General features: G+C 53.6%; 111 protein-coding genes, 3 tRNA genes and 1 pseudogene (2 of these 115 running past the window's edge). 49 read left to right on the top strand and 66 right to left on the bottom strand.

Features of this window, described 5'->3' with window-relative positions:
- The 3 genes from GJ746_RS02705 to nrdG form a co-directional block, all read left to right on the top strand.
- Window positions 1-266: the final stretch of a MurR/RpiR family transcriptional regulator gene (locus GJ746_RS02705; protein WP_154678821.1), read on the top strand. Its footprint begins 478 nt before the window's first position; the window shows 266 of its 744 coding nt (coding positions 479-744); the start codon falls outside the window, past its left edge; the stop codon is at window positions 264-266.
- 368 nt (window positions 267-634) lie between these two features.
- Window positions 635-2,773, top strand: a complete 2,139-nt coding sequence (gene nrdD / locus GJ746_RS02700; protein ID WP_154678820.1) for an anaerobic ribonucleoside-triphosphate reductase — start codon at window positions 635-637, stop codon at window positions 2,771-2,773.
- A gap of 342 nt (window positions 2,774-3,115) precedes the next feature.
- Window positions 3,116-3,580: an anaerobic ribonucleoside-triphosphate reductase-activating protein gene (gene nrdG, locus GJ746_RS02695; RefSeq protein ID WP_154678819.1), complete on the top strand. Its 465-nt coding sequence runs from the start codon at window positions 3,116-3,118 to the stop codon at window positions 3,578-3,580.
- Window positions 3,581-3,587: 7 nt separating this feature from the next.
- Here the strand turns inward: nrdG and GJ746_RS02690 are convergent.
- The 13 genes and pseudogenes from GJ746_RS02690 to pmbA form a co-directional block, all read right to left on the bottom strand.
- A pseudogene (locus tag GJ746_RS02690) lies at window positions 3,588-3,893 on the bottom strand (type II toxin-antitoxin system RelE family toxin).
- 64 nt (window positions 3,894-3,957) lie between these two features.
- Window positions 3,958-5,868 (bottom strand): BglG family transcription antiterminator, encoded by a 1,911-nt coding sequence (locus GJ746_RS02685; RefSeq protein ID WP_154678818.1) that lies wholly within the window; start codon window positions 5,866-5,868, stop codon window positions 3,958-3,960.
- Between the two features lie 22 nt (window positions 5,869-5,890).
- Window positions 5,891-7,042 (bottom strand): lactonase family protein, encoded by a 1,152-nt coding sequence (locus tag GJ746_RS02680; protein WP_154678817.1) that lies wholly within the window; start codon window positions 7,040-7,042, stop codon window positions 5,891-5,893.
- A gap of 142 nt (window positions 7,043-7,184) precedes the next feature.
- Complete coding sequence (dagF, locus tag GJ746_RS02675; RefSeq protein WP_154678816.1) at window positions 7,185-7,925, bottom strand: 2-dehydro-3-deoxy-phosphogluconate aldolase; 741 nt, start codon at window positions 7,923-7,925, stop codon at window positions 7,185-7,187.
- The gene (locus GJ746_RS02670; RefSeq protein ID WP_154678815.1) at window positions 7,922-9,040 is read right to left on the bottom strand and encodes a DgaE family pyridoxal phosphate-dependent ammonia lyase; all 1,119 of its coding nucleotides are present in this window, start codon (window positions 9,038-9,040) and stop codon (window positions 7,922-7,924) included. The genes dagF and GJ746_RS02670 overlap by 4 nt, the downstream gene beginning before the upstream one ends.
- Entirely contained in the window at window positions 9,024-10,157 is a 1,134-nt protein-coding gene (locus GJ746_RS02665; protein WP_154678814.1) for an amidohydrolase/deacetylase family metallohydrolase, read from the bottom strand. Before GJ746_RS02665 ends, GJ746_RS02670 begins: the two co-directional genes overlap by 17 nt.
- Before the next feature lie 42 nt (window positions 10,158-10,199).
- Entirely contained in the window at window positions 10,200-10,844 is a 645-nt protein-coding gene (locus tag GJ746_RS02660; RefSeq protein ID WP_154678813.1) for a DUF4310 family protein, read from the bottom strand.
- Window positions 10,845-10,856: 12 nt separating this feature from the next.
- Window positions 10,857-11,633 carry a DUF4311 domain-containing protein gene (locus GJ746_RS02655; RefSeq protein WP_154678812.1) on the bottom strand — a complete coding sequence of 259 codons (777 nt, stop codon included), beginning with the start codon at window positions 11,631-11,633 and terminating at the stop codon, window positions 10,857-10,859.
- A gap of 21 nt (window positions 11,634-11,654) precedes the next feature.
- Complete coding sequence (locus GJ746_RS02650; RefSeq protein ID WP_154678811.1) at window positions 11,655-11,954, bottom strand: DUF4312 family protein; 300 nt, start codon at window positions 11,952-11,954, stop codon at window positions 11,655-11,657.
- Between the two features lie 2 nt (window positions 11,955-11,956).
- The gene (locus GJ746_RS02645; RefSeq protein WP_110276583.1) at window positions 11,957-12,319 is read right to left on the bottom strand and encodes an SFCGS family glycine-rich protein; all 363 of its coding nucleotides are present in this window, start codon (window positions 12,317-12,319) and stop codon (window positions 11,957-11,959) included.
- 11 nt (window positions 12,320-12,330) lie between these two features.
- Window positions 12,331-12,669: a PRD domain-containing protein gene (locus GJ746_RS02640; protein WP_154678810.1), complete on the bottom strand. Its 339-nt coding sequence runs from the start codon at window positions 12,667-12,669 to the stop codon at window positions 12,331-12,333.
- A gap of 415 nt (window positions 12,670-13,084) precedes the next feature.
- Window positions 13,085-13,471 carry a cytochrome b562 gene (cybC, locus tag GJ746_RS02635; protein ID WP_154678809.1) on the bottom strand — a complete coding sequence of 129 codons (387 nt, stop codon included), beginning with the start codon at window positions 13,469-13,471 and terminating at the stop codon, window positions 13,085-13,087.
- Window positions 13,472-13,500: 29 nt separating this feature from the next.
- Window positions 13,501-14,853 (bottom strand): metalloprotease PmbA, encoded by a 1,353-nt coding sequence (gene pmbA, locus GJ746_RS02630; RefSeq protein ID WP_154678808.1) that lies wholly within the window; start codon window positions 14,851-14,853, stop codon window positions 13,501-13,503.
- 94 nt (window positions 14,854-14,947) lie between these two features.
- On the opposite strand from pmbA, the gene yjgA reads away from it, so the two are divergent.
- The 3 genes from yjgA (at window position 14,948) to GJ746_RS02615 (ending at window position 18,863) form a co-directional block, all read left to right on the top strand.
- Entirely contained in the window at window positions 14,948-15,499 is a 552-nt protein-coding gene (gene yjgA / locus GJ746_RS02625) for a ribosome biogenesis factor YjgA (protein ID WP_154678807.1), read from the top strand.
- 505 nt (window positions 15,500-16,004) lie between these two features.
- Entirely contained in the window at window positions 16,005-17,516 is a 1,512-nt protein-coding gene (locus GJ746_RS02620; protein ID WP_154678806.1) for a CoA-acylating methylmalonate-semialdehyde dehydrogenase, read from the top strand.
- Between the two features lie 204 nt (window positions 17,517-17,720).
- Entirely contained in the window at window positions 17,721-18,863 is a 1,143-nt protein-coding gene (locus GJ746_RS02615; RefSeq protein ID WP_154678805.1) for an iron-containing alcohol dehydrogenase, read from the top strand.
- Window positions 18,864-19,083: 220 nt separating this feature from the next.
- On the opposite strand, the gene GJ746_RS02610 is transcribed toward GJ746_RS02615, so the two are convergent.
- On the bottom strand, window positions 19,084-19,614 hold the full coding sequence (locus GJ746_RS02610) for a GNAT family N-acetyltransferase (RefSeq protein WP_154678804.1): 531 nt from the start codon (window positions 19,612-19,614) through the stop codon (window positions 19,084-19,086).
- A gap of 63 nt (window positions 19,615-19,677) precedes the next feature.
- Window positions 19,678-21,051: a UDP-N-acetylmuramate:L-alanyl-gamma-D-glutamyl-meso-diaminopimelate ligase gene (mpl, locus tag GJ746_RS02605; RefSeq protein ID WP_154678803.1), complete on the bottom strand. Its 1,374-nt coding sequence runs from the start codon at window positions 21,049-21,051 to the stop codon at window positions 19,678-19,680.
- 175 nt (window positions 21,052-21,226) lie between these two features.
- Here mpl and fbp point away from each other — a divergent pair, with 175 nt between their 5' ends.
- A complete protein-coding gene (gene fbp, locus GJ746_RS02600; RefSeq protein WP_154678802.1) occupies window positions 21,227-22,225 on the top strand; it encodes a class 1 fructose-bisphosphatase in 999 nt (332 codons plus the stop codon).
- A gap of 43 nt (window positions 22,226-22,268) precedes the next feature.
- Here the strand turns inward: fbp and yjfF are convergent, their stop codons facing one another.
- The 4 genes from yjfF to ytfQ form a co-directional block, all read right to left on the bottom strand.
- Window positions 22,269-23,255 carry a galactofuranose ABC transporter, permease protein YjfF gene (gene yjfF, locus GJ746_RS02595; protein WP_154678801.1) on the bottom strand — a complete coding sequence of 329 codons (987 nt, stop codon included), beginning with the start codon at window positions 23,253-23,255 and terminating at the stop codon, window positions 22,269-22,271.
- Window positions 23,242-24,267, bottom strand: a complete 1,026-nt coding sequence (gene ytfT / locus GJ746_RS02590) for a galactofuranose ABC transporter, ATP-binding protein YtfT (RefSeq protein WP_154678800.1) — start codon at window positions 24,265-24,267, stop codon at window positions 23,242-23,244. The genes yjfF and ytfT overlap by 14 nt, the downstream gene beginning before the upstream one ends.
- Window positions 24,268-24,277: 10 nt before the next feature.
- Window positions 24,278-25,780 carry a galactofuranose ABC transporter, ATP-binding protein YtfR gene (gene ytfR / locus GJ746_RS02585; RefSeq protein ID WP_154678799.1) on the bottom strand — a complete coding sequence of 501 codons (1,503 nt, stop codon included), beginning with the start codon at window positions 25,778-25,780 and terminating at the stop codon, window positions 24,278-24,280.
- Between the two features lie 182 nt (window positions 25,781-25,962).
- Window positions 25,963-26,919 (bottom strand): galactofuranose ABC transporter, galactofuranose-binding protein YtfQ, encoded by a 957-nt coding sequence (gene ytfQ / locus GJ746_RS02580; RefSeq protein ID WP_154678798.1) that lies wholly within the window; start codon window positions 26,917-26,919, stop codon window positions 25,963-25,965.
- 403 nt (window positions 26,920-27,322) lie between these two features.
- On the opposite strand from ytfQ, the gene ppa reads away from it, so the two are divergent.
- The 6 genes from ppa to GJ746_RS02550 all read left to right on the top strand — a co-directional run bounded on the left by ppa (window position 27,323) and on the right by GJ746_RS02550 (window position 32,695).
- Complete coding sequence (gene ppa, locus GJ746_RS02575; RefSeq protein WP_038636623.1) at window positions 27,323-27,850, top strand: inorganic diphosphatase; 528 nt, start codon at window positions 27,323-27,325, stop codon at window positions 27,848-27,850.
- A 75-nt stretch (window positions 27,851-27,925) separates the two neighbouring features.
- The gene (locus tag GJ746_RS02570) at window positions 27,926-29,119 is read left to right on the top strand and encodes a hypothetical protein (protein WP_154678797.1); all 1,194 of its coding nucleotides are present in this window, start codon (window positions 27,926-27,928) and stop codon (window positions 29,117-29,119) included.
- Complete coding sequence (locus GJ746_RS02565) at window positions 29,119-30,408, top strand: WD40/YVTN/BNR-like repeat-containing protein (RefSeq protein ID WP_154678796.1); 1,290 nt, start codon at window positions 29,119-29,121, stop codon at window positions 30,406-30,408. Before GJ746_RS02570 ends, GJ746_RS02565 begins: the two co-directional genes overlap by 1 nt.
- A 44-nt stretch (window positions 30,409-30,452) precedes the next feature.
- On the top strand, window positions 30,453-31,385 hold the full coding sequence (locus GJ746_RS02560) for a DUF2167 domain-containing protein (RefSeq protein ID WP_154678795.1): 933 nt from the start codon (window positions 30,453-30,455) through the stop codon (window positions 31,383-31,385).
- Between the two features lie 3 nt (window positions 31,386-31,388).
- Entirely contained in the window at window positions 31,389-32,030 is a 642-nt protein-coding gene (locus GJ746_RS02555) for a hypothetical protein (protein ID WP_154678794.1), read from the top strand.
- A 242-nt stretch (window positions 32,031-32,272) separates the two neighbouring features.
- Entirely contained in the window at window positions 32,273-32,695 is a 423-nt protein-coding gene (locus GJ746_RS02550) for a hypothetical protein (protein WP_154678793.1), read from the top strand.
- A 168-nt stretch (window positions 32,696-32,863) separates the two neighbouring features.
- On the opposite strand, the gene GJ746_RS02545 is transcribed toward GJ746_RS02550, so the two are convergent.
- Genes GJ746_RS02545 through tamA form a run of 3 tightly spaced genes read right to left on the bottom strand, consistent with a single transcriptional unit; the run spans window position 32,864 to window position 38,717 of the window.
- A complete protein-coding gene (locus tag GJ746_RS02545; protein WP_154678792.1) occupies window positions 32,864-33,208 on the bottom strand; it encodes a gamma-glutamylcyclotransferase in 345 nt (114 codons plus the stop codon).
- 2 nt (window positions 33,209-33,210) lie between these two features.
- Entirely contained in the window at window positions 33,211-36,987 is a 3,777-nt protein-coding gene (tamB, locus tag GJ746_RS02540) for an autotransporter assembly complex protein TamB (RefSeq protein WP_154678791.1), read from the bottom strand.
- Window positions 36,984-38,717, bottom strand: a complete 1,734-nt coding sequence (gene tamA, locus GJ746_RS02535; RefSeq protein ID WP_154678790.1) for an autotransporter assembly complex protein TamA — start codon at window positions 38,715-38,717, stop codon at window positions 36,984-36,986. Before tamA ends, tamB begins: the two co-directional genes overlap by 4 nt.
- 209 nt (window positions 38,718-38,926) lie before the next feature.
- Between tamA and msrA the strand changes: the two genes are divergently transcribed.
- Both msrA and GJ746_RS02525 read left to right on the top strand, forming a co-directional pair.
- Entirely contained in the window at window positions 38,927-39,565 is a 639-nt protein-coding gene (gene msrA / locus GJ746_RS02530; RefSeq protein ID WP_154678789.1) for a peptide-methionine (S)-S-oxide reductase MsrA, read from the top strand.
- Between the two features lie 185 nt (window positions 39,566-39,750).
- Window positions 39,751-41,094: a hemolysin family protein gene (locus GJ746_RS02525; RefSeq protein WP_154678788.1), complete on the top strand. Its 1,344-nt coding sequence runs from the start codon at window positions 39,751-39,753 to the stop codon at window positions 41,092-41,094.
- A gap of 215 nt (window positions 41,095-41,309) precedes the next feature.
- On the opposite strand, the gene GJ746_RS02520 is transcribed toward GJ746_RS02525, so the two are convergent.
- Window positions 41,310-41,516 carry a DUF1107 domain-containing protein gene (locus tag GJ746_RS02520; RefSeq protein WP_003856054.1) on the bottom strand — a complete coding sequence of 69 codons (207 nt, stop codon included), beginning with the start codon at window positions 41,514-41,516 and terminating at the stop codon, window positions 41,310-41,312.
- A 322-nt stretch (window positions 41,517-41,838) separates the two neighbouring features.
- On the opposite strand from GJ746_RS02520, the gene GJ746_RS02515 reads away from it, so the two are divergent.
- Complete coding sequence (locus tag GJ746_RS02515; RefSeq protein WP_154678787.1) at window positions 41,839-42,396, top strand: YtfJ family protein; 558 nt, start codon at window positions 41,839-41,841, stop codon at window positions 42,394-42,396.
- On the opposite strand, the gene cysQ is transcribed toward GJ746_RS02515, so the two are convergent.
- A complete protein-coding gene (gene cysQ / locus GJ746_RS02510) occupies window positions 42,386-43,129 on the bottom strand; it encodes a 3'(2'),5'-bisphosphate nucleotidase CysQ (protein ID WP_154678786.1) in 744 nt (247 codons plus the stop codon). The genes GJ746_RS02515 and cysQ overlap by 11 nt on opposite strands.
- 192 nt (window positions 43,130-43,321) lie before the next feature.
- Here cysQ and cpdB point away from each other — a divergent pair, with 192 nt between their 5' ends.
- Window positions 43,322-45,265: a 2',3'-cyclic-nucleotide 2'-phosphodiesterase gene (gene cpdB / locus GJ746_RS02505; RefSeq protein WP_154678785.1), complete on the top strand. Its 1,944-nt coding sequence runs from the start codon at window positions 43,322-43,324 to the stop codon at window positions 45,263-45,265.
- A 28-nt stretch (window positions 45,266-45,293) separates the two neighbouring features.
- Here cpdB and GJ746_RS02500 read toward each other — a convergent pair whose 3' ends face one another.
- Window positions 45,294-45,671, bottom strand: a complete 378-nt coding sequence (locus GJ746_RS02500; RefSeq protein WP_195908788.1) for a winged helix-turn-helix transcriptional regulator — start codon at window positions 45,669-45,671, stop codon at window positions 45,294-45,296.
- Window positions 45,672-45,761: 90 nt separating this feature from the next.
- Between GJ746_RS02500 and GJ746_RS02495 the strand changes: the two genes are divergently transcribed.
- From GJ746_RS02495 to ytfE, 4 genes are all read left to right on the top strand, one after another.
- Window positions 45,762-46,610: an SDR family oxidoreductase gene (locus GJ746_RS02495; protein WP_154678783.1), complete on the top strand. Its 849-nt coding sequence runs from the start codon at window positions 45,762-45,764 to the stop codon at window positions 46,608-46,610.
- An 80-nt stretch (window positions 46,611-46,690) separates the two neighbouring features.
- Window positions 46,691-47,515, top strand: a complete 825-nt coding sequence (locus tag GJ746_RS02490; protein ID WP_154678782.1) for an AraC family transcriptional regulator — start codon at window positions 46,691-46,693, stop codon at window positions 47,513-47,515.
- Between the two features lie 75 nt (window positions 47,516-47,590).
- Window positions 47,591-48,562 carry a DMT family transporter gene (locus tag GJ746_RS02485; protein WP_195908787.1) on the top strand — a complete coding sequence of 324 codons (972 nt, stop codon included), beginning with the start codon at window positions 47,591-47,593 and terminating at the stop codon, window positions 48,560-48,562.
- A gap of 82 nt (window positions 48,563-48,644) precedes the next feature.
- Window positions 48,645-49,307, top strand: coding sequence for an iron-sulfur cluster repair protein YtfE (ytfE, locus tag GJ746_RS02480; RefSeq protein WP_154678780.1), 663 nt, complete (start codon window positions 48,645-48,647; stop codon window positions 49,305-49,307).
- A gap of 114 nt (window positions 49,308-49,421) precedes the next feature.
- Here ytfE and cycA read toward each other — a convergent pair whose 3' ends face one another.
- Window positions 49,422-50,825 (bottom strand): D-serine/D-alanine/glycine transporter, encoded by a 1,404-nt coding sequence (gene cycA, locus GJ746_RS02475; protein WP_154678779.1) that lies wholly within the window; start codon window positions 50,823-50,825, stop codon window positions 49,422-49,424.
- 296 nt (window positions 50,826-51,121) lie between these two features.
- Window positions 51,122-51,742 carry an FKBP-type peptidyl-prolyl cis-trans isomerase gene (gene fklB / locus GJ746_RS02470; protein ID WP_004109064.1) on the bottom strand — a complete coding sequence of 207 codons (621 nt, stop codon included), beginning with the start codon at window positions 51,740-51,742 and terminating at the stop codon, window positions 51,122-51,124.
- A 261-nt stretch (window positions 51,743-52,003) separates the two neighbouring features.
- On the opposite strand from fklB, the gene GJ746_RS02465 reads away from it, so the two are divergent.
- Window positions 52,004-52,666 (top strand): LysM-like peptidoglycan-binding domain-containing protein, encoded by a 663-nt coding sequence (locus tag GJ746_RS02465; RefSeq protein ID WP_154678778.1) that lies wholly within the window; start codon window positions 52,004-52,006, stop codon window positions 52,664-52,666.
- A 33-nt stretch (window positions 52,667-52,699) separates the two neighbouring features.
- Here the strand turns inward: GJ746_RS02465 and GJ746_RS02460 are convergent, their stop codons facing one another.
- The 5 genes from GJ746_RS02460 to rpsF form a co-directional block, all read right to left on the bottom strand.
- On the bottom strand, window positions 52,700-53,638 hold the full coding sequence (locus GJ746_RS02460; protein WP_154678777.1) for a DMT family transporter: 939 nt from the start codon (window positions 53,636-53,638) through the stop codon (window positions 52,700-52,702).
- Window positions 53,639-53,784: 146 nt separating this feature from the next.
- The gene (rplI, locus tag GJ746_RS02455; RefSeq protein ID WP_154678776.1) at window positions 53,785-54,234 is read right to left on the bottom strand and encodes a 50S ribosomal protein L9; all 450 of its coding nucleotides are present in this window, start codon (window positions 54,232-54,234) and stop codon (window positions 53,785-53,787) included.
- 41 nt (window positions 54,235-54,275) lie between these two features.
- On the bottom strand, window positions 54,276-54,503 hold the full coding sequence (rpsR, locus tag GJ746_RS02450; RefSeq protein WP_000135199.1) for a 30S ribosomal protein S18: 228 nt from the start codon (window positions 54,501-54,503) through the stop codon (window positions 54,276-54,278).
- A gap of 4 nt (window positions 54,504-54,507) precedes the next feature.
- Window positions 54,508-54,822, bottom strand: coding sequence for a primosomal replication protein N (priB, locus tag GJ746_RS02445; RefSeq protein ID WP_154678775.1), 315 nt, complete (start codon window positions 54,820-54,822; stop codon window positions 54,508-54,510).
- Between the two features lie 5 nt (window positions 54,823-54,827).
- A complete protein-coding gene (gene rpsF / locus GJ746_RS02440; protein ID WP_154678774.1) occupies window positions 54,828-55,223 on the bottom strand; it encodes a 30S ribosomal protein S6 in 396 nt (131 codons plus the stop codon).
- Between the two features lie 335 nt (window positions 55,224-55,558).
- Between rpsF and GJ746_RS02435 the strand changes: the two genes are divergently transcribed.
- Together GJ746_RS02435 and GJ746_RS02430 are read left to right on the top strand one after the other, a co-directional pair.
- A complete protein-coding gene (locus tag GJ746_RS02435) occupies window positions 55,559-55,834 on the top strand; it encodes a DUF1471 domain-containing protein (RefSeq protein WP_154682626.1) in 276 nt (91 codons plus the stop codon).
- Between the two features lie 204 nt (window positions 55,835-56,038).
- Entirely contained in the window at window positions 56,039-57,232 is a 1,194-nt protein-coding gene (locus GJ746_RS02430) for an MFS transporter (protein WP_154678773.1), read from the top strand.
- Between the two features lie 62 nt (window positions 57,233-57,294).
- Here the strand turns inward: GJ746_RS02430 and GJ746_RS02425 are convergent, their stop codons facing one another.
- From GJ746_RS02425 to ulaA, 6 genes are read right to left on the bottom strand one after another with little or no spacing between them, the layout of a single operon-like run.
- Window positions 57,295-57,981, bottom strand: a complete 687-nt coding sequence (locus GJ746_RS02425; protein ID WP_154682625.1) for an L-ribulose-5-phosphate 4-epimerase — start codon at window positions 57,979-57,981, stop codon at window positions 57,295-57,297.
- Window positions 57,981-58,835, bottom strand: coding sequence for an L-ribulose-5-phosphate 3-epimerase (locus GJ746_RS02420; protein WP_154678772.1), 855 nt, complete (start codon window positions 58,833-58,835; stop codon window positions 57,981-57,983). The genes GJ746_RS02425 and GJ746_RS02420 overlap by 1 nt, the downstream gene beginning before the upstream one ends.
- A gap of 9 nt (window positions 58,836-58,844) precedes the next feature.
- A complete protein-coding gene (locus GJ746_RS02415; protein WP_154678771.1) occupies window positions 58,845-59,495 on the bottom strand; it encodes a 3-keto-L-gulonate-6-phosphate decarboxylase UlaD in 651 nt (216 codons plus the stop codon).
- Between the two features lie 13 nt (window positions 59,496-59,508).
- Window positions 59,509-59,976 (bottom strand): PTS ascorbate transporter subunit IIA, encoded by a 468-nt coding sequence (ulaC, locus tag GJ746_RS02410; protein WP_154678770.1) that lies wholly within the window; start codon window positions 59,974-59,976, stop codon window positions 59,509-59,511.
- 9 nt (window positions 59,977-59,985) lie between these two features.
- Entirely contained in the window at window positions 59,986-60,291 is a 306-nt protein-coding gene (ulaB, locus tag GJ746_RS02405) for a PTS ascorbate transporter subunit IIB (RefSeq protein WP_004109091.1), read from the bottom strand.
- Window positions 60,292-60,303: 12 nt separating this feature from the next.
- Complete coding sequence (gene ulaA, locus GJ746_RS02400) at window positions 60,304-61,704, bottom strand: PTS ascorbate transporter subunit IIC (RefSeq protein ID WP_154678769.1); 1,401 nt, start codon at window positions 61,702-61,704, stop codon at window positions 60,304-60,306.
- A gap of 364 nt (window positions 61,705-62,068) precedes the next feature.
- Between ulaA and ulaG the strand changes: the two genes are divergently transcribed.
- Together ulaG and ulaR are read left to right on the top strand one after the other, a co-directional pair.
- Window positions 62,069-63,133 carry an L-ascorbate 6-phosphate lactonase gene (gene ulaG / locus GJ746_RS02395; protein WP_154678768.1) on the top strand — a complete coding sequence of 355 codons (1,065 nt, stop codon included), beginning with the start codon at window positions 62,069-62,071 and terminating at the stop codon, window positions 63,131-63,133.
- Window positions 63,134-63,249: 116 nt separating this feature from the next.
- Entirely contained in the window at window positions 63,250-64,005 is a 756-nt protein-coding gene (gene ulaR / locus GJ746_RS02390; protein ID WP_154678767.1) for an HTH-type transcriptional regulator UlaR, read from the top strand.
- Here ulaR and yjfP read toward each other — a convergent pair.
- Window positions 64,002-64,718 carry an esterase gene (yjfP, locus tag GJ746_RS02385; protein ID WP_154678766.1) on the bottom strand — a complete coding sequence of 239 codons (717 nt, stop codon included), beginning with the start codon at window positions 64,716-64,718 and terminating at the stop codon, window positions 64,002-64,004. The genes ulaR and yjfP overlap by 4 nt on opposite strands.
- Window positions 64,719-64,920: 202 nt before the next feature.
- On the opposite strand from yjfP, the gene bsmA reads away from it, so the two are divergent.
- Together bsmA and yjfN are read left to right on the top strand one after the other, a co-directional pair.
- The gene (bsmA, locus tag GJ746_RS02380) at window positions 64,921-65,229 is read left to right on the top strand and encodes a biofilm peroxide resistance protein BsmA (RefSeq protein ID WP_227852742.1); all 309 of its coding nucleotides are present in this window, start codon (window positions 64,921-64,923) and stop codon (window positions 65,227-65,229) included.
- Between the two features lie 138 nt (window positions 65,230-65,367).
- Window positions 65,368-65,643 (top strand): DUF1471 family protease activator YjfN, encoded by a 276-nt coding sequence (gene yjfN / locus GJ746_RS02375; RefSeq protein ID WP_195908786.1) that lies wholly within the window; start codon window positions 65,368-65,370, stop codon window positions 65,641-65,643.
- On the opposite strand, the gene GJ746_RS02370 is transcribed toward yjfN, so the two are convergent.
- The gene (locus GJ746_RS02370; RefSeq protein ID WP_154678763.1) at window positions 65,634-67,271 is read right to left on the bottom strand and encodes an isovaleryl-CoA dehydrogenase; all 1,638 of its coding nucleotides are present in this window, start codon (window positions 67,269-67,271) and stop codon (window positions 65,634-65,636) included. The genes yjfN and GJ746_RS02370 overlap by 10 nt on opposite strands.
- A gap of 105 nt (window positions 67,272-67,376) precedes the next feature.
- On the opposite strand from GJ746_RS02370, the gene GJ746_RS02365 reads away from it, so the two are divergent.
- Window positions 67,377-67,739 carry a hypothetical protein gene (locus tag GJ746_RS02365; RefSeq protein WP_154678762.1) on the top strand — a complete coding sequence of 121 codons (363 nt, stop codon included), beginning with the start codon at window positions 67,377-67,379 and terminating at the stop codon, window positions 67,737-67,739.
- A gap of 35 nt (window positions 67,740-67,774) precedes the next feature.
- On the opposite strand, the gene rlmB is transcribed toward GJ746_RS02365, so the two are convergent.
- The 5 genes from rlmB to GJ746_RS02340 all read right to left on the bottom strand — a co-directional run bounded on the left by rlmB (window position 67,775) and on the right by GJ746_RS02340 (window position 73,242).
- Window positions 67,775-68,506, bottom strand: a complete 732-nt coding sequence (gene rlmB / locus GJ746_RS02360) for a 23S rRNA (guanosine(2251)-2'-O)-methyltransferase RlmB (RefSeq protein WP_154678761.1) — start codon at window positions 68,504-68,506, stop codon at window positions 67,775-67,777.
- 84 nt (window positions 68,507-68,590) lie between these two features.
- Window positions 68,591-71,038: a ribonuclease R gene (gene rnr, locus GJ746_RS02355; RefSeq protein ID WP_154678760.1), complete on the bottom strand. Its 2,448-nt coding sequence runs from the start codon at window positions 71,036-71,038 to the stop codon at window positions 68,591-68,593.
- Window positions 71,039-71,075: 37 nt separating this feature from the next.
- Window positions 71,076-71,501 (bottom strand): nitric oxide-sensing transcriptional repressor NsrR, encoded by a 426-nt coding sequence (gene nsrR / locus GJ746_RS02350; protein ID WP_154678759.1) that lies wholly within the window; start codon window positions 71,499-71,501, stop codon window positions 71,076-71,078.
- Window positions 71,502-71,643: 142 nt separating this feature from the next.
- Entirely contained in the window at window positions 71,644-72,942 is a 1,299-nt protein-coding gene (locus GJ746_RS02345) for an adenylosuccinate synthase (RefSeq protein ID WP_154678758.1), read from the bottom strand.
- A 102-nt stretch (window positions 72,943-73,044) separates the two neighbouring features.
- Complete coding sequence (locus tag GJ746_RS02340) at window positions 73,045-73,242, bottom strand: DUF2065 domain-containing protein (protein WP_004097978.1); 198 nt, start codon at window positions 73,240-73,242, stop codon at window positions 73,045-73,047.
- A gap of 218 nt (window positions 73,243-73,460) precedes the next feature.
- On the opposite strand from GJ746_RS02340, the gene GJ746_RS02335 reads away from it, so the two are divergent.
- A complete protein-coding gene (locus GJ746_RS02335) occupies window positions 73,461-73,748 on the top strand; it encodes a hypothetical protein (RefSeq protein ID WP_154682624.1) in 288 nt (95 codons plus the stop codon).
- A gap of 60 nt (window positions 73,749-73,808) precedes the next feature.
- Here the strand turns inward: GJ746_RS02335 and hflC are convergent, their stop codons facing one another.
- From hflC to nnr, 9 genes are all read right to left on the bottom strand, one after another.
- Window positions 73,809-74,813, bottom strand: coding sequence for a protease modulator HflC (gene hflC / locus GJ746_RS02330; RefSeq protein WP_154678757.1), 1,005 nt, complete (start codon window positions 74,811-74,813; stop codon window positions 73,809-73,811).
- Between the two features lie 2 nt (window positions 74,814-74,815).
- Window positions 74,816-76,072, bottom strand: a complete 1,257-nt coding sequence (hflK, locus tag GJ746_RS02325; protein WP_154678756.1) for an FtsH protease activity modulator HflK — start codon at window positions 76,070-76,072, stop codon at window positions 74,816-74,818.
- 65 nt (window positions 76,073-76,137) lie between these two features.
- Window positions 76,138-77,418, bottom strand: coding sequence for a ribosome rescue GTPase HflX (hflX, locus tag GJ746_RS02320; protein ID WP_154678755.1), 1,281 nt, complete (start codon window positions 77,416-77,418; stop codon window positions 76,138-76,140).
- Between the two features lie 75 nt (window positions 77,419-77,493).
- Window positions 77,494-77,802 (bottom strand): RNA chaperone Hfq, encoded by a 309-nt coding sequence (gene hfq, locus GJ746_RS02315; RefSeq protein ID WP_139540940.1) that lies wholly within the window; start codon window positions 77,800-77,802, stop codon window positions 77,494-77,496.
- Between the two features lie 93 nt (window positions 77,803-77,895).
- On the bottom strand, window positions 77,896-78,846 hold the full coding sequence (gene miaA, locus GJ746_RS02310) for a tRNA (adenosine(37)-N6)-dimethylallyltransferase MiaA (RefSeq protein ID WP_154678754.1): 951 nt from the start codon (window positions 78,844-78,846) through the stop codon (window positions 77,896-77,898).
- Window positions 78,839-80,734: a DNA mismatch repair endonuclease MutL gene (gene mutL, locus GJ746_RS02305; protein ID WP_154678753.1), complete on the bottom strand. Its 1,896-nt coding sequence runs from the start codon at window positions 80,732-80,734 to the stop codon at window positions 78,839-78,841. The genes miaA and mutL overlap by 8 nt, the downstream gene beginning before the upstream one ends.
- Before the next feature lie 10 nt (window positions 80,735-80,744).
- Window positions 80,745-82,076 carry an N-acetylmuramoyl-L-alanine amidase AmiB gene (amiB, locus tag GJ746_RS02300; protein ID WP_154678752.1) on the bottom strand — a complete coding sequence of 444 codons (1,332 nt, stop codon included), beginning with the start codon at window positions 82,074-82,076 and terminating at the stop codon, window positions 80,745-80,747.
- Window positions 82,077-82,092: 16 nt separating this feature from the next.
- On the bottom strand, window positions 82,093-82,554 hold the full coding sequence (tsaE, locus tag GJ746_RS02295; protein WP_154678751.1) for a tRNA (adenosine(37)-N6)-threonylcarbamoyltransferase complex ATPase subunit type 1 TsaE: 462 nt from the start codon (window positions 82,552-82,554) through the stop codon (window positions 82,093-82,095).
- Window positions 82,547-84,058, bottom strand: a complete 1,512-nt coding sequence (nnr, locus tag GJ746_RS02290) for a bifunctional ADP-dependent NAD(P)H-hydrate dehydratase/NAD(P)H-hydrate epimerase (protein ID WP_195908785.1) — start codon at window positions 84,056-84,058, stop codon at window positions 82,547-82,549. The genes tsaE and nnr overlap by 8 nt, the downstream gene beginning before the upstream one ends.
- Window positions 84,059-84,071: 13 nt before the next feature.
- Here nnr and queG point away from each other — a divergent pair, with 13 nt between their 5' ends.
- Window positions 84,072-85,211, top strand: a complete 1,140-nt coding sequence (gene queG / locus GJ746_RS02285) for a tRNA epoxyqueuosine(34) reductase QueG (RefSeq protein WP_154678749.1) — start codon at window positions 84,072-84,074, stop codon at window positions 85,209-85,211.
- A gap of 270 nt (window positions 85,212-85,481) precedes the next feature.
- Here queG and GJ746_RS02280 read toward each other — a convergent pair.
- The 3 genes from GJ746_RS02280 to GJ746_RS02270 all read right to left on the bottom strand — a co-directional run bounded on the left by GJ746_RS02280 (window position 85,482) and on the right by GJ746_RS02270 (window position 85,819).
- A tRNA-Gly gene (locus GJ746_RS02280) sits at window positions 85,482-85,557 on the bottom strand.
- A gap of 24 nt (window positions 85,558-85,581) precedes the next feature.
- Window positions 85,582-85,657, bottom strand: a tRNA-Gly gene (locus GJ746_RS02275).
- 86 nt (window positions 85,658-85,743) lie between these two features.
- Window positions 85,744-85,819: transfer RNA gene (locus GJ746_RS02270), tRNA-Gly, on the bottom strand.
- Between the two features lie 286 nt (window positions 85,820-86,105).
- Here GJ746_RS02270 and GJ746_RS02265 point away from each other — a divergent pair.
- A complete protein-coding gene (locus GJ746_RS02265; RefSeq protein WP_154678748.1) occupies window positions 86,106-86,837 on the top strand; it encodes an arginine ABC transporter substrate-binding protein in 732 nt (243 codons plus the stop codon).
- 41 nt (window positions 86,838-86,878) lie between these two features.
- Here the strand turns inward: GJ746_RS02265 and orn are convergent, their stop codons facing one another.
- Complete coding sequence (orn, locus tag GJ746_RS02260; protein ID WP_154678747.1) at window positions 86,879-87,424, bottom strand: oligoribonuclease; 546 nt, start codon at window positions 87,422-87,424, stop codon at window positions 86,879-86,881.
- A 94-nt stretch (window positions 87,425-87,518) separates the two neighbouring features.
- On the opposite strand from orn, the gene rsgA reads away from it, so the two are divergent.
- The 3 genes from rsgA to mscM all read left to right on the top strand — a co-directional run bounded on the left by rsgA (window position 87,519) and on the right by mscM (window position 92,987).
- Window positions 87,519-88,580 (top strand): small ribosomal subunit biogenesis GTPase RsgA, encoded by a 1,062-nt coding sequence (gene rsgA, locus GJ746_RS02255; RefSeq protein ID WP_154678746.1) that lies wholly within the window; start codon window positions 87,519-87,521, stop codon window positions 88,578-88,580.
- 94 nt (window positions 88,581-88,674) lie between these two features.
- On the top strand, window positions 88,675-89,637 hold the full coding sequence (asd, locus tag GJ746_RS02250) for an archaetidylserine decarboxylase (protein ID WP_154678745.1): 963 nt from the start codon (window positions 88,675-88,677) through the stop codon (window positions 89,635-89,637).
- A gap of 23 nt (window positions 89,638-89,660) precedes the next feature.
- On the top strand, window positions 89,661-92,987 hold the full coding sequence (gene mscM, locus GJ746_RS02245) for a miniconductance mechanosensitive channel MscM (RefSeq protein ID WP_154678744.1): 3,327 nt from the start codon (window positions 89,661-89,663) through the stop codon (window positions 92,985-92,987).
- A 246-nt stretch (window positions 92,988-93,233) separates the two neighbouring features.
- Here the strand turns inward: mscM and epmA are convergent, their stop codons facing one another.
- Window positions 93,234-94,211, bottom strand: a complete 978-nt coding sequence (gene epmA / locus GJ746_RS02240; RefSeq protein ID WP_154678743.1) for an elongation factor P--(R)-beta-lysine ligase — start codon at window positions 94,209-94,211, stop codon at window positions 93,234-93,236.
- A gap of 275 nt (window positions 94,212-94,486) precedes the next feature.
- Between epmA and frdA the strand changes: the two genes are divergently transcribed.
- The 5 genes from frdA (at window position 94,487) to blc (ending at window position 98,454) form a co-directional block, all read left to right on the top strand.
- Window positions 94,487-96,277, top strand: coding sequence for a fumarate reductase (quinol) flavoprotein subunit (gene frdA / locus GJ746_RS02235; protein ID WP_154678742.1), 1,791 nt, complete (start codon window positions 94,487-94,489; stop codon window positions 96,275-96,277).
- Window positions 96,270-97,004, top strand: coding sequence for a succinate dehydrogenase/fumarate reductase iron-sulfur subunit (locus GJ746_RS02230; RefSeq protein WP_139540926.1), 735 nt, complete (start codon window positions 96,270-96,272; stop codon window positions 97,002-97,004). The genes frdA and GJ746_RS02230 overlap by 8 nt, the downstream gene beginning before the upstream one ends.
- A gap of 10 nt (window positions 97,005-97,014) precedes the next feature.
- Window positions 97,015-97,410 (top strand): fumarate reductase subunit FrdC, encoded by a 396-nt coding sequence (gene frdC / locus GJ746_RS02225; protein WP_154678741.1) that lies wholly within the window; start codon window positions 97,015-97,017, stop codon window positions 97,408-97,410.
- Window positions 97,411-97,420: 10 nt separating this feature from the next.
- Window positions 97,421-97,780: a fumarate reductase subunit FrdD gene (frdD, locus tag GJ746_RS02220; RefSeq protein WP_154678740.1), complete on the top strand. Its 360-nt coding sequence runs from the start codon at window positions 97,421-97,423 to the stop codon at window positions 97,778-97,780.
- A gap of 140 nt (window positions 97,781-97,920) precedes the next feature.
- Complete coding sequence (gene blc / locus GJ746_RS02215; protein WP_154678739.1) at window positions 97,921-98,454, top strand: outer membrane lipoprotein Blc; 534 nt, start codon at window positions 97,921-97,923, stop codon at window positions 98,452-98,454.
- Here the strand turns inward: blc and sugE are convergent.
- The 4 genes from sugE to efp form a co-directional block, all read right to left on the bottom strand.
- Window positions 98,448-98,765, bottom strand: a complete 318-nt coding sequence (gene sugE, locus GJ746_RS02210) for a quaternary ammonium compound efflux SMR transporter SugE (protein WP_154678738.1) — start codon at window positions 98,763-98,765, stop codon at window positions 98,448-98,450. The genes blc and sugE overlap by 7 nt on opposite strands.
- A 140-nt stretch (window positions 98,766-98,905) precedes the next feature.
- Window positions 98,906-99,052 (bottom strand): lipoprotein toxin entericidin B, encoded by a 147-nt coding sequence (gene ecnB, locus GJ746_RS02205; RefSeq protein ID WP_154678737.1) that lies wholly within the window; start codon window positions 99,050-99,052, stop codon window positions 98,906-98,908.
- Between the two features lie 171 nt (window positions 99,053-99,223).
- Entirely contained in the window at window positions 99,224-99,355 is a 132-nt protein-coding gene (locus tag GJ746_RS02200; RefSeq protein WP_154678736.1) for an entericidin A/B family lipoprotein, read from the bottom strand.
- 70 nt (window positions 99,356-99,425) lie between these two features.
- Window positions 99,426-99,992 (bottom strand): elongation factor P, encoded by a 567-nt coding sequence (efp, locus tag GJ746_RS02195; RefSeq protein WP_004097931.1) that lies wholly within the window; start codon window positions 99,990-99,992, stop codon window positions 99,426-99,428.
- A 42-nt stretch (window positions 99,993-100,034) separates the two neighbouring features.
- Between efp and epmB the strand changes: the two genes are divergently transcribed.
- Window positions 100,035-101,063 (top strand): EF-P beta-lysylation protein EpmB, encoded by a 1,029-nt coding sequence (gene epmB / locus GJ746_RS02190; RefSeq protein WP_154678735.1) that lies wholly within the window; start codon window positions 100,035-100,037, stop codon window positions 101,061-101,063.
- A gap of 166 nt (window positions 101,064-101,229) precedes the next feature.
- Here epmB and GJ746_RS02185 read toward each other — a convergent pair whose 3' ends face one another.
- Window positions 101,230-101,796 (bottom strand): winged helix-turn-helix domain-containing protein, encoded by a 567-nt coding sequence (locus tag GJ746_RS02185; RefSeq protein ID WP_154678734.1) that lies wholly within the window; start codon window positions 101,794-101,796, stop codon window positions 101,230-101,232.
- A gap of 498 nt (window positions 101,797-102,294) precedes the next feature.
- Here GJ746_RS02185 and GJ746_RS02180 point away from each other — a divergent pair, with 498 nt between their 5' ends.
- From GJ746_RS02180 to yjeJ, 8 genes are all read left to right on the top strand, one after another.
- Window positions 102,295-102,855, top strand: a complete 561-nt coding sequence (locus tag GJ746_RS02180) for a fimbrial protein (RefSeq protein WP_154678733.1) — start codon at window positions 102,295-102,297, stop codon at window positions 102,853-102,855.
- Between the two features lie 58 nt (window positions 102,856-102,913).
- A complete protein-coding gene (locus GJ746_RS02175; protein ID WP_154678732.1) occupies window positions 102,914-103,600 on the top strand; it encodes a molecular chaperone in 687 nt (228 codons plus the stop codon).
- 35 nt (window positions 103,601-103,635) lie between these two features.
- Window positions 103,636-106,179: a fimbria/pilus outer membrane usher protein gene (locus GJ746_RS02170; protein WP_154678731.1), complete on the top strand. Its 2,544-nt coding sequence runs from the start codon at window positions 103,636-103,638 to the stop codon at window positions 106,177-106,179.
- Window positions 106,180-106,202: 23 nt separating this feature from the next.
- Complete coding sequence (locus GJ746_RS02165) at window positions 106,203-107,219, top strand: fimbrial protein (RefSeq protein ID WP_154678730.1); 1,017 nt, start codon at window positions 106,203-106,205, stop codon at window positions 107,217-107,219.
- A 286-nt stretch (window positions 107,220-107,505) separates the two neighbouring features.
- Window positions 107,506-107,856 (top strand): hypothetical protein, encoded by a 351-nt coding sequence (locus tag GJ746_RS02160; RefSeq protein WP_154678729.1) that lies wholly within the window; start codon window positions 107,506-107,508, stop codon window positions 107,854-107,856.
- Between the two features lie 99 nt (window positions 107,857-107,955).
- Window positions 107,956-109,242 carry an HlyD family secretion protein gene (locus tag GJ746_RS02155; protein ID WP_154678728.1) on the top strand — a complete coding sequence of 429 codons (1,287 nt, stop codon included), beginning with the start codon at window positions 107,956-107,958 and terminating at the stop codon, window positions 109,240-109,242.
- The gene (locus tag GJ746_RS02150) at window positions 109,235-111,358 is read left to right on the top strand and encodes a peptidase domain-containing ABC transporter (RefSeq protein WP_154678727.1); all 2,124 of its coding nucleotides are present in this window, start codon (window positions 109,235-109,237) and stop codon (window positions 111,356-111,358) included. Before GJ746_RS02155 ends, GJ746_RS02150 begins: the two co-directional genes overlap by 8 nt.
- A gap of 14 nt (window positions 111,359-111,372) precedes the next feature.
- Window positions 111,373-112,236 (top strand): YjeJ family protein, encoded by an 864-nt coding sequence (gene yjeJ, locus GJ746_RS02145; protein WP_154678726.1) that lies wholly within the window; start codon window positions 111,373-111,375, stop codon window positions 112,234-112,236.
- A gap of 57 nt (window positions 112,237-112,293) precedes the next feature.
- On the opposite strand, the gene GJ746_RS02140 is transcribed toward yjeJ, so the two are convergent.
- Together GJ746_RS02140 and groL are read right to left on the bottom strand one after the other, a co-directional pair.
- The gene (locus GJ746_RS02140; protein WP_004871163.1) at window positions 112,294-112,647 is read right to left on the bottom strand and encodes a DUF4156 domain-containing protein; all 354 of its coding nucleotides are present in this window, start codon (window positions 112,645-112,647) and stop codon (window positions 112,294-112,296) included.
- A gap of 134 nt (window positions 112,648-112,781) precedes the next feature.
- Window positions 112,782-113,713 carry the 3' portion of a chaperonin GroEL gene (groL, locus tag GJ746_RS02135; protein ID WP_004097907.1) on the bottom strand. It continues 715 nt past the right edge of the window, so 932 of the gene's 1,647 nt are visible here — the last part of the coding sequence; the start codon falls outside the window, past its right edge; it ends in the stop codon at window positions 112,782-112,784.

Genomic DNA, 113,713 nt, shown 5'->3' with positions numbered 1-113,713 from the left:
ACAGCGCCCTGATGCGGATGATAGCCAGCACCCTCAGCGACGATCATCTCTTACTGGTACTGGCAACCGGCGAGGCCGATGCGATTTTGCAGGGCGCGACTCTGCTGGCCCGGGTCCAGGAAGCGACGATTTTCGCTCTCACTCCCGCCAACCATTCATTGAGCAATATGGCCTCCGCCCTGCTGCCGCTGCCTGCGAACGCGCAAGCCGCACGCTACGCCCTGCTGCTGCTGGTCGATCTACTTAACGATTCGCTGCTCGCCTGAGCTCCCCTCTCCCGGGCCTGGATAATCGCCGTTCAGGCCAATTTTTGCTTATTTTATAATCAGATAAATTTACATTTAGCGCTAATGCCCATCATTCCTGCTCTCCTCTTTTTACTTTGTTCTGCATCAATAAAATTGCAAACATCTTTGATGCAAAGCACTACATATAGAACTTAAAATGCGTCCCGGCCCCACATATTGTATTAATAGTCTATTATGTCACCACAACCTATCGTAGTCTGGCGGTGATGGGATGTGGATAAAAAGGGCCAGGATCGGAGGTAAGCGGCGGCAGCTATGGGCTTCGTGACTTCGATTGACCTTCCGCCTCTGTGGATAACCTGTTCTATAAAAAGTATGGAGTGATCATGACACCGCATGTGATGAAACGCGATGGCTGTAAAGTGCCGTTCAAGTCAGAGCGCATTAATGAAGCAATTCTACGTGCAGCTAAAGCAGCGGGAGTCGATGACGCAGACTATTGCGCCACCGTCGCAGAAGTCGTTAGCCAGCAAATGCAGGGCCGCGCCCAGGTTGATATCAACGAGATCCAGACCGCCGTTGAGAATCAGCTGATGTCAGGCCCGTACAAGCAGCTTGCGCGCGCCTACATTGAATATCGCCATGACCGCGATAGCCAACGTGAAAAGCGCGGCCGTTTGAACCAGGAGATTCGCGGCCTGGTTGAGCAAACCAACCCGGCGTTACTCAACGAAAACGCCAATAAAGACAGTAAAGTCATCCCCACCCAGCGCGATCTGCTGGCGGGTATCGTCGCCAAGCACTACGCGCGTCAGCACCTGCTGCCGCATGACGTGGTGATGGCCCACGAGCGCGGCGTGATCCACTATCACGATCTCGACTACTCCCCGTTCTTCCCGATGTTCAACTGTATGCTGATCGATCTAAAAGGCATGCTGACTCACGGTTTTAAAATGGGCAACGCCGAGATTGAGCCGCCGAAATCCATCTCTACCGCGACCGCGGTAACGGCGCAGATTATCGCTCAGGTCGCCAGCCATATTTATGGCGGCACGACCATCAACCGTATTGACGAAGTGCTGGCGCCGTTCGTTGCTGAAAGCTTCAAAAAACATCGTAAAATTGCCGAAGAGTGGCAGATCCCGGATGCAGAAGGCTACGCCCGCTCGCGCACCGAGAAAGAGTGCTACGACGCCTTCCAGTCGCTGGAATATGAAGTCAACACTCTGCATACCGCTAACGGCCAGACGCCGTTCGTCACCTTCGGTTTTGGCCTTGGCACCAGCTGGGAATCGCGCCTGATTCAGCAGTCTATTCTGCGCAATCGCATCGCGGGCCTCGGTAAAAACCGTAAAACAGCGGTGTTCCCGAAGCTGGTTTTCGCTATTCGCGACGGCCTGAATCATAAGTTCGGCGACGCGAACTACGATATTAAACAGCTGGCGCTGGAGTGCGCGAGCAAGCGCATGTATCCGGATATCCTCAACTACGATCAGGTTGTGAAAGTGACCGGTTCGTTCAAAACCCCGATGGGCTGCCGCAGCTTCCTCGGCGTGTGGGAAAACGAGGACGGCGAACAGATCCACGATGGCCGCAATAACCTTGGCGTTATCAGCCTCAATCTGCCGCGCATCGCGCTGGAAGCCAGGGGCGACGAGACCGAATTCTGGAAACTTCTCGATGAACGTCTGCAGCTGGCGCGTAAAGCGCTGATGACGCGCATCGCCCGTCTGGAAGGGGTGAAGGCTCGCGTTGCGCCGATTCTGTATATGGAAGGGGCCTGCGGCGTGCGTCTGAAAGCGGACGACGACGTTTCGGAGATTTTCAAAAATGGTCGCGCGTCTATTTCTCTGGGCTATATCGGTATCCATGAAACCATCAACGCGCTGTTCGGCAACAAGCACATGTACGACAGCGAGGCGCTGCGTGAGAAAGGCGTCGCCATCGTTCAGCGCCTGCGCGAAGCGGTAGACCAGTGGAAAGAAGAGACGGGCTACGGCTTTAGCCTGTACAGCACGCCGAGCGAAAACCTCTGCGACCGTTTCTGTCGTCTGGATACCGCAGAGTTCGGCGTGATCGAAGGCGTAACCGATAAGGGTTATTACACCAACAGCTTCCACCTCGACGTGGAGAAGAAGGTGAATCCGTACGACAAAATTGATTTCGAAGCGCCTTACCCGCCGCTGGCCAATGGGGGGTTCATTTGCTACGGCGAGTATCCGAATATTCAGCACAACCTGAGAGCGCTGGAGGACGTGTGGGACTACAGCTATCAGCACGTACCGTATTACGGAACCAACACGCCAATCGATGAGTGCTACGAGTGCGGCTATACCGGTGAGTTCGAGTGCACCAGCAAGGGCTTCACCTGCCCGAAATGCGGCAACCACGACGCTTCTCGGGTGTCGGTGACCCGCCGCGTATGCGGCTATCTGGGCAGCCCGGACGCTCGTCCGTTCAACGCCGGCAAGCAGGAAGAAGTTAAGCGCCGCGTGAAGCATCTGGGCAACGGGCAGATCGGTTAATCCCGAGCGGTTTAGCCCCTCGCCCTGGTCCTCTCCCCTGAGGAGAGAAGGGACTGACCGGTGGCCGTTTGGCCACTCGGGAGCCGCTCCCGGATCGCGGCACGAAGCGCCTTATCCGGGCTACAACTACAACCGCGTATGCGGCTCTTCGTAGCCCGGCCGGGCGCAGCGACGCCGGGAGCCGTTCCCTTTACAAATGCAAAGCCCCCTCCGTTTTCGCAAAGCAATTAGCGTCATAGCAAGGCGGCAACCGAGGTTATCCCCGGGAGCGTACATTAAGTACGTGACTGGGGGAGTGAGCGCAGCCAACGCCGCTACAGCGTCAAATGGGAAGAGGAAACAATGAATTACCATCAATACTATCCGGTTGATATTGTGAATGGTCCGGGAACCCGCTGCACCCTGTTCGTTTCCGGCTGCGTCCATGAGTGCCCCGGCTGTTATAACAAAAGCACCTGGCGACTGAACTCCGGTATGCCGTTCACCGCCGGAATGGCCGAGCGCATTATTGCTGACCTCAACGATACGCGCGTCAGGCGCCAGGGGCTCTCGCTTTCCGGCGGCGACCCGCTGCACCCGCAGAACGTGCCGGAGATCCTTAAGCTGGTGCAGCGCGTTCGCGCCGAGTGCCCCGGCAAAGATATCTGGGTATGGACCGGCTACAAGCTGGACGAACTCAACGACGCGCAATTGGAAGTGGTGGAGTTAATCAACGTGCTGGTCGATGGCAAATTTGTGCAGGACCTCAAAGACCCGGCGCTGATCTGGCGTGGCAGCAGCAACCAGGTCGTGCACCACCTGAGATAGCTATCCGCTACAGTCGTTTATGAGCTTTCCTGTAGATGGCAAATTCTTCACGTTTACCCACGGCAACAACGCACACAACCACGGCTTCATCCCGCACCTGATACCCCAGACGATGTTCTGACGCTTTTAGCTTAATTTTATAACAGTCAGGGAAGTCGTGAAGATTCGATGTGAGGATTTTTCAGCACTAACACCTGCTTACTTTTAAACTGCTTTTTACCGCATCACCCAGCTTATGCCATTCCCTTAACGCTCGAGGATCGGGTTCCAGCTCATAAGGCGAACAGTAAGTGTGGCCGTTATGCCTCCACAAAGAATGAATTTGTAATGCATTCCAGCATTACATTTGAATTACATTCAGTTCCGCATAACGCCTCTCAAAACCGGCTGACGCACTCCATGGCCACCATTTTAAATTCATCAAAGCTGCGGGTGGCGGCCAGGCGGGCCATTGCGCGTTCACGCAGGAAGGTAACAAAAATATCGTAGATTGCCATCGCCTCTTCATACTCGCTTTTGCTGATGGCGAGCAGAAAGATGATATGCGCGGTCTCATCGCCCCAGGCGATACCGTGCGGGGCAATCACCGTGTAAACCACGGTCTTTTTCGCCAGCAGACCAAGGGCGTGGGGTAGCGCGATACCGTCACCGAGCATGGTACTGACGATAGCCTCACGCTCCACTACCGAATCATGAAACTCCTCCCCGACAAACCCCTCCTGCTGCAGCTGCTGGCACAGCGTGGCAAACAGCGCCTGCTGGTCCATCGGAGTATCAATCACCTGAAAATGAACCTCATCAAAATACTTATTCAGCATCCAGGGGCGGGTGCGGTCCACCAGCACCAGCTTGCCGATTTGGTCGAGCTGATAATCGGTAGGAAACGGCGCAATGGTGACCACCGGCTTATCTTTCTCGCTGATGCGCACGGTGGAGATGACAAAATCTTCGGCTATTTCTCCCCGCTGTTCATACTCGCGCTGCGAGATGGTCGCGGCAATTTCCAGCTGCGGATACTTACGTTGCAGAATGGCTTCTATCATCCGCACCATCGCGTTACTGGTATCGCATACCAGCAGTACCTGCGGCTGGCGCTGGTAACCAATGTTGTAGTGGCGTTCCAGCCCAACGCCGATATGCAGCACCAGGAAGCCAATTTCATTTTCGCTGATGGCGTAAGGCGTATATTTCCCCCAGCTGGATACCGCCGCCAGCGTCATATCCCACGCCATGGGATAGTGCTGTTTGATATTTTCGAGAAGCGGATTAGGGATCATTATCTGGTAGCGCACGCGGGTAATCATGGTCTTAATATGGGTCAGTAAATCCGCATGCAGCTGGGCGTCGTCCAGCAGATTGTAGTTATATTGCTGATTGATATAGCTCAGGATGTAGTTGACCAGCGCTTCGTCATCATCGGCGCTGATGGTGCCCGGATCGATATCCTGCACCTGGCGGGCGGCCAGATGTACGCACAGCCACTCTTCTTCCGCCGGGGCAAGCGGTTTGCCTGCCAGCTGCTGCATGGTATTTACCAGTTCGCGGGCGGCGTCGCGCACATTTTGCGCGACATCTTCGGCGCTAAAATCCGCCAGCGGATAGCCTTCGCTCACGCGACGCACGGCTACCGCACCATATAAACAGATAAAACGCTCGCCCACGTCAGTCAGGCGCACGTGGTGGCGGGTTAATGTCTCCTGCAGCACGCCTTCCAGCAGCGTCGGTACGCTGGCGTCAAACGCCTCTTCACAGATAAGCGGGTTCAGCGGCCCCTGCTGGCTCAGCTCCCACAGCAGATCGGTGAGACAGGCGCGAATGGAAACCTCGCTACCAAACAGCTTCATGCCGTGGCGCGGTCGAGTTTCGAGGGTAAGCTGATAACGTTGGAAACGCTCGCGCACGTCGACCATATCACCCTGCAGGGTAGCGCGGCTGACAAACCAGCTGTCGGCCAGGTCTTCCAGTTTGAGTGAGAAAGCGGATGTTAAAAAGCGCACCAGCAAAAAGTGGACGCGATCCGCCGCGGTACGCGGGATGTGCTGCGCTTTTGGCGCGTTCTCTTCCAGCGTCTGATAGCGCGACGGATCGTTAATAACCAGCTGATAACCGCTGCCGCGGGTGAGAATAAACTGCGCGCCGTAGTGCAGCAATAGCGCGTTCAGCGCGGAGATATCCGCGCGTACGGTACGAGTAGAAACCGACAGCCGCTGCGCCAGCTCCTCCTGCGGCAGCGTTTCGTTTTGCAACAGAGTAAACAGCTGCGCTAAACGTTGATTGGGAAATCGCATGTCAGTTCCTTTTTCTTACGGCTCAGGGTTGAGCGGTTATCACCATCAGCGACGGGCTGCCGACCGGAGTATAGTCCGGGGAGAAGGTCAGCCTGCCATCCTTCGGCGCGACGCTAAAGCGGGTAATGTTGTCGCTACGCTGGTTCATGACGTATAGCCACTGCCCTTGATTATCCAGAGTCAGGGTGCGCGGGTAGTCGCCGCGGGTCCAGACATCCTCCTGATGGCTCAGGCTGCCGTCGGCCATCACCGTAAAGTGGGCGATGCTGTTATGCAGCCGGTTGGCAACGTACAGCTGCTTACCGTCGCGGCTCAGGACCAGGCCTGCGGCAAAACTGGTGCCCTTATACTCTTTGGGCAGCGCCGAGATGGTTTTCCCCTCACGTAGCAGACCGCTTTGCTTATCAAGATGATAGAAGGTAAGCGTCGATGCCTCTTCGTTAATCAACCATAGACCATCACCCTGCTGCGTAAAGACAAAATGACGCGGCCCGGCGCCAGGAGATGAAGCATTAATAAACGGCGGCTCGTTCGGCGTTAGCTTGCCGGTGGCGCTATCCAGACGGTATTGGTAGATCCTGTCGAGACCCAAATCGGTCGAAAAAACGAATTTACCGCTGGGATCGGCGGCGATCATATGGGCATGTGGCCCATTATGATCGCTAATGGCAAAACTGCCTTCGACGGCTGCCGCCGGGCGTTCTGCGCCCGCAGGACCTTGATCCTGATGCACATCCACGGCTTCACCCAGGGTACCATCTTCTTTCACCGGCAGCACGGCGATGCTGCCGCTGACGTAATTCGCCACCAGCAGATGGCGGCCATCAGGAGTCAGGGAGAGATAAACCGGCCCGGCGCCGCCGGAAGCGACCTGATTCAGCTCGCTCAGTTCACCATTACTGCCGATGCGCCAGGCCTGTACCACGCCTTTTTCCACTTCACTGGCGGCATACAGCGATTTGCCATCCGCCGAGACGGTGAGCTGGGCGAGGTTAGGTAGTTTACCCACCAGCGCCTTATCACGCAGCGCACCGGTCTGGCTATCGACGGTAAAACGGTACAGGCCTTCCCCATTGGGGTTGTACGTGCCGACCCATGCATACTGGGTCTGCGCAGCAACGCTGGCGGCAAGCAGAGAAAGTGAAGCAACAAGCAGGTGACGAGCGATGGGCATGGTGACTCCTTGATGGTTCGTTGGGGGCTCCCCTCACCCTGACCCTCTCCCCAAAGGGTGAGGGAACCGCTCAGCGCAAAAGCGTGGGCAAGTTTTCTCCCTCTCCCTGCGGGGAGAGGGCCGGTATGAGGGGCAATAGGTACTACTTAACTAACTGTTTAGTCATCGAAAGCAGCTGGCGCACGTCTTCTGGACGGGTATTACCGCTGGCTTTATCAATGATGGAACTGTAGATATGCGGGATAATTTTACTCACGCCCGCATCCAGCGCGATCTGCAGGATCTCGCCGTAGTTTTCCAGATCGATACCACCGGTTGGCTCCAGCCAGAAATCATGGCGGGCGCAGGCCTCGGCTACCGCAATAAACTCGTCGCGATGCTTTAATCCGCCCATCGGGAAGTATTTAATCGAGCTGCCGCCCATATCTTTCAGCAGAGCAATCGCGGTTTCCAGCGGCACGATACCGTCCGGCGCGTTGCTGCTGAGCGGGCCGGTGGAGATCTTCACCATGCCCGGCGTACCGGTTGGCGAGACCAGGCCGTTGACCACGGTTTCGTTCTGCCCAAGCAGCGCGCGGCTGGTCGCTACGCCGGTAAACACCTGGTTGACGTGCTGCGGCTGAACCTGACGCGAAATTTCACTGACCATCGCCGACTGGTTCGGATCGCCCGCCCCCAGTCCTACGGAAAGCGCGTTATCAATCCGCTGCGCGTATTCACGCATATCGGCTACCGCGCTGGCGACGTCCGGATAATTTTTGGAGAGTACGCCCACCAGTACATGACCTTCCGCCGCCTCATAAATTTCGCTGGCGTTATCTTTGCTGCCCGCCAGTACGTTCAGGCAGACGCGGTCACGGTAAAAATTAGGGGTCAGTTTCATGCGTTATTTTCCTTGTTCAGAACCTCAGCGATGCGGCGGGAGACTATCTCCAGCTGCTGCGCGTTCACGCTGCGGACATCGGCTTCAATAATGCCTTCGTTGGCTTTATAACCGCGGAAGTAGATGGCATATTCACCCTGCTTCAGCGCGTTCACCAGATCGCCGGTGTTGACGCCGGTCACCGCTTCATCAAATTTAATTTCCGCCCGCGCGATATCGCGACCGGCGCTGTCCCAGACGACTCGTGCGGTCACGCCGCTAAGAGTATTAAGTTGGTTAATAAACGGCGTCATCTTCGCGACCATCTCTTCACCGGTCTCTTTCGCCGCCGTCAGGTAGTGTTCGATGGCGCAGGTCAGGCCGAGAATCCCCTCTTTGCCAACCTTCATCGCCCGGCCAATGCCGTTCGACTGGCGTTTGACCCACTCAACATATTGGGTTTTGCCGATGACCAGCCCGCTGGTCGGCCCTTCTATCGCCTTCGCGCCGCTGTAAATCACCAGATCCGCCCCCGCGCGATAATAGGCCTGGAGATCTTCTTCCGCCGCCGCATCGACAATCAGCGGTAAATTGTGGATCCGGGCAACCGCTGCCGCCTGCGCCACATTGAGCATGCTTTTCTGCACGCAGTGGTGGGATTTAATGTACAGAATGGCCGCGGTGCGCGGCGTAATCGCCGCCGCCAGCTGCTCTGCGGAACATTCGTTGGCGTAACCCGCTTCCACCAGCCTGCCGCCGCCCAGCGCTACCATGGTGCCGACCGGCGCGCCAAAGTTGACGTTATGACCCTTTGGCAAGACGATTTCGTTGTTTTCAATCGGCGTTACGTGCAGATTTTCCAGCAACCAGTCGCTGTCTTTCACCAGCACCGCCGCCACCGACTGGGCGATGCCCGCTGAAGCGCAGGAGACGACGGTCGCCCCTTCCACGTCGAGTAGCTTCGCGATATAGGCACCGGTTTTATTCACCAGGTCTTTCATTTCGAAATACTGGTTCATGCCCGCCATCGCGGCCTCAACCACTTCAGGTCGCGGCGTGGAGACGCCGAGAATGGTCATACGACCAGAAGTGTTAATGACCTGTTTTAAATCGTATTTCTCAAAAATCGAAGGCATTTTCCGCGCTCCCTTGTTCGGTCAGATAGCCCTTGCCCGCGCGAATGGCGGCAAGCGGCTGCAGAATCTTATCGGCCTGAAGGCTCTCTTTTTCAGCATCTACCAGCACCGTTGGCGTCCGCTCGAGGGTAAACAGCGTGAGATCGGCGTCATAGCCCACTTCCAGCCGCCCTTTATGCGTCAGATGCAGGCCGTCTGCGGCGTTAACGGTTACGCAGTCAATGACCTGCGGCAATGACATACCGATGGCGAGGAATTTTGACATCACCAGCGCCAGCGAACGTACCGGACCGTCAATACGGTTACGGCAGTAAATATCAGAACTAATGGTGTGCGGCAGAATGCCCATGGCAATCGCCCGACGCGCTACCTCAAAGCTAAAGCTGGCGGTGCCGTGACCGATATCAAGACGCACGCCGCGCTGTAGGGCTCGGCTAATCGAGCTCTTCAGTTCACCGGACGGCGTCAGGATGCGATTGGGCTTGCCGTTGTAGCAGTGGGTAATAATGTCGCCGGAGGTCAGCAGGTCGGCAATTTCATCAAGGTTCGGCGGATTGTTGCCAATGTGCACCATCAGCGGCAGATCGCCGTTTTCCTGCTGGATCGCCTTCGCGCGCGCCAGCGGCGTAATACCGTTTTCACCCACCACGCTGCTGCTCATCCGCGCCTTCAGGCCGACGATAAAGTTCGGGTAGCGGTTAACCGCCTGCTTCACCGCGTCCGCATCGATATTGGCCATATTGGCCAGTTCGTTCTGGGCAATCAGCCCAACGCGGGAGATATTAAGCAGGGCATAAACCTCGGTCGCGGCCTTGCGGGTCAGTTGGTAGAAGTCATCAACGTCGTCCGCACCGGTGCTTCCTGCGTCAATCACGGTGGTCACGCCGGTAGCAATCCCTACGCTGTCCGGTTCATCATGGTAAATCGGCGAGTTCGGATAACAGTGAACGTGGGAATCAATCCAGCCTGCGCTGACGTAGTAGCGGCCGTCCAGCTCAATAGTTTTACGCGCGGGAGCGCTAATCTCGCCAAGCGCCGCGATTTTACCGTCCCGGATGGCGATATCGGTGAGGGTATCGTCGACGAGGCGCGCACGGCGCAGGAGTAAATCAAACATATCTCTCTCCTGTTAACGCGGGCGCCGATGCGCCCGCAGGACTTAACTAATCGCTACCGGGAAGATGGAGCCAAGGAGCATTGCGCCGAGGATCGCGCCGCCGGTGATAGGTTTCTGCCAGATGTAGAACAGCAGTGCCCCCACCAGAGAACCAATGCCGATTGGAATAGAGGCGGTCATGGCGCTGAGGATAATCAACGGCCCGAGGAAGCGGCCGGAGGCGTTACCGGCCCCCATCATGACGTCAGCGCCGTAGGTGGAATCGCTCTGGTTGATGGTGAATTTACGCGCCAGGATGATGATGTAGCCTATCGCGAGGCCAATCACCAGACCGGTGACCAGAGAGGCGGCAAAGTTGGCGACCGGGAAAATAAAGCCCGCGCCGAGCAGCAGTGCCGGAACGCCCAGGCCAACGCCGGTCTGAATCGCTCCGCCGATATCCAGAATCCCCACCAGCGAGCCTTCGATAATACGAGCGAACAGGAAGCTGGCGCCGAACGCCGCTACCGCGCCGTAGGCTCCGGTATCAATTCCCGCTTTCAGCATCGCCACGAAGGCCACTTCGTTAAACGCACCGATGCCGTAGAGGTAGTACATATGCGTCCCGGCAAAGACGCCGGAAGAGAGCAGGCCAACAAAGATCGGGAACGACCAGTCGGCATACCAAAAACCTTTATTTTGTTCCATGAGAGGCTCCTGTTATTTACCGCTGAGCGAGTTGTGGATCAGTTCGAGCCAGTTCGGTACGGTCAGATTGAAGGATTCAATCATCTTCATATCGAAACCGCGGAAGAAGCCGCTCAGAACGAACAGCGCGACGATTGCCACCATCATCACTTTAGTGACGCGGTTCCAGCCGCTCTCTTCTACGCCTTTACCAATCAGGATACCCAGCACCAGGCCCGGAACGGCGTTACCCATAATCAGCTGCGCTGCACCGCCGAAAATCGTCGCCCAGAAGCCCGACTTTTTACCGGCATCAATCGCCGCCAGCCAGAAAATGACCGGCATCACGGTGTTAACCAACAGGTTTGCCGCCGGAACCAGCACTTTTACCGCCGTCACCTGCAACGCTTCCGGTACTGAAGAGGCGGTCAGGTTAAGGAAGGCCACAACAAGCATGCCGATAACGCCGCAGGCGATGGCCATCTTTTTCGGATCGTGCAGCGTCTCGCCGACGTTGCGGTTTTTGATCATCAGCGCTGCTGCGCCCCAGTTGGGGATGATGCGGTGGTCAACGTCCTGAGTGAAGGAACCCGCCGCGACGGAAGAGGCCCAGGCGTTGAAGAAGAAGCCCAGACCAAAAGAGAAGTGGGAAGCCGGATCGCCTTCACATGAATTCAGCTCACCCAACGTACGAAATGCGCCCATCCCTTGCGTGGTGGGCGCATGAAACATGCGTGCCGCTCCGGCGCCTACGCCGACGCCAACCAGGCCGCCGATGATGAGCGATTTTATTAATATTATCAGGAACATATTCTGACCCTTTGGTGAAAATCAGGTTTGCGTGACGAAATCCACTTTATCGAGATTAATGGCGGTCACGGTGACGGTGACGTTCAGCTCCACGCTGTAGGTCCGTCGTTCACGGCGCAGGAAGAAGAATAAAAAGGCTTCTTTCCGTACCGCTTCACGCGCATGAACAACCTCCACATCCTGTGGTTCAATACGCAGTAAGATGTGCGGCGACGTTTTCATAACCGCCGCCTGTACATGGTTCAGAGCATCGGCGAAAGCGCGTGATTTGCTCTCGCCTTTGCCGGCAACGCTCACCGTAGTGGTGAATTGCTCTTTCATACTCACACGCCGTACTTCTTCTTCCAGGCTTCAACCAGGCGTTCGCCCAGCTCTTCTTTATCCATAAAACCGAAGCCCAGTACGTTGTAACCTTCGTTGATCGCAGTAACGCCCTCATCAACGGAACGCATGCCATATTTGGCTTTGTAACCATGTTTATTCTGCGCGGTGATAGCGCCTGCGCCGCCGCTACCGCAGAAAGAGATACCGAAGGTGGCGTTTTCCGCTTTCATCATGTCGCCCAGCTTCATATCCGCGGCAACGCCCGGTACGACAACGGCGCGAGCGCCAGCTTTTTCAGCACCTGCGGCAACTTTCTGACCTTTACCCAGGCGATCGCCAATAACAACGGTGATTTGTTCCATTTGTTTGCTCCTTACAGGTTATCTTTAGCGACTTCGAAGTGGACGGACAGCAGCCAGGCTTCTTCATCTGGCAGATTGCCGAACTGCGCGACCACTTCGCGGGCCAGCATCATTGAATCTTCTGAGATCTCTTCGAACAGGCTGGCATCCACTTCCGGCAGCGGCTCGCCGCTGATTGAGCGATGGGCCATCGCCCGAACGTGGGAAGTCAGCATTTGCTCCTGAACGTCGTTAGGAACGATGTTGCGGCGGCTTAATAGTGCAAAAACCTGCTGCAGCATCTTGTCAGCCAGCCGTTCGGTTAGCCTGGCCTGCTCCTCTGTGACGTGTGTTACCGCTCCGTTATTCACTTGAATTACCCCGTTGATGTCTCTGGGGATAACCTTAGTGCGGATGAGGATGAGTTTGTAGCGAGGGGTTTTCCACTTCGAAGTGGAAAGAAGGACGGCAGGCGTGACTTATTTCACATAACCACAAAGAATATGTTCATATTGATAAATTCTCGTGATGAATATCACAACTTCTTCAGTATCACCGGGCGGTGAACAGTAGGGAAAAAAAGAGGAAAACTGTGATGATGATAAGATTTTGGTGGCGGCCTGGCCGTTTGCACGGAGCAGTGCGTCGGGGTTTGGCAGCGAGATTAGCGTGTTTCGAGAGAAATTAGCCACGATTGGGGAATTTGGCTAAAGAGATCAAGATGATGGGTAGACCGGGCAGGGCATCAGCCGCCGCCCGGCAAAAGACCAAAATAGCTAAAAGCGATTAGCGATACTTCTTATGGTAGGTATTACGAGTCGTTTTAAACTCTTCCGCTGCGGCCTGAGCTTCTTTGACTTTACCCTCGTCCGCCAGCTTCAGCGCGCCGTCAATCTGGCCGATCAGCACATCAAAACCGTGACGATAGTCTTTCATTTCTGCGCTGTCCTCCGCTTTGCCTTCCAGCTTAGGCGGCGTTTCTTTCTGGGCATCAACCGCCGCAGTACGCATCTTATTCAGCGCCGCTTTCAGCTCACCGGCATCTGAGGTTTTTTGCACCACTTGCAGGTTCTCGGCAAGGGTATCCATGTCTTCGCCCAGATCGGCGAAGGCTGATGCCGAACCCAGCGCAAAAGCAGATACGGCTAACATCGCTAACAGTTTTTTACGCATTGCTTACTTCCTTTTTTATTATACAGGTATTATTGCCCGGCGATCTTCATCTCCGGCAGCAGCACGGAACCACACTGAATGTTGCTGCGCGTTTCGATATCGTCGCCGATAGTCACGATATTACGCCACATATCTTTCAGATTTCCTGCAATGGTGATCTCACTGACGGGATACTGAATTTCGCCGTTTTCTACCCAGAAGCCGGATGCGCCGCGTGAGTAGTCGCCGGTGACGCCGCTTACACCCTGCCCCATCAATTCCGTTACGACAAGACCGGTGCCCATCTCTTTAAGCAACTTTGCAAAACCCAGGCCACGGCCTTTGATACGCCAGTTGTGAATGCCGCCCGCGTGGCCGGTGCTCTTAAGCCCTAGCTTGCGCGCCGAGTAGTTAGTCAGTAGCCACTGGGTCAGCACGCCGTCTTTAATAATATCGCGACGTTCCGTGCGTACGCCTTCACTATCAAACGGGGTAGAGGCCAGCCCTTTAAGCAGATGCGGATGCTCTTCAATGGTCAGCCACTCCGGCAGTATTTGGCTACCCAGAGCATCGAGCAGGAAAGTGGATTTACGATAAACCGAGCCCCCGGCAATGGCCCCGACGAGATGACCAAACAGACCGGTCGCGACTTCGTTAGCGAAAATCACCGGCGCTTTCATCGTCGAGAGCTTACGCGGGGCCAGGCGGGACAACGTGCGGCGGGCGCACTCTTCGCCAACCCACTCCGGTGATTGCAGATCTTCAAGCGCGCGTCCAATGGTGTAGGCATAATCGCGCTCCATATCGCCATTCTCTTCGGCGATCACGCAGCTGGAGAGCGAATGGCGGGTTGAGCAGTAGCTCTGCAGCATACCGTGGCTATTGCCAAATACTTTAATGCCGTAGTGGCTGTTAAAGCTGCCGCCTTCGGTATTGCTGATGCGTTTATCCGCTTTCAGCGCCACCTGTTCAGCGCGGGAGGCGAGCTCGATGGCTTCATCCGGAGAGACTTCCGCCGGATGGAACAGGTCAAGATCCGGGGCCTCAAAGGCCAGCAGATCTTTATCCGCCACGCCCGCGCACGGATCCGGCGAGGTGTAGCGGGCAATGTCCAGCGCCGCCTGCACCGTGCGGGCGATGGCCTGCGGGCTAAGGTCGGTCGAAGACGCGCTGCCTTTACGGTTCTGGTGATAAACGGTGATGCCGAGAGCACCATCGCTATTGAATTCTACGTTCTCCACTTCACCGTAGCGGGTGCTCACACCGATCCCGGTGGTTTTGCTGACGGAGACTTCCGCACCGTCGGATTTGCCTGCCGCCAGTTCCAGCGCCGTGGTCACGGCCTCTTCCAGCGTCTTGCGCTGTTGTGCAACTTGAGAGATGACTTTCATCGCTAATGCCATAATGTAAGAAGGAGTTAACTGAAGTCTAACAGAGAACCGTTTTTCAGTGCGCCCCTTAACTGGTAACATTAGTCTCTTTTTTAAGGAGCCTGAGATGACAAAGCAGCCCGAAGACTGGCTCGACGACGTCCCTGGTGATGACGTCGAAGATGAAGACGATGAAATTATCTGGGTCAGTAAAAGTGAAATTAAGCGCGACGCCGAAGAACTGAAGCGTCTTGGCGCGGAAATGGTAGAGCTGGGAAAAAACGCGCTGGATAAAATCCCTCTGGATACCGATCTGCGCGACGCTATTGAGCTCGCCCAGCGTATCAAGAAAGAAGGCCGCCGCCGCCAGCTGCAGCTGATTGGTAAAATGCTGCGCAACCGCGACGTCGAGCCGATCCGTCAGGCGCTGGACAAGCTGAAGAACCGCCACAACCAGCAGGTTGCGCTGTTCCACAAGCTTGAGCAGATCCGCGATCGTCTGATTGATAATGGTGATGAAGCCGTTGCTGAAGTGCTGAATCTGTGGCCAGACGCCGACCGTCAGCAGCTGCGTTCGCTTATCCGCAACGCCAAAAAAGAGAAAGAAGGCAACAAGCCGCCGAAGTCCGCGCGTCTTATCTTCCAGTACCTGCGTGAACTGGCCGAAAGCGAAGGCTAACCCTCAATGACTCCCCGGATGACGGCTTTCGCCCGATCCGGGCGACCAAACTTCTCTTACAAAGCGGCATAGCCGCTGATAAATTTGCACTTTCCATCTCTTTTTGAACTTTTAATTTCATAGTTAATTTTTAGTTAACTTTTATTTCACATAAAAGCTCATCTCTCCTGAACAATCTTTCACTCCCCCGTTGCAGGACCTGAATAAAACAACAAGCATCCATTTGTTTTTATTTGCTTAAATAAAAAGACGCTGCATTAAAGCATCGATACCAACAGCAGTTTCCTTATCTTTGATCCATCTCTCAAAACGGTTTTTGTATTTCATACATTATGATAATGAAAAATAAATTTCATTAATAACCAAAATCACATCGTGATGAGCACATTCACGCCCGCCGGGTCCGTCAATGAAACCAGGCGTCTGCAGTGGCGGAAGGGTTGGCGTCATTACCGTTTAGGCACATGTTTTACTTAATAAAATTCAATCTCTCATGGAGAAAAATATGACTACTGTACCAAGATTGAAATATTTCGTTGATGGTCAATGGCGCGTTTCGCAGACCGAACGCTATATGGACGTCTATAACCCAAGTACCGGGGAAGTCATGGCTCAGGCTCCCTGCTGCACCGAGCAAGAAGTACTGGATGCCGTTGCTGCAGCGCGCAAAGCCTTTCCAGCATGGGCAGATACTCCAGCGATTAAACGCTCGCAAATCATGTTCCGCGTTCGCGAATTATTGATTCAGCATCAGGAACGCTTAACCGAACTGGTGGCAAAGGAAAACGGCAAAGCCTGGGGCGACGCTCAGGGCGATGTATTAAAAGCGAAAGAAGGCACCGAACTTGCCTGCTCGATTCCCACTTTGATGGCCGGAGAAAACCTGATGGACGCCTCTGCCGGGATCGACACCAATCTTTACCGTGAACCCATTGGCGTGTTCGCTGGTATTGTGCCGTTCAACTTCCCTGCCATGATCCCCATGGGTTGGATGGCGCCACTCTGCGTCGCCTCCGGTAATACGATGGTGATTAAAGCGGCCAGCATGACGCCGATGACCTGTATGGAAATCACCAAACTCTATCAGGAAGCAGGCGTACCGGACGGCGTTATTAACGTGGTGACCTGTTCACGTAACGAAGCCGACATCTTGCTGACCCATCCGGACGTCAACGGCGTCTCCTTCGTCGGCTCCACTTCCGTCGGCCTGCACGTTTACTCCAAAGCCGCCGCTCACGGTAAACGCGTTCAGGCGCTGTGCGAAGCGAAAAACCATGCTCTGGTGCTGGCCGATGCGCCAATTAATCGTACCGCCGCGGGGATTATCAACGCCGCGTTCGGCTGCGCGGGCGAACGCTGCATGGCGCTGCCGGTAGTGGTGGTGCAGGAAGAGATCGCCGATAAGCTGATTGCCGCCGTCGTTGAAAAAGCCAGGCAGCTGAAAATCGGCCCCGGCTATCTGCGCGATACCGATATGGGGCCGGTGATTTCTAAAGACCATAAGCAGTCGGTGATCAACTGGATTAATAAAGGCGTCGAAGAAGGCGCGAAGCTGGTGCTGGATGGCCGCAATATTAAGGTGCCGGGCCAGGAGAACGGCTTCTACGTCGGGCCTACCGTGCTGGATGACGTAACTGAAGAGATGAGCGTCGGAACCCTGGAAATTTTCGGACCGGTACTCTGCTTTAAGCGGGTAAAAACCTTCGAGGAAGGTCTGCAGCTAATGAACAATAACCCGTTTGCCAACGGCTCGGTTATTTTCACCCAAAGCGGTTATTACGCCCGCGAATTCCAGAAACGCACCCACGGCGGCATGGTCGGTATTAACGTTGGTATCCCGGTGCCGGTTGGCGTCTTCCCTTTCTCTGGCCATAAGCAGTCTTTCTTCGGCGACCTGCACTGCCTGGGTAAAGACGGCGTACGTTTCTATACGGAATCAAAATGCGTGACCTCGCGCTGGTTTGATGAAGAAGAAGCAAAACGCGAAAAAGTCGATTCCTGGGACGGTACGATTTAATAGCTGCCTAATCCCAGAATGATTCGGGCTGGAGCCAACGCCCAGGCCACTTAAAAGATGGTGGTATAAAAGAAACAACTCCCTCCAGATATTGCTCCGGCAATATCTGGAGCATTAATTCGATTTTTTTACTCTGCACGCATCGCTGAATTGTAAATGACGAATGCACACTAAAAAAATCCTTAATATTAAATGGAGTTACCTATGACTCAGGCCTTTTCAATTCCTCGCAGTATTATTTATGGCGAAAACGCTTTAGAACATCTTGCTACGCTGAGCGGAAAAAAAGCCGCATTAGTCACCGGCGGAAGTTCAATGAAGCGTTTTGGCTTTCTGGATAAAGCCGTCAATGAACTCAATAAAGCGGGTATGGAATGCATTGTTATCGATAATGTTGAACCTAACCCGTCAATTAAAACCGTCTGGCGCGGAGCCAAAGAGATGCAGGCCTTTGCGCCGGACTGGATCGTCGCGATTGGCGGCGGTTCTGCGCTTGATGCCGCGAAGGTCATGTGGTGTTTCTATGAACATCCGCAGCTGAAGTTTGAAGATATTATTCCCGTCGGTTCAATGCCGCCGCTGCGTAATAAAGCCCGGTTTGTGGCGATTCCCTCCACTAGCGGTAGCGCCTCTGAAATCACCGCATTTTCGGTGATTACCGATACGGCCAATCATATTAAATACCCGATTGTTGCTGCCGATCTGGTGCCGGATATCGCCATTCTCGACCCAACCATTCCGGCAAAAATGCCGGCGCACGTTACCGTTCACACCGGTATGGACGTTCTCACCCATGCGATTGAAGCCTACGTCTCCACCGCAGCCAACTCTTTTACCGACCCCTATGCGCTGGAAGCGATTCGGCTGGTGTTTAAGTATCTGGAAACCGCCCGGCGGTCGCCTGATAATTTAAACGCCCGTATGCATATGCACAATGCGTCCGCGCTGGCGGGAATCGCCTTTACCAATGCTTCCCTGGGATTAGTCCATTCGATGGCGCATAAAATTGGCGGTGAGTTTGGTATTACCCATGGCCTGGCAAATGCGATTATGTTGCCTTATATCATTCAATATAATGCGAGATTCACCAAAAAATACCGTCAGTTGGAAGCGGCATTAGGTATTAATAACCTGATTGAAGAAATCAACGCGCTGAATCAACGTCTGGGCGTGCCGAAAACGCTCAGCCAGTGTGACGAAGTTGAAATTAATGAAGTAACCTTTGTTAATGTCCTCGACAGAATGAGTAGCCATGCCGTCGACGATCCCTGTACGTTAACTAACCCTAACTATCCGTCCGTTCAGGATGTAAAAGGACTTTATACCAAAGCGTTCTACGGCGCCTGAGCGCTACGCCGCAGCGTTTTTGGTCAACGGTAAGCCACGCCAAATGGGGCTGTATGGTTAGCCAAATCCTACAGCCTTATCTTTTTACCGCCGCCAGTTCTCTGACTTTATTCAAAGCCGAATTGATAAAACCATATCTAATAAAATCGTCTACGTTCAGCAAATCAATTTAATTGTATGGTGAAAAGAGGTTCAAATCTCATTTAAAAGACGCATTCATCTATTGAGGGAGGTCCATGACCACCTGACTCAGGTCCTGCGCAAAACGCTGATACTGCGCTTGATTAATCGGCTGCGGGTAGCTCAACACGATCAATTCATGATCGGCGATTCCTTGATGATAGGTCGGATGGCAATGAGCCCAGGGATTCGCGTGAAAGCCCATCGTTTCATAAAAGCGCAGGCGTTTATGAGCAATGTCGCTGATGAGAGGGTCAATTTCCAGAATGGTCAGCGGCGCACGCTGAAGTATTTCAGCCAGGAGCTGCTTACCGTAGCCGCGCGAGCGTAACGTCACGTCGATGGCCAGATGCTCTATGTAGCTACAGCCAGCGAACCGCCAGCAGCCGCTCAGGCCGATAAACAGGCCATCATCAAACCAGGCTTCCAGAATATACTGCGGGTTATCAAGCGCCTGCCGTTTGGCAGCGGCTTCACGCTGCTCGTGCCACGGGAAAGCCCTGCAGTAGAGGGCGTCCAGCGCGGGGAAACAGATGGATTCGGTAGAGGTGACTCTTTGTGAAATCAACATGAACAATCCTGGTCACAACAATATCCGCCCTCATGCGCAGGGCGGATAAACGAGGGGGATGGCCTACTCGGCCGCCTCGGCTTTTTTCGCCAGCTTATCGAGTAGCTTCTGATGAATACCGCCAAATCCGCCGTTGCTCATCACCAGAATATGGTCGCCAGGATGCGCGGTTTTAACAATCATATCCACCAGCGTATCGACATCTGCGCTCCAGTGCGCGGGCTGTACGCAGGCGTCAGCCACTTCAGCAACCTGCCACGGAATATGCTGCGGCTGCAGCAGAAAGACTTCATCCGCACGCCCGAGAGAAGGCGCCAGATCGTCTTTGCAAATGCCCATTTTCATGGTGTTGGAACGAGGTTCAAGCACGGCAAGAATACGCGCGGTACCGCCGACTTTACCGCGCAGCGCCTGCAGGGTCGCCAGAATCGCCGTCGGGTGGTGGGCAAAATCGTCGTACACGGTTATGCCGTTGACTTCGCCACGAAGCTCCAGACGACGGCGGGCGTTGATAAAACTCCCCAGCGCGTTGGCGGCATCAGCAGGCTGAACGCCGACATGGCGGGCGGCGGCAATCGCCATCAGGCCGTTATGCATATTATGCTCGCCGACCAGATCCCACTTCACTTCGCCAACTTTCTCGCCGTCCAGCCACACTTCCCAGGAGGAAGCATCGGTAGTCAGCTTTTTCGCCTGCCAGTGCCCCTGCTCGCCGACCAGCTCCTGCTCGCTCCAGCAGCCCATCGCCATGGTCTGTTTCAGGTTGATATCGTTCTCCGGCAGGATAATTTTGCCTTTGCCCGGGACGATACGCACCAGGTGATGGAACTGCTTCTGGATGGCTTTCAGATCGTCAAAGATATCCGCGTGGTCGAACTCAAGATTATTAAGAATCAAGGTACGCGGGCAGTAATGAACAAACTTGGAGCGCTTATCGAAGAAGGCGCAGTCGTATTCATCCGCTTCAATCACGAAGAACGGGCTGTCGCCAAGGCGCGCGGAAACATCAAAGTTGCCGGAAACGCCGCCGATAACAAAGCCCGGCTTGTAGCCGCAGGCTTCGAGGATCCAGGTCGCCATTCCGGCGGTGGTGGTTTTCCCGTGCGTTCCGGCAACCGCCAGCACCCAGCGATCGCGCAGGACAAAGTCGTGTAGCCACTGCGGACCTGACATGTACGGGATGTTATTTTCCAGCACCGCTTCCACGCACGGGTTACCGCGCGTCATCGCGTTGCCGATAATCACCAGGTCCGGCTGCGGATCCAGCTGACTGGCATCATATCCTTGAATTAACTCAATTCCCTGGGTTTCCAGCAGGGTACTCATCGGCGGATAGACGTTCGCATCCGACCCCGTTACCTCATGACCGAGGGAACGCGCCAGCATCGCCAGCCCCCCCATAAAAGTGCCACAGATTCCTAAAATATGAATGCGCATTCGTCATTTCCTTCTCTTATCTGGAGCACAGTTTACCGGGATGTTGGGCGGGAAAGAAATGCATTTAAGGCGAATCCGTATTTTGCTGGCGCGATTCACCTGTGCGAGTTTTTTTTATTCTTTGTTAAGATTGTTATGTTCGTTTTACTTCACATAAACATGCAGGGAACGGGTTATGAAAACGTTAGGTGAATTTATTGTCGAAAAGCAGCATGAGTTCTCTCACGCAACTGGCGAACTTACTGCTTTATTATCGGCGATAAAGTTAGGCGCCAAGATCATCCACCGCGATATCAATAAGGCCGGTCTGGTCGATATCCTGGGTGCCAGCGGTGCTGAAAACGTTCAGGGCGAGGTGCAGCAAAAACTCGACCTGTTTGCCAATGAAAAGTTGAAAGCCGCACTGCGAGCACGCGATATTGTTGCCGGGATCGCCTCTGAAGAAGAAGATGAAATCGTCGTCTTTGAAGGATGTGAACATGCCAAATACGTTGTGCTGATGGACCCGCTGGATGGATCCTCTAACATCGACGTTAACGTCTCCGTCGGGACAATTTTCTCTGTCTACCGCCGCATTACGCCGGTGGGCACCCCTGTAACCGAAGAAGATTTCCTGCAGCCGGGTAACCGGCAGGTCGCCGCGGGCTATGTGGTTTATGGTTCCTCGACGATGCTGGTTTATACCACCGGCTGCGGCGTCCACGCCTTTACCTATGACCCCTCTCTTGGCGTCTTCTGCCTGTGCCAGGAGCGCATGCGCTTCCCGGAAAAAGGCAATACCTACTCGATTAACGAAGGCAACTACATCAAGTTCCCGATGGGTGTGAAGAAGTACATCAAGTACTGTCAGGAAGAAGATAAAGAGACCCAGCGCCCGTATACCTCGCGCTATATCGGCTCTCTGGTGGCGGATTTCCACCGCAACCTGCTAAAAGGCGGGATCTATCTCTACCCGAGCACCGCCAGCCACCCGGACGGAAAACTGCGTCTGCTGTACGAGTGCAATCCGATGGCGTTTCTTGCGGAACAGGCTGGCGGCAAAGCCAGCGACGGAAAAGAACGCATTCTGGATATCGTGCCGCATAGTCTGCACCAGCGCCGCTCTTTCTTCGTCGGCAACAACCATATGGTTGAAGACGTCGAGAACTTTATTAAAGAGTTCCCGGACGCGTAAAGCTTCTCTCCCCTCCCGCCAGACGGGAGGGGAAATTTCCCTGTCAATGACCCACTCGTGTTACCGGCGAACTCTGCCGATTCTCCCACAGCACCGTCAGGCCGCGCTGCAGCGCGATAAAGATAAACAGCAGGATCCCGATGGCTATCTTGGTCCACCATGAACTAAGGGTCCCGTCGAAGTTGATGTAGGTTTGAATCAGCCCCTGGATAGCGACGCCGAACAGCGTGCCCAGCACCGTCCCTACACCGCCGCTCAATAGTGTACCGCCGATGACCACCGAGGCTATCGCGTCCAGCTCAACGCCGACGCCCGCCAGCGCATAGCCCGCCTGGGTATAAATGGAGAAAACGATCCCCGCCAGCGTCGCCAGACCAGTAGACAGCATATAGATGCGGATTGTGGTGCTACGCGTGGAGATCCCCATCAGGTTCGCTGACGTTGCGTTACCGCCGATGGCGTAGACCTGGTTACCAAAACGGGTGCGGTGGGCCATAAAAATTCCGGCCACCACTACCAGCAGCATCAACAGCCCCATGGCGCTCAGACGACCACCGCCGGGGATGGTCCAGGCCAGCCCTGAAAGCGCGTCATACACCGGATGATTAATAGGGATCGATTCTTCCGAAACCAGATAGCTCACGCCGCGCAGGAAGAACATCCCGGCGAGAGTAATAATAAACGCCGGGATCTTCAGCGCATCGATCAGCAATCCCATAAACGCGCCAAAAGCGCAGCCCATCGCCAGCACCAGCGGAAATGCGATCAGCGGCGAAATCCCCCAGAAACCGATCGCTTTAGCGAGAAACACGCCGGTGAAAGCGATCACCGACCCGACCGACAGATCGATCCCGCCGGAGAGGATCACGAAAGTCATGCCAACGGCGATGATCCCGAGGAATGCGTTGTCGGTCAGGATATTGCAGATAACCCGCGTCGAGGCAAAGCCGGGGAACTGGGTCAGGCAATAAAGGTACCCCAGCACGAATACCGCCAGGGTAATCATTAACGGTAAGTTACGTTTTATCATGGCCGCGCATCCCCTTCAGTATGCTGATAAAGCGCGGCGACTGGACGATCAGTACGCACAGCACCACCACCGCTTTGACTACCTGATTAAGCTCCGGCGGGAATCCCGACAGCAGGATCCCGGTATTCATTCCCTGGATTATCAGCGCCCCCACTACCGAGAGCAGCAGGTTAAAGCGCCCGCCCATCAACGAACCGCCGCCGATCACCACCGCCAGGATGGCGTCAAGCTCCAGCCATAGTCCGGCGTTGTTCGCGTCCGCGCCGCGGATATCCGCCGCGACGATGATCCCGGCAATGGCCGCGCAAACCCCGCTCAAAACGTAGGCCAGCATCACAACGATACGAGTATTCACCCCGGCGTTTTTCGCCGCGCGAATGTTAATACCTACCGCTTCGATAAACATCCCCAGCGCGGTTTTACGGGTAAACAGCCAGAACAGCACCAGCGTGACAACGGCGATAATCACCGGCGTCGGGAACAGCAGCAGCGAACCGCTACCAAGCCAGGCCAGATGCGGAGAATCAAAGGTCACAATCTGCCCGGAGGTAATCAGCTGGGCCACGCCGCGTCCGGCAACCATCAGGATCAGCGTGGCGACGAACGGCTGGATCTTCAGTACCGCCACCAGAATCCCGTTCCACAGGCCGGCCAGCGCACCGGCTCCCAGCGATGCCAGCAGCACGACCGGCAGGCTATGTCCCGCGACGGTCAGCGACGCTGCCGTTGCCCCGGCAATCGCCATCACCGCCCCGACCGAGAGGTCAATTCCGCCGGTGGCGATAACCAGCGTCATGCCAATCGCCAGCAGCGCCACCGGCGCGGCGCGATTCAAAATATCAATCGGGCTGCCGAACAGCCGCCCCTCCTGGAGCATTATCTGGTAGAAATGCGGAGCGACCAGGCTGTCAACGACCAACACCAGCAGCAGCGCAATAATTTGCGGCATCCCTTTTGGCCAGTTAAAGCGCCGTTTCGGCTGGCCGGTTTTCGGAACAGATTGAGGCATCATCGGTTACTCCTTATGCCGCAATAGCGTTCATGATCGCCGGTACGGAAAGCTCGCTCAGAGCCAGTTCCGCCACCTGCTGGCGATCGCGCATGATAATCACCCGATCGGCGTAGCCCACCAGCTCTTCCAGCTCTGAAGAAATGACCAGCAGCGCCAGGCCGTCGGCGCACAGGGTTTCGATAAGGCGGATAATCTCGGCGTGAGCGCCAACGTCTATACCGCGAGTCGGTTCATCGAGGATCAGAAACTGCGGTTTGGTCAGCAGCCAACGGGAGAGCAGTACCTTCTGCTGATTACCGCCGGAGAGGTATTCGATCGGCTGCTCGGCGCTGGGAGTGCGGATACCCAGTTGACGAATAAAACGCCCGGCAATCTCATTTTGCTCGCGCCGGCTAATCGGCCGCAGCCAGCCGCGCTGCGCCTGAAGCGCAAGCACGATATTTTCCCGCACCGAGGCGGCGGCGATAATGCCGTCGGTTTTACGGTCTTCCGGACAGAAGCCGATCCCGAGGCACGATGCCTGATGCGGCGATCGTAGCGTTTGCGGCTTGCCTTTGATCCACGCCTTGCCGCTGTCGGCAGGTTTAATGCCGAAGATCACTTCCGCCGTCTCCGTACGTCCGGAGCCAAGCAGACCCGCCAGGCCAACGATTTCACCGGGACGAACCTGCAGATTAAACGGCGCGATAGTGCCTTTTTTGCCAAATTCCTCGAAGGCGGCCACCGGCTTGTCGCTCAGCAGAGTACGGCCCGCACGCTGCAGGGCGTTATGTTCCAGCTCACGGCCCAGCATCATCTTCACCAGCTCAATTTGCGGCAGCTCGCGGGTTTCCCGACAACCGACAAAACTGCCGTTGCGCAGAACGGTAATGCGATCGCTGACGGCGTAAACCTGGTCAAGGAAGTGGGTGACGAAAATCAGGCTGACGCCGCTATCGCGCAGCTGACGCATCAGGGTGAAGAGCATCTCCACCTCCTGGGTATCCAGGCTGGCGGTAGGTTCATCAAGAATTAACACTTTTGCTGACAGGTCGATGGCCCGGCAAATCGCGACGATCTGCTGCATGGCGACCGAAAAACGGTTGAGCGGCTCGCGTACATCAAGGGAAAAACCGTAGGACGCCATCAGCGCCGTGGCGCGCTTTTCCATCTCCTTACGCCGCAGCAGGCCAAAGCGCCTGGGCTCGCGGCCGATAAACAGATTGTCCGCTACCGACATGTTAGGCAGCAGGTTCACTTCCTGATAAACGGTACCGATCCCCAGCTGCTGAGCGTGGGCGGTATTTTTCGGCGAGATAGCCTGCCCTTCCAGCCAGATAGCCCCGCGATCGGCGTGATAGACGCCGGTCAGCGCTTTAATCAGAGTGGATTTACCCGCGCCGTTTTCACCTAACAGAGCCATGATTTCGCCCCGGCGCAGGCTGAAATTAACGTTATCCAGCGCTTTCACGCCGGGGAAAAATTTGCTGAGCCCTTCAGTACGAAGGATTTCCTGATGTAATTCGCCGTTCATGCTCTCCCCCACCTGTACCCTCTCCCCGATGGGAGGAGAGGGAAATCAGCCGCGCTTTAGCGACCGGTGAAATCCCGAAGGCGGCGCTGTGCGCCTGTCCGGGCTACCCGCTCCGCAGACGGCGGTGAAACTGTAGTCCGGTCAGCGTAGCGCCACCGGGAACGTGGCCTGTTTTTAGCTACTCAGTAGCCCATGTTTTTCTTCTTCTCTAACTCTTCTTTCGCCGTATCCGGCAGGTAGAGCGTCGATTTGGTGATGGTGACTTTTTCAGGCAGGGTGCCGTCTTTTTTGTATTTTTCCAGCGCGTCGAACGCCGGGCCGGCCATATTTGGCGTCAATTCAACGCTGGCGTTGGCCTCTCCGGCCATCATCGCTTTATAGATATCCGGCACGCCGTCGATAGAGCCGGTGAGGATATCTTTGCCCGGCTTCAGCCCGGCCTCTTTAATCGCCTGAATCGCGCCAATCACCATGTCGTCGTTATGGGCGTAAACCATGCAGATGTTCTTGCCGTTGTTTTCCGCTTTAATAAAGCTCTCCATGACCTCTTTACCCTTACTGCGGGTGAAATCGCCGGACTGGGAGCGGATAATTTTGATGTTGGAGGCTTTAGAAATGGCTTCAGCGAAACCTTTCTTACGGTCAATCGCCACGCTGGCGCCAACGGTACCCTGCAGTTCAACGACGTTACACGGTTTGCCATCAACGGTTTTCACCAGCCACTCGCCGATTAGCTGGCCTTCCAGCACGTTGTTCGCGGTGACGGTGGTCATGTAGAGATCTTTATCTTTGACATCAATCGAGCGATCGAGCAGGAATACCGGGATTTTGGCTTCTTTCGCTTCCTTCAGTACCGGCTCCCAGCCGGTCGCCACCACCGGAGCGATGAAGATGGCATCAACGCCCTGGGCGATAAAGGAGCGTACGGCTTTAATCTGGTTTTCCTGTTTTTGTTGCGCGTCGGCAATCTTCAGAGTGATACCGCGCTTCGCGGCTTCCTCCTTAGCAACGTTGGTTTCGGCCGCGCGCCAGCCGGATTCCGAACCGACCTGTGAAAAACCTACGGTAAGAGGGGCAGCCATGACCATAGACGACATAGCTGCGGAAACTGCCGTGACAATAAGTAAGCGCTTCCACATAAGAGGATCCTCGTAGGGTTATTGTTGGTTAAAGCCTCACCTGCGGACAAACTATAGACAATCGGAGATGTAACTGAATGCGTTACATCACACTTCAAAAAAGTTAATTAGATGTTAACTGATATGATTCACAGCAGCGGAGAGCCGGTGAGGCTTCGCGAGCCGCGCAGCCGCCACCGTTTATGACGAAATTTTGTACGCTTTGAGATATCAAACATATGCAATGAAAACGGTTACATAATTTTATTCAGGATGCAGCTATGTTTATGGATTTTCAGGCTGTATTACAGGGAGAAATTCAGACTCTGCCGACCCGTTGTGGGGAAAAAGAAGCGAAGACATTCGATGTGAGTTGGCTATAATACCGGGCACTTGTTTGCCATACATTTTAAAGGAAACAGACATGAGCTTACTCAACGTACCTGCGGGCAAAGATCTGCCGGAAGATATCTACGTCGTGATCGAGATCCCGGCGAACGCGGACCCAATCAAATACGAAGTTGACAAAGAGAGCGGTGCACTGTTTGTTGACCGTTTCATGTCCACGGCGATGTTCTATCCGTGCAACTACGGCTACATCAACCACACCCTGTCCCTGGACGGCGACCCGGTTGACGTGCTGGTCCCGACTCCGTATCCGCTGGAGCCAGGTTCAGTTATCCGCTGCCGTCCGGTTGGCGTACTGAAAATGACCGACGAATCCGGTGAAGATGCGAAGCTGGTTGCGGTACCGCACACCAAACTGAGCAAAGAGTACGATCACATCAAAGATGTGAGCGACCTGCCGGAACTGCTGAAAGCGCAGATCACCCACTTCTTCGAGCACTACAAAGATCTCGAAGCTGGCAAATGGGTTAAGGTTGACGGCTGGGACAACGCTGAAGCGGCTAAAGCTGAAATCGTTGCCTCTTTCGAGCGCGCGAAGAAGTAATCTCTCTCAGGCAGGGCGTCCGCCCTGCCTGTTTGCGGCAAGGAACGCCACCGCACCACAAGAGGAGGGAACCTTATGAAAAACACCCGCTATTTCACCCTGAATTTTCCCGGATTTACTACTTCAGCATCCGCAAATCAAAGCTATATACGGCTTGTTGATGGCGACCATGTCTTTTATACCGATATGAGCTACTTTCAGAAGCCTGAGCTATTTAAGTGCATTAAGCTCAACCAGCCGCTGCATATCGGCGCCCGCCGTCTGCCGGACGGCAGCTTCTGGATCCACTGGCTAAGCGACGGTAAAGTTCTGCTCGAACCGGCCAGACCAACGCTGAAAGGTAAACTGCTGATGTTTTTTATCGGCATATTGGCGTCTATTGCTGCCGCCTACCCTACCTACTTTTATTTTACCACGGCCTGGGCTGTAATCACCTTCAGCATCATCGCGGCGCTGGCGCTGGGAGTTGCGCTGATGGGGCTATGCAGCCTGGTGCTTCGCTTTGCCCAAACGGCACATCCCGAAATGCGCGAGCTGCTGGTGAAAATGGAACAGGCACGGCGTAAAGATTTCTCATTCTGCCAGCCGGTTCCGCTACCCTCCGGGCGCAATACGCCGCCGTTTTCCGAAGATCCTGCGCTTCCAGAGCGTTTCGTCGTTGAGGACGGGGAAATTAAAAACCTCTATTTTAAGAAATGGTCCACCGGCTCCGGGAAAACACACCGCGACTACCACGGCATCCAGTTCCAGTGCGATGTCATGCTGCTGTCCTTCTCCTGGCAAATTAGCGGTACCCGGTGGGGCCTCCACCCTCTTTTTTACCGCCGTCATCCGCCTTTTCTCGCCAAAGGCGATCGGATAACCGCCGTATATCGGCGGGACAACGGCAACGTTCAGGCGATTTATAACAGCAGCGACGGCAGCGCTTACCTTAAAACCCACCCGCTCTATCCAGGCGAACAGCAAATGTCGCTGATCTATAAATTGTTTTATAGCTTCGTTCTGCTTGCCTTCCTGTTTATCCTCGGCCTGGAGCTGAACGATATGCTGGCGACGGGCTGGGACGGTTGGAAACTCGTTGCGGACTCGATCAATATGCTTGCCTTACTGCTGGTATGCGTCGGCAGCATAATCATTGTCCTTGAGCTTTGCTGCCTGGCTATCCGCCAACTCTCGCGTCGGGTAGGCGACTGGCTGATACTGCAGCGTATAGCAAAGCGCTACATCACGCGCGCGGGAGCTAACATCACGCTCCAGGAGCTGATGTAATGTTTAGCACGATAAGACGGCGATTATTGTTTCTCGGGATAGTAACGCTGGCGGCTTTTCTGTGGTCCGCGACGTTTTCTTTTAACCTCTTTCTGGCCGATCTTCCGTGGCGTCGGCACCAGCTTAGCGGTGACGAGATTAAAGTCGAGGCGCCTATGCTCGTTAGTTTTACCAACGGCGCGCTGTTTATCAGCCACGAGCCGCTGTTTACCGTCAAAAACTACGAGCTTGATAAAGAACAACAGCGTGTTATTTATCACTACAATCCGCCGCTTGAACGCATTACCCGCCTGATGTCCCAACTGCTTAACGTCCGTCTCATTACAAAAGAGCAGCTGGAGCGCGATATTAAAGGCCGGTATACCCTATTCACGTCTTTCCGCCGTTGGGATGATAGCAATAACATCCCCCTGAACCGCATCATGTATCTGGACCGCCAGAGCCAGCTCCGGGCTTCGGCTCTGTGGCTGGGAAATATCGACGCTCCGGTCTGTTCATATCAAGGCCACTGCTATCTGGTCGCCCATGGGCCTTTCCACGCTAACAAGCTCGTCTGGTACAGCCAGGACGGCGGCATCAGCTGGCAGCAGCTGCCGCAGTGGCACGCTCCTGAAACGGAACCCTTGTCAGGGTTATATTACCGGGAACTGGTTGCTGCCGATGGTAACAAGCTATGGCTGGCGGACGACTACAGGCTTTTTGTTTCAGAAGATAAAGGGCAAAGCTGGCAAATCGCAGCAGATATTCGTCCTCTACTAAAACGCCACAATATCCTGCAGGCTGATGCCAAATCGCATTACACCAGCATCAGCAAATTACGCTGGTATATCGATAAGCATCATCGGCTACTGGCCGATGTGACCGTTTCGCTTGCGGACGATCGGGGGGAACGGCGCTTTCTCTACAATCTGGTCTCGCCGCAGCCAGAGCAGATCCTCGCCACCAATATCCGCGATATCGCCCGTTCGCCACAGGGGGAAATTTTCTTTATCAGCAGAATAAGCGCTTCACGTTACGGTCTGTATAAACTACAGGAAAACGGCGTGCCGGGGCTGGTACTTGAACATATCGATCGGTTAGGCAAAATTTATGCCGGACGCAACCTGCTGGCGGTAGAAAAAGATGTCGGCGACAGAACGCATTTGTATCTTTCCCGCGATGGCGGCAAGAAGTGGCAACGCTATAAGTTGCCGGGTAAAAACGTGGTTTTTGATGGTGCTGGCGATCGGTTTATCCGTTTCCCCGAGTATTACCGTACGCTGAACTATCAGGTCAGTACGTTTGAATAATCAGCCTGTCCCTATTTACGGAGAGTTGAGCAAAAGGAGATTTCATGGCTCAAAGAATCATAGCACTTATGCTACCGGTATTTACTGCCCTCGCGCTATTACCGGGTTATGCCAGCGCCGGGGCGTCCTTAACGCAGGATGAATTAAAGCAAATACGTCAGGATAATGATGATTTCGACGACCGCACAGAAAAAACCATCATCGCCGGACCTGCGACAATTTCATTAAATGATATTGCTGTGCTGAATTTACCAGAAAATTATATTTATGCTGAAGATATAAATACCTACGGTAAGCCCCTTGAAAATATCGCAGAATTTACTTGCACCAGATATATATCACCACGCAATAGCAACAAGAACCGGCTATGTATAAAAATCGCTAACGTGGGTTACTTAAGACTATCGGACGACCTTTCTCTTTTAAAGAACAAGGCTGAACAATTACAGGTAAGAATCCCCCCCCGACGGCTGTGGACCTTGCCCAAAACCATCGATTTTAGCTGGCTGCAGTTACCCGAATACAATCGCCAGGCGCATACCCTGACGTGGGCATATCGCTATGTTTATGATAATAAAACCCAAACACATGAACGCCCGGAAAGCTTTACCGATCAAGAGATAAATATGGTTATGTTTGGCCAGAGGCACATCATCTGGCTAACTAATGGCGATTATTATGGCGCGGAAAAATTCCAGCCACAGCTGGCCGACTGGGTGAAAAGAATAACCTTTAATAGCGCTTATCAGTATCAGGAAAATCAGGTTCCCGCCTGCGGCGATCTACCGCCAGGTGATAGCGCGCTGGAGGGCTTCGCCTACGACTATTCTGCCGATCCTGAACGCTGCTTCCCTTATCCGCTGGAATATTTAATTAATGGTTTGCCTGAGTATACCGACGGCAATAAGAACATTTATGATTTTATTTCCCGGACGCGAATGGCAAGAAAAGTCATAGGGATTAAACAGAGCTTCTAATATATGAATATAAAAAAATCTCTCTTTTACTGCCTGACGTTGGTTCTGCTGCTTACTGGCTGCGATAATATGCAGCAGGAGACTGGCTATCCGGTTACGCAACTAAAGCATCAACAATGGCTGTCGGAAATTCAAAAACGCTTTGATGCCGCTAATCGTTACGCCAATCAAGCGGTGTGTATTATTACCGGGAAGAAGCTGCAAACGGAGTTTACCTCCTGGTATCGGCCAACCGCCGGAATCCAGTGGTTTCTTCAACATGGCCTTGTTGAAGAAAAAATTGAGATAGAGGCGGGAAAATATACCCATTATTACTACCGGCTTACGGATAAAGGCGCAGCCAGTAGCCCGAACTGGCCCTATAGCCGCAGAAGTGGCCTGTGCTTCGGCAGCGTGCAGGTGGAACGCATTAGCCGGATAACCCCGACTACTGACCAAAGAACTACCGATATCGAATTTATTTATCGCATCGACAACATTCCCGACTGGGCGCAGGAAATGATGCCGCAACTTTTCCCCGATATGAAAGAAGGCAAAATAAGCGGCAGCGCCCGATTCGATATGGCGGATAAAACGCATTTACGCAGCCAGTCCGGCATCGGCAATTATTACGTCGATGAAGACAAGTTCTTCAACGCCAGTTAACAAGGATCGTACCTGTGTAATTCAAGAAAACACTCTGCGGGTTATTTATCTTCATGCTCTTCGGCTGCGACGATCGGGATTATCTGGCAGATATCAACATACAGTTGATGACCTAGACCGACAAAGCGCAGTGCTTCGCAATTCGTAAGTCGGGGATTTCCTTTCCCTGGGATATCAGGCAGCCGGAAGATCAAAGCGCCGATAGCGTAAAAACCCAGCACACGCTGGATAATCTTGTCACTTTGGGGCTGGTCGCCACGCAAACCATCGCCTATGAAAATAATAAGACGTTGACGATTAACCGCTATATCCTCACGGCTGAAGGGCGTAAATACTGGCGCAAACAAACCTCCTCATTCTGCTTCGGTTCGATAAAAGCCATTAAAACCATCGGGACGGAAGATGTGAAGGCCTGGTTTGCCGGAGGGCCGGGAAGTAAAGGCAAAAAGATCGACTATGACTATCAAATTGAAAATGTCCCCGACTGGGCCCAAAAGGATATTTTTTATCAGATGTATGATATTCAACCTCTTTACTACAGTGGCCTTACGCATTCAGCCACCGCCATCTATGATAAAGAAAACGCTAAATACCTTACCCTGCGGCATACCGGTTTAGCCGAGATCGGCTATCCGCAAATGTTCTGGCCGAAAAATTTGCAATAGCCTTACTTCCGGGTGGCGGCTGACGCCTTACCCGGCCTACGGGTTTCCAGCCGTCTGCGGGCCGGTACGCTGCCTCCGGGGAACTACGCGCTACGCTAAGCCGGGTTATAAAACCAGACGCTGCTAACCCACAAAAAACAACGCCACCCGAGGGTGGCGTTATCGTTATTAATACTGGTCTTTATCCAACCAGTTTCCGCTTTCTATCAGCGTGCAGCCCTCGACGGGGCGCTGATAGACATACATCCAGGCGCTACCGTAGGGCGTCTGAATCAGGTGACGAGCGTACTCGCCGCCTTTGGTACGCAGCGCATCCAGTTCGGCCAGCGTCGAGGCGTCAATACGATAGACTTCACCATGTACCGTGCCATCGCCGGGCACCGCGCCTGGATAGTGGCCCAGGCTGTACAGCTGATAATCATTGACACTATGATCGCCCAGCCACTGAGCGTTGGTCATCCAGTGGCTGTTGCCTTGTTTGCGTCGTAAACTGCCGTAAACAAATATTCGCATTGCTAAAACTCAAACTGATAGAGCAAATCGAGAGCCTGATCTACGCCAGACACCGCTTCCATATATAGCTTAGGCATCAGGCGATAGCGTAACGTTAACGTCGCCAGGGAATCAAAGATCCCTACCCCATATTTTACCTGCAGACCCGGCAGCACATAGCCGCTGACTACCACCTGGGAGGAGTCGCCCACTCCCTCGGTATCCAGCGCCAGATTACTTACGCCAAACGTCTCGCCGATTTTACCCACAACCTGACCACTTTGTGCAACCCCCATACCAATAAGCATTGAGGTCATTGCCGCACTATCGTTCTGTCCGCTGCTTAAACCCTGGCCACGCAGCAGGTAAGAGAGCGCTTCCTGCTGCGACATTACCGGATCGGAGAAAATCTCCGCTTTCGGCTGATCCGCAGAGCCGGTAACGCGAACGCCGGCTATCACATCGTCTTCGGTGGCATCCGGATTTCGAATCGCTTCGATGTTCAGCAGCGGCTGATCCGGCGGACCGGAGAACAGCAGCTCGCCTTTACGCACGATCAGATCCTGACCGTAGGCATGGAAGCGGCCTTCCGGAATGTTAATCTGCCCGTTAAGACCCAGCCCCTGTTTATCCTGAGCGACTTTCAAATCACCGGTCAGACGTGCTTTCAGGCCAAAAGCGTCCAGACGAACGTTGTTGCCAACGTGAATCGTCAGGTTGCTGTTGATAGGGATACCGGCGCTCTGCTGCTTAATCGGCTGCAGATTTTTATCCAGCATCACTTCATCAGATGAGACCCCAACGGCGCTTTCCGGCACTTCGTTGACGACGATACGCGCCCAGGGTACATCAACGCGGCCATCAAGGCTAAACAGGCTTGGCGTGGCGGTAAAGAGCACGTCCGGCGATACATCAAGGCGCACCATCGGCGGCACGGTTATCCGCACCCTGCTACCCTTCGCCGCAATTTGCGCACGCCAGTTGTCAATCTGCGTCCAGTCGGCATTGCCGCTGAGCGCAATCTGCCCCTGGCTGGTATTTACCGTCCCCTGCAGGGTTGAGCGGGTACCGGTGAAGTTCATCGCCAGCTGGCTCGGCTGCATATCGAACGGCATAAAGTTACCATCAATATCGACGCCATTGAGCTGCATCTGACCATATAGCTGCGGGTTCTGTACGTTACCGCCGAGCGTCAGACGCGCGTTCAGCCGCCCTTCCGCCTTCTCGCCGCGCGAGAAGATAGGGTTAATCATCGCCAATGAGAAGTTATTGATATTGACGTTGCCGCCCAGATTACGCCGCCCCTGCGGATCGGTGACCTGAAGCTGTCCATCCAGTTGACCATTGTTGGTCAGACGAATCAGCCAGCCCAGCTGGGCGCGGTTATTGTGCAGATCGGCGGTAAGGTTCAGCGTATCGAAAGCCACCGGCAGCGGTGCGTCGTTCACCGTCTGAGTCACCTTCACGTTACGTCCGTTCAGCGTCACCTTACCCTGCGGCAACCCCTCTTTCGTCGTATCCCAGCTCACATCGGCATTGCCGCTAAACACGCCGCTGGCCTGCGTCTCTTCCGGCATAAACGGCTTCAGCATCGCGAGATCGAAACGATTGAGGTTCACCACCGCATGCCCGCTCGCCCCGGCGTCGATAGTCTGCGGCACGCACAGCTCGGCGTTTGGGTTAGCCCAGCAGTGTGGTCCAATGCTGATTTTCTGCTCGAGGTTACGGTAATCCAGCGCGATGTTGCGCGTCAACGCAACCGGGCCTACCGGCGTCTGGAAACGGGTATCGCTCAGCGTCCCTTTCCAGCGCTCCTCTTTACGATCAAAGCTGCCCGCCAGCGATAGCTGGCCGGAAACCGGATCGCCCTGCACCCGCAGCTGCAGGTCGTGCTGCTTCTCGTTGCCTTTCGCGTTAAGCTGCACCAGGCTGATATTCACGCCCGGCTGGCTGATACGGTCCACGCGCACGTCGAGGTTACCGCCAATCTGGTCGGTTGACTTCACATCCCCCTTCACGTTCACCTGAGCAATGGACAGCTCCTGCCAGCGCAGCGCGCGGGCGGTAATATCCGCCAGCAGCTGCGGCGCATCGACGGTGCCGCGCACTTTCACCAGCCCCTTCGCCGTCCCGCCCAGGCCCGGCAGAGCGTTATCAAGGTGCGGCGCATCAATGGTGGCATCGAGATTAAGATCTTTGACCCCCAGTTCGCCTTTCACATCAGCGCTGTTGGGGCCTAAAGCCAGATGCAGACCGGGGATTTTCCACTGCATATAGCTGTTACCCTGCAGCGAACCGCTCACATCGACTTTGTTTTGCTTCACGTTACCGGTGATTTTCAGCTCCGGCACCGACATCTGCCAGCTGCCGCCGTACAGACTGCCCTGGGTCTTTATCAAACCGTTCAGCTTCGACGGCCAGTCCGGCACTTCTTTTGCGGTATTGATACCATTAAGCGTCAGTTCACCGCGCCAGCTAATCGCCTGCTGCCAGTCGAGCAGCGCTTTCAGCTCGGTTTTCCCCTCAAGAGCGGCGACGGTCAGCTTGTCGAGATTCACCTGCTGCTCGTTACCCTTCGCGTTGAGGGTAATTTTCGCCGGCGGCAGCGACTGTCCTTTCACCGCGGTACTGAAAGCCATGGTGTAGTCGGTCATCTTGCCGTTAAACTTCAGCAGCACGTCGTCGGCCTGGTACGCTTTCTCGCCGGTAAACGGCCAGTAGAGCTGCTTGCTTTTCAGCTCCATATCCAGCGGCAGGCCGGCCTCCGCCAGCTGCGTTTCAGCGCGTAGCGTCATCGCCACAGGACCGGCCAAATCAACGCCAAGCGTGAGCTTTTTGCGCACTTCGCCGCCTACTTTGAGCTGCACTTTTTCGCCCTTCAGCGGGTCAATATTCAGCGTGCCGTTGAGAGTGATATCAACCGGCCAGTTATCCAGCAGCTGAGCGTTACCGGACGCCGTCACTTTGCCCTGGTCGGAATCGACGTCCAGCGCATCCAGTTTCATCTGCCCATCAATACTGCTGACTTTGAGCAGCAGATTGTAGATGGTCATATCGGTATCGCCGGTCAGGCGTAGCTGCTCGCCGCGGAACTCCTGGATATTCAGATTCAGCGGTAGATGAACGTCGGTCATTTCCGGCAGCACCGGATTCGAGAACAGGTCCTTCATCGTCTCGCCGAGCGGTTTTTCTTCCGGCTGCGGGTTTTCAATTTTCGGTTCGACCACCTGCTCCTGAGCCACCTTTGCCACCTTCGGCAGCGCGATAAGCAGCCCCTGCAAAGAGGTCGGCGTCAGCGTCAGGTTTTTCTCCTGCCAGCTAAGACCGCTGGAAAAGTCGCGCACCGAGACGGCGGTATCGTCAATTTTCACGTTGACGTTATGCAGCGCAACCCGGCTAAGCGTGATGGGATAAGGAGTGGAAAGATTCAGCGGGCCGCTATCTTCTTCTTCAACCGGCGCCGCTGGCGGCATCTTGCTGGTATCGACCGCCACATAGATATCGCGCAGAGAAATATCGTTGACGCACAGGCTGCTGTCCCACAGACAGCGCAGCTTAACGCCAAGGTGGAACTGGCCGGCCGTGACCGCCACGCCCGGCTGTTCATAGCGCACGTTCTCCAGCGTCAGGTCCCGCCAGCCGCCGGTCGCCTTGCCGATTTCCAGACCCGGAACCCAGCGATCGGCGGCCTTGATCACCAGATGCAGACCGGTGGTGGTCCCCACCAGGAATCCAATAGTCCCCACCAGCAGTAACAGAAAAACCAGTGCGCCGAGGCTTATTTTCTTCCATAAACTCATAATTCAGGCCCCAGACCGATATAAAACTGTAAACCATGCTCTTCTTTGTCGCCGATCGGTCTGGCGATATCCAGTTTGATGGGGCCGACCGGAGACTGCCAGCGCACGCCAAGACCTGCGCCGGTTTTAAAGTTGCTCTCGCGGATATCGCTCACCGCTTCGCCGCTATCGACGAACACCGCGCCCCACCATTTGCCGCTGACGTTGTACTGATACTCCAGCGAGCCGGTGGCCAGCTTCGAGGCCCCTATCAGCTTACCGTCGTCATCTTTTGGCGAGATAGATTTGTATTTATAACCGCGAATGCTGCGGTCGCCACCGGCAAAGAAACGCAGGTCCGGCGGGACTTTGCTGAAGTTATCGGCCTCAATCCAGCCGAGATTGCCGCGCAGCACGAAACGGTGGCGGTCATAGAGGGTACGGATCCAGACATCCTGCGCCTGCATCACGATAAAGTTAATATCCGACCCCCACATGGTGTTGGAGTAGTCCACCGAATAGCGCTGCGAATCGCCCCAGGTCGGCATCAGGCCGCCGCGCGAGCGGGTGCGGTTCACCGACACGCCGGGATAGATCAGCATCGTGGTGTTGGTGACGTTGGCCTGGGTAAAGTGGTCGAGGCTCCAGCGCAGGTTCAGCGCGCGCTGCCAGCCGCTCGACATATCCCAGTAGCGCGAAACGGCCAGGGTGGTGGAGTCCGCTTTGGTATCGTTGAGGTCCGTACGTTTAAAGCCGCCCTGCATCAGGTAGTACTGCTCCAGCGGGCTTTTTAACAAGGGTACTTTATAGCTGAAATCGAGCTGTTGTTCAGGGGCGGAAAGGCTGAGGCTGGAAGTCAGGCTGTGGCCGTAAGAGTTCATCCACGGCTTTTTCCATGTCCCTTTGACGCGCGGACCGACGTCGGTTGAGTAGCCAACCCCGGTTTCGACGGTATTCTCTTTACGCGGAGTGACGACGCCCTGTAAAGGCAGAATTTTAGTCTGTCGGGACTTTTCAAACTCCGGCGCGACAACCACCGAACTGAACCAGCCGGTCGCCGCCAGACGGCGGTTAAGTTCGGCGAGATCCTGCGAGGTGTAGTAGTCGCCCTGCTCAAACGGCACCAAGTTTTGCAGATATTCGTCGCGAATTTGCGAGCCTTCAAAAGTGACCGGACCAAAGCGGTAGCGCTCGCCGCTGTTATAGTCGATATCCCAGAAAGCCTGATGCCTGTCGAGAGAGACGCCAAGCTGGCTTTTGTTAAACTCGCTGTCAAAGTAACCCTTACGCAGCGCGACCCGCGTAAGAGAGCTTTTAAAGCTATCGTAATCACCGTGATTAAGGACGGTACCGACAGCCGGACGCGTGTTTAACAAATCCAGATAGTCGCGGTCGGTTCGGGCTCCGCCGCGTAAAATAACTTCAGTGCCGCCAATACGCACCGGCTCGCCGGGCGTGACTCTGGCGATCAGGACCTGACGCCCCTTCGCCGGCGGCGGACGTAAATCAAAATCGATGGTTGGTTCATAGTAGCCCAGCGCTTTCAGACCTTCGCGGATAGCATCATCAACGCGCGCGCGAAAGCGCCGGTCCGGCGTGACCTCATCACTCTGGATCGTAGATAGTTGGGCGCGTACGTTTTTTTCCAGTTCCCCGGATAACCCCTCAACCTGCAAACGCACGCTCGCTGCGCTGGCGACCCCGCTGACCAGCAAAAGGCTGGTAATACATAACTGGCGGATTTGTAGCACGTTTTCTCCTGAATATCCTTGTTTCCCCCCGAAGGAAACGAAAGTGCCGCTCCACGGCTTAACAAAACCCTAACAACTAAGGGTTGAAAAATAGACGTTCACCCAAATAATTCTTATGTTTAAATCTAGACGTATTAAGCGTGTTTATTGTGTTAAAAGACACGCTTGGTTACAACCTTAACCACATTTTCTGTTTTGAGAGGCCCACCGTGAGTCTATTTGATAAAACGCATCTTGTCGCCCAAGCGGACGCGCTGCCGGGACGCAACACGCCGATGCCGGTGGCGACGCTCCACGCCGTCAATGGCCACTCGATGACTAATGTTCCCGCAGGGATGGAAGTCGCCCTGTTTGCCATGGGTTGTTTCTGGGGCGTTGAACGCCTGTTCTGGCAGCTGCCCGGCGTTTACAGCACCGCCGCAGGCTATACCGGCGGCTATACGCCAAACCCGACCTATCGCGAAGTGTGCAGCGGTGAGACCGGTCATGCTGAAGCGGTCCGCGTCGTCTACGATCCTAAGGTCATCAGCTACGAGCAGCTGCTGCAGGTTTTCTGGGAAAACCACGATCCGGCGCAGGGTATGCAGCAGGGTAACGACCGCGGTACGCAGTATCGTTCCGCGATTTATCCGCTGACGCCAGAGCAGAGTGAAGCGGCTAAGGCCAGCCTCGCGCGGTTCCAGGCAGCCATGAACGCAGCCAACGACCCGCGGACTATCACCACCGAAATCGCAACGGCGAAGCCGTTCTATTATGCGGAAGACGAGCATCAGCAGTACCTGTATAAGAACCCGTACGGATACTGCGGTATCGGTGGGATTGGGGTTTGTTTGCCGCCGCAGGCCTGATGCCACAGGCCCTCACCCACTGGCCGCCGGGTTGAGTAATTTACGCTCTGGCGGCTTTACAGTACCTTACGCTATACTACGCCGTGCTATCGCCGGTCCAGAGCCTTCGGACCGGCTTTTTGTGAATTCCACTTAGCGTTATCCACTTCCCTTCCGAGGATCTGATCTCAACGGTCAGATAAGATATGTTAAACAGTATTTTAGTAATACTTTGTCTGATAGCCGTCAGTGCGTTCTTTTCGATATCGGAAATCTCGCTGGCCGCATCACGTAAAATCAAACTCAAGCTGCTGGCCGATGATGGCAACGTCAACGCTCAGCGCGTGCTTAAGATGCAGGAAAACCCCGGGATGTTCTTTACCGTGGTGCAAATCGGTCTTAACGCGGTAGCCATCCTCGGCGGTATCGTCGGCGATGCGGCGTTTTCACCGGCGTTTCATAGCCTCTTTAGCCGCTACATGTCGCCGGAACTCTCCGAGCAGCTGAGCTTTATTATATCCTTTACCCTGGTCACCAGCCTGTTCATTCTGTTTGCTGACCTGACTCCGAAACGCATCGGTATGATCGCGCCTGAAGCTGTCGCTTTACGCATCATCAACCCGATGCGCTTCTGCCTGTTTATCTTCCGCCCGCTGGTGTGGTTGTTTAACGGCATGGCCAACAACATTTTCCGCCTGTTCAAAATTCCCATGGTGCGTAAAGACGACATCACCTCCGATGATATTTACGCCGTGGTGGAAGCCGGCGCGCTGGCCGGGGTGTTACGTAAGCAAGAGCACGAACTGATTGAGAACGTATTCGAGCTGGAATCGCGCACCGTGCCTTCATCCATGACCTCGCGTGAAAACGTCATCTGGTTCGATCTGCATGAAGATGAACAGAGCCTGAAGAATAAGGTCGCGGAGCATCCGCACTCCAAGTTCCTGGTCTGTAATGAAGATATCGATCACATCATCGGCTACGTTGATTCCAAAGACCTGCTCAACCGCGTGCTGGCGAACCAAAGCCTGGTGCTGACCGGCGGCGTGCAGATTCGTAATACGCTGATTGTTCCGGATACCCTGACGCTGTCAGAAGCGCTGGAAAGCTTTAAAACCGCCGGTGAAGACTTCGCCGTGATCATGAATGAATACGCGTTGGTGGTCGGGATTATCACTCTTAACGATGTCATGACGACCCTGATGGGCGACCTGGTCGGACAGGGGCTGGAAGAGCAGATCGTCGCGCGCGATGAAAACTCCTGGCTGATTGACGGCGGGACGCCTATCGACGACGTGATGCGGGTGCTGGATATCGATGATTTCCCGCAGTCCGGCAATTACGAGACCATTGGCGGCTTTATGATGTTTATGCTGCGTAAAATTCCCAAGCGTACCGACGCGGTGAAATTCTCTGGCTATAAGTTCGAAGTGGTGGATATCGACAACTACCGTATCGATCAGCTGCTGGTGACCCGCATTGACAACAAACCGACGGTGCTGGTCCCCAAGCTGCCGGACGCTGCAAATAGCGATAAAGAAACGGCGTAAAACACGCTCTCGAATATCGCAGTGCTCGCCCTGATGCCGGGTGGCGGCTAACGCCTTGCCCGGCTGAAAAAGATCGCCGCATCATCAGATTAGGCCTTGCCCGTAGAGCAGAAGAATACGCATCTCCACCTGTTTGCAGCAAATACCAGGCCCGGAAACATCAACGGCTCCCGTAGGGAGCCGCCTTTTACCGTGTAGCTATACCTCTTTTCAGGTTATGCCATCTCTGTTTGCAGACGCATGACCTGACGATTGACTTCAGACATCACTGACAAATGCTGCTTGTCTTTGACCTTCGGGATAAGGATTTTGCCCTTATCAAACTCAAAAGCGCCAACGTCCTTGATATACAAACGTCCACGGAACAGGATCTTCACGTACTTCGCTACTTGTAGCGGGTTGTAGCGTTGGAAAATTTTCATTGTTGTCTCCTGCCAGGGTTACGCTCCTGTGGTGCCACAGTTAGCCCACGTACCGGAAGCGCAAATTTTATTGCCCTGAAACTATAGTCCAGAATCTGAGTGATACCCAGTTTGTATAAGTTTTTTTACCTTATGATGACAATAATTCAGAGTTTTCGTTTCAGGCATCCGATGAAGGTAGTATAAGTCGCCGATTTTGGACGAATTTGTGCGTCATCACACAAACTGGCACCATCATTGCGAGTAATGCCGATAAATCGCACTTATGATTAAAGCAGACCAAGTGGTCGGATCACCTGCAAAGATAATAAAAGGAAACACCATGACCCTACGTAGATTACTGGCCGTTTCATGTCTCCTGTTCCCGCTGATGGCGTCGGCGCATAACTTCGTCGACGGTCAACGCGTTGCGCCAGTCGGCGTAGCGGATCGCGGGGAGCTGGTGCTGGATAACGATAAGTTTAGCTATAAAAGCTGGAATAGCGCGCAGCTGGCAGGAAAAGTGCGCGTCGTGCAGCACATTGCCGGACGCTCGTCAGCAAAAGAAAAAAACGCGGCCTTGATTGAAGCCATTAAAAGCGCAAAGCTTCCCCACGACCGCTATCAAACCACCACTATCGTGAATACCGACGATGCTATCCCGGGCTCTGGGATGTTTGTCCGCAGCAGTATTGAGAACAACAAGCAGCTCTATCCGTGGTCGCAGTTTATCGTCGACAGTAACGGTGTGGTACGTAAAGCGTGGCAGCTAGATGAAGAGAGTTCGGCGATCGTAGTGCTGGATAAAGACGGCCGCGTGCGGTGGGCGAAAGACGGCGCGCTCAGCCAGGAGGAGGTGCAGCAGGTCGTTGCCCTGCTGCACAAGCTGCTTAATAAATAGAGACCCGGAAGCCGGGGTTAAGGAACGATTCACGCGGCGTGTAATCAAGAGTACGCCCCTGCCAGTCGTGAACGTGCGCCCCGGCAGCGCTGGCTACCGCATGGCCTGCCGCCGTGTCCCAGGTCGACGTCGGCCCAAAGCGCGGATAAAGCTGCGCCTGCCCTTCGGCGACCAGGCAGAATTTAAGCGAAGAGCCGATTGAAGTGGTCTGGTGTTCGCCCAGCTGCTCCAGATACTCCTGTAGCTCAGGGTCATTGCCGTGAGAGCGGCTAATCACCACCAGCGGCGGACGCGCATCGCGGACCTGAATCTGCTTACGAACGCCGCACTCCTCTTTCCAGGCTTTGCCCTTTTCCGCGCTATACACCACCTTCATCACCGGCGCGTAGACCACGCCAAGGATCGGCTTGCCCTGTTCGATCAAGGCGATATTGACGGTAAATTCACCGTTGCGTTTGATAAACTCTTTGGTTCCGTCCAGCGGGTCCACCAGCCAGTAGCGCTGCCAGTGCTGACGCACTTCCCAGGCCGGCGGATCCTCTTCTGACAAAACCGGAATATCGGGAGTCAGGGCCAGCAGGCCGCTGATTATCACTTTATGCGCCGCAATATCCGCTGCCGTGACCGGAGAATCGTCCTTCTTGCTGGCAACGTCCATCGGCTGTTTTCCATCATAAACTTGCATAATGGCATCGCCCGCGCTCCGTGCAAGCTGACATACTTGTTCTAACATTCTCCACCTCATCTGGTTACAGTGGCGTTAACTCGTTGTTTTATTTATATCGCATCATAGTGAGTTCCGCTATCTGTGATAACGATGGCGGTTTCATTCACCGCTTTTCTGGCATGATTCACATTTCTGTAAGCAACAGAATGTAAATACATTTTCTTCTGTGCCACTGCTCATATAAAAAGGACGCCACTGATGATTAAGTTTAGCGCAACGCTGCTGGCCACGCTGATCGCCGCCAGCGTAAATGCGGCAACGGTCGATTTGCGGATCATGGAAACCACCGATCTGCACAGTAATATGATGGACTTTGACTACTACAAAGATACCGCCACGGAAAAATTTGGCCTGGTGCGTACCGCTTCCCTGATTGAAAAAGCGCGCCAGGAAGTGAAAAACAGCGTACTGGTCGATAACGGGGATGTCATCCAGGGCAGCCCGCTGGCCGACTATATGGCCGCGAAGGGGCTGAAAGAAGGCGATATTCATCCGGTTTACAAGGCCATGAATACCCTGGACTATGCGGTGGGTAACCTCGGCAACCACGAGTTTAACTACGGTCTCGATTTCCTGCATAAAGCGCTGGCTGGCGCGAAGTTCCCCTACGTCAACGCCAATATTATCGATGCCAAAACCGGCAAACCGATGTTTACGCCTTATCTGATTCAGGATACCCAGGTGCAGGACAGCGAAGGCAAAACGCAGACGCTGCGCATTGGCTACATCGGCTTTGTGCCGCCGCAGATTATGACCTGGGATAAAGCCAACCTCAGCGGCAAAGTAACCGTTAACGATATTACCGCAACCGCGCGCAAGTTTGTCCCGGAAATGCGTGAAAAAGGCGCGGACGTAGTGGTGGTCATTGCCCATTCCGGCCTCTCCGCCGACCCCTATCAGGCGATGGCGGAAAACTCGGTTTACTATTTAAGCCAGGTTCCCGGCGTGGATGCCATTATGTTCGGCCACGCTCACGCCGTCTTCCCGAGCAAAGACTTTGCCAGCATTAAAGGCGCGGATATCGCTAAAGGTACGCTGAACGGCGTCCCGGCGGTCATGCCGGGCATGTGGGGCGACCATCTTGGGGTGGTCGATCTGGTACTGAACAACGACAGCGGTAAGTGGCAGGTCACCGCTGCGAAAGCGCAAGCGCGTCCAATCTATGATTCGGTGGCGAAGAAATCCCTGGCCGCAGAAGACAGCAGCATGGTGGCGGTATTAAAAGCCGACCATGACGCCACCCGCGAGTTTGTCAGCAAACCGATTGGCAAATCCTCAGACAATATGTACAGCTACCTGGCGCTGGTGCAGGACGATCCGACCGTGCAGGTGGTAAACATGGCTCAGAAGGCCTACGTCGAGCACTACATCCAGGGCGATCCGGATCTGGCGAAGCTCCCGGTACTCTCAGCCGCCGCGCCGTTCAAAGTGGGCGGGCGCAAAAATGACCCGGCCAGCTTTGTTGAAGTGGAAAAAGGCCAGCTCACCTTCCGCAACGCCGCTGACCTCTACCTCTATCCGAACACCCTGGTGGTAATGAAAGTGAGCGGTAAAGAGGTTAGAGAGTGGCTGGAGTGCTCCGCCGGGCAGTTCAATCAGATTGATCCTGCCAGCAGCAAGCCGCAGTCGCTGATTAACTGGGACGGTTTTCGCACCTACAACTTCGATGTTATCGACGGCGTGAACTACCAGATCGATATCACGCAGCCGGCGCGCTACGACGGCGAATGTCAGAGCATTAATCCGCAGGCCGAACGCATTAAGAACCTGACCTTTAACGGCAAGCCAATCGATCCAAATGCGACCTTCCTTGTTGCGACCAACAACTATCGGGCCTACGGCGGTAAATTCCAGGGAACAGGTGAGGATCATATCGCCTTCGCCTCACCGGATGAAAACCGCTCGGTGCTGGCGGCGTGGATTGGCGCGGAGTCGAAGAAAAACGGCGAGATCCATCCGGCAGCCGATAACAACTGGCGCCTGGCGCCGATCCACAGCACAGTACCGCTGGATATTCGCTTTGAAACCTCACCGGGTGACAAGGCTGCGGCATTTATCAAAGAAAAAGCCCAATATCCGATGCGCCAGGTGGCGACCGACGATATCGGTTTTGCCATTTATCAGCTGGATTTGAGCAAGTAATTACCCGTTCGCCGGGAACTCTCCCGGCTCACGCCACCTGCTCGTGGTTCGCCAGAACCGCGGGCAGATTCAGCTCAATCCAGTCCGCCAGCGCCGCGACCTTCTCGCTAACCTGCTCCCCGAGCGGAGTCAGACTATATTCAACATGTGGCGGTACCACCGGATACGACACGCGATTAAGAAAGCCATCCTGTTCCAGCGCCTGGAGCGACTGGGCCAACATCTTTTCGCTGACGCCGCCAATCTTCCGTCGCAGGTCGCTAAACCGATGGGTGCCATCGCGTAAGGCCACCAAAATCAGTACGCCCCAGCGGCTGGTCACGTGCTTGAGCACCTCCCGCGAAGGGCATTGTTCGGCAAACAGATTGCCGTTGCGTAGCTGCTCGCTCAGCGTCAAATTCGCCATATTCATACTTACCTTTTTGTACGTACTTACTAAAAGTTAGTTAAGGTGTTAGCTTACCACAACTACTCATGAACACGAAGGAGAAGACCCATGATCGCGATTACCGGTGCCACCGGCCAGCTTGGCCACCACGTTCTGCAAAACCTGTTAAAAACCGTTCCCGCCGGGCAGATTGTCGCCATCGTGCGTAATCCGGCCAAAGCTGAAGCCCTTAGCCAGCAAGGCGTGGTGGTTCGCCAGGCCGACTACAGCGATGAAGCCGCGCTGACCGCCGCCCTGCAGGGCGTCGACAAACTGCTGCTGATCTCATCAAGCGAAGTCGGCCAGCGCGCCGTGCAGCACCGCAACGTGATTAACGCCGCCAAAGCCGCCGGCGTGAAATTTATCGCCTATACCAGCCTGCTGCATGCCGATAAATCCCCGCTGGGGCTGGCGGATGAACATATCGCCACCGAGCAAATGCTCGCCGACTCCGGTATTGCGTATGCCCTGCTGCGTAACGGCTGGTACACCGAAAACTATCTCGCCAGCGCGCCGCCTTCAATCGAGCACGGCGTATTTATCGGCGCGGCCGGTAACGGCAAAATCGCCTCCGCCACCCGCGCCGATTACGCCGCCGCGGCCGCCCGCGTTATCGCCGAAGAGGGTCATGCCGGTAAAGTGTATGAGCTGGCGGGTGATAAGGCGTGGACCCTGAGCGAACTCGCCGCTGAGCTGAGCAAACAAAGCGGTAAAAATGTGGTGTATCAAAATCTTAGCGAAGCCGACTTCGCCGCCGCGCTGAAGGGCGTCGGTCTGCCTGCCGGTCTGGCTGATATGCTGGCGGATTCTGATACCGGTGCGTCCAAAGGCGGTCTGTTCGACGACAGCCGCACCCTGAGTAAGCTAATCGGTCGCCCAACCACGCCGCTGGCGGAGAGCGTCAAAGGTATTCTGTAACTGTTACATACTGGTTAATTTTTGTAGCATCCCGACGGGCCATCCTCAATAATGAAAGGATGTCCGTCGGGAGTTATTTCATGCAAGGCGTACCAGAACAGTTCAACGATGAAAGAGACAGCGCGCGCTTTCGCCATCTGGCGCAGGTACCCGGCGTTGAGCTGTACCACGCCCATATCTCCCGCTACGCCTTTGAACCGCATACCCATGAAGCCTTTGGGATCGGCGCGATAGAGTTCGGCGCCGAGCGTTTTCGCTATCGCGGCAGCCAGTACGTGGCTTCGGTCAACTCTATCGTCACCATGAATCCCGATGAACTGCACACCGGCGAGGCGGAGACCGCCGACGGCTGGCGCTATCGGATGATTTATCTCGATCCGAATATACTGGAAGAGGTAACCGGCGTGCGCCACTGGTGGTTCAGCGACGTGGTGCGTCAGGATCCGCTACGCTCGCGGCAAATCGGCAATCTTATTTACGGCCTGTGGCATACCGATAATCCGCTCGCGCAGCAGGGACTACTGCTGGATTTAATCGATACTTTTCGTCCGTTCGCGCATCACGCACCGGGCTTGTCCGAAGCGCCCCATCGCTTTGAGCGGGTACGCGAATATCTGCACGACAACTATATGCACACGGTGACGCTCGATGAGCTGGCGCAGGTAGCGGCGCTCAGCCCGTACCATTTTCAGCGCCAGTTTAAAGCCCACTTCCACGTTACGCCGCACCAGATGCTGATGGCGATTCGTCTTTGGCGCGCCAAAGATTTTCTCACCCACGGCATGCCTGCCGCTGATGTCGCCCTTGCCGCCGGATTAACCGACCAGTCGCATCTGACCCGCGCGTTCACCCGCCGCTACGGCATTACGCCGGTACGTTATCAAAAGCAGGTTCTCCCGCGCTAATGCGCAACCTCATACAATATTCCCACTTTTGCCTCCCCTACACTGTCGGCAACGAAAAGAGTAATGGAAGACGTCATGATTAGTGGTGTGCTGTACGCCCTGCTGGCGGGGCTAATGTGGGGACTGATTTTCGTCGGCCCTTTGCTGGTACCGGAATATCCGGCGGTCTTACAGTCGATGGGACGCTACCTGGCGCTTGGGCTGATCGCCCTGCCGCTGGCCTGGCTGGGCCGCGTGCGGCTGCGCCAGCTCGCCGGGAAAGACTGGTGGACGGCGCTGGGTCTGACCATGATGGGCAACTTAATTTATTACGTCTGCCTGGCCAGCGCTATTAAACGTACCGGCGCGCCGGTGTCAACGATGATTATCGGTACGCTGCCCGTGGTGCTGCCGGTCTTTGCTAACCTGCTCTATAGCCAGCGCGACGGTAAGCTCCCGTGGCGACGCCTGTTCCCGGCGCTCATCTGTATTGCCATCGGTCTGATCTGCGTCAATATCGCCGAACTGCAGCATGGCTTGCCCGATTTCAGCCCCTGGCGCTACGGCTCCGGTATCGTGCTGGCGCTGATCTCGGTGGTTTGTTGGGCCTGGTACGCGCTGCGCAATGCCCGCTGGCTGCGGGAAAACCCGGACAAACCGCCGATGATGTGGGCTACCGCCCAGGCGCTGGTGACCCTGCCGGTATCGCTGGCCGGGTACCTCATCGCCTGCTGGTGGTTACAGGGTCAACATACGGACTTTCCGCTGCCCTTCGGCCCGCGCCCGGCGGCGTTCGTCACCCTGATGCTGGCGATAGCCGTGTTCTGCTCATGGGTCGGCGCGTGGTGCTGGAACGTCGCCAGCCAACGTCTGCCAACGGTGATCCTTGGGCCGCTGATCGTCTTCGAAACCCTTGCTGGCCTGCTGTATACCTTTATTTTACGTCAGAGCCTACCTCCGCTTCTTACCTTAAGCGGAATCCTGCTGCTGGTGCTCGGCGTGGTATCCGCCGTTCTCGCCCGCCCGGAAAAGCCCGCACTGCAGGAGCTGGCCAGCGAGAAAAAATAGCCTGGTATCCTAAAGAGGTATTCCCAGGAATATAAGATGCATTTAAAATACAACTTATATTCCTGATGACGAGGTAACTGCTATGGCTTTCCGTGACCAACCTTTAGGCGAACTGGCGCTGACGATTCCGCGCGCCTCCGCGCTGTTCCGTAAATACGATATGGATTACTGCTGCGGCGGCAAGCAAACGCTGGAACGCGCGGCATCGCGCAAAGAGCTGGACGTCGCGGCGATTGAAGCCGAGCTGGCGAAACTGGCGCAAGAGCCGGTAGAGCGCGACTGGCGGGTTGCGCCCTACGCGGAAATCATCGATCACATTATCGTTCGCTACCACGACAGGCATCGCGAGCAGCTGCCGGAGCTGATTTTACAGGCCACCAAAGTCGAGCGAGTACATGCTGACAAACCCAGCGTCCCGAAAGGCCTGACCAAATACCTGACTATGCTGCATCAGGAGCTTTCCAGCCATATGATGAAAGAGGAGCAGATTCTGTTCCCGATGATCAAACAGAGCATGGGTACGCAGGCCGGTGGCCCTATCAGCGTGATGGAAAGCGAGCATGATGAAGCGGGCGAGCTGCTGGAAGTCATTAAGCACATCACCCATAACGTGACGCCGCCCGCGGAAGCCTGCACCACCTGGAAAGCGATGTACAACGGCATTAACGAACTGATTGATGACCTGATGGAGCACATCAGCCTCGAAAATAACGTGCTGTTCCCGCGTGCCCTCGCAGGAGAGTAAATAAAAAGGCGCCCGCAGGCGCCCTCGACATTGTCAGTCTTATTGGCCACCCCAGGTGGCCTTTTTTATGACGGACCGTTGCCAGCAACGTTAAAAATCTCTCTCGAAGATTTTTTATTTGGCCTGGCTCTTCTTACCGGCAAACAGCCAGCCTGCACCCAGCAGTACAAACCACAGCGGAGTCACTATCAGCGCTTCGCGGGTATCGGCTTCCAGCGTCAGCAGCACCAGCACAAAGACGAAGAATGCCATACACACCCAGCACATCAGCTTGCCCAGCGGCATCTTATATTTCGACTGCACATGCAGCTGCGGACGCTTCCTGCGATAGGCCAGATACGAGCACAGGATAATCGTCCAGACGAACATAAACAGGATCGCTGAAACCGTGGTAATCATGGTGAACGCCGCGATCACGCTTGGATTAACCATCAGCATAACCACGCCGCCCAGCAGACACATACAGGAGAAGGTCAGGCCTTTCGCCGGCACCGCGCGCTTCGACAGCTTGGCGAACATCTTCGGCGCCTGCCCGTCCTGCGCCAGACCAAACAGCATACGGCTGGTTGAGAACACGCCGCTGTTAGCGGAGGAGGCCGCCGAGGTCAGCACCACGAAGTTAATCAGGCTCGCCGCCGCCGGCAGCCCAACCAGAACAAACAGCTCAACGAACGGGCTCTTTGACGGCACAACAGAGCTCCACGGCGTCACGGACATAATCACGATCAGCGCAAAGACGTAGAACATAATGATACGAATTGGAATCGAGTTAATCGCCCGCGGCAGAGATTTCTCAGGATCTTTCGTTTCCGCTGCCGTGGTGCCCACCAGTTCGATACCTACGAAAGCAAAAACCGCGATCTGGAAACCAGCAAAGAATCCGCTGATGCCTTTCGGGAACCAGCCGCCGTCATTCCACAAATGGGCGAACGAGGCTTCCACCCCGGTCGGCGACTGAAAGTGCATCAGCACCATCACCAGACCGACCACGATCAGCGCTACGATAGCGACGATTTTGATCATCGCGAACCAGAACTCCATCTCGCCGAACATCTTCACGGTGGCGAGATTAAGCCCCAGCAGCAGGAGAATGACCGCCAGCGAGGCGACCCAGTCGGAGAGTCCCGGGAACCAGAACTGCGCGTAAGCGGTGATCGCCACCACGTCCGCCATACCGGTCACCACCCAGCAAAACCAGTAGGTCCAGCCGGTAAAATAGCCTGCCCATGGCCCCAGCAGGTCGGCGGCAAAATCGCTGAACGATTTATATTCGAGATTCGACAGCAGTAATTCACCCATGGCACGCATGACGAAAAACAGCATGAAGCCGATTATCATATAAACAAAAATAATGGATGGTCCGGCAAGGCTGATGGTTTTGCCTGACCCCATAAACAGCCCGGTGCCTATCGCACCACCGATAGCAATAAGCTGAATATGCCGGTTAGTGAGATTTCGCCGCAGCGATTGTTCAGTCGGAGCCTCTTCGTCAGCAACGACTTTTACCTGATCTACCATATGATTTTTCCTGTTGTGCCTGTCTGTTTTGTTCGGGCTCTATTTGGCCCTTACCCCGGAACGAGGGGTTTATCGATATTAGGTAAGAATCGGAGGGATGAATACTATGATTTAGAGATAATGTTAATTTTATGTTTAAAGTGAGTGTTATATCACTCCGGTTAAGCGAAACAGCTCACAAAAATACACCCATTAAGAAGATATGCAATATAAAGCTCCAGTAAAAGCTCAACTTAAGGGTTTTCCACTTATCAGAACGGCCCCCTCCCCCGTGCGGGAGAGGAAGCGCCTGCTGTTTAGATAATATCCAGCAGTTCAACTTCAAAAATCAGGGTACTGAACGGAGGGATGGAGGCGCCCGCGCCGCGCTCGCCGTAGGCCAGGTTGTGCGGAATAGTCAGCTCCCATTTGGAACCCACCGGCATCAGGGTCAGCGCTTCAATCCAGCCGCCGATCACTCCGGTAACCGGGAATTCAGCCGGTTCGCCGCGCGCAACGGAGCTATCGAAGACGGTGCCGTCGATCAGTTTACCGGTATAGTGAACGCGAACGCGATCAGTACGCGCCGGAATCGGGCCTTCACCCTGGGTCAGAACGCGGAACTGTAGACCAGACTCGGTGCTGTTCACGCCTTCGCGCTCGCGGTTCTCTTCCAGGTATTTCTCGCCATCCGCGGCCATTTCCTGGAAACGTTCACGACGTACGGCGTCAGCGCGTTCATGGATTTCACGCAGCGCGCGGTGAACGGCTTCTACCGGCACCTGCGGCTGTTTACCTTCCAGCGCGTCAGCAATACCGGCGACCAGCGCCTCCGGTAGCAGCCCCTGCAGGCCAGATTCGCTCAGCTGTTGTCCAACCTGCAAGCCGATACCGTAACTTGCCTGTGCTTCGATCGTGTCAAAAGTTGGGGTTGCCATCTTTGTTCCTTTGTTGGGTGAGAATTTCATACTCTACGGCTTCGCGCGACAGAAGCGGAAAAAGCCGGAGGAAAGCATATCAGCCATAGCACGACCGGTAAAACTTTGTCGTCCGGATGATGACAAATCTAAGGGAAACGGAAACAATAGAGAGATAAGGTTAACCTCACGAAACATAGCTTTGTCTCGGCCTTCAGGAAGTTAGCCATCTATACTCTAAAGAGAGAGCAGGATAAAAATATGCGGAGCAGGAGGAAAGCCATGCCCGGGCGCTTTGAACTGAAATCTACCCTGGCGAAGATCTGGCACGCCCCGGATCATTTTCGCATCATGGACCCGCTACCGCCGATGCACCGCCGGGGCATCATTGCCGGGGCCCTGCTGGTGGTGATCGGCATTCTGCTCCCTTCAGAGGATAACAGCAGCACGGCCCAGGCCAGCCGCGAGGCGAATATTGACCTGCAATCTCAGTCTCAGCCGCAGACTTCAGGTAACCAGACCGTCCCGCTGCCGCCAATCACTAACACGCCGCCGGTGAACGATGCCGATCAGGTGGCCCCAGTCGCGCCGGAGCCGATTCAGGATGAACAACCGGATCAGCCGCAGCGGCAGACCGCTTCTCAGCCGTACCAGGAGCCGCAGTCGACTCCCGGTATAGAGCAGCAGTGGCGAACCTACCGTATTGAATCCGGGAAAACCCTTGCGCAGCTGTTCCGCGACCACAACCTGCCGCCGACCGACGTTTACGCCATGGCTCAGGTGGAAGGTGCAGGTAAGCCGCTAAGCTCACTGCAAACCGGACAGACGGTGCAAATCCGCCAGAACGCCAGCGGCGTGGTCACCGGGCTGACTATCGATACCGGCAGTGGCCAGCAGGTACTGTTTACCCGCCAGTCGAACGGCAGCTTTATTCGCGTACGTTAAAGCCTGATTAGCTCTTCCAGACTGCCGGGTAGCTTACCCGGCCGATTGTGAAGCTTTCCCGGGCTTGTTCACCCACCATATCCCGGTGCATACCAGCACCAGCGCAACCGCATATTTCAGCTCCAGAATGTTCTCGCCGAGGAAGATAGCCGACAGAACGGTTCCGGCTACCGGAATGACAAAGTTGAACGGCGCGATCATGCTTACGCGGTTATGCTTCAGCAGCACGCTCCACAGGGCAAAAGCGATGGACGAGAGCAGCGTTAAATAAGCCAGAACCAGAGCAGCTGATAGGCTGTGGACTTCCAGGGTACCGCCGCTCAGGTAGCCGCCACCAACCAGCACCAGCCCGCCAAACGCCAGCTGCCAGCCGGTCATCACCGTTGGGTCAACCGTCTGCGAAATGCGTTTTCCGTACAGCGTGGCCGCAGACAGGATAAAAGCCGCCAGCACCACAAAGCCATCGCCCTGCCAGACAAAGCTAAAATCGCTCAATGAATGATTAAAGTTCACCAGCATCACGCCGGCAAAGCCGAGGAAACAGCCGATGGCCTTGTTATAGCTCAGCTTGTCATTCTGATAGATAAAGTGCGCCAGCAGGACGCTAAAGAAGGTTCCAGTGGCGTTCATAATCGAGCCCTTTACGCCGGTGGTAAACGCGAGGCCCACGTAGAAGAAAACGTACTGGATAGAGGTTTGCGTGACGCCCAGTATCGCCAGCTGACCGCACTGACGGGGATTCAGGCGGGCAATCGGCTTACGCTGCGCCAGCGCGAAGAGTAGCAGCAGCGTTCCGGCAAACAGGAAACGATAGCCAGCAAAGACAATTTTTGACGGCACATCATCAGTGGCAATCTGAAACAGTTCATAGCCGCTTTTAATCGCCGGGTAGGAGCTTCCCCATAGCAGGCAGCAGAGGGTTGCGCAGGCATAAGCTACTTTCTTGCGGGAAAAAATTGAGGGTGCGTCCATTCACTTCACCAGAAATAAAATAGTGTTTTATTTTATTATCCAGAAAGTTGACAGGAATAGCCACCAAACCAGGAAAAGATTAGGCAAATCCAGAAAAGCAAAACGCCGGCACAAGGCCGGCGTCTCGACGTGAGCAGAGTAATAAATTACTCAGCTACAACGTTAACAACCAGTTTAGCGAAAACTTCGCTGTGAACCTGGAAGTCCACTTCGTGCTCACCGGTGGTGCGCAGAACGCCGTTCGGCAGACGAACTTCGCTCTTAGCAACGGCAACGCCAGCTGCAGTTACAGCGTCAGCGATGTCGCGGGTACCGATGGAACCGAACAGTTTACCTTCGTCGCCAGATTTAGACGCGATGGTAACGGTGCCCAGTGCGTTGATTGCTTCAGCACGTGCGTTAGCAGCGGCCAGAACTTCTGCCAGTTTGGCTTCCAGTTCAGCACGGCGCGCTTCGAAAAACTCAACGTTTTTCTTGGTAGCAGGAACAGCTTTACCCTGTGGTACCAGGAAGTTACGAGCGTAGCCCGCTTTAACGTTAACCTGATCACCCAGGCTACCCAGGTTTGCTACTTTATCAAGCAGAATAACTTGCATTACCTTATCCTCTCAAAGTCGTATTAATGGACCGTGACCGATTACTGATGACGATCAGTGTACGGCAGCAGGGACAGGTAGCGAGCGCGTTTGATAGCGCGTGCCAGCTGACGCTGATATTTTGCACGGGTACCGGTGATACGGCTCGGGACAATCTTACCGCTTTCGGTGATGTAGTTTTTCAGCGTAGCGATATCTTTATAGTCGATCTCTTGAACGCCTTCCGCGGTGAAACGGCAGAACTTGCGACGACGGAAATAACGTGCCATATGGCTAGTCTCCAGAATCTATCAATTCAATCTGCTCGGCATGCAGAACCATTTTGCTCAAGCCGTTCTTTGCCTTGTGGCAAGAAATGAACCCTCGAACGATTACTGCACAACCGACCGTTATACTGTGAGTAATGGCCTGGTTCTCGTGTCCGCTGATTATCACGGGCATCTGGCACCACGCCTGCCGGTGAAAACCGGCTTCCTCCTGCACTGAACGATGCTCAAGCACGAACTGGCAGTGTGGAATTCCTGACGGGCTGACCTTACGAAGTGGAGTCCTGCATACAATGCCGGACAGCTCCAGACGATTGGTCATCAGGATTACTCTTCAGAATCCCCAGCTTCAGAATCATCTGCGGTTTCGTTGGCGAAATCTTCGCGACGCTCACGGCGCTCGTCTTTCGCTTTAACCATCGGAGATGCTTCGGTAACAGCGTTCTTAGTACGCATTACCATGCTGCGGATAACGGCGTCGTTGAAGCGGAAGTTAGTTTCCAGCTCATCGATCGCTTCCTGCGGAGCTTCAACGTTCAGCAGAACGTAGTGAGCTTTGTGCAGTTTGTTGATCGGATAAGCCAGCTGACGGCGGCCCCAGTCTTCCAGACGGTGGATCGTACCTGCTGCTGCAGTAATTGCACCAGTGTAACGTTCGATCATACCCGGAACCTGTTCGCTCTGGTCAGGATGGACCATAAAAACGATTTCGTAATGACGCATCGAATTGCTCCTTACGGATTATTCAGCCTCCTGTCTGGGTCAGCCGCGGCCCATGGAGGCAAGGAACGTGTTAAAGGGCGGCTGAAAAATTGACGCGTCATAATACGTGCGGGTGTGGTTTAAGACAAGGGGATTGTGCAAATAATTCGCACTAAGCGCAAAGCCACCCTAAGCCAGTGATTTAAAATTAATCAACAACGGAAGCGACAATTTTTTGAACAACTGCATCAGAAATGGTCGCCATATGCCAGTGAGGCTGCGATTACACTTAGATCAGAAGTGATCCATATCCAGGGAGCGGGTTAACGTCAGGATTGTACTAAGGGGCGTAGATGATGAAATACATCCTCATAACCATAATGGCAGCATTTTTGTTGAGCGCCAACGCGTTGGCTGCTATTAAAATCGATGCCCGCCAGGCCCGCAACATGGACGATGTGCAGAGCCTTGGCGTTATCTATATCAACCACAACATCGCCACCGAGCAGGAAGCCGACCAGGCGCTGAGCCAGCAGAGCGATGCTCAGGGAGCAAAATACTTCCAGCCAATCCTCATTCATGAACCAGGAAGCGACGGCCTGATTCACGCCAGCGCCGCGATTTACCGCTAATCTCCTTCCTCACTGCCTTCTCCCGCTAGCCGGGGGAAGGCAGCGCGGGAATGTCCTGACAGAGTCAGGCGCCTGCAGACCTCGGGTATGAAACCCGCGCTGCATCCCTGAATGCAATTGAGAATTATTTTTCTTTATGACTTATCAGCTCCCGCGTAACCTGATTTAATCTCTCTTTAACTGCATGATTATCCGGAGTGATTTATGGTTCCGCGTTTTGCCACGCTAAGCCGTATCCCAAGGGGAGTTTGGGTTCTTGGCGGCGTTAGCCTGCTGATGGATGTTTCTTCAGAAATGATCCACAGCCTGCTCCCTTTATTTATGGCCACCACGCTGGGGGCTAGCGTGATTATTATCGGCATTATCGAGGGCGTCGCGGAAGCTACCGCGCTGATGCTAAAAGTGTTTTCCGGCGTCATCAGCGATTACGTGGGTAAACGCAAAGGGCTCGCGCTACTCGGCTATGGCCTGGGCGCGCTGAGCAAGCCTCTGTTCGCCATCGCCCCCACTTCCGGCATGGTCTTCAGCGCCCGGATGATCGACCGCGTTGGCAAAGGAATACGCGGCGCGCCCAGAGATGCGCTGGTCGCCGACGTTACCCCGCCGGAGATTCGCGGGGCCGCGTACGGGCTGCGCCAGGCGCTGGATACCATTGGCGCTTTTCTCGGGCCGCTGCTTGCCGTCGCGCTGATGTTTCTCTGGGATAACGATTTCCAGTCGATTTTCTGGGTCGCGACAATCCCCGCCGTCCTCTCTATCGCGTTATTGGGCTTTGGACTAAAGGAGCCTAAAACGCCAGTCGCCCATAAACGCACCAACCCACTGCGTCGCGAGAATCTAAAAAAACTCTCTGCCGCCTACTGGTGGGTGGTGGCTATCGGCTCAATTTTTACCCTCGCCCGCTTCAGCGAAGCCTTTCTGGTGCTGCGCGCCCAGCAGATGGCGATCCCGCTGTTCGCCATCCCGCTGGTGATGGTCGCCATGAACCTGGTCTACAGCCTGACCGCCTATCCGTTCGGGAAATTATCGGACAGCATGAGCCACAGCAAAATGCTGCAGTGGGGCCTGCTGGTGCTGATCGCCGCTGATATCGTGCTGGCGTTAAGCAGCCACTGGAGCACGCTTTTAGCTGGCGTCGCGCTATGGGGGATCCATATGGGCATGACGCAGGGTCTGCTGGCGGCGATGGTGGCGCATACCGCCCCGCCTGAACTGCGCGGAACAGCGTTCGGGATGTTCAACCTGATGAGCGGCGTCGCGCTGCTGCTGGCCAGCGCCGGTGCGGGCGTGCTGTGGGAAACGTTAGGGGCCGCCTCGACGTTTTACGCCGGGGCGATAATTTGCGTCCTGACCCTGATTGGCATGCGCTGTATGCCATCGGCTTATCAGCAAAACTAAAAATGGCTCCGGAGCAGACCGGTTGATTCATCATAAAGATGAAATGCTCCGGAGCGCATATTTCACTTTTGACCGTAGTAAGCATCTGGCCCATGCTTGCGCATAAAATGTTTATCCATCAGCCAGCTATCGATAGGCTTCAGCTGCGGATTGATACCGCGCGCAATCCACGCCATCCGCGCCACCTCTTCCATCACTACAGCATTATGTACCGCATCGTGCGCGTCTTTGCCCCAGGCAAAAGGCCCATGCTGATACACCACGATACCAGGCGTATGCAGCGGCTCGACTTCCCCCAGGGTTTCGATAATCACGTTCCCGGTATTCAGTTCATAAGCCTCTGCAACCTCCCCGGCGCTTAACGCCCGGGTGCAGGGAATATCGCCGAAGAAGTAATCCGCATGGGTCGTTCCCAGCGCGGGAATGGCCAGCCCCGCCTGTGCCCAGGCCGTCGCATGCGTCGAGTGGGTATGCACCACGCCGCCGAGGCTCGGATAGCGACGATACAGCGCCAGATGCGTAGCGGTATCGGAAGAGGGACGATACCGCCCTTCCACCACGTTCCCCTCCAGATCCACGACCACCATATCATTCGCCTGCATAGCCTCGTAGGCGACGCCGCTGGGTTTAATCGCCACCAGCCCGCGTTCGCGGTCGATAGCGCTGACGTTGCCCCAGGTAAAAGTGACCAGGCCGTAGCGCGGCAGATCCATATTGGCGTCAAAAACCTGCTGTTTGAGCGTTTGCATCATGCTGCCTCCACCAGACCGGCACTGGCCATCCGCGCCTTCACCCAATCGCGCGCTTTTGCTACTTCAGCGGCCGGATCGTCAGTCGTTTCGTTCCACATCTCGATCAGGTATGGCCCGCAATAGCCGGTTTGTTTAAGCGTCGCGAAACAGCGTTCAAAGTCAACGACCCCTTCGCCGAACGGCACGTTTTTAAACACGCCGGGTTTGGTATCTTTAACGTGCACCGCCACGATATGCCCCGTCCCGGCCTGTAGCTCCATCTGCACATCGTTATCCCATGCGGACAGGTTGCCGATATCCGGGTAGAGCTGGAACCACGGGTTATTCAGGTAATGGGCGTAGCCCAGGGCCTTACTGATCGAGTTCATCAGCGGGTAATCCATGATTTCCATCGCCAGCGTCACCTGCGCGCGGCTCGCCATTTCGACGCTCTCTTTTAGCCCGTCGCGGAAACGACGGCGGGTCTCGTTATTCGCTTCCTGGTAGTAAACGTCATAACCCGCCAGCTGGATCACGCGAATCCCCACGTCCTGCGCCAGCTGGATCGCTTTACGCATAATCTCCAGCCCCTGCGCCCGTACCGCGTCGTCTTCGCTACCGAGCGGAAAACGCCGGTGAGCGCTCAGGCACATAGAGGGGACGCGTACGCCGGTTTCGGCAATCGCGTTGACCAGCGCGAGACGCTGCTCGCGGCTCCAGTCAAGCCGCGCCAGGCGAGCATCGGTTTCATCCACCGACATTTCGACGAAATCAAAACCAAGCTCTTTTGCCAGCCTCAGCCGTTCCAGCCAGCCCTCCCCGGCCGGGAGCGCTTTTTCATAAATACCGAGCGGTATTTTTTTCGACAGCATAGCCGCTCCTTAACCCCACAGCTGGGCGATAGAACGTTTAAACTGTCGTGCGGCTTCTACCGGCGAAGCCGCATCGCGAATGCTACGACCGGCAATAAAGACGTGAACAGGAATTCCTTTAAACAGCGGTAGATCCTCCAGCGCCAGCCCTCCGGTGACGGTGACTTTAAAGCCCATATCCGACAGGCGTTTGATAGCGCTGATATCCGCCTCCCCCCAGGCTACACCTGCCGCCTGCGCATCGCGGCTGCGGTGGTAAACCACCTGCTGAATGCCTGCTTCGCGCCACTCCTGCGCCAGCTCCCAGGTCCAGTAGCCGGTCAGTTCGATCTGTACGTCGCCGTTAAACTCTTTCGCGACTTCCAGCGCGCCTTTAGTGGTGTTGATATCCGCACAGCAGATGACGGTGACCCAATCGGCATTGGCTTCAAAGCACATGCGCGAGAGAATTTTACCGGCATCGGCGATTTTGGCGTCCGCGAGCACGATTTTATTGGGATAGAGCGCTTTCAGGTCACGAACGGCGCGTACGCCTTCGGCAACGCAAAGAATGGTACCGACTTCAATAATGTCCACTTCATCAGCTATAAGACGTGTCGTTTCATATGCGGAAGACATGGATTGGTTATCGAGCGCAACCTGCAACATTGGTAATGACATTTTGCTATTCCTTTTAAACGGCCGCTGCCGTGGCGTTATCAATTAAATCCAGCACTTCCTGCGCGGTACGGCAGGCGCGTAAACGGTCGAAATTGGCTTCATCTTCAAACAGATTGACGATCTGCATGATGCCCACTTCCTGATGGGTATTGGCATCGACGGCCGCCATGGTGATCAGGATATCCACCGGGTCGTTATCTTCATGATTGAACACCAGCGGCGTTTTCAGCATGACCAGCGCAAAGCCGGTTTTCTTGACGCCCTCTTCCGGACGTCCGTGCGGCATCGCCAGGCCGGGAGCTATCACAAAATAAGGGCCGTGCTGAGCTACGCCATCCAGAATGGCCTGGTAGTAGCGCGGCTCTACCACATCGGCTTTCACCAGCAGGTCGACGCTCAGCTTGACGGCTTCCTGCCAGGTGCTGGCATCGGCCTGTAACAGGATGGAGTTATTCTCCACCAGCGAATCACGTAGTTTCATTTGGCGCCCTTATTTCACATCCTGCGGAAAGTGCGCTTTAATCACTTCCAGCAGTTTTGGGCCAAAATCCGCAGGCGAGAGCATGTTGCGCACGCCAACCACGTATTTGTTGCCAGAGACGCTAATCTCACCGGCGATATGGGTGGAGGCGATGATGATATCCGCGCCGTTCAGTTCGCTTTTATATTCCCCTACCGCGCAGCTGTTCACCGTGTGATCGATATTTGACTGGGTCAAAAACTGGTCCACTTTCATCTTCATAATCATGGAACTTCCTTGCCCGTTGCCACATACAGCCAGAATACGTACGGTCATAGTCAAAACTCCTTATTGAGCAGAAGCATCTGCCAGTTGTTTTTCCGCGTCCTCTTCAGCACGCAGCGCGCGCCCTGCGAAGAACATATAAGCCAGTGCGATAATGATAATGACGGCCATAAATGCGATACCGATGGAGGCAAAGCCCTGCATCATCGGCGGCGCCAGAATTGACCAGTCCGCCATGCCCATCCAGGCGCTCATGCCGGTCAGTTTCACCGCCCAGACGCAGCCAAAGATTTCAATCATTCCCATCACCAGACAAATCTTCAGCGCCGCGCGCCAGCCGCCAAAATGGTTAGCAAAGACGCCGATGGTGGCGTTAGAGAAGAACATCGGGATAAAGCCCGGAATAATCAGGATGGAAGAGCCGCAGCCCACCAGGATACCGACGGCGATCAGCTGGCCGATGGTGCCCCACATAAAGCCCCAGACCACCGCATTTGGCGCAAAGCTATAAATCGCCGCGCAGTCAATAGCCAGCACGGCACCGGGAATCAGACGCTGGGAAATACCGTTGAACGCTTCAGAGAGCTCGGCGACGAACATGCGCACGCCCTGGGTGATAATAAAAATAGCGACGGCGAACGAGAAACCCGTTTGCAGGATATACACCGTCCAGTGGGTATTGCCCGCCATCGCCTGTACGGTATCAATGCCGAAGGAGAGCAGGATCGCGCCGAAGAAAATGGTCATGACTATCGCCGTGGAGACGATGTTGTCGTGAAAGATATTCAGCCAGCCCGGCAGCTTAAGCTCTTCAACGCTTTCCTCTTTTTTCCCCAGATACGGTGCGACCTTGTAAGCGATCCATGAGGCGAACTGCTGTTGGTGTCCGATGGAGAAGCCGCAGCCGTCGGTCACTTCCTGGGTTGGCTTGTACATCATGTTAGAAGTAATGCCCCAGTAGAGCGAAACCAGCACCGCCGTACAGATAATGGTCGTCCACATCGGGTAGCCGAAGATATAAAAAGAGACGGCAATCAGCCCTGCCTGCTGGAACATAATGTGCCCGGTAAGCATGATGGTGCGAATACCGGTGATGCGCCGCAGCAGGACGTAACAGATATTCAGCGCCAGGGCCAGCAGCACGGCATAGCCCACCCAGCTGTAGGCGTCGCCCATGCGTTCGATCGTTGCCATCATCGACGCGTAGGTATCGGAGATCGCGCCGTTGATGCCGTAAACTTCCGACATTTTCGCCACCACCGGTTTAAAGGTGCTGGTCAGAATGCCGGATCCGGCCTGCAACAGCATAAAACCGATAATGGTTTTAATCGTCCCTTTAACAATAACGCTGGCGCTTTTGCGCAGCAGGATATAGCCAAGGCAGGTCACAATACCCAGCAGCAGCGGGGCGTTGGTCATTACCTGGTTAAAGAATACGGTAAAGATGTGGTAGAGAATCTCCATAACACACTCCAGAAGGTGGATGCTCTGAACGCACGCTACGCCCAGGATTTGTTTTTCGATCACTCTAATAATCAAAAATAATCACAACAAGATTGTATTTGATTAAATGTGACGCACGCCGCAAATAATCACACAATTCGTCATCGTATTAATTCTCATTTCTAGATGATAAAAAATAATATATTTAAATCAATAAAATAAAATCATACCGTTCTCATAAACTCAGCATCCTCCTCTTTTTACCCTCCGCGATTCCTCTCATGAAGGGCAAATTTCAGGATTGCAATCCTGAACAAACGGTGCCAGTATTCGTCAAAACAAATCAAACTGTGATTTATTTTGATAATATGTGAGGGAAAAATAAATGAGTAAAGTACAAACCATCACCCGCGAATCATGGATCCTGAACACTTTTCCAGAGTGGGGTAGCTGGCTTAACGAAGAAATTGAACAAGAGCAGGTTGCGCCGGGCACCTTTGCTATGTGGTGGTTGGGTTGCACGGGCATCTGGCTAAAATCCGAAGGCGGAGCCAATATCTGCGTCGATTTTTGGTGCGGAACCGGTAAACAAAGCCACGGCAACCCGCTGATGAAAACCGGCCACCAGATGCAGCGTATGGCGGGCGTGAAGAAGTTCCAGCCAAACCTGCGCACCACCCCTTTTGTCCTCGATCCATTCGCTATTCGCCAGATCGATGCCGTGCTGTCTACCCACGATCATAACGATCATATTGATGTGAACGTGGCTGCCGCAGTCATGCAAAACTGCGCCGATGACGTACCGTTTATCGGCCCGCAGACCTGCGTCGACCTGTGGATTGGCTGGGGTGTGCCGAAAGAACGTTGCATCGTGATGAAACCGGGGGATGTGGTCAAAATCAAAGATGTTGAAATCCACGCGCTCGACGCTTTTGACCGTACCGCGCTAATTACCTTACCCGCGGATCAAAAAGCGGCAGGCGTCCTGCCGGACGGAATGGATCAGCGCGCGGTGAACTACCTGTTCAAAACGCCGGGCGGCAACCTGTACCACAGCGGCGATTCGCACTACTCCAACTATTACGCGAAGCACGGCAACGAACACCAGATCGACGTGGCTCTGGGTTCCTATGGCGAAAATCCGCGCGGTATCACCGACAAAATGACCAGCGCTGATATCCTGCGCATGGCCGAGTCGCTGAATACTCAAGTGGTGATCCCGTTCCACCACGATATCTGGTCCAATTTCCAGGCTGACCCGCAGGAGATCCGCGTTCTGTGGGAGATGAAAAAAGATCGCCTTAAGTACGGCTTTAAGCCTTTTATCTGGCAGGTCGGCGGGAAATTCACCTGGCCGCTGGATAAAGACAACTTCGAATATCATTATCCACGCGGATTCGACGACTGCTTTACCCTAGAGCCGGATCTGCCCTTCAAATCTTTCCTGTAAGGCTTCTCCGGCGGTCGGTAAGTTGACTGCCCGCCGGAAATTATCCCCGCCAGCATTAGTATTTTCACCTGATTTCAAATATCATCTTTGCTTATCACTTTTAATCGGATTTGCTCATGACGGAAGCGCAAAGACATCAAATTTTACTCGATTTGCTGGCACAAACGGGATTTGTCACCGTGGAGCAGGTGATTTCCCGACTGGGAATTTCTCCGGCGACGGCCCGACGCGATATCAACAAACTCGACGAGAGCGGCAAACTTAAAAAAGTCCGCAACGGCGCAGAAGCCGTCAGCGAGCAGCGCCCGCGCTGGTCGCCAATGAACATCCATCAGGCGCAAAACCACGATGAGAAGGTGCGGATTGCGCGCGCCGCTTCGCAGCTGGTGAACCCAGGTGAAAGCATCGTCATCAACTGCGGTTCTACAGCTTTCCTGCTTGGCCAGGAGCTGTGCGGGAAGCCGGTGCAAATCATTACCAACTATCTGCCGCTGGCGAATTACCTTATCGATCAGGAACATGACAGCGTCATCATTATGGGCGGGCAGTATAACCGCAGCCACTCCATTACCCTGAGCCCGCAGGGGAGCGAAAACAGCCTCTACGCCGGGCACTGGATGTTCACCAGCGGTAAAGGGCTGACCGCCGAAGGGTTGTATAAAACCGATATGCTTACGGCGATGGCGGAACAAAAAATGCTTAACGTCGTCGGTAAACTCGCGGTGCTGGTCGATAGCAGCAAAGTGGGCGAACGCGCCGGGATGCTGTTCAGCCAGGCCGGGCAAATCGACCTGGTGATTACCGGAAAGCAGGCGGATGCCGCGATTCTCAAGCAGCTTGAGGATCAGGGCGTTCAGGTGATTCGCGTTTAGAGATGACGTTGAAAAAACTCAACCGTTGCCGCTAACGCCTCTGGCGTAATGCGGTGACGGACGCCCCTCTGCCAGATACAGGTCAAACTGTCGGCCAGTTCGTTTTGCTGCAGCGCCTGCTGCAGGCGGAAAGTCTCACCAGGCGGCACAACATCATCCTCTTCGCCGTGCCACAGCAGCAGCGGCCGGCCGGCAAGCGTTACCAGCTGCTGGCTAACATCCCACTCCGCTAACCGTTCTGTACCAAACGCCGGGGAAGGGAAAAGCGTCTGCGAGAGCGTGGTGAAATAGCCCGACCCCATCAGACAGGCGACGCTTTTCAGTTCCGGATGATGGGTCATAATCCCCAGCGCCGTCATCCCGCCCATCGACGCCCCGGCTACCGCCAGCCTGTCGTCAGCAAGCCATCCTTGAGACCGAATCGCCTCTTGTAGCGCCGGGAATTCAACAAAGTTCTGCAGCAGAATCGGCCAGAAGCGCTGCATCCGCCCCTGTTCATCTCCATGGTAGCGCGCACCGTGTTCCGCCGCGTCAGGCATAATGACGCGAAAGCCCGCCTCTGCCAGGGCGACAGCAAAATAGCTGTAGACCAGCTTAGAGGAGGTAAAGCCATGATAAAAGACGATACAAGGCAACGGAGAATCCGCTGCGCCCTGTGGATACGCATGAAGAACTTCTCCACCCGCAAGGCTGCGCATTTCAAGTGCAATCATTTACCGTCTCCTTTTTCTATAGTGGTGTGGTGTAATGTTATTACTCAAGTTGCTCGTTCGCACATGATTCCTAATCTTGAGAACCAGATTACGCTTTCACGATATTTTCATTCGAAAATCGCGTACGGGATAACAATTTGGGAACATTCCCCGGAAATGACCTTCAGGCTACCACTACACTATGGCTATCAGGAAACGAGATATGGTTATGCGCAGGTTTACACCATGGCTACTGGCTATCGCTTTAACCGGCTGTAGCGCCCTACAGGGAACGCCAAAGGCGCCACCGCCAGCAACCGGCTATCCGCAGGAGATCCAGCGTAATCAGGCGACGGGTCTGCAGAAGATTGGCACGGTGAGCGTACTCAAGTACGGCTCGCCGATGGATGTCGAGGCTGCGCTAAAAGCGAAAGCCACGGCGGCTAAAGCGGACTACTACGTCATCATAATGATTGATGACACCATGGTTCCCGGCCAGTGGTATTCGCAGGCAATTTTGTACCGTAAATAGCGGTTAATATTTAAGCCAGCTTTACGTTGCTTTGCGTCCATTCACGTTCTCCTGTGCATAATAACGTTCGGCCAGCTATTGTCTGGCAGGACGTTTTGCAATGGACTGCCCTCGGGACTATGTGAAATGGAGCTGACGATGAAACGAACTTTTACCCTACCCGGCCTGATGCTGACTTCCGTCACGGCCAATACTTCCGCGCAGTCAGCGGAATTTGCCAGCGCCGATTGCGTGACCGGGCTGAACGAAATTGGCCTGATTTGCGTTAACAATATCTCCGGCAGCCAGCAGGATGTCGAGCATGCCATCGCCGTACAGGCCGATGAGCAAGGCGCATCCTGGTATCGTATCGTTCAGATGTATGAAGAGCAGCAGCCGGATAACTGGCGGGTACAGGCCATCCTCTATGCCTGAGGAGCCTGGCGTCCACGCCCCATTGCCCGGAGCAGTAAGTCGTCCAGCGTCTGCTCATCCAGGCGCATACCGCCGCGCGTGTCGAGCATCATCCGGCACCAGGCCTCAGCCAACGGCGGTGAAGCAAAGCGTAATACCTGTGCGCCAACGCCCAGCATATAAACCAGCCGGGTAATCTCCCGACCCTGCTCTTCCATAGGCCGCCGTAGCCACTGCTGCAACTGCCGCCAGGCCCGATCGAAATGACGATTTTGCCCTTTCACTTCCGCGCACTCCGCCGCCAGAAGCTCAAGCGCCGCCGGTTGCTTCATCAGCACCCGCATCACGTCCAGACACATAATATTGCCAGACCCTTCCCAGATACTGTTGACCGGCATTTCTCGATATAAACGAGGTAGTTCGCTCTCTTCGCAGTAGCCTGAGCCCCCGAGAACCTCCATCGCTTCGGCGACAAATGAGATACCGGATTTGCAGACGGCAAACTTCGCCGCTGGCGTGAACAATCTTGCCCACAGCGCTTCCTGCGCATCGTCACGCCTGTCCCAGGCCCGTGCCAGCCGGAACAGAAAGGCGGTTTGCCCTTCAAGCCGCAGCGCCATCTGCCCCAGCACCTGACGCATCATTGGCTGATCGACCAGATTCTTGCCAAACGCCTGACGCTGCAGAGCATGATACAACGCTACGGAATAAGCCCGGCGCATCAGCGCATGACTACCCAATGCGCAGTCAAAACGGGTCAGGCCCCCCATTTTGAGGATTTGCCGGACACCATCGCCCTCTTCCCCGATCAGCCAACCGCAAGCATTGAAAAACTCCACTTCGCTGCTGGCATTCGCGCGGTTACCCAGTTTATCTTTTAGCCTTTCCAGACGTATGCCGTTACGCTGACCATCCGGCAACAGGCGTGGAACAAAAAAGCAGGAGAGACCCGCCGGTGCCTGCGCAAGCACCAGATGAGCATCGCTCTGCGGAACCGAAAAAAACCATTTATGTCCGATTAGACGATAAAAGCCTTCGCTGGTTTTCTCCGCACGGGTCGTGTTGCTCAGTACATCTGACCCGCCCTGCTTTTCAGTCATCCCCATCCCGATAAGCAGTCCGCGCTTCTGGTTACCCGGGATCAAATGCGGATCGTAGCGATCGCTTAATAGCGGCGATAACCAGTCGCTGAATGGCCTGGGCAACGCACGCTGCAGCAATGGAATAGCGGCAAAGGTCATCGTGGTGGGGCATAGGGTTCCCGCCTCGACCTGCGCATGCAGCATAAAGCGGGCGGCGCGAGCGACAAAAGCGCCTTCGCGGGCATCTTCCTGCCAGGCAAGGTTATGTACCTGGTTAGCGCATAGCCCCTGCATCAGCAAATGCCATGCGGGATGAAAACGAACATCATCAAGCCGCATTCCCGTGGCGTCGTAGCGTAGTAATTCTGGTGGGTTGCTATTGGCCAGGCGGCCCAGCTCCAGCGATTCCGCAGTCCCCAGCTGTTGGCCAATACTCGCCAGCAGATCGCCATCCCAGCCCGCGCCTTCACGTACCACGGCTTCACGCAAAGAAGTATCGGACAGGAACAAGTTACTGTTGCAAAGCGGAGTGGGTTGATTAAAGACGGTATGGGTTTGCCAGTGCATTATGTTTCCCTCCTTCAATGGCTCTATCCATAAGTATGGACAACGACGCACTTTCCGTCATAGAACTCTGTTATAAAGTTCTCTCACAATCAGAAAGGGAATTTCATGATTCATTTAATTATTGAAGACCGGGAAAACGCACTGCACTATATTTCGCTTATCCGCCGTCATCTTCCCCATCTCGCGATTAACGCCATCAAACAGAACCTGAAGACTTCGGGGTACGTCACTTCATTTGATGAAGACAATATCTGCGATGATATCCTCGAAGAGAAAAATCCCATCGGCAATTTTCTTAACCTCATAAAAGTATTAAAGAATCAAGGCGCACACCTTAAATTCATCGAACAAACGGGAGATGAACAAGGGGAAGAGTTGCCCTTGAGCCAGTTGTTAAACTATGTAGAAAGAGGCCTGGAAATAGCCCAGCAGATGGAACGAGAGGATGAACGGGCAGGGAGGAGATAAGCCATTCCTGAGAATGGCTTATTCAGGCAAAGAGATTAGCTGCGCTGGCGTACAGCTTCAAACAGGCAAATCCCGGTAGCGACGGAAACGTTCAGCGACGACACGCTGCCGGCCATAGGAATACTGATCAACTCATCGCAGTGTTCGCGAGTCAGGCGACGCATCCCTTCGCCTTCCGCGCCCATTACCAGCGCCAGCGAGCCGGTCATCTTACTCTGGAAAAGGGTATGGTCGGCCTCACCGGCGGTACCGACAATCCAGACATTCTCTTCCTGCAGCAGACGCATGGTCCGCGCCAGGTTAGTGACGCGAATCAGCGGGACGCTTTCCGCAGCGCCGCAGGCTACCTTTTTCGCCGTGGCATTCAGCTGCGCTGAGCGATCTTTGGGTACAATCACTGCATGCACGCCAGCGGCGTCGGCGCTGCGTAAACAGGCCCCGAGGTTGTGCGGATCGGTTACGCCGTCGAGGATCAAAAAGAATGGCTGTTCGAGAGAGGCGATCAGATCCGGCAGATCGTTCTCCTGATACTGACGTCCGGGCTTCACGCGGGCAATAATCCCCTGATGAACGGCACCTTCGCTTTTCTCATCAAGAAACTGGCGGCTGGCGACCTGGATCACCACTCCCTGCGCTTCGAGGGCATGGATCAGCGGCATAAGACGCTTGTCCTCGCGGCCTTTCAGAATAAAAACTTCCTGAAAACGCTCAGGGGCGCGCTCCAGCAGCGCCTGCACCGCGTGGATGCCGTAAATCATTTCACTCATTTATCTACTCATTTTAGGTTCTGTTATCAGTTCCCTTCACCCCGCCCCATCTCGTAGTGGAGCGCCGGGATAAAGGGAACCCAATTACTCAGCTATTTTCTTTTTCGCCGCGCGCCTGGCTTTGGTCGCAGCGGCTATCTTTTGCGTTTTCGCCGACGGCTTTTTCGCTTTTTTCTCGCCTTTTGGCTGAGCGGCCTTCGGCTGGGATTTTCCTTTCGGTTTGCGGAATGCGCTATCTGGCTCGAAGTTTACCTGCTTACCGGCCTGGCGGCGACGTCCGGAAGATTTACCGCCAGCACCTTTCTTCGCCTTTTCACGCTCGGTCTTACCGACGTTGCGCGGTGCGCGCTCGCTGGAGATAAGCGAGAAATCAATTTTACGCTCGTCCATATTGACCGCTTCCACGCGCACTTCTACGCGATCGCCCAGACGATAAGTCTGGCCGCCGGATTCACCGATCAGACGCTGTCCTACCTGGTCGAAACGGTAGTAGTCGTTATCAAGCGAAGAGACGTGAACCAGACCATCAATAAACAGTTCATCGAGACGGACGAAGAAACCAAAGCCGGTCACGCTGGCAATCACGCCTTTAAAGACGTTACCAACCTGATCCAACATGAAATCACACTTCAGCCAGTCCGATACGTCGCGGGTCGCTTCATCAGCGCGGCGCTCGGTCATTGAACAATGCGCCCCCAGCTGCAGCATCTCATCCATACTGTAGTGCCAGCCGCCGGTCTCGGTGCTATTGCCTTTATGCCCCTGCTCTTTCGCCAGTAAATATTTGATCGCGCGATGCAGCGACAGGTCAGGGTAACGACGAATCGGCGAAGTGAAGTGGGCATAAGACTGTAGCGCCAGGCCAAAGTGGCCGCGGTTTTCCGGGTCGTATACCGCCTGTTTCATCGAGCGTAGCAGCATGGTTTGCAGCATCTCCGCATCCGGACGATCAGCGATAGACGTCAGTAGTTCCGCATAGTCGCGCGGTTCCGGTTTGTTACCGCCCGGCAGCTCGAGCCCAAGCTCCGCAAGAACCGAACGAAATGCGGTAATGGCTTCGGTACTTGGTTTGTCATGGATACGGAATAGCGCGGGTTCCTCGGCCTTCTCAACGAAGCGCGCCGCGGAAATGTTCGCCAGAATCATGCTCTCTTCAATCAGCTTATGCGCGTCGTTGCGCTGAGTCTGCTCGATGCGTTCAATACGACGTTCCGCGTTGAAGATGAATTTAGCTTCTTCACTCTCAAATGAGATACCGCCACGCTCTTCACGAGCGCCGTCCAGCACTTTGTAGAGGTTATGTAGCTCTTCAATATGCTTCACCAGCGGCGCGTACTGCTCGCGCAGATCCTGATCGCCCTGCAGCATATGCCAGACTTTGGTATAGGTCAGACGGGCATGAGAACTCATCACCGCTTCGTAGAATTTGAAGCCGGTCAGTCGCCCCTTAGCCGAAATGGTCATTTCGCAGACCATACAGAGCCTGTCAACCTGAGGATTCAACGAGCACAGCCCGTTCGAGAGCACCTCAGGCAGCATCGGAACCACCTGTGACGGGAAGTAGACCGAAGTACCGCGGCTGCGCGCTTCACCGTCCAGCGGTGTGCCAGGACGCACGTAGTAGCTGACATCGGCAATCGCTACCCACAGACGCCAGCCGCCGCCGCGTTTCTTCTCGCAGTACACTGCGTCATCAAAGTCGCGGGCATCTTCGCCATCAATAGTGACCAGCGGCAGATTGCGTAAATCAACGCGCCCTGCCTTCGCTTCTTCCGGTACCTGCTCTTTCAAGCCTGCAACCTGTTTTTCTACTGCAGGCGGCCAGACGTAAGGGATTTCATGGGTGCGCAGGGCCATATCGACCGCCATACCGGTACCCATGTTATCGCCGAGCACCTCAACGATTTTACCAACCGCTTTAGTGCGACGGGTTGGGCGCTGCGTGAGTTCAACCACCACAACAAAGCCCATCCTCGCTCCCATGATCTCTTCCGGGGGAATCAGGATATCGAAGCTCAGGCGGCTATCGTCCGGCACGACGAAGCCCACGCCCGCATCGGTAAAGTAACGGCCCACAATCTGGCCCGTTTTTGGCACCAGCACGCGGACAATTCGCGCTTCCCGACGACCTTTACGATCGGCGCCCAGCGGCTGCGCCAGTACCTGATCGCCATGAATGCAGGTCTTCATCTGCTCAGACGATAAATAGAGATCATCTTTACGGCCTTCAACGCGCAGAAAGCCATAACCGTCACGATGGCCAATAACGGTGCCTTTCAGCAGGTCAAGACGCTCAGGCAGCGCATAGCACTGACGACGCGTAAAGACCAGCTGACCATCGCGTTCCATTGCGCGCAGTCGGCGGCGCAACGCTTCTTGTTGTTCTTCGCCTTCAATATTCAGCTCAATTGCCAGCTCTTCTCGGCTAGCCGGTTTTTCGCGTTTTGCTAAATGATCGAGGATAAATTCCCGGCTCGGGATTGGATTAGCGTATTTTTCAGATTCGCGGTCCAGGAAAGGATCTTGTGACATGTCGGTTCCTCCGTTGTCATCTCCAGTGAAGTTTACGTCACTCCACCAGTAATAATTTATAAAGCGGTTGATTCTTTTCAACCAAATCGGCCAGCGTGTAGTTATCTAGTTCCTTGAGAAAACTTTGCGCGGCTTCAGCAAGCGCCTGTTTCAGACGACAGGCGGGCGTAATATGGCAAAATTCGCTGCTACAATTGACTAAAGAAAGCGGCTCCAGATCGCGAACTACATCGCTCACACGAATCATATTTGCCGGTTTACCAAGACGGATCCCCCCGTTTTTTCCCCGTACTGCCGTCACGTACCCCAGGCGGCTTAGCTGATTGATTATTTTAACCATATGATTACGGGAAACGCCGTAAACCTCCGTCACTTCGGAGATGCTGGTCATTCTTCCATCCGGCAGCGACGCCATATAAATCAGCGCGCGTAATCCGTAATCCGTAAAACTCGTTAACTGCACAATCAACCTCAGGGAAATGAAAAACAGAGTGTGTCGGTAGACGTAATTACTATTGATGATAAACCAGCCAGCGCTCAGGCCGCTAATTTATTTAAATGAGGCGGAAAAACAAGAGGCGCCTGAACGGCGCCCCTGGAGATCATTATGCGTCGAACGGATCGCGCAAAATCATCGTCTCGGTACGGTCAGGACCGGTAGAGATAATATCAACCGGTACGCCAGTGAGCTCTTCGATACGTGCGATGTAGTTCAGCGCTGCCTGCGGCAGACCGCTGCGCTCTTTCACACCGAAGGTGGTTTCAGACCAGCCCGGCATGGTTTCATAAATCGGCTCAATGCCTTCCCAGTTGTCAGCAGCCAGCGGAGTAGTGGTCACTTCGCGGCCATCCGGCATACGGTAGGCAACGCAGATTTTCACTTCTTTCAGGCCGTCCAGGACGTCCAGCTTAGTCAGGCAGAAGCCGGACAGGGAGTTGATCTGCACCGCGCGGCGTACCGCTACGGCATCCAGCCAGCCGGTACGACGGCGGCGGCCGGTAGTAGCGCCAAACTCGTTACCCTGTTTGCACAGGAACTCGCCGGTTTCATCAAACAGCTCGGTCGGGAACGGACCTGCACCTACGCGAGTAGAGTAAGCTTTGATGATACCCAGAACGTAATCCACATAACGCGGGCCCAGGCCAGAGCCGGTCGCCACGCCACCCGCGGTGGTATTGGAGGAAGTTACGTATGGATAGGTACCGTGGTCGATATCCAGCAGCGTGCCCTGCGCGCCTTCAAACATCACGAAGTCGCCGCGCTTGCGTGCCTGATCCAGAAGGTCTGAAACATCAACGACCATAGAGGTCAGGATGTCGGCAATCGCCATCACATCATCCAGAACTTTTTGGTAATCAACCGCTTCAGCTTTATAGAAATTCACCAGCTGGAAGTTGTGATATTCCATCACTTCTTTCAGTTTGTCGGCAAAAGTGGCTTTATCAAATAGATCGCCAACGCGCAGACCACGGCGAGCGACTTTATCTTCGTAAGCCGGGCCAATCCCGCGACCGGTTGTACCGATAGCTTTCGCGCCGCGCGCTTTCTCACGCGCGACATCCAGTGCAACGTGATAGTCGAGGATAAGCGGGCAAGCTTCAGAAAGCAGCAGACGCTCGCGTACAGGGATACCACGGTCTTCCAGACCTTTCATCTCTTTCATCAGCGCAGCCGGAGACAGCACAACACCGTTACCGATGATGCTGATGACATTCTCGCGAAGAATACCTGATGGAATAAGATGGAGGACGGTTTTTTCACCGTTGATTACGAGAGTATGGCCTGCGTTGTGACCGCCCTGATAGCGCACAACATATTTAGCCCGTTCAGTCAGGAGATCGACGATCTTCCCTTTACCTTCGTCACCCCATTGGGTGCCCAGTACGACGACGTTGTTACCCATTTTTCAAAATCACCGTTTGCTTAAAAATGGATTCTACCATCGCTTTTTCAGAGTTACAGCACTTTTTGCACTCAAAACGCGGCAAATTAGTCTACTTAATGCTCAGCCAATCGTTTTCCTCAACATGTAGTAGATGACGATGCCGGCAACCACAAGACCCCCACCAAACCGACGCAATAAATTATCCGGCAGTTGGCTCATAGTGGCGACCATACGACGCCACGCGCGTGGATAAAGCAGCGGCCCAAGTCCTTCAAGTACTAAAACCAGCGCCAGTGCCAGCCAGATTGTTGAGTTCATTATTCACCTTTATTTAAACGCTACCCAGTAGAGCGACTGTCGCTTATTAGCATGAGGTTTGCCCTTACTTCATATTGTCTGGTATTTCAGCATCATTATGAACTGATTTTATGAAACAAAATTCATAATTCATTGTATTGAATGTGTTTTTTTAAATTGCAACTATGCCACCGCGTATCAGTTTTAGATACGAGCATAAAATAATCAGGAGGATTATGATGAGAGAGTTAACCGCAATTGAAATTGATGCCGTAAGCGGTGCAGGCTGGCTGCAAGATGGATTCGCATCACTGGGAAGTAAAGCAGGCTCTGCCGTATGGTCTCTGGGCAGCGCTCTGAGCATTGATTTACCTATTATTGGTACAGTTAACCTTTCAACTATCGCCCCGGGACTAGGGGAGCAGATAGGGAAAACTATTGGTTCAACCATCGGTGGGGCTATCGAAGGAACTCTGGCAAGCGTACCGGTTATCGGTGGTCTGCTGAATAGGCTTCTCGGTAACTAATACCGCTTCGCTGTAAAAAAAGGCGCCTTAAAGGCGCCTTTTTACTTATATCATCAGTGATTAGCGATTCGTTGCCGTTGGTGATTTCATGTAGCGGAAGAAATCGCTGTCCGGGCTCAGGACCATTACATCCTGGTTGCCCTGGAAGCTGCTCTCGTAAGCTCGCAGGCTACGGATAAAGGCGTAGAAACCCGGATCCTGGCTGAATGCGTCAGCAAACAGTTTCGCCGATTCAGCATCACCTTCACCGCGCAGGATACGTCCCTGACGCTCAGCTTCCGCCAGCGTTTTGGTCACTTCATAATCCGCGGTCGCACGCAGTTTTTCAGCTTCTTCCTGACCCTGAGAACGGTGACGACGGGCTACAGCTTCACGCTCGGCGCGCATACGGTTGTAGATCGCTTCAGACACTTCAGCCGGCAGGTTGATCTGCTTGATACGTACGTCAACGACTTCAATACCCAGCGCCGCCATACTGTTCGGGTTGATCACCTGAACCTTACCGTTAGTTTCAGCTTCTACGCGTTCCGCCGCTTTAGCGATAGCATCATCGGCTGCCGGAGTCGTCACTTCATCTTCTGTCCCGGCAGAACCGGAGTTCAGCGCATCACGGACTTCGAGGGTCAAACGACCGCGGGAGTCAGTAACAATATCTTTAACGTCCAGACGACCAATTTCAGAACGCAAACGGTCAGAGAACTTACGCTTCAGCAGGACTTCGGCCTGGGAAACGTCACCACCGCCGGTAGCCAGGTAGTAGCGGCTAAAATCGCTGATACGCCACTTGATGTAGGAGTCAACGATCAGGTCTTTCTTCTCTTTGGTCACAAAGCGATCGGCCTGGTTGTCCATGGTCTGGATACGCGCATCAAGCATCTTCACGGATTCGATAAACGGAATCTTGAAGTGCAGACCCGGCGCATAAACCAGAGGTTTATTTTCATCGTCGCGCAGAACTTTACCAAAACGCAGCGTAATACCGCGCTCGCCCTCTTTGACCACAAAGATGGACATGTAGAGCACTACCAGCACGATGACAATTATCGCGATAACAGATTTACGCATCGTTATTCCCCCTGACGCTGGTAGTCGTTACGCTGCGCGTTAGCGCGGCGTTGGTCCATAATGGTGCCTCCCGTAGAGGTAGAAGTATTACTGGCGTTGCTTGAGCTGGATGCAGGCGGCAGACGCAGCAGATCGCTTGCGCTACTGCTATTGCTCTTTGCCGCCGGCGCGCCAGCGCCCTTCAGCATCTGATCAAGAGGCAGAACCATCAGGTTGCTCCCCTTATCGTTAACCAGCACTTTGCGAGTATGGCTCAGCACTTTTTCCATGGTTTCGATATACAGACGCTCGCGGGTAATTTCCGGAGCTGCTTTATATTCAGGCAGGATCTTCGCAAAGCGAGCAACCTCACCCTGAGCTTCAAGAACGGTCTGGGTCTTGTAGGCGCGGGCCTCTTCCAGGATACGCTGCGCCTGACCGTTAGCGCGCGGCTGAACTTCGTTGGTATAAGCTTCGGCTTCACGAATGTACTGCTGTTCGTTTTCACGCGCGGCAATAGCATCATCAAATGCGGCCTTCACTTCTTCCGGCGGACGCGCTGTCTGGAAGTTGACGTCCAGCAGGGTAATACCCATGTTGTAAGGACGAATAGTCTCTTCCAGCTCGCGCTGGGTATCGCTACGAATGACGGTACGTCCTTCTGTCAGAATACGGTCCATCGTGTATTTACCGATAACGCCGCGCAGGGCGCTGTCGGTGGCCTGACGCAGGCTGTCATCCGCGCTGGTGACGCTAAACAGATAGCGTTCCGGATCGGTCACGCGGTACTGAACGTTCATCTCTACGCGCACGACGTTTTCGTCAGACGTCAGCATGACGCCGGAAGCCGCCAGTTCACGAACCGACTCAACGTTAACCGCCTGGACGTTATCAATGAAGGTAGGTTTCCAGTTAAGGCCGGGCTCAACCAGATGGCTAAATTTACCAAAGCGAGTGACGACGCCACGTTCAGCTTCTTTAATGGTATAGAAACCGCTGGCTGCCCAGATAATCACCGCAGCGGCGGCAACGATGCCGACGATACGCCCGCCCATTGGTCCACGAGGTCCCTGCGAGCCGCTACCGCCGCCCAGTCCACCTTTTCCGCCACCCAGGCCGCCAAGTTTTTTACTTAGCTTACGGAAGATATCATCCAGATCGGGAGGTCCCTGCTCGCGACCACCTTTGTTGCCATTTCCCCCAGAGTTGCCGCCTTGGTTATTGCTGCTTCCCCACGGGTCGCGGTCCTGTCCGTTATTACCGGGCTGATTCCACGCCATGTATATGCTCCATATTTGTTTTTGATATCCCCACAGGGGTTAATATCTTCAGGCAAGCTGCAAGGTTAAATCACGTATTCAACCAGCGCTGGCTCTTGTTTACAGAGGCGACGCCAGTCAACGATCGGCATGCGCACCTGCAGACCAACGCTACCGTCATCCTCCATCCACTCTTTCTCTATCGCCTGAAGCTGATAGAACCGGCTTCTCAACCGACCTTCCTGCGGTGGCAGACGCAGCGTATGCTGCGCAACTTCACCAGAAAGCCGTTCCGTCAAAGCCTGAAAAAGCAGTGGTACGCCAACCCCGGTCTGGGCGGAAAGCCAAACCCGAATCGGTTTATTTTCTTCATCCCGATCGATACGCGGCTCAAAATCGTCCAGCATGTCGATTTTATTCATCACCAGCAGCGAAGGGATCTCATCGGCCTCAATTTCAGCGAGAACCGTATTTACTGCGTCAATATTTTCCTGCACGCGCACATCGGCTGCATCAATAATATGCAGCAGAAGAGTCGCCTGGCGCGTTTCCTGAAGCGTCGCTTTAAACGCGGCCACCAGATCGTGCGGCAGATGGCGGATAAAACCTACGGTGTCTGCCAGAACGGTTTCACCAACATCAGGGACATCGATGCGGCGCAGCGTGGGATCCAGAGTAGCGAACAGTTGGTTCGCTGCATAAACCTCAGCTTCAGTTATCTGATTGAACAACGTGGATTTACCGGCGTTGGTATAACCGACCAGCGACACAGTCGGAATATCAGCTTTGGCGCGTGACCGCCGTCCCTGCTCGCGCTGTTTTTCAACTTTTTCCAGTCGCGCCAGGATCTGCATAATACGGTTACGCAGCAAACGGCGGTCAGTTTCGAGCTGGGTTTCCCCCGGGCCGCGCAAACCAATCCCGCCTTTCTGTCTTTCAAGGTGGGTCCAGCCGCGAACGAGGCGAGTCGCCATGTGACGCAGTTGCGCCAGCTCAACCTGCAATTTCCCTTCGTGGGTACGCGCTCGCTGGGCAAAAATATCTAAAATCAGGCCGGTCCGATCGATAACCCGACATTCGCATAAGCGTTCCAGGTTTCGTTCCTGTGCCGGACTCAGGGCATGATCGAACAACACGACCGATGCACCAGTCGCTTTTACGGCTTCCGCAATTTCGACAGCTTTACCTTCACCTACAAAATACTTCGGGTGCGGTGCTTTACGGCTACCGGTAATCACCTGCATTGCTTCGACACCGGCGGAAGAGGCAAGAGTTTCGAACTCCTGGAGGTCTTCCATATCTTTGTCTTGCGAAAAATAGATGTGTACCAGTACCGCCTGCTCACCGGCATCATAACGGTCAAACAAGCGTAAACCCCTTATAAAATACCAGCGGGGAACGCAGAAAACCTGGCTCCCCGACGTGGAAAAACAGCATCAGCCTTATTCGGCGTCTTCGCTGTCTTGCTGCGACGCAGAAGAACCCTGCGCACCACCGCCGTGGTGATAGTTGTTAGTACCGCCGCCAGCATTATTGCTGTGGTGAGACACCGGGCGAGACGGGACAACAGTAGAAATTGCGTGCTTATAGACCATCTGGCTGACCGTGTTTTTCAACAGGATCACGAACTGATCGAAAGACTCAATTTGACCTTGCAGCTTAATACCATTCACCAAATAAATAGAAACCGGAACACGTTCCCGACGCAAAGCGTTCAGGAACGGATCTTGTAAAGATTGCCCCTTAGCCATTCTCTCTTTTCCTTATATGTATGCTTGTTTTGTACTCAGAACCTTACGATTCTTAAAAAAAATTACGCACGATACCCGTTCAATTGTACACGTTCAGTCCAGGCTAGCACCAACAACCTGTAATACTTTGTTGAACGCTTGTTCAGGTTGTTCACTGTCTAACCAGTGAATACCTTCCCAACCGCGCAACCAGGTCACCTGACGCTTAGCTAACTGTCTCGTGGCGCAAACACCTCGATAAACCATGTCATCATACGGGATCTCGCCATTAAGGTACGACCACATCTGGCGATATCCGACACAACGAATGGAAGGCATATCCGTATGCAAATCTCCCCGGGCAAAAAGCGCCCGCACTTCTGCTTCAAAACCTGAAGCCAACATCTGATGAAAACGCTGTTCAATGCGCTGATGGAGCAGTTCACGGCTCGCCGGGGCGATGGCGAACTGGTGCACCTTATACGGCAGGGCATCACCTGACGTTTGCGTCAGCTCCGTTAAAGTTTTACCCGAAATGAAAAAAACTTCCAGTGCTCGGGAAAGTCTTTGCGGATCATTTGGATGAATACGCGCGGCAGCAACCGGATCAATCTCCTGTAGCTGCTGATGTAACGCGTTCCATCCCTGCTCTGCTGCCTGTTGCTCAATCCTGGCTCGAATCTCAGGATTGGCAGAGGGTAGTGGCGACAGCCCTTCCAGCAACGCTTTGAAATACAACATTGTTCCGCCAACCAGTAGCGGAATACGCCCGGCAGCGACGATATCAGCCATCTCTGCCAAAGCATCACGACGAAAATCCGCTGCGGAGTAGGACTCCGCCGGATCAAGAATATCCAACAGCCGATGCGGCGCAGCGCTAAGCTCCGCGGCGTCTGGCTTGGCCGTGCCGATGTCCATCCCCCGATAAATGAGGGCTGAATCAACGCTAATCAACTCTACTGGCAAAACTTTACGTAAGGCGATAGCCAGCGCGGTTTTACCAGAGGCCGTGGGGCCCATTAAAAATATTGCCTTAGGCAGGCTTGCCTCGGTTACATCACTCATCTTTCAGGGCATTCATCGCCGAATGTAAATCAACAGGTTGTAACAGACCACCCGGCGGCGCCTTAACCAGCTGCGGACATAAGCGTTCTATATCCGCGAGGACGGCAATTGCCTGCGCCATATTCCAGTGAGCATGTTCGCTCGCCAGATTACGCGCGATCCACTGGGCAATATTGCCAGCGTCGAATGTTTTTTGCTGCGCCAGGTAGCCTATCAGTTCAGGAATCAAGATTTGTAAATTTTGTTGTCTTAAGGGTAAAGGCACCGCGCGAATCGTGACGTGGTGCGCATCCGACTGGAGTTCGATCCCGACCTCTGCCAGCGCTGATTGCGCCTGATCAAGCGCGTTTTTTTCCTCTTCAGCCACTTTTATCCGCAGCGGGATCAGCAGCGGCTGGGCGCAAACGGCCTCAACGCCCGGCGTCAGCTGGGCCTGACGCAGCCAGCGCTCAGCAACGGTCAGGGCCAGCAGCGCTAACTTACCGTCCCGCTCCAGCAGCGCACAGTCGTGGTTGATAATCGTCAGTACGCGACCAAAACTCTGGCTATGTCCCGCCAGCCCTTCCGCTGTCGGTACCGGTGCCGATGAGATTGATTTGCGCTCCGTGGCCGGGGTATCGAGCAGCTGGCGATAGAGCACCCCCTGCTGTTTTTGGTAACCAGGCTGAGCATGCGGCCAGCTGGCTCCGCCAGCAGATCCCGAGGCGGCGGCTCCTCTTGAGCCTCCCGCATGATTACGTGGAGTCTCGGGTTCATCACGATATCGGGGAGGCGCCGCTTCGCGTGCGACCGCCGGCTGGGCAAAATGATTACCGCCTGCCGCAACGCGATTTTCCGGCACCTGCCGCGGAACGGGCTTATCGCCCTCTTCCGCCAGCGGTACTTCCAGCTGCTGCTGAAGAACGCTCAGTACGCCCTGATAGATAAAATCATGTACCAGACGCGACTGATGAAAGCGCACTTCATGCTTGGCCGGATGGACGTTCACGTCCACCTGATGCGGATCGATCTTCAGGTACAGCACAAAAGCAGGCTGCTGATCGGCGCCCAGTTTGTCTTCACAGGCCTGACGAATGGCATGGTTGATCAGACGATCGCGCATCATTCGTCCATTGACGTAGCAGTACTGAATTTCCGCCAGGGCAGAATTGGTATACAGAGGATCGGCCACCCAGCCGCTGAGGGTAAGGTCGCCGTGCTGCCACTCGATAGCCAGGGCATGCTCGAGAAATGACATCCCGCAAATAGCGCCCAGACGCCGTTCTCGCTGACCGTCCTGCGCGACCGCCCGGTACTGGCGCACAACTTTACCGTTATGACTGAGATTAATAGTGACGTCGAAGCGCGCCAGCGCGATGCGCCGCACGATCTCGTCGATATGACCAAACTCGGTTTTTTCAGTCCGCATAAACTTGCGGCGGGCGGGTGTGTTGTAAAAAAGATCCAGCACTTCCAGCGTTGTCCCCACCGGATGCGCAGCCGGTTTCACGGTAACCGCCTGGTCACGCCCTTCGGCGTAGGCCTGCCAGGCCTCCTGCTGATCTTCAGTACGCGAGGTCAACGTCAGACGGGCAACCGAGCTGATACTGGCCAGAGCTTCGCCGCGAAAGCCGAGGCTGATTATCGCCTCAAGATCATCAAGTGAAGCAATTTTACTGGTAGCGTGGCGAGCCAGCGCCAGCGCCAGCTCGTCTTTTTTAATACCGCAGCCGTTATCGCGAATGCGGATTAACTTCGCGCCGCCGCGTTCAATATCAATATCGATACGCGTCGCCCCGGCATCGAGGCTATTTTCCACCAGCTCTTTGACTACCGACGCCGGACGTTCCACCACTTCACCTGCGGCAATCTGGTTGGCGAGCTGCGGCGGTAGAACCTGAATCGGCATGGCCGTCTCCTTAATTTAATAACGTCCCATCTGATGAGCCTGCGCTCGCAGTCTGCGTGGCTGAACCGCGCGGAGCGGATTGCAGCGGATGCTGCATAAAGTAATTACGCAGGCCGTTATAAATTGCCTCTGCAACCTGCTGCTGGTAAGCATCGCTACCCAACAGCCGCTCTTCACCGGTATTACTAATAAAACCCGTTTCAACAAGGATTGACGGAATATCCGGCGAACGCAGTACGCCCAGGCTGGCATGCTCAGGACGGCGCTTATGTAAATCGCCGATCCGCTGCAGCTGGCTCAACACATTTGTCGCCACATCATACCCGACGCGCTGAGAATGGCCGAACTGTAAATCCAGTACCGCCTGGCTCAGGTAAGGATCCGCCTGACTATTAGCCAACACATCGCCAGCACCGCCCAGCAGCTCAGACTGTTTCTCATGTTGCTCAAGCCAGCCAGCCATTTCAGTGTTGGCGCGACGGTTGGAAAGAACCCAAACCGAGGCCCCGGTCGCGTCGCGATTTGGCGCAGCGTCCGCATGAATTGAGACAAGGAAATTGGCGTTTTGCTTACGCGCTACGTCAGAACGCCCCATGACGGAAATAAAATAATCGCCGTCGCGTGTCAGCACCGGCTTGAACTGAGAATCGGCATTCAGCAACATGCGAAGCTTACGCGCAATGGCGATGGTTACATTTTTCTCTTTCGTGCCGTTCGGGCCAATAGCGCCCGGATCCTGACCGCCGTGACCGGCATCAATGGCGATAATCACTTTATCGTCGCTGGAGACGGTACGCGCCGCGGGACGCGTTACGGTACTTGTGCTGGTCACCGCGGTGAGTCGGTCGTTATCGGCTTTAAACGGATTACGCGCAGGCTCTATCGGACGAACAGGCTGCACCGCAGGCCTTTCAGCCTGTTTAACCACAACCGGCGGCGGTGGAGGTGGCGGCGGCGCATCGGCGTTAATCGTAAACACTACGGTATAATTAGAACCGTTCTGCTGTTTCACCGCGCGCGTTTTGCCATCGGCAGTTAAATCCACCAGCAGGCGCAGCGACTGCGTATCCTGCGGCGTTCCGGAACGAATGCTTTTTACCAGATTATTACCGCTGAACTGCAGCGGTAGCCCCTGGAGGACGCCAGTCTGTTTGATATCCAGCGCCACGATGCGTTTGCCCTGCGGGCTAAACGAATATTCAGGCTCGCCGATAAAGCTAATCGTAATGCGGGCCTGCCGATCTCCATTTGAGACCTGGATATCGGATAAACTTGCCGCAGTGGCCTGAATACTTAACAGCATCAGTGCGGTAGCCAGCCAACTGGTTATGCGATATATCATCCCGTCGTCCTTTTGGCTAATCAGCCAAACGCGCCAATAAAGACTCACCCAATGAGGAGACCGCGGTTACGCGCGCCTCACGCCCTTGAGCCTGATATTCAAGGTGAACTTCAACATCCGGATCCGGCAGTACACCCGTTCCCTGCTGCGGCCATTCCACCAGACAGATCGCATCGTCGGTAAAATAATCACGGATCCCCATAAACTCGAGCTCCTCGGGATCCGCCAGGCGATACAGATCGAAGTGATAAACCATTAAATTGTCGAGGCTGTAAGGCTCGACGAGCGTATAGGTCGGGCTTTTGACGTTGCCACGGTGGCCGAGAGCCTGAAGAAAACCACGGCTAAAGGTTGTTTTACCCGCCCCTAAATCGCCATACAAATAGATGACCGTCGCGCCAGTGCATGCCTGAGCTACGCGGTTGCCAAGGCTTAAAGTTGCCTGCTCATCGGGTAAAGGAATCACTCGGTTAATCATGGTCTACGTCAATCACATCCGGGTTAACAACACGCCTGAGCGTGGAAAAAAGATCGGTCGCCAACATGCCGCGGGTGCCGCTTCTGGCCGCCAGCCGGTCGGCTGCCTCGCCATGAGCGACGCAGCCAGCGCAGGCAGCATCATACGGTGTCAGGCGCTGACCTAACAATGCAGCGATAATACCGGTTAATACATCACCCATCCCACCGCTGGCCATCCCGGCGTTACCGGCGTCAATGATGCCAGTTTCGCCGGTTTCACTGGCGACTATCGTACCAGCGCCCTTCAGCACCACGACGCCACCATAACGTTTTACCAAACGTTGCGCAGAATGTAAGCGATCGCTTTCAATTTCTGCCACACTCGCATTCAGCAGGCGGGCGGCTTCGCCGGGATGCGGCGTTAGCACGCGATTGTGACGTTTATCGGGATTGATTGCCAGCAGGTTCAACGCATCCGCATCCCAGACCATCGGTTTGCGAAAATTCTCTGCCTGGCGTAACGCATTTTTACCCCATTCGCTCTGGCCCAGTCCTGGCCCAATCGCCACAACATCCGCCCATTGCAGACTTTCCTCCAGCGAGCGTGACGTCAGCTCATGGACCATGAGTTCCGGCCTGGCGGTTAAAATAGGGGTGATATTGTCTTTGTGAGTCAGTACTCGCACCAACCCCGCTCCCGCGCGTAGCGCCGCCTCGCCGCTCATCCTAATCGCTCCCGCCGTCCCCGGTTCACCGCCCACTATTACCAGCTTACCGTGATCGCCTTTATGCGATGTAGGGCTTCGCGGTGGCAGCCAGTCGGGAAGCTGAGAGGCATCGAATCGACGGATTATCGCAGTCTGGCCTGCCAGCCAGCGCTCAAGTCCTAAAGCGTGATGATGCAAGCGACCAACAACATCGCGAGCTTTGCCGGTCAGCAGCCCCGGCTTAAGGGCGATAAAAGTGATGGTATGAGCGGCATTGATAACCGCTCCTGGCGCCGTACCTGTCTGAGCATTCAGGCCTGACGGAATATCGAGCGCGACAATCGGCGCCGGGTGAGCGTTAGCATGTGCAATGAGCTCAGCAACACTTTCCCGGGGCGCGCTCTGTAGCCCGGTACCGAGCAGGCCGTCAATAATCAGCGTGATATCTTCCGGCCAGGCGATGCTGGCAGCATGAATCGTACCGCCGGCGTTGAGCCACTCTTCACGCGCAATGGCGGCCTCTTCCGGCAGCGGCTTCTCGCTCTCCAGCGCCAGCAGAGTAACCTGAATTCCTCGCGCCTGCGCCAGACGAGCCACCACGTAGCCGTCTCCGCCGTTATTGCCGTGACCGCAGAGAATCAGCCAGTGCTGGCTGGCAGGATATTGTGTGCTCGCAATCTGAAAAGCCGCTTCGCCCGCGCGACGCATCAGCTCGAATAGCGTCAGCCCAAGCGTATCCGCCGCGTCTTTTTCCGCCCGCCGAAGCGCGTCCGCCGGCCAGATGATGTGTGGTATACTGTCAGGGTTTTTCGTCATCGTATGGTCCATCATGTCACAGCCCCTCGATCTCAATCAGTTAGCGCAGCAAATCAAACAATGGGGCACAGAATTGGGCTTCCAGCAGGTCGGTATTACCGATACCGATCTCAGCGCAAGCGAACCGGAACTGCAGGCGTGGCTGGATAAACAATACCACGGCGAAATGGAGTGGATGGCGCGTCATGGCATGATGCGCGCGCGCCCCCATGAACTCCAGCCCGGAACCTTACGCGTCATCAGCGTGAGGATGAACTATCTTCCCGCTAATGCCGCTTTCGCCGGCACCCTGAAAAATCCCGCACTGGGTTACGTTAGCCGTTATGCCCTCGGACGGGACTACCATAAGCTGTTACGCAATCGCCTGAAAAAATTAGGTGAGATGATTCAGGGACAGTGTGCTTCGCTCAATTTTAGACCTTTTGTCGATTCCGCGCCGATTCTTGAACGTCCTTTAGCTGAAAAAGCGGGACTGGGATGGACAGGTAAGCACTCACTCATTCTCAGCCGCGATGCCGGCTCGTTCTTTTTCCTCGGCGAGTTGCTAATCGATCTCCCTCTTCCTGTAGATCACCCCGTCGCAGAAGAGTGCGGACGCTGCGTAGCCTGTATGACTATCTGCCCAACCGGAGCCATCGTCGAGCCCTATACCGTTGACGCTCGTCGCTGTATATCCTATCTGACTATTGAACTGGAAGGCGCTATTCCGGAAGAATTTCGTCCGCTGATCGGCAACCGCATTTACGGCTGCGATGATTGCCAGCTCATTTGCCCGTGGAACCGCTTCGCGCAGCTAACGAATGAGGATGACTTTAGCCCTCGTAAAGCGTTACATGCCCCTGAGCTACTGGAACTTTTCTCCTGGAGCGAGTCATATTTTTTAAAGGTGACGGAAGGTTCGGCCATTCGCCGTATTGGTCATCTGCGCTGGCTGCGTAACATCGCTGTCGCATTGGGTAATGCGCCCTGGCATGAAGCGAATCTGCAGGCCCTGGAAAAGCGCCGAGGTGAGCACCCACTTCTCGATGAACACATTGAATGGGCGATTGCGCAGCAAATTGAAAAGCGAAATGCCAACGTCATCGAGGTGCAATTGCCGAAGAAGCTACGGCTGGTCAGGGTGATTGAAAAAGGGCTACCGCGCGATGCCTGATTCATTCACAGGGTGTGAATAAAAATAAAAAAACATTGCGTTTCAACATACAGACGTTCGTCAAGCGATCGAGTTAACACTTTGAAATGAAATTTAATTATTATATTTCAATGAGATATAAAAATACCCTTCACCTGGCGAAGTATTTCTCTGAATAAGGACGACAGATTAACCTGTGGATAACTCTGTTCACAGTATTTTCAGGATACGACGAAAATCATCCCCGACGTACGATTACGCTGTGGATAAAATATGTATGAGAAGAAATTCTGGAGCGGGAAACGAGACTCGAACTCGCGACCCCGACCTTGGCAAGGTCGTGCTCTACCAACTGAGCTATTCCCGCTTGGGTATGGTGACTTTCAAATTTTGGAGCGGGAAACGAGACTCGAACTCGCGACCCCGACCTTGGCAAGGTCGTGCTCTACCAACTGAGCTATTCCCGCTTAATCTTTGTCTTTCAAGCCGCTTCTGCGTTAACTGCCTTGTAGCAACTCGAAATCCTGTGATTAGGATGGTACTTTCAAATTTTTGGAGCGGGAAACGAGACTCGAACTCGCGACCCCGACCTTGGCAAGGTCGTGCTCTACCAACTGAGCTATTCCCGCGTACTTCAGGCCATATTTCTATGGCGTCGTGATTTGCATTTCTGCTTCGTCACGGGAGGCGCATTATACGAGAATTCGTTTGACCTGCAACCCCCCCGGTAGCAATTTTTTTCGTTTTTGATTCAAGTGACCACTTTATCACCAGACGCACGCTTAAATTGTTTAAATAACCAGCATATGCGGCAAAATAACTTTTTCCGACCTCGCTAAAGGCGCAAAATCGCTCAAGTTTATAGGCGGATATCGCCCGCTGACGGTCAACAACGATCACAATCAGGGAAATAAAATGAAAAAAGCGCTAACCGTCCTGCTGCTGGCAACGCTCGCCACAGGAACAGCATCGGCAACAACGCTACATTTTGGGACAACAACGGCCAACCCGCCGTTTGATACCGTCAATGGTAAAAATCAGCCTACGGGTTTTGATATCGACCTGGCCAATGCGTTGTGTAAGCAGATGCAGGTCGAATGCAAATTTACCCCTCAGGGCTTCGATACGCTTATCCCGGCGTTACGCTTTAAAAAATTCGACGCCGTTATCGCTGGCATTGAAGTGATTCCGATGCGGGAAAAGCAGGTCGCTTTCAGCCATCCCTATCGTCAGGAGCTGTCCGGGGTAGTTGTCACCGCGAAGGATGCCGCCCGCACCTTTGCCGATCTGAAAGATAAAAAAATCGGTGTCGTGAAAGGCACCATTCATCAGCACTATCTGCGGGATAAACAAAAAACCGTGCATGCTGTGCCCTATGAGAGCGATGAAAGCGCGCTGAACGCGCTGAAAGAGGGCGTGATTAGCGGCGTCATGGGCGATCAGGAAACGCTGACTCACTGGCTGCAGGATAATCCCGACTATGCGGTGATGGATGAACGCGCCACGGATCCCAGCTACTACGGTAAGCAGTACGCCATTGCGGTACGTAAAGATGACCCAGAGCTACTGAATAATCTCAATGCTGCTCTGGATGCGGTGAAAGCCTCACCGGAGTTCCAGGCGATGGAGCAGAAGTGGTTTAAATAAGTGGACGTATTACCGGGGCGCTTTTGGCCCCGGCCTAAACGTTAAAGCTGAATGAAGTGCTCGCGGTAGTAAGCCAGTTCCGCCACCGACTCGCGAATGTCGTCCATCGCCTGGTGCGTCCCCTGTTTCTTAAAACCGTCAAGAATTTCTGGTTTCCAGCGACGAGCCAGCTCTTTCAGCGTGCTGACGTCCAGATAACGGTAGTGAAAATACGCTTCCAGTTCCGGCATATATTTAAACAAGAAGCGGCGATCCTGGCCGATGCTGTTGCCGCAAATCGGTGACTTTCCCGCCGGAACCCATTTTTTCAGAAACTCAATAGTCGCCAGCTCCGCTTCACGATCGCCCATGGTACTCGCCTTCACTCGCTCCACCAGCCCGCTCCCGGTATGGGTACGCACGTTCCACTCGTCCATCAACGCCAGCTGCGCATCGGACTGGTGTACCGCAATGGTGGGGCCTTCCGCCAGAATGTTCAGATTCGCGTCAGTCACCAGGGTGGCGATTTCAATGATGCGATCGCGTTGCGGATCCAGCCCCGTCATTTCAAGATCGATCCAAATCAGGTTGTTTTCATCTGCACTCATGTTATTTTCCACCCTTCTTACGTCACTATATTCGTCTAAAATAGCGTGTATCATAGAGGTTTTGCCCGTACAGGGCGACCAGGAGCCAGTTCGATTGAGTAAAAATAAACTCTCCAAAGGCCAACAGCGCCGCGTGAAGGCCAACCACCAGCGCCGCCTGAAAACGACTTCGGAGAAGGCCGATTTTGATGACAACCTGTTCGGTGAGAAATCCGAAGGGATCGTTATTAGCCGCTTTGGCATGCATGCCGATGTCGAATCCGCCGACGGTAGCGTCCACCGTTGCAATATACGCCGCACCATTCGTTCGCTGGTCACCGGCGATCGCGTGGTCTGGCGGCCCGGCAAAAGCGAAGCTGACGGCGTCAATGTTAAGGGCATCGTCGAAGCCGTGCATGAAAGAACCTCCGTCCTGACGCGTCCGGATTTCTACGACGGCGTCAAACCCATCGCCGCTAATATCAATCAGATTGTTATCGTTTCCGCGATCTTGCCTGAGCTTTCTCCGAATATTATCGACCGCTATCTGGTGGCCTGCGAAACATTGAACGTTGAACCGCTGATCGTGCTCAATAAGATCGATCTGCTGGACCAGGAGAGCATGGACTTCGTCAACGAGCAAATGGACATTTACCGCAATATTGGTTACCGCGTACTGATGGTATCCAGCCGCACGCAGGATGGTTTAAAGCCGCTTGAAGAGGCGCTTACCGACCGAATCAGCATCTTTGCCGGGCAGTCCGGGGTCGGAAAATCGAGCCTGCTGAATGCTCTGTTAGGCCTGCAGGATGACCAAATCCTCACCAATGACGTTTCTGATGTCTCCGGGCTGGGGCAGCACACCACCACGGCCGCGCGCCTGTACCACTTCCCGCACGGCGGCGATGTGATCGACTCTCCGGGCGTACGCGAGTTCGGCCTGTGGCATCTCGACGCGGAACAAATCACTCACGGCTTTGTCGAATTCCATGATTATTTAGGCCGCTGCAAATACCGCGACTGCAAACACGACACCGATCCAGGCTGTGCCATTCGCGAAGCGGTAGAGAACGGTGAAATCGCCGAAAGCCGGTTTGAAAACTACCACCGCATTCTTGAAAGCATGGCGCAGGTACAGGTAAAAACGCGTAAAAGCTTTTCATCAACTGATGACTGACATTTAACCTGAGCATCGTTAGAATCGTCCCCCTTTTTTCAGGTCCCGCTGTTACGCGGGGCCAGGAACGACAAATAATGGCCTGGAGGCTACCTTGTTAAACGATCTTAAACTTTCACTGCAATACATTCTGCCTAAACTGTGGCTCACCCGCCTCGCAGGCTGGGGTGCGCGCAAGCGAGCAGGCTGGCTGACAAAACTGGTCATCGATCTGTTTGTGAAATATTACAAGGTCGATATGAAAGAGGCGCAAAAGCCTGACACGGCCAGCTACCGTACCTTTAACGACTTCTTCGTTCGCCCGCTGCGCGATGACGTGCGCCCGCTAAACACCGATCCGAGCGTGCTGGTAATGCCCGCCGATGGCGTAATCAGCCAGCTCGGCGCCATTGAAGACGACAAAATTTTGCAGGCTAAGGGCCACAACTACAGCCTTGAAGCGCTGCTGGCCGGCAACTACCAGATGGCCGATCTGTTCCGTAACGGTAGCTTCGTCACCACCTATCTTTCCCCCCGTGATTACCACCGCGTGCATATGCCGTGCAATGGTATTCTGCGCGAGATGATTTACGTGCCGGGCGATTTGTTCTCCGTAAACCATCTGACCGCACAAAACGTGCCGAATCTTTTTGCCCGCAACGAGCGCGTCATCTGCCTGTTCGATACTGAATTTGGCCCAATGGCGCAGATCCTCGTCGGCGCCACCATCGTCGGCAGCATCGAAACCGTGTGGTCCGGGACCGTGACGCCGCTGCGTGAAGGTATCATTAAGCGCTGGACCTGGCCTGCTGGTGATAGCGAAGGTTCAGTTGCTCTGCTTAAAGGCCAGGAGATGGGCCGCTTCAAACTGGGCTCCACGGTGATTAACCTGTTTGCCCCGGGCCAGGTAAAACTGATCGAGCAGCTACAAAGTCTGTCGGTCACTAAAATTGGCCAGCCGCTGGCTATCGCGCCTGAAGCCGCTGCGCCGGTCGAACCCGCTCCGCTGGCAGCGGAAGAGGTCCGCGCTGAACACGCCGCCAGCCCGCTGGTTAATGATAAACAAGACGAAGGTTAATTCCTGAGAGAAAAGGTTACGCCGTGCGCCTGATATACACTTTCCTGTTGGCCTGGTGCCTCAGTTTCGGGGCGTACGCAGCGACAGCCCCGGATGCGAAACAGATAGCTCAGGAACTGGAACAGGCAAAGGCGGCGAAGCCCGCCCAGCCTGAAACCGTTGAAGTCCTGCAATCAGCCCTGAACGCGCTTGAGGAGCGTAATGCTTCCCTTGAGCGCGCCCGCCAGTACCAGGAGGTTATCGATAACTTCCCCAAACTGTCGCAAACCCTGCGTGCGCAGCTCAATAATCTGAGCGATGAGCCGCGCCAGGTATCCACCACTCTCTCCTCCGATGCGCTGAACCAGGAGATCCTTCAGGTCAGCAGCCAGCTGCTGGAGGCCAGCCGTAAAGCGCAGCAGGAGCAGGATCGCGCCCGCGACATCGCCGATTCGCTCAACCAGCTGCCGCAGCAGCAGAGCGATGCTCGCCGCCAGTTGAACGAGGTCGAACGCCGGGTTGGCGCGCAGAGCAGCAATACGCCGCTGGCTCAGGCGCAGAATCTTGGCCTGCAGGCGGAGTCCGCGCGGCTGAAAGCGCTGGTTGATGAGCTGGATCTGGCCCAGCTTTCCGCCAATAACCGCCAGGAACTTTCACGGATGCGTTCCGAGCTGGCGCAGAAAGAGAGCGAACAGCTCGACGCCTGGCTTCAGGCGCTGCGTAATCAGCTAAACAATCAACGACAGCGCGAAGCGGAAAAAGCGCTGGAAAGCACCGAACTGCTGGCGGAAAACAGTGAGAACCTACCGCCGGATATCGTGGCTCAATTTAAAGTTAACCGCGAGCTGTCGCTGGCGCTGAACCAGCAGGCGCAGCGGATGGATCTGATCGCCTCTCAGCAGCGCCAGGCAACCAATCAAACTCTCCAGGTACGCCAGGCTTTAAATACGCTACGCGAGCAGTCCCAGTGGCTCGGCTCTTCCAATCTGCTTGGCGAAGCCTTGCGCGCGCAGGTTGCGCGTCTGCCGGAAACCCCGCGACCGCAGCAGCTGGATACGGAAATGGGGCAGCTGCGCGTGCAGCGCTTGCGCTATGAAGATCAGCTCGGCAAACAGTCGCAGCTGAAACAAATTCGCCAGGCGGATGGCGAACCGCTCACCGGCGAACAGAACCAGATTCTGCAGGCTCAGATGCGCACGCAGACTGAACTACTCAACTCCCTGCTGCGCGGCGGTGATACGCTGATGCTCGAACTGACCAAGCTGAAAGTCGCTAACGGTCAGTTGGAGGATGCCCTTAAAGAGATAAACGAAGCGACCCATCGCTATCTGTTCTGGACCTCCGATGTCAGCCCAATCGGCTTCTCATGGCCTCTGGAGATCGTTCAGGATTTACGCCGTCTGATCTCGCTCGATACCATGAGCCAGCTTGGTAAAGCCAGCATGATGATGCTGACCAGTAAAGAGACCTTACTGCCGCTATTTTTCGCGCTCATTCTGGTCGGATTCAGCATCAGCTCGCGCCGCCACTTTACCAGCTTTCTTGAGCGCTCCAGCGCGCGCGTGGGTAAAGTCACGCAGGATCACTTCTGGCTCACGTTGCGTACGGTGTTCTGGTCAATACTGGTCGCCTCGCCGCTGCCGGTTCTGTGGATGACGCTCGGCTACGGTTTGCAGGCCGCCTGGCCTTTCCCGCTGGCGGTCGCCATTGGCGATAGCGTTACCGCTACGGTGCCGCTGCTGTGGGTGGTGATGATATGCGCGACCTTCGCCCGCCCGAACGGCCTGTTCATCGCCCACTTTGCATGGCCGCGCAGCCGCGTCAGCAAAGCGATGCGCTACTATCTGATGAGCATCGGCCTGATTGTGCCACTGATTATGGCGCTGATTACTTTCGATAATCTCAACGATCGTGAGTTTTCCGCCTCGCTGGGCCGCCTTTGTTTCATGCTGATTTGCGGCGCGCTGGCAATGGTCACTCTGAGCCTGAAACGAGCTGGAATACCGCTGTATCTCGACAAAGAAGGCAGCGGCGACAATATGTTAAACCGACTGCTGTGGAATATGCTGCTCGGCGCGCCCCTGGTGGCGATGCTGGCAGCAGCGATCGGTTATCTCGCGACATCGCAGGCGCTGCTCGCCAGGCTTGAAACCTCGGTCGCCATCTGGTTTCTACTGCTGGTGGTTTATCACATTATTCGCCGCTGGATGCTCATTCAGCGCCGTCGTCTGGCGTTCGATCGCGCGAAGCACCGACGGGCGGAGATCCTCGCCCAGCGTGCGCGTGGCGAAGAAGAAGTCCAGCACACCAGCAGCCCGGAAGGTTCAATGGAGGCTGAGGTCAGCGAGGTCGATCTTGATGCCATCAGTACCCAGTCGTTGCGCCTGGTTCGCTCCCTGCTGATGCTGATCGCGCTGGTGTCGGTTATCGTACTATGGTCAGAAATCCACTCCGCGTTTGGCTTCCTGGAAAATATTTCGCTATGGGACGTGACCTCCACGGTGCAGGGGGTTGAGAGCCTGGAGCCAATTACACTCGGTGCGGTGCTCATTGCTATTCTGGTGCTGATTATCACCACCCAGCTGGTGCGCAATCTGCCCGCGCTGCTGGAACTGGCTATTCTCCAGCATCTGGAACTAACGCCGGGCACCGGCTACGCCATCACCACTATTACCAAGTATCTGCTGATGCTGATCGGCGGTCTGGTTGGCTTCTCCATGATTGGGATCGAATGGGCGAAGCTGCAGTGGCTTATTGCCGCTCTTGGTGTGGGCCTTGGTTTTGGTTTGCAGGAGATCTTCGCCAACTTTATCTCCGGCCTGATTATCCTGTTTGAGAAACCGATACGTATTGGCGATACGGTCACCATTCGCGATCTCACCGGCAGCGTTACGCGTATTAATACCCGCGCAACCACCATCAGCGACTGGGACCGTAAAGAAATTATTGTGCCTAATAAGGCATTCATCACCGAGCAGTTCATCAACTGGTCGTTGTCGGATTCCGTTACCCGCGTGGTGTTAACGGTACCTGCGCCGGTGGATGCCAATACCGAGGAAGTCGTGCAGATCCTGCTGACCGCCGCGCACCGCTGTTCGTTGGTCATCGATACTCCGACGCCGGAAGCGTTCCTCGTTGACCTGCAGCAGGGGATTCAGATTTTCGAGCTGCGTATTTATGCCGCGGAAATGGGGCACCGTATGCCGCTACGTCATGAGATGCATCAGCTAATTCTGGCCGGGTTCCGCGAACACGGCATCGATATGCCGTTCCCGCCGTTCCAGATGCGCCTGGAAAGTATTGATGGCAGAAAAACCAGCCGCTCCCTGACTTCAGCAGGGAAAACCAGCCGTACCCCCGGCAGCCTGTAAAAATGGCCTTGCCTGAACGCAGGCAAGGCCCGTACGTACCGGCCTTCACAACCATACCGGTTAACGCCGTTCATCGGCGGTATCTCTCAGCCTTTTGTACCCGTGACGAAAAAGAAGCTTAACAACAGCGGTCGAGAACGCTGTCAAAGCGTGGTTTCGACAAATGACTAAGGGGAACCTGGGGTCTGTTCAGACCAGTAAGAGCGGCTTCCCTTTGCATCGTTGAAAGGGAAGCGGAGAGGCATGTCAGGCGCGATCGACGGTAAAGGAGATAACTTCACCGATGCTTTCTGCACCCAGCGCCAGCATGACAATGCGGTCAACGCCCATCGCCACGCCGGAACAATCCGGCAGACCCGCCTCCATCGCGGCCAGCAGATTATAATCAATTGGCTGCTGCGGCAGGCCGCGAGCCGCACGCTTGCGGTTATCCTGTTCAAACCGCTGCCGCTGTTCACGCGCGTCAGTCAGTTCATGAAAACCATTCGCCAGTTCGAGCCCTTTGTAATAGACCTCAAAACGCTCCGCCACGCGGTGATCTTCGGTGCTGATTTGCGCCAGCGACGCCTGGCTGGCCGGGAAGTGATAAATAAACGTCGGCCGATCCTTACCAATATGCGGCTCAACGCCTATAACAAAAAGCAGCTGGAGCAGCGTATCCCGATCTTCTTCGGTGTCGGCAATATTGCTCAAATCCATCTTCGCCGCCACTTCGCGCAGCTGCGTTTTATCCGCCGATAGCGGGTCGATTTCCAGATAACGCAGGAAGGCTTGCTGATAAGAAAGGCTTTCCGCTGGCTGGCAGTCAAGTACCTGCTGTAGCAGATCGTCTACCTCGTTAATCAGCCGGTACATGTCATAGCACGGACGATACCACTCCAGCATGGTGAATTCCGGGTTATGATGGCGCCCCATCTCTTCGTTACGAAAGTTACGGCACAGCTGAAACACCGGACCGCAACCGGCCGCCAGCAGACGCTTCATGTGGTACTCCGGACTGGTCATCAGATACAGATTCATCCCCTGAGAATGGCCCGGCCCTACGAAACGCGTCTCAAACGGGACCATATGGATATCCGTCACCGTCGCCTGACTCATGCAGGGCGTCTCCACCTCCAGCACGCCGCGGTCGGTAAAGAAACGACGAATTTCCGCCATTACCGCTGCGCGTTTTAAAAGATTTGGAATGGACGCGCTCGGCTGCCAGGTTGCCGTTTCGCTCATGGTTCTTTCTCCGATTTGAAACAAGGGCACGAAGTCTACTCGTAACCGGAGAATGAAACAAATTTTGTGCGAAAGCGTACGCGAGTTACATAAGTTTAATTTATTGATAGCCCAAAAACATAAAGGATATAGATAAACAACCGCACATAACGATAAAAAAATCGAACACGTCAATTTTCCCTCACAGCCGTACGGCTATACTCCTTACCTATAAAGGAGCAGTGATACGTTTTCGCCAGCCCGGCGGCGAAATAAACAAAAACTGGAGGAATGTCGTGCAAACTTTTCAAGCCGATCTTGCCGTAATTGGCGCAGGCGGAGCAGGTCTTCGTGCTGCAATAGCCGCCGCGCAAGCTAATCCAAATGCTAAAATCGCTCTAATTTCAAAAGTCTATCCTATGCGCAGCCATACCGTTGCTGCTGAAGGGGGTTCCGCAGCCGTCGCGCAGGATCATGATAGCTTTGAGTACCATTTCCACGACACCGTAGCAGGCGGCGACTGGCTGTGTGAGCAGGACGTCGTTGACTACTTCGTTCATCACTGCCCGACGGAAATGACCCAGCTCGAACAGTGGGGATGCCCGTGGAGCCGTCGTCCGGACGGTAGCGTCAACGTCCGGCGATTCGGCGGTATGAAGATCGAACGAACCTGGTTCGCAGCCGATAAAACCGGCTTTCATATGCTGCATACCCTGTTCCAGACCTCCCTGCAATTCCCGCAAATCCAGCGCTTTGATGAGCATTTTGTCCTCGATATCCTGGTTGATGACGGTCAGGCCCGTGGTCTGGTCGCAATGAACATGATGGAAGGAACGCTGGTACAGATCCGCGCCAACGCGGTAATCCTGGCGACCGGCGGTGCAGGACGCGTGTATCGTTACAATACCAACGGCGGGATCGTCACCGGCGACGGTATGGGCATGGCGCTCAGCCACGGCGTACCATTGCGCGACATGGAGTTCGTACAATATCACCCCACCGGACTGCCGGGTTCCGGTATTCTGATGACGGAAGGCTGTCGCGGTGAAGGCGGCATTCTGGTCAACAAGAACGGCTACCGCTATCTGCAGGATTACGGCATGGGTCCGGAAACCCCGCTGGGCGAACCGAAAAACAAATATATGGAGCTGGGACCACGCGACAAAGTCTCCCAGGCTTTCTGGCACGAATGGCGCAAGGGCAACACGATCCCAACGCCGCGAGGCGATGTGGTTTATCTCGATCTGCGCCATTTAGGCGAGAAAAAGCTGCTTGAACGTCTGCCGTTTATCTGTGAGCTGTCAAAGGCCTACGTTGGTGTCGATCCGGTGAAAGATCCGATTCCGGTGCGTCCAACCGCGCACTACACCATGGGCGGGATCGAAACCGATCAGCAGTGTGAAACCCGCATCAAAGGACTGTTTGCCGTCGGCGAATGTTCCTCTGTGGGCCTGCACGGCGCCAACCGCCTTGGCTCCAACTCCCTGGCAGAACTGGTGGTCTTTGGCCGTCTGGCCGGTGAACAGGCCATGCTGCGCGCAGCCGAAGCGGGCGAGGCTAATAGCGCCGCGCTGGATGCGCAGGTCATCGATATTGAGAAGCGCCTGAAAGATCTGGTTAACCAGGAGGGTAACGAGAACTGGGCGAAAATCCGTGACGAAATGGGTATGTCGATGGAAGAAGGCTGCGGCATTTACCGTACGCCGGAGCTCATGCAGAAAACGGTTGATAAGCTGGCCGAGCTGCAGGAGCGCTTCAAGCGCGTGCGTATCACCGATACCTCCAGCGTCTTCAATACCGACCTGCTTTATACCATCGAACTGGGTCATGGTCTGAACGTCGCCGAATGTATGGCTCATTCCGCCCTTGCTCGTAAAGAGTCTCGCGGCGCGCATCAGCGTCTGGATGAAGGCTGCACCGAGCGCGACGACGTCAACTTCCTTAAGCATACCCTCGCCTTCCGCGATGCCGACGGCAATACAAGTCTGGAGTATAGTGATGTAAAAATCACCACTCTGCCGCCAGCAAAACGCGTGTACGGCGCTGAAGCGGAAGCAGCCGAGAAGAAGGAGACGACGAATGGCTGAGATGAAAAACATGAAAGTTGAAGTCGTGCGCTACAATCCGGAGGTGGACGTAGCACCGCACAGCGCTTTCTATGAAGTTCCTTACGATGAACAAACCTCGCTGCTTGATGCTCTGGGTTACATCAAAGATAACCTCGCACCGGACCTTAGCTATCGCTGGTCCTGCCGTATGGCGATCTGCGGTTCTTGCGGCATGATGGTGAACAAGGTTCCAAAACTGGCGTGTAAAACCTTCCTGCGTGAATACACCAAAGGTATTAAGGTTGAGGCGCTGGCCAATTTCCCGATTGAGCGCGATCTGGTGGTCGATATGACCCACTTTATCGAAAGCCTGGAAGCCATTAAGCCATACATTATCGGCAACCCGCGCACGCCGGATCAGGGACCAAATAAGCAGACGCCGGCGCAAATGGCGAAGTACCACCAGTTCTCCGGCTGCATCAACTGTGGCCTGTGCTACGCGGCCTGCCCGCAGTTTGGCCTGAACCCGGAGTTTATCGGTCCGGCGGCGATCACCCTCGCCCATCGTTACAACGAAGATAGCCGCGACCACGGTAAGAAGGAACGTATGGCGCAGCTTAACGGTCAGAATGGCGTCTGGACATGTACTTTCGTGGGCTACTGCTCCGAAGTCTGCCCTAAACACGTCGACCCGGCGGCCGCGATCCAGCAGGGCAAGGTAGAAAGCTCGAAAGACTTTCTTATCGCTACCCTGAAACCACGCTAAGGAGTGCAGTATGACGACTAAACGCAAACCCTACGTGCGGCCGATGCCGTCCACCTGGTGGAAAAAGCTGCCGTTTTATCGCTTCTATATGCTGCGCGAAGGAACGGCGGTACCTACGGTCTGGTTCAGCATCGTGCTGATTTACGGGCTGTTCGCGCTGAAGCACGGCGCGGAGAGCTGGGCTGGGTATGTCGGTTTTCTACAAAACCCGATAGTCGTGATCCTGAACCTGATCACGCTTGCAGCCGCGCTGCTGCATACCAAAACCTGGTTTGAACTGGCGCCGAAAGCCGCCAATATCATTGTTAAAGGCGAGAAAATGGGGCCAGAGCCAATTATAAAAGGGCTTTGGGTCGTCACTGCGGTCGTGACCGTAGTCATCCTGTTTGTCGCCCTGTTCTGGTAAGGAGGCTGGAATGATTAATCCCAAACCAAAACGTTCTGATGAGCCGGTATTCTGGGGGCTATTTGGCGCTGGCGGCATGTGGGGAGCGATTGTCGCTCCGGTCATTGTGCTGCTGGTCGGTATCATGATGCCGCTCGGTCTGGCTCCCGCAGACGCCTTCAGCTACGAACGCGTGCTGAGTTTTGCCCAGAGCTTTATTGGCCGTGCATTTATTTTCCTGATGATTGTTCTGCCGCTGTGGTGCGGACTGCACCGTATTCACCATGCGATGCACGATTTGAAAATTCACGTACCTAACGGTAAGTGGGTTTTCTACGGCCTTGCGGCGATTCTGACCGTCGTCACTCTGGTCGGCATATTGTTCATCTAAACTGATATCCGCACGCTGCTTTTACTGCGGCTAAGACAAGCCCGGTAGCATTATGTTACCGGGCTCTCTTCTGAAGAAAATTCTGCCGTATTTTTCCTGCCTGAATCTACACTTAGTTTAAAAACGGCAAGGAAATTATCATGCGTCTGCTACCCATCATTGCGGTTGTTGCCGCTTCATTTCTGCTTGCAGCCTGTACCACTCCGACACCTCCCCCTGGCGTAACCGTAGTCAGCCCATTCACTACTCAGCGCTACCTTGGTACCTGGTATGAGATTGCGCGCTTCGATCACAATTTTGAAAGCGGCTTAGAAAAAGTCACGGCGACTTATAGCCTGCGCGATGATGGAGGGCTGGACGTGGTAAATAAGGGATACAACCCAGACCGGGGAATGTGGCAGAAAACCGACGGCGTTGCCTACTTTACCGGAGAGGCCACTCGCGCCGCGCTGAAAGTCTCATTTTTCGGCCCCTTCTACGGCGGCTATAATGTGATTGCGCTGGATAAAGAATATCGCTACGCGCTGGTTTGCGGACCAGACCGCGACTATCTGTGGCTGCTGGCGCGCACGCCGAAGATCCCGCCGGAAATGAAGCAGCAGATGCTGGACATTGCCACCCGGCAGGGCTTCGACGTGAGTAAACTATTATGGGTCAATCAGCATTATCAATGAGCGCTAATTTTCAGGCCAATAATACCAATCACGATACACGCCAGGCTGGCAATGCGCATCGGGCTGGCGGATTCTCCAAGCAGGATAATCCCCGTGATCGCTGCGCCGACTGCGCCAATCCCGGTCCAAACCGCGTAAGCCGTTCCCACAGGTAGCGTTTTCATCGACCATGACAACAGCGCCATGCTGATAACCATCGCAGCGATGGTTATCACGCTTGGCACCAGGCGACTAAAGCCGTGGGTATATTTCAGACCGACTGCCCAGACAACTTCCAGCAGACCAGCGATAAACAGCACTAACCAGGACATATGGCTCCTTTAATGGGGCCGTCCCCAGATGTGAAACGCTTACGGGTCGTCCCGTAAGGTAGATGAAAAATCGCGGGAATTATACACAATGTAGCAAATGGGAGGAAGAACGGTACGACCTGTGGCCGTACCGCCACGGTCTATTGCTGAGCTTTGGTTGCTGCACCAGAAATAGCATTACCGCCATCTGAAATATCCTGACCAACACCGCGCGTGGTGTTACATCCGGTCAATGCTGAGGAGAGGACCAAAACCGTAAAGACCGCTGCAATCGCTTTTTTTACCATGATGTTATCCTTAATTTACCAGTTTTAGTTATCGTGCCTTATAAGCATAGACAACCTGGTTCAGGATGAGGGAATCTCAGCGTTTTTTCGGAGAAAAAGAAATTACGGAAGTGGGCCAGCAGGAGCGTGGAGATTATGAATATGAATAAGAATTGCCTGATGAACTAAAAACTAGCTGACGGCGTGAGAAATAGCATGACCGAGACTCTGGATATCTTCACCAACGCCACGAGCCGTATTGCATCCCGCAAGAAGTGAACCGCTCAGAAATATCAGTATCAAAATCTTGAGTGTCTGCTGCATCTTCCTTGCCTGTCATTTCGTGCTGTAGAGGGCGCAGCATCACGCTGCGCCAACCATCTCATCGCATAAATTACTTCACGCGGGATACATATTCACCAGAGCGAGTATCCACTTTGATGACTTCGCCGATCTGTACGAACAGCGGAACTTTAACCACGGCGCCAGTGGAGAGAGTTGCAGGTTTACCGCCGGTACCAGCAGTATCGCCTTTCAGGCCTGGATCGGTTTCAACGATTTCCAGCTCAACAAAGTTCGGCGGGGTAACAGAAATTGGCTGACCGTTCCACAGAGTCACGATACATTCAGCCTGATCCAGCAGCCATTTAGCGTTGTCGCCAACGGCTTTAGCGTCAGCGGCCAGCTGTTCAAAAGTAGAGTTATTCATGAAGTGCCAGAACTCACCGTCGTTATACAGGTAAGTCAGGTTCATATCGACAACGTCCGCACCTTCAGCAGAATCTGTAGACTTGAAGGTTTTCTCTACGCGGGTACCAGTCAGCAGGCGGCGCAGCTTAACGCGCGCAAAAGCCTGACCTTTACCTGGTTTAACGAATTCACTGGCTTCAACTGCATAAGGTTCGCCGTCCATCATGATTTTAAGACCGGCACGAAAATCGTTGCTATAGTAAGTCGCCATAAGGCCCTCTGAAACTTTGTTAATTGGTAGCTAAGCCACAAAATGGCGCATATTGTAACCCTAAATACCCCATCCAGAGAAGATTGGTTAACGCAACTTGCCGATGTTGTGACCAGTCCTGATGAACTGCTGCATCTTTTAAATGTAGACGCTGATGCGAATCTATTGGCAGGACGCGATGCAAAGCGCCTGTTCGCACTGCGTGTCCCGCGGGCATTTATTGCCCGAATGGAACCAGGCAACCCTAACGATCCTCTTCTTCGTCAGGTACTTACCTCTCAAGATGAGTTTATTACCGCGCCGGGATATTCCACGGATCCGCTGGAAGAACAGCACAGCGTAGTGCCCGGACTGCTGCATAAATACAGCAATCGCGCCTTACTGCTGGTTAAAGGCGGATGCGCGGTAAACTGCCGTTATTGTTTCCGTCGCCACTTCCCGTATGCTGAAAATCAGGGCAATAAACGTAACTGGCAGACAGCCCTCGAGTACATTGCGGCTCATACGGAACTGGATGAAATCATCTTTTCCGGTGGCGACCCGCTGATGGCGAAGGATCATGAGCTTGATTGGCTGTTGACGCAGCTGGAAGCGATTCCTCACATCAAACGTCTGCGCATTCACAGCCGTTTACCAGTGGTCATTCCTGCTCGTATTACTGACACGCTGGTGGCGCGTATCTCTGCATCATCGTTGCAGGTGCTGCTGGTGAACCACATCAACCATGCTAACGAAATAGATAATGAATTTCGTGCAGCGATGAAAAGGCTTCGCATGGCGGGCGTTACGCTACTGAACCAGAGCGTACTCCTTAGAGAGGTAAACGATAATGCGCAGACTCTTGCAAAGCTGAGCAATGCTTTATTTGATGCCGGAGTCATGCCTTATTACCTGCATGTGCTGGATAAAGTCCAGGGCGCAGCGCACTTCATGGTGAGTGATGAAGAAGCACGGGCCATTATGCGTGAGTTGCTAACGCTGGTGTCAGGCTATCTGGTACCAAAGCTAGCGCGGGAAATTGGCGGTGAGCCAAGCAAAACGCCGCTTGATTTGGGTTTAAAGCAGTATTAATTATCTGTCTGCCGGGCACAGCCTGGCAGACTACTTATTCAACAATTAACGTTTATTCTCCGAGGCTCGGGGGTAAATGAATTTAACATTCTGACCACTACATTACCTTCCCATATATTAAAGGTATTAATAAAAGCTTGTTATAATACTTTTGATGAATTGTTGTTTACCACAACAAAGAAAGTATGTTGGCCACAACCATAGCGACTAAAAGTGTTAAAAACCAGCCAGGAAGTTTAAATACGACTTTTTTATTATCTATAATACTTTCCCTTACCTCTTTAGAATTGACGATCTTGTTAACTATTTTTCTTTCTACCGGTGGAGAAGGGGCATTCGTTATTACCTGTACGTTTAACGGTCCTTCAGACTCAGAATCATCCGTTCTAAAAAACGATGAAACTTGTGAGCCAGAGGCCAGAACAAACCCGCGCTGCCTGACTGTGACAATAATATCTTGTGACAGTCCGGCTTTAAGCAAGGATTTCCTTAATAGAGAGATATTTTGATAAAAGGTATTTTGAGACACAACCACACCTCTGGTTTTCCATACCGTATCTAAAAATTCTTCTCTGGATATAACTTTTCCATTGCTTTCTAATAAAAGCTGCAGACAACGGGCCGTGGGTGCATTCAACGTCACTTCCTCACCGTTATCACCAAGAGGCTGGAGCTCATTAGTATTTACTTTGAAAATAACTTCATTATTAATGATATATTCATTGAATATCATAATCCCTCTCCGCCCTCATTAATTTTGTGAAATAAAGATGAATAACGATTCAATTTCATCTTTAAAAATCAGGATACATCCCTATAAACCTACCAGATTAGATAAATTCAAGTATTAGACACCAGCCTCAATGCTGGAACAAAGATAAGGTTAACATGATATTTGAATCGAATGGAAGATAGATTTTTGAGACTATACCTTTGCTCCATGGTCATTATTATCAGTTACACCATCATATGAATCTATAGCCTTCAAAAATGCACATTTAAATTCAGGAAGAATTCACATGCATTTTATCTTACTTAGACATAAATTTATCGGCGCTCCAGCTCATTAGGCTCTATGTATACGTATGTATACGTATTAGCAGAGGCAGGAGATAGAAAACGATAGAGCGCAGGCGTAGATAGTGGAATGTTAGTTATTAGCCCTACCAATAATTAACAACCGAGCCCAGCCTTTATTCAGGACTTTAGTATCTATAAATGGATTAATTAAATGAAAAAGACAATCGTAGCTGTAATGGTCGCTGCATCTGCAGTGCTGAGTGCTCAGGCAATGGCAACCAACACCGCTCAGGTAACTGTGATGGGTGAAGTATCTGATGCGGCTAACTCTTGCGTGGTGACTCCGACTGGTACCCTGAACAACGGTATCGTTCAGCTGATGACCGTGACCACTACCGAAGCGAATGCTGAAGCGGCTGGTGCTCTGTTTAAAACTCAGGACTTCGGTTTTGACGTGAAAGACTGCGCACAGGGTAGCACCACTCCGGTTACCGCTGTAACCGTCAATGTGACCGGTACGTCCACCAATGCTAACATCCTGGACAACACCGCACCTGGCGGCGCTACCGGTATTGGTATCGGTATCCAGCGCGTACGTGATGCACACCGCGTAGGCTTCGACGGTTCTGACCTCATGACCGAAAGCTACACTGCGGCTAGCGGCACTCAGCTGAAGTACACCACTGGTTATGTGAAAGTGAACGCCACAACTCCGGTTACCGAAGGTCCGGTTAAAGGCGTTGCGACCTTTACTATCGATTACACCCTCTAATTTTTCCCCGAAGGGCTCCGCTTCACGGCGGGCCCTTTTTCGCATTCAGAGAAAAACCATGTTCAGGAACTTATTAAATCTCACCGCATCCTGTGCATTACTCCCCAGTAGTATTGCCCATGCTGGTATTGTGATTGAATCCACCCGCTACCTCTATAAAGAAGGTGCGCGTGAAATCACCGCGCAAATCGAAAATAAAGATGATATTCCCTATCTAATTAAATCCTGGGTTGAAGCGCCGGCAGGGAAAACGCCCTCTTTTATGGCTACCCCTCCGCTGTTTCGCCTTGAGGGTAAACAGCAGAATACCGTACGCCTGTTTTCAACCGGAAACGTCAATGCCCCGAACGACCGGGAATCTATATACTATTTTAACGTGATGGCTATCCCGCCGGCGGATGATGAGAAAGCCAGCGCCAATACTATTCAACTGGCGGTCCGCCACCGCATGCGCCTGGTTTATCGTCCAAAAGCACTTTTCGACCTTTCGCCAAACATTGAAGCCAAAAAACTCGAATGGCGGAAAGCAGGCACTAAACTGACGATTAAAAATCCGACACCGTTTTTCTTCTATTTCCAAAGTGTTCAAATTGGTGGCAAAGAAGTGAAGCCGGAAGTCAACTCCGTCGCCCCAATGGCAACCAAAGAAGTAACCTTAAAAGAAAATATCAATGCATCCAGCGTCAGCTGGAAAGTCGTCAATGATTATGGCGGAGCAGGATCGCTCTATTCCTCATCGCTGTAATAAGAATTTTATTTTATCATTATAGGGATGTGTCTATGCCAAATAAGAATAATGGATTATTCAAACTATCCGCGGTCTTTCTCGCAATGCTTCCGGCATTGCTTTCTGGTTTGAATAATAAAGCGCAAGCACGTGACTTTTTCGATCCCTCATTCATTAGCTCATTGAATGGCAGCGATCCATCAACCACCCCCGACTTATCTATTTTCCAGACGCAGAACGCACAGGCTCCGGGGGATTATCGGGTCGATATCATGTTTAATGGCCGCTATCTGGATACCAGGACAATGAAGTTTGTAGCGAATAGCCGTGCCACCGGGAATAATCGAGAGCCCGCCCTGGTGCCCTGCCTGAGCCTGAAAACGTTAGCGGAGTACGGCGTTCGCGTTAAAGCCTTTCCCGAACTGGTCGAGGATAAAAACGGCTGCGCCAATCTTTCAGTCATCCCGGATACCAAAGCGGATTTTGACTTTACCGTCCAGCGCTTGAATATATCCATTCCTCAGGCGGCACTATCTACCACGGCGCAGGGATATATTCCACCGGATCAGTTTGATGACGGCATCAACGCCCTGCTGGTGAACTATCAGTTCAGCGGTTCAAACGACATGCAGGCCAATGACGAATACTACAGCCTGAACCTGCAGTCTGGCCTCAACGTTGGCCCATGGCGTATCCGTAACCTCAGCACCTGGAATAAAAATAACGGCGATGGGGGTGATTGGGATTCCGCTTATCTCTATATGCAGCGCAGCATTCGCCCAATCAACAGTAACCTTGTGATGGGTGAGAGCTCGTCACTCTCCGGCATCTTTGACAGCGTACCGTTTACCGGTATTCAACTGGCCACCGATACATCAATGCTGCCGGAAAGTATGCGCGGCTATGCGCCGATTATCCGTGGTATCGCCAAAACCAACGCCCGCGTCTTAATTAAACAAAACGGTTACCAAGTATACCAGACCTACGTAGCGCCTGGCGCGTTTGAAATCACTGATATGTACCCGAGCGGCGGTAGCGGCGACCTTTACGTCACCGTGGAAGAGTCCGACGGTTCTAAGCAAGAGTTTGTCGTACCGTTCGCTACGCTGCCGGTAATGGTACGTGAAGATCAGTTCGAGTATGAGATTACTTCAGGTAAATACCGTCCTTACGATGGCGGAGTCGATGAGGCCCCCTTTACCCAGGCCACCGCGACCTACGGTGTCTCCAGCAGTCTGACGCTTTATGGCGGGATGCAGGCCGCATCGCACTACCAGGCGCTGTCAACAGGACTTGGTTATAACCTCGGCGAGCTTGGCGCCGCCTCGGCAGACGTCACTCAGGCCTGGTCAAAAATGAAAGACGACGAAAAGACCTCAGGACAGTCATGGCGTGTCCGTTACGGGAAAAATATTATCGAAACCGGTACTAACGTGACTATCGCTGGCTACCGCTATTCCACCCACGGATTTAATACGCTCTCTGAAGTGTTGGATAGTTATTCCAATGATGGCAACTACACTCCTCGCTCGCTGCGCAACCGGACCAACCTGACGCTGAACCAAAGCCTGGGTAAAGGTCTTGGTAGCCTTTCGATAAGCGGATTGATTGAAGATTACTGGGACGATAAGCGCACCAACAAGTCGATCAGCGTAGGGTACAACGGAGGCTTACGCAATGTGAACTATTACCTGGGTTATAGCTATAACCGCTATACCTGGAGTGGGGATAACTCCGGAAAAGACGCCCAGGACGATCAGCGCATCACTTTGACCGTAACCGTGCCGCTGAGCAACTGGCTACCGGGCACTTATACCAGCTATCAGTTAACCAACAGCAATCCGGGGTCTACCGATCAGTCCGTTTCCATCGGTGGTAACGCGCTTGAGAACGACAGCCTGGAATGGAGCCTGCAGCAAGGGTACAGCAACCGGGAATACTACAGTGGCGATATGCGCGCGACCTATAACGGTTCCCGCGGCAGCGTCAATGCCGGCTACAGTTACGATCGCGATAGCGAACGCATTGACTACGGAGCCAACGGCAGCATCCTTGCCCATGCTGATGGCATCACACTCGGTCAGGATATCACCGACGCCGCCGTACTGGTTAAAGCGCCAGGACTGGATAACGTCAGACTCGCTAACGACAACACCATTTCCACTGACTATCGTGGCTACGCCATCGTCCCATACGTTACGCCTTACCGTCGTACTGATATTACGCTGGACAGCACCACGCTTGGCGAAGATATGGAGCTGCCGGAAACGACGCAAAGCGTCGTTCCGACGCGCGGCGCCATCGTGCGGGCCAATTATGCCGGGAATATCGGCCAGCGCGCATTTGTCCATCTGAAAACAGCCAGCGGCCAGGACGTGCCTTATGGCGCGATGGTCCTGCTCGCCGGCGACAGCAAGTCGCAGCCAAGCATCGTCAGCGACGCCGGTATGGTCTATATGTCCGGCCTGCAACAGACCGGGATCCTTAACGTCCAGTGGGGCAAAAGCGCCGCGCAGCAGTGCAACGCCTCCTTTACTTTACCGGCCAGGGAAGGCAAAGCATCTGGCATCAGTCAAATCGAAACGGTTTGTCGCTAATATTGACCAAGGAACAATAAAGAATGAGAAAAATACTTATTTTTTTATCCCTACTATGCTGTTGTAGCGAGGTAATTGCCAAATGCGATTATTATGGTTCCGCTGGACAAGCAATGTTTAATTTAAGTCCTAAAATCGCAACGGATCCAACAATACCGGTAGGAACAGTCCTGTATACAAAAAAAGTCGGCACCGGAGCCTATAAAACATTTGATTGCAATAAATTACTGGGAGATCAGTATATTATTACGTCAACCGCTCCTGAGGTCGCGGGTGTCACCGGTATAATGGGAAAACCAGTCTATGAAACCGGGATTGATGGTATTGGTTTCCAGTTTTCAGATATTCTGGACAGTAAAAATGGTTCAATAAAACCTGCTGTGGCTCAATCAATGATCGTGCCTATAAAGGAATCTAATGATGATTATAGATTTATGACGGTATGGTTAATCAAAACGAAGCCTGTCATTGATACATCCGGTGTCAGCACTGACCCAGTATTTAAATTTTCAGCTGGTAACTTAAGCACTAACCCCAGAGCCGCCGATCGTTTATTGATGACCGCGACTCTGAAGTTCAAGAGTATTTCCTATAAAGCGACCTCCTGTAATATTTCAGTATCTGGACCCAGTCAAATCACCTTAAATAGAATTGAAAAAAACACGCTAATGTCAATTTCGCGAGGTGCTACGACTCCCTCACAGAAAACCATCACAATGGATGTTACATGCCCAACAGGTTCAATTGGCAACAAACTTTACTATTGGTTTAACCCTGTTAATGGTACCAGCTCCGCCGGGGATGGAATCATCGATAATATGCTAACCGGAAGCGAAGCAGCAAACAATGTTGGCATTATTTTCAAAAAAGACAATAACCCCATTATATTTTATGATGCCGAGGCATACAGTTTTTCCAACGCAAAAGCATCACAAAGCTTTAACTTCACCGCCGACTATTATCGCATGAGCGACAATAGTGCCCAAGTCACGGCCGGTCATGTGAAAGCTATTCTTGAAGTTGTAATTCAGGAAGAGTAACACAACCACTCTCGCGATAAAAAGGTGGATACCATCATCCACCTTTTTACTTCACAATTAAACCTAAGCACACTAATAATAGCAGTCAACCATTGTGTACTAAATTCTATTAAGCTTCTGTGAACATCTAAATTATTTAGATTAGATTCAGTATCAACACTAAAACTTCATAAACAATTCATATTGAGTTGAGTTGATTCATACTACAGCAACGACTATCTTCTCTGCGGACCAACTTCTGGTCTGGAATGAATATATAATTTTAATTTTAGTTAAAGGACTAATCATGCAACAATTAACTGTATTCGAAATGGAAGAAATTTCTGGCGGCGCGCTGACTGATACGTTATCTGATATCGCAACCTGGGCTGTTAAAGAAATTAGTGCCATCGCGCTTGGAGCTTCTCTGGGTGCTCTGGCAGGTACAGCATTTGCAGGCCGCTGGGGTGGCGTAAGCGGTGGTCTCTTTGGTATCGGCTCCATCGGTCAGGGCGTGGGTATGGTCGCTGGGGTTATTCTTGGTGGTGTTTGCTTTGGTATTGCAGCAGGTGTTGTCGGATGGGATTTGACCCTCGAATATGCGAAAATGGGCGTTGGTGGTATTTTCGACGGTACATTTAACTTCTGGAGCAACTAAGTTTTAGTGCTCATAACTGACTCAATATTTTATTGAGCCAGTCAATTATTAAATAAGGCCTGATGTATTGGGCCTTTTAATTTTCAGTAAGTGAGTATCATGTTAAGTAAAATATATCGCAAGGAAGCGATCGAATACAAAAAACATCACTGGAAAGGAAAGGCACTGTTGCTTGCAGGGCTTCCAGCATGGCTTGTTGTATTGCTTTCATTTTTCTTTATTATTACCTTAATAGCCACAACTATATTTTTTTCCTTTACCCAGCGTATTGATGTCCGTGGGGAAGTAATCACTTTACCTCATTCTGTCAACGTTTACGCACCGCAGCAAGGGTTTGTCATTGCCCAATATGTTAAAGTCGGTGAGATAGTAACAAAAGGACAACCTTTATATGAAATTGACATCTCCCGAAATACATCTACAGGAAATGTTAGCGCGGCACAAATCACAGTCATTAATGAAAAAATATCTAACGCCGAAGATATTATTACCAAGCTCAATCATAATAAAGTAGAGACAACTTTATCTTTAGAAAAGCAGCTAAAAACGACCAGTGATTCGTTAAAAGAAACCAATCGCATGTTAGCTACTGCTCAGACTGGCTTAAAAAAAATGCATGATAATCTTTCCAGTTATGATAAGTATTTAAGTGATGGATTGATTACTAAAGATCAGTATAACTATCAACACTCACTGTATTTTCAACAGCAGAGTACATATCAGTCTCTGGTTAGTCAGAAAATGCAACTGGAATCGCAAATCACGCAGTTAAATAGTGACAAAATCACTAAAATTGCTGATTTTGACAACCAAATTTCTTCTCAGCAAAATCAAATAAATGATTATAAAAACCAGTTAGTTGAATCGAATGCGAACGGCAACATTATCATTAAAGCAACTACAGAAGGTCGAATTGAATCACTCACCGTAACTAAAGGCCAAATGGTTGATAATGGTAGTAGCCTTGCACAAATAAAGCCTACGGGGAATATTGAATATTACCTTATACTCTGGTTACCTAACAATAGTATTCCCTACGTAAAGCCTGGGGATATTATTAACATCAGCTATGATGCTTTTCCAGCTGATAAATTCGGTCAATTCCCCGGGGAAATAATTTCAATATCTTCTGTTCCTACATCCCGACAGGAGATGTCTGAATACACGAATGTCAGTAATGGTACAAATCAACAAGAACTGGCTCTCTATAAAACCATTGTAAAAATTAAAAACAAAACCTTTAAATATAATGGTAAAACGCTATCGCTATCAAATGGCCTGAAAGCTCAGGCAGTAGTATTCCTTGAAGAACGCCCACTCTATATGTGGATGTTTACCCCCGTATATAAGATAACTCAAAGCATTAGTGGGCCAATCAATGACTAACGAATTATTTAAAACCATTATTGAAAAATTAAATTTTTCGCTTACTAATAAAACCCCTGTTATTTTACAGTCTGAATCTTCAGAATGTGGTATTGCTTGCCTGACGATGGTATGCGGTTTTTACGGATTAAACATTGATCTGTTTAATTTTCGTCAGCGGTTCGGTAGCCCCTCTCAGGGCGCCACACTGATGTCTTTGAGCAAAACAGCGGAACATGCAGGTTTAAAAAGTCGGGCGTTAGCTCTTGATCTCGATGAAATAAGGCAACTTAAGCTTCCCTGTATTATTCACTGGGGAATGAACCACTATGTAGTGCTCACAAAAGTAAAGAAAAATAGTTTTATCGTTCACGATCCAGCGCTGGGAAAACGAATTATTGGTATCAAAGAGATGTCAAATAATTTTACCGGCGTTGCCCTTGAACTCTGGCCTGACCATAACTTCCAGCAAGAAGAGGCCAAATCCCGGTTACGACTCCTGGATTTAATGCATAAAATTGTTGGTTTAAAATCGGCGCTGATTAAGATCTTTGCTTTCTCTGTTGTGGTAGAAGCCATTGGCCTCTTGCTACCGATTGGTACACAGTTAGTCACTGACCATGTGATTATGGCTCACGATGAAAGTTTACTATCTGTTATTTGTATTGGCTTGATATTTTTCACCCTATTCCGCACGTTTATTAGCATGTTACGAGCATGGACGTCGTTAACCTTAAATACGCTGACGAATATTCAATGGAAAACTACCTTATTCGATCATTTAGCAAGCTTGCCATTATCTTTTTTTGAGAAAAGGCATTTAGGCGATATACAGTCTCGTTTTTCCTCCCTGGACACTATTCGCTCAATATTTACCAATAGTATCGTTACCGGTATTATAGATTCAATAATGACGATCGGTTTGCTGGTGATGTTGACATTATATGGCGGCTGGTTAGTCTGGGTGGTAGTTGGTTTTACCGTATGCTATGCAATTATGCGCTTCGCTACCTATGGCTTTTACCGCCGGGTAACGGAAGAACAGGTCGTTAAGGGCGCACGTGCCAACTCCCACTTTATGGAGTCACTTTATGGTATTTCTACAATTAAGGCGCTGAATTTAAAAGACCGTCGTTCACAGCATTGGTTAAATCTTAACATTGATGCCAGCAACGCAGGGATAAAGCAAACCCGTTTCGATATGATGTTTGGTGGTATTAATACTTTTATTACCTCTATCGATCAGGTTGCTGTTCTTTGGCTGGGTGCCATCATGGTTATTGATAATGAAATGACGCTCGGTATGTTTATGGCATTTAACGCCTATCGAGGCCAATTTTCTCAACGTGCATCAAATCTCATTGATTTGGTGATGCAGCTTCGCATGCTATCGCTTCACAATGAACGTCTATCAGAAATCGCATTCAGCGAACCGGAAAAAGAACTTCCTTCTCGACGCGTTTTTACAGAAAACACAGGCGTGAAGCTCGAAGCAAGGAACCTTAGTTATCAATACGATCCTTTTTCACAACCCATTTTTACCAATCTAAACATCACCGTTGCTCCAGGAGAGTCTGTTGCGCTAATTGGCCCATCTGGCGTTGGCAAAACCACGCTTTTGAAAGTCATGTGCGGTCTGCTCTCGCCTGACTCCGGTGAAATACTTGCGGACAACCTTGAGATTAAAAAAATCGGTTTAAATAACTATCGCCTCGGTATCGCCTGCGTACTTCAGGAGGACCGCCTCTTTTCCGGCTCACTTATCGATAATATCAGTGGTTTTGATGATAACCCCGATTTGGATTTTGTGATGGAGTGTGCCAGACATTGCAACATTCATGATGAAATCATGAAGATGGCGATGGGATATGAAACCATTGTCGGCGAACTGGGGCTGGGCATTTCCGGTGGGCAAAAACAGCGTATCCTCATTGCCCGTGCGCTGTATCGCAAACCGAGTATCTTATTTATGGATGAGGCCACCAGCCACCTGGATCTTAAAAATGAGTCGGTCATCAATCAGTCGATTTCGGCGTTAAGTATTACCCGGGTTATCGTTGCGCACCGACCATCAACTATTGCATCAGCCGATCGCGTTATCGACCTCTCACAACCGAAATCGATGGCTACAGCTTAATAAAGGAGAAGATTATGCAAGGAACGTTTATTGGTTTTAATACTGCAGGAATTACCTTTGAAGAGAGATTCTTAGCGCTGCTGCTAAAGGTTAAAAAAGCGAATGATTCCTGTGAAATTTACTACCTTCAGGCTCCGGTCCTGGCCGATCTGCTTTTGATATTGCAGAACAGAATGGCTTTTATTCTTCAGCGACTTGAAAGCAAAGGGGATGACTATAAAGATGAGCTTATCGCCTATAACGAGACACTTCTTGCCAATATCCCCACGGTAGAAATGGCAGAAATACAACAACCTTCTTCTGAGCGGCGTATTATGTCTATTACGCTCAAACCTGGCGAAACAAAGTCAACATTAATTCTGGTGTTTCAGGATGAACAAATTAAGACTTTAACTATTGATGACCGACAGGTTGAAGCCATGATAATAGGTATTCAGCAAGCATTAAAAACCATCGGCGATCAAACGATTATCCAGTACTTGAGTTCAAATCTGGATTTTTTAATGTGCTACACAGTCGACTTAACCACCCAGCCCAATATTGATTACCAGCAGTATCCTCAGGAAGAGTGGAAGCTAAACCTGTTTTCCCATTATCTGGGCGTACTGTACTGCTGCGAGACAGATGAAGGGAAGAAAATTGTCTCCGGTGCGGTGGTCAAAACCAGCGCGCCACACTTGTCTGAACAGGAAAACAGCGTGGTAGTGCGGCTGATTGAGAAAAGCCCCAAGCTTAAGGCAATGCACACAGAGCTGGCACCATGCCAGATCTTCAGTACCATTATCCCTTCCCAGCCGGGAAGAATGCTCAGTCTGGAAGAGTGTTTACGTCCTCTGCACTCATTTTACCTTGAGAAGAAAGCAGAGCTTAATTCCTGACTCCCCTCCTTCTACAGGCCACGCCTCTCCCTACACTTGCAGAGAGAGGCTAATGCATCAATTCGGGCACTTATAAACCTGGCCGTTCATCTGGCTATCGGTCGGGACAAAGCTCGACAGCAGGTTCTGCGTCGGGCTGCTGACGCCGTAAATCACGTTACCGCCCATTGCTGCCGCCTGGTTACGCAGGGCGTTTGCCGCGCCGCGCATAGAGCCACCTTCGTCGCCATTTTGCCCTGACAGCCAGTTGCTCTGCGTACCGGTCGCGGTTCCTAACAGCTGGCATTCAGAGCCTGGTTTATCTTCTACAAAGCGTACGTTCTGGCCACCAGAAGTTAATTCGTTGCTGGAGCTGCAACCTGCTAACAACAATGCTGCGCCGACAATCCCTGCTAAATATTTTACCTGCATGTTATTCCCCACGATCAATGAGCTGGACGCCTTGGCCCGGATGTACAACCTTATACTAAAAAGACGACAAAAAGAAAAACCCTCGAGCATTTCTGCCCGAGGGTTTCCTTGTTTCTAAGGGGTATAGCGCACGATTACATCATACCGCCCATACCGCCCATGCCACCCATACCGCCGGCAGCACCTAAATCAGGCGCGTCGCTTTTCGGCAGGTCGGTGACCATGCACTCGGTGGTGATCATCAGACCAGCAACGGAAGCTGCGTACTGCAGAGCAGAACGAGTCACTTTAGTTGGGTCCAGGATACCGAAGTCGATCATGTTGCCATATTCTTCGGTAGCCGCGTTGTAACCATAGTTACCTTCGCCCGCTTTAACGTTGTTAGCCACAACGGACGGCTCTTCACCGGCGTTGGACACGATCTGACGCAGCGGAGCTTCCATTGCGCGCAGCGCAACTTTGATACCGACGTTCTGATCTTCGTTCTGAGCGGTCAGGCCAGCCAGTTTAGCCGCAACGCGAACCAGCGCAACGCCACCACCAGCAACCACGCCTTCTTCTACCGCAGCACGGGTCGCGTGCAGGGCGTCGTCAACGCGTGCTTTCTTCTCTTTCATTTCAACTTCGGTAGCCGCACCGACTTTGATTACCGCAACGCCGCCTGCCAGTTTCGCTACGCGCTCCTGCAGTTTTTCACGGTCGTAGTCAGAGGTCGCTTCTTCGATCTGCTTACGGATCTGAGTAACGCGGCCCTGAATCGCAGCTTCTTCACCCACGCCATCGATGATGGTAGTGGTGTCTTTGTTGATAACAACGCGTTTCGCCTGGCCCAGGTCTTCCAGAGTCGCTTTTTCCAGCTCCATACCGATCTCTTCAGAGATAACGGTACCGCCGGTCAGAGTCGCGATGTCCTGCAGCATAGCTTTACGACGGTCGCCGAAGCCCGGTGCTTTAACCGCAGCCACTTTAACGATGCCGCGCATGGTGTTCACTACCAGGGTAGCCAGCGCTTCGCCTTCAACGTCTTCAGCGATGATAACCAGCGGTTTGCCAGCTTTCGCTACGG

The sequence above is a fragment of the Klebsiella oxytoca genome (assembly GCF_009707385.1).
GTDB classification, from domain to species: domain Bacteria; phylum Pseudomonadota; class Gammaproteobacteria; order Enterobacterales; family Enterobacteriaceae; genus Klebsiella; species Klebsiella oxytoca_C.
Note: the sequence above shows the minus strand (reverse complement) of the source record. Positions and strands in the feature narration are given on the sequence as shown.

What these genes read in the sequence shown, in the direction of transcription:
- GJ746_RS02165 (WP_154678730.1), top strand. Translation starts at nt 106,203, where the DNA reads ATGAGAAAAATACTTATTTTTTTATCCCTACTATGCTGTTGTAGCGAG.
- priB (WP_154678775.1), bottom strand. Translation starts at nt 54,822, where the DNA reads ATGACCAATCGTCTGGAGCTGTCCGGCATTGTATGCAGGACTCCACTT.
- tsaE (WP_154678751.1), bottom strand. Translation starts at nt 82,554, where the DNA reads ATGATTAACCGAGTGATTCCTTTACCCGATGAGCAGGCAACTTTAAGC.
- ecnB (WP_154678737.1), bottom strand. Translation starts at nt 99,052, where the DNA reads ATGGTAAAAAAAGCGATTGCAGCGGTCTTTACGGTTTTGGTCCTCTCC.
- hflC (WP_154678757.1), bottom strand. Translation starts at nt 74,813, where the DNA reads ATGCGTAAATCTGTTATCGCGATAATTGTCATCGTGCTGGTAGTGCTC.
- mutL (WP_154678753.1), bottom strand. Translation starts at nt 80,734, where the DNA reads ATGCCGATTCAGGTTCTACCGCCGCAGCTCGCCAACCAGATTGCCGCA.
- GJ746_RS02425 (WP_154682625.1), bottom strand. Translation starts at nt 57,981, where the DNA reads ATGCAAACGCTCAAACAGCAGGTTTTTGACGCCAATATGGATCTGCCG.
- ytfR (WP_154678799.1), bottom strand. Translation starts at nt 25,780, where the DNA reads ATGAACGGCGAATTACATCAGGAAATCCTTCGTACTGAAGGGCTCAGC.
- GJ746_RS02620 (WP_154678806.1), top strand. Translation starts at nt 16,005, where the DNA reads ATGACTACTGTACCAAGATTGAAATATTTCGTTGATGGTCAATGGCGC.
- GJ746_RS02495 (WP_154678783.1), top strand. Translation starts at nt 45,762, where the DNA reads ATGATCGCGATTACCGGTGCCACCGGCCAGCTTGGCCACCACGTTCTG.
- rpsF (WP_154678774.1), bottom strand. Translation starts at nt 55,223, where the DNA reads ATGCGTCATTACGAAATCGTTTTTATGGTCCATCCTGACCAGAGCGAA.
- rpsR (WP_000135199.1), bottom strand. Translation starts at nt 54,503, where the DNA reads ATGGCACGTTATTTCCGTCGTCGCAAGTTCTGCCGTTTCACCGCGGAA.
- ppa (WP_038636623.1), top strand. Translation starts at nt 27,323, where the DNA reads ATGAGCTTACTCAACGTACCTGCGGGCAAAGATCTGCCGGAAGATATC.
- GJ746_RS02365 (WP_154678762.1), top strand. Translation starts at nt 67,377, where the DNA reads ATGATTCATTTAATTATTGAAGACCGGGAAAACGCACTGCACTATATT.
- yjgA (WP_154678807.1), top strand. Translation starts at nt 14,948, where the DNA reads ATGACAAAGCAGCCCGAAGACTGGCTCGACGACGTCCCTGGTGATGAC.
- ulaB (WP_004109091.1), bottom strand. Translation starts at nt 60,291, where the DNA reads ATGACCGTACGTATTCTGGCTGTATGTGGCAACGGGCAAGGAAGTTCC.
- GJ746_RS02230 (WP_139540926.1), top strand. Translation starts at nt 96,270, where the DNA reads ATGGCTGAGATGAAAAACATGAAAGTTGAAGTCGTGCGCTACAATCCG.
- GJ746_RS02150 (WP_154678727.1), top strand. Translation starts at nt 109,235, where the DNA reads ATGACTAACGAATTATTTAAAACCATTATTGAAAAATTAAATTTTTCG.
- yjeJ (WP_154678726.1), top strand. Translation starts at nt 111,373, where the DNA reads ATGCAAGGAACGTTTATTGGTTTTAATACTGCAGGAATTACCTTTGAA.
- blc (WP_154678739.1), top strand. Translation starts at nt 97,921, where the DNA reads ATGCGTCTGCTACCCATCATTGCGGTTGTTGCCGCTTCATTTCTGCTT.
- GJ746_RS02485 (WP_195908787.1), top strand. Translation starts at nt 47,591, where the DNA reads ATGATTAGTGGTGTGCTGTACGCCCTGCTGGCGGGGCTAATGTGGGGA.
- GJ746_RS02185 (WP_154678734.1), bottom strand. Translation starts at nt 101,796, where the DNA reads ATGATATTCAATGAATATATCATTAATAATGAAGTTATTTTCAAAGTA.
- GJ746_RS02515 (WP_154678787.1), top strand. Translation starts at nt 41,839, where the DNA reads ATGACCCTACGTAGATTACTGGCCGTTTCATGTCTCCTGTTCCCGCTG.
- ulaR (WP_154678767.1), top strand. Translation starts at nt 63,250, where the DNA reads ATGACGGAAGCGCAAAGACATCAAATTTTACTCGATTTGCTGGCACAA.
- GJ746_RS02340 (WP_004097978.1), bottom strand. Translation starts at nt 73,242, where the DNA reads ATGAACTCAACAATCTGGCTGGCACTGGCGCTGGTTTTAGTACTTGAA.
- GJ746_RS02345 (WP_154678758.1), bottom strand. Translation starts at nt 72,942, where the DNA reads ATGGGTAACAACGTCGTCGTACTGGGCACCCAATGGGGTGACGAAGGT.
- nrdD (WP_154678820.1), top strand. Translation starts at nt 635, where the DNA reads ATGACACCGCATGTGATGAAACGCGATGGCTGTAAAGTGCCGTTCAAG.
- ulaC (WP_154678770.1), bottom strand. Translation starts at nt 59,976, where the DNA reads ATGAAACTACGTGATTCGCTGGTGGAGAATAACTCCATCCTGTTACAG.
- GJ746_RS02645 (WP_110276583.1), bottom strand. Translation starts at nt 12,319, where the DNA reads ATGGAACAAATCACCGTTGTTATTGGCGATCGCCTGGGTAAAGGTCAG.
- GJ746_RS02555 (WP_154678794.1), top strand. Translation starts at nt 31,389, where the DNA reads ATGAATATAAAAAAATCTCTCTTTTACTGCCTGACGTTGGTTCTGCTG.
- cycA (WP_154678779.1), bottom strand. Translation starts at nt 50,825, where the DNA reads ATGGTAGATCAGGTAAAAGTCGTTGCTGACGAAGAGGCTCCGACTGAA.
- nnr (WP_195908785.1), bottom strand. Translation starts at nt 84,058, where the DNA reads ATGACGAAAAACCCTGACAGTATACCACACATCATCTGGCCGGCGGAC.
- GJ746_RS02545 (WP_154678792.1), bottom strand. Translation starts at nt 33,208, where the DNA reads ATGCGAATATTTGTTTACGGCAGTTTACGACGCAAACAAGGCAACAGC.
- GJ746_RS02200 (WP_154678736.1), bottom strand. Translation starts at nt 99,355, where the DNA reads ATGCAGCAGACACTCAAGATTTTGATACTGATATTTCTGAGCGGTTCA.
- GJ746_RS02520 (WP_003856054.1), bottom strand. Translation starts at nt 41,516, where the DNA reads ATGAAAATTTTCCAACGCTACAACCCGCTACAAGTAGCGAAGTACGTG.
- amiB (WP_154678752.1), bottom strand. Translation starts at nt 82,076, where the DNA reads ATGATATATCGCATAACCAGTTGGCTGGCTACCGCACTGATGCTGTTA.
- GJ746_RS02265 (WP_154678748.1), top strand. Translation starts at nt 86,106, where the DNA reads ATGAAAAAAGCGCTAACCGTCCTGCTGCTGGCAACGCTCGCCACAGGA.
- efp (WP_004097931.1), bottom strand. Translation starts at nt 99,992, where the DNA reads ATGGCGACTTACTATAGCAACGATTTTCGTGCCGGTCTTAAAATCATG.
- GJ746_RS02490 (WP_154678782.1), top strand. Translation starts at nt 46,691, where the DNA reads ATGCAAGGCGTACCAGAACAGTTCAACGATGAAAGAGACAGCGCGCGC.
- queG (WP_154678749.1), top strand. Translation starts at nt 84,072, where the DNA reads ATGTCACAGCCCCTCGATCTCAATCAGTTAGCGCAGCAAATCAAACAA.
- rlmB (WP_154678761.1), bottom strand. Translation starts at nt 68,506, where the DNA reads ATGAGTGAAATGATTTACGGCATCCACGCGGTGCAGGCGCTGCTGGAG.
- GJ746_RS02565 (WP_154678796.1), top strand. Translation starts at nt 29,119, where the DNA reads ATGTTTAGCACGATAAGACGGCGATTATTGTTTCTCGGGATAGTAACG.
- frdC (WP_154678741.1), top strand. Translation starts at nt 97,015, where the DNA reads ATGACGACTAAACGCAAACCCTACGTGCGGCCGATGCCGTCCACCTGG.
- GJ746_RS02685 (WP_154678818.1), bottom strand. Translation starts at nt 5,868, where the DNA reads ATGCGATTTCCCAATCAACGTTTAGCGCAGCTGTTTACTCTGTTGCAA.
- pmbA (WP_154678808.1), bottom strand. Translation starts at nt 14,853, where the DNA reads ATGGCATTAGCGATGAAAGTCATCTCTCAAGTTGCACAACAGCGCAAG.
- GJ746_RS02370 (WP_154678763.1), bottom strand. Translation starts at nt 67,271, where the DNA reads ATGCACTGGCAAACCCATACCGTCTTTAATCAACCCACTCCGCTTTGC.
- rplI (WP_154678776.1), bottom strand. Translation starts at nt 54,234, where the DNA reads ATGCAAGTTATTCTGCTTGATAAAGTAGCAAACCTGGGTAGCCTGGGT.
- orn (WP_154678747.1), bottom strand. Translation starts at nt 87,424, where the DNA reads ATGAGTGCAGATGAAAACAACCTGATTTGGATCGATCTTGAAATGACG.
- GJ746_RS02665 (WP_154678814.1), bottom strand. Translation starts at nt 10,157, where the DNA reads ATGTTTGATTTACTCCTGCGCCGTGCGCGCCTCGTCGACGATACCCTC.
- GJ746_RS02430 (WP_154678773.1), top strand. Translation starts at nt 56,039, where the DNA reads ATGGTTCCGCGTTTTGCCACGCTAAGCCGTATCCCAAGGGGAGTTTGG.
- ytfQ (WP_154678798.1), bottom strand. Translation starts at nt 26,919, where the DNA reads ATGTGGAAGCGCTTACTTATTGTCACGGCAGTTTCCGCAGCTATGTCG.
- GJ746_RS02525 (WP_154678788.1), top strand. Translation starts at nt 39,751, where the DNA reads ATGTTAAACAGTATTTTAGTAATACTTTGTCTGATAGCCGTCAGTGCG.
- bsmA (WP_227852742.1), top strand. Translation starts at nt 64,921, where the DNA reads ATGGTTATGCGCAGGTTTACACCATGGCTACTGGCTATCGCTTTAACC.
- GJ746_RS02570 (WP_154678797.1), top strand. Translation starts at nt 27,926, where the DNA reads ATGAAAAACACCCGCTATTTCACCCTGAATTTTCCCGGATTTACTACT.
- ytfT (WP_154678800.1), bottom strand. Translation starts at nt 24,267, where the DNA reads ATGATGCCTCAATCTGTTCCGAAAACCGGCCAGCCGAAACGGCGCTTT.
- nrdG (WP_154678819.1), top strand. Translation starts at nt 3,116, where the DNA reads ATGAATTACCATCAATACTATCCGGTTGATATTGTGAATGGTCCGGGA.
- GJ746_RS02420 (WP_154678772.1), bottom strand. Translation starts at nt 58,835, where the DNA reads ATGCTGTCGAAAAAAATACCGCTCGGTATTTATGAAAAAGCGCTCCCG.
- sugE (WP_154678738.1), bottom strand. Translation starts at nt 98,765, where the DNA reads ATGTCCTGGTTAGTGCTGTTTATCGCTGGTCTGCTGGAAGTTGTCTGG.
- GJ746_RS02500 (WP_195908788.1), bottom strand. Translation starts at nt 45,671, where the DNA reads ATGGCGAATTTGACGCTGAGCGAGCAGCTACGCAACGGCAATCTGTTT.
- GJ746_RS02660 (WP_154678813.1), bottom strand. Translation starts at nt 10,844, where the DNA reads ATGGAACAAAATAAAGGTTTTTGGTATGCCGACTGGTCGTTCCCGATC.
- GJ746_RS02155 (WP_154678728.1), top strand. Translation starts at nt 107,956, where the DNA reads ATGTTAAGTAAAATATATCGCAAGGAAGCGATCGAATACAAAAAACAT.
- cybC (WP_154678809.1), bottom strand. Translation starts at nt 13,471, where the DNA reads ATGCGTAAAAAACTGTTAGCGATGTTAGCCGTATCTGCTTTTGCGCTG.
- GJ746_RS02160 (WP_154678729.1), top strand. Translation starts at nt 107,506, where the DNA reads ATGCAACAATTAACTGTATTCGAAATGGAAGAAATTTCTGGCGGCGCG.
- GJ746_RS02435 (WP_154682626.1), top strand. Translation starts at nt 55,559, where the DNA reads ATGAAATACATCCTCATAACCATAATGGCAGCATTTTTGTTGAGCGCC.
- epmA (WP_154678743.1), bottom strand. Translation starts at nt 94,211, where the DNA reads ATGAGCGAAACGGCAACCTGGCAGCCGAGCGCGTCCATTCCAAATCTT.
- frdD (WP_154678740.1), top strand. Translation starts at nt 97,421, where the DNA reads ATGATTAATCCCAAACCAAAACGTTCTGATGAGCCGGTATTCTGGGGG.
- GJ746_RS02335 (WP_154682624.1), top strand. Translation starts at nt 73,461, where the DNA reads ATGAGAGAGTTAACCGCAATTGAAATTGATGCCGTAAGCGGTGCAGGC.
- yjfF (WP_154678801.1), bottom strand. Translation starts at nt 23,255, where the DNA reads ATGATAAAACGTAACTTACCGTTAATGATTACCCTGGCGGTATTCGTG.
- fklB (WP_004109064.1), bottom strand. Translation starts at nt 51,742, where the DNA reads ATGGCAACCCCAACTTTTGACACGATCGAAGCACAGGCAAGTTACGGT.
- GJ746_RS02655 (WP_154678812.1), bottom strand. Translation starts at nt 11,633, where the DNA reads ATGTTCCTGATAATATTAATAAAATCGCTCATCATCGGCGGCCTGGTT.
- GJ746_RS02415 (WP_154678771.1), bottom strand. Translation starts at nt 59,495, where the DNA reads ATGTCATTACCAATGTTGCAGGTTGCGCTCGATAACCAATCCATGTCT.
- GJ746_RS02175 (WP_154678732.1), top strand. Translation starts at nt 102,914, where the DNA reads ATGTTCAGGAACTTATTAAATCTCACCGCATCCTGTGCATTACTCCCC.
- rnr (WP_154678760.1), bottom strand. Translation starts at nt 71,038, where the DNA reads ATGTCACAAGATCCTTTCCTGGACCGCGAATCTGAAAAATACGCTAAT.
- epmB (WP_154678735.1), top strand. Translation starts at nt 100,035, where the DNA reads ATGGCGCATATTGTAACCCTAAATACCCCATCCAGAGAAGATTGGTTA.
- ulaA (WP_154678769.1), bottom strand. Translation starts at nt 61,704, where the DNA reads ATGGAGATTCTCTACCACATCTTTACCGTATTCTTTAACCAGGTAATG.
- GJ746_RS02680 (WP_154678817.1), bottom strand. Translation starts at nt 7,042, where the DNA reads ATGCCCATCGCTCGTCACCTGCTTGTTGCTTCACTTTCTCTGCTTGCC.
- cpdB (WP_154678785.1), top strand. Translation starts at nt 43,322, where the DNA reads ATGATTAAGTTTAGCGCAACGCTGCTGGCCACGCTGATCGCCGCCAGC.
- GJ746_RS02670 (WP_154678815.1), bottom strand. Translation starts at nt 9,040, where the DNA reads ATGCCTTCGATTTTTGAGAAATACGATTTAAAACAGGTCATTAACACT.
- GJ746_RS02460 (WP_154678777.1), bottom strand. Translation starts at nt 53,638, where the DNA reads ATGGACGCACCCTCAATTTTTTCCCGCAAGAAAGTAGCTTATGCCTGC.
- yjfP (WP_154678766.1), bottom strand. Translation starts at nt 64,718, where the DNA reads ATGATTGCACTTGAAATGCGCAGCCTTGCGGGTGGAGAAGTTCTTCAT.
- GJ746_RS02615 (WP_154678805.1), top strand. Translation starts at nt 17,721, where the DNA reads ATGACTCAGGCCTTTTCAATTCCTCGCAGTATTATTTATGGCGAAAAC.
- GJ746_RS02560 (WP_154678795.1), top strand. Translation starts at nt 30,453, where the DNA reads ATGGCTCAAAGAATCATAGCACTTATGCTACCGGTATTTACTGCCCTC.
- GJ746_RS02650 (WP_154678811.1), bottom strand. Translation starts at nt 11,954, where the DNA reads ATGAAAGAGCAATTCACCACTACGGTGAGCGTTGCCGGCAAAGGCGAG.
- dagF (WP_154678816.1), bottom strand. Translation starts at nt 7,925, where the DNA reads ATGAAACTGACCCCTAATTTTTACCGTGACCGCGTCTGCCTGAACGTA.
- yjfN (WP_195908786.1), top strand. Translation starts at nt 65,368, where the DNA reads ATGAAACGAACTTTTACCCTACCCGGCCTGATGCTGACTTCCGTCACG.
- GJ746_RS02465 (WP_154678778.1), top strand. Translation starts at nt 52,004, where the DNA reads ATGCCCGGGCGCTTTGAACTGAAATCTACCCTGGCGAAGATCTGGCAC.
- tamB (WP_154678791.1), bottom strand. Translation starts at nt 36,987, where the DNA reads ATGAGTTTATGGAAGAAAATAAGCCTCGGCGCACTGGTTTTTCTGTTA.
- ulaG (WP_154678768.1), top strand. Translation starts at nt 62,069, where the DNA reads ATGAGTAAAGTACAAACCATCACCCGCGAATCATGGATCCTGAACACT.
- hflK (WP_154678756.1), bottom strand. Translation starts at nt 76,072, where the DNA reads ATGGCGTGGAATCAGCCCGGTAATAACGGACAGGACCGCGACCCGTGG.
- GJ746_RS02170 (WP_154678731.1), top strand. Translation starts at nt 103,636, where the DNA reads ATGCCAAATAAGAATAATGGATTATTCAAACTATCCGCGGTCTTTCTC.
- miaA (WP_154678754.1), bottom strand. Translation starts at nt 78,846, where the DNA reads ATGAGTGATGTAACCGAGGCAAGCCTGCCTAAGGCAATATTTTTAATG.
- cysQ (WP_154678786.1), bottom strand. Translation starts at nt 43,129, where the DNA reads ATGTTAGAACAAGTATGTCAGCTTGCACGGAGCGCGGGCGATGCCATT.
- fbp (WP_154678802.1), top strand. Translation starts at nt 21,227, where the DNA reads ATGAAAACGTTAGGTGAATTTATTGTCGAAAAGCAGCATGAGTTCTCT.
- mpl (WP_154678803.1), bottom strand. Translation starts at nt 21,051, where the DNA reads ATGCGCATTCATATTTTAGGAATCTGTGGCACTTTTATGGGGGGGCTG.
- GJ746_RS02610 (WP_154678804.1), bottom strand. Translation starts at nt 19,614, where the DNA reads ATGTTGATTTCACAAAGAGTCACCTCTACCGAATCCATCTGTTTCCCC.
- GJ746_RS02180 (WP_154678733.1), top strand. Translation starts at nt 102,295, where the DNA reads ATGAAAAAGACAATCGTAGCTGTAATGGTCGCTGCATCTGCAGTGCTG.
- GJ746_RS02140 (WP_004871163.1), bottom strand. Translation starts at nt 112,647, where the DNA reads ATGCAGGTAAAATATTTAGCAGGGATTGTCGGCGCAGCATTGTTGTTA.
- hfq (WP_139540940.1), bottom strand. Translation starts at nt 77,802, where the DNA reads ATGGCTAAGGGGCAATCTTTACAAGATCCGTTCCTGAACGCTTTGCGT.
- ytfE (WP_154678780.1), top strand. Translation starts at nt 48,645, where the DNA reads ATGGCTTTCCGTGACCAACCTTTAGGCGAACTGGCGCTGACGATTCCG.